This is a genomic window from Bradyrhizobium nanningense (genome assembly GCF_004114535.1).
GTDB classification, from domain to species: Bacteria; Pseudomonadota; Alphaproteobacteria; order Rhizobiales; family Xanthobacteraceae; genus Bradyrhizobium; species Bradyrhizobium nanningense.
In genome coordinates this window covers 1-115,343 of sequence record NZ_LBJC01000007.1, presented here as the reverse complement: position 1 = coordinate 115,343, position 115,343 = coordinate 1, and the positions used below count along the sequence as shown (strand labels likewise).

The window sequence follows — 115,343 nt, the reverse complement described above, 5'->3', positions numbered from 1 at the left end:
CAGCAGCGCATCGTTTCACGCTGCGCTGCGTCCGGGGCACGATACTTTGAAGACCCAAGGAGACCTGCCATGACCATCAGCCCCGTCATCCGCCTGCATCCCGATGATGGCGTGCTGATCGCGCGCGCCAGCCTGCCGCCGGGGACAATGGTGGCCGATGGCGTGACGACGGTCGAGCGCATTCCCTCCGGCCACAAGGTCGCGATCAAGCCGATCGCATTGGGCGAGCCGGTCAAGCGTTACGGCCAGATCATCGGCTTTGCCACGCAAGCCATCGCGCCGGGCCAGCACGTGCACGTGCAGAATTGCGGCATGGGCGATTTCGCCAAGGACTACGCCTATTGCGCCGACGTCAAGCCGACGCCGAATTTCGACCTGCCGGCAACGTTCGAAGGCATCCGCCGCCCGGACGGCCGCGTCGCCACGCGCAACTATATCGGCATCCTCACCTCGGTGAACTGCAGCGCACATGTCGCGAGTCTCGTCGCCGACGTCTTCAAGAAGAATCCCTTCACCGGCGACAATCCGCTCGCCGACTTCCCCAATGTCGACGGCGTGGTCGCGCTGACCCACAAGACCGGCTGCGGCATGACGCAGAACGAGCCGCTCGCGCTGCTCCGCCGCACCCTCGGCGGCTATGCGCGGCACGTCAATTTCTCTCACGTCATCGTGCTTGGTCTTGGCTGCGAGGTGAACCAGATCGGCGGTCTGATGGAAGAGCAGAAGCTCGCCGGCCGCCTGCGCGCGATGGATATCCAGGAGGTCGGCGGCACCCGCAAGACGGTCGAAGCCGGCATCGCCTTCGTGCGCGAGGCGCTGGCCGACGCCAACAAGGTCAAGCGCGAAACCGTGCCGGCGAGCGAGCTTACCGTGGCCCTGCAATGCGGCGGCTCGGACGGCTATTCCGGCGTGTCGGCGAATCCCGCGTTAGGAGCCGCCAGCGATCTCATCGTCCGCCACGGCGGCACCGTGATCCTGTCGGAGACGCCGGAGACCTACGGCGCCGAGCATCTGCTCACCCGCCGCGCCGTGAGCCGCGAGGTCGGCGAGAAGCTGGTCGACCTCATGCGCTGGTGGGATGAATACACGACGCGCGAAGGCGCCGAGATGAACGCCAATCCGAGCCCCGGCAACAAGGCCGGCGGCCTCACCACCATTCTGGAGAAGTCGCTCGGCGCGATGGCCAAGGCCGGCACCACCAACCTCGTCGAGGTGCTGCGCTACGCCGAGCCCATCACCAAGAAGGGTTTCGTTTTCATGGACACGCCCGGCTACGATCCGGTCGCCGCGACCGGCCAGGTCGCCGGCGGCGCCAATCTCGTCTGCTTCACCACAGGCCGCGGCAGCGTGTTCGGCTGCAAGCCGGCGCCTTCGATCAAGCTCGCGACCAACACGCCGATGTACAAGCGCATGGAAGAGGACATGGACGTCAATTGCGGCACCATCCTCGAAGGTGAGGAGAGTGTCGAGCAATGCGGCCAGCGCATTTTCGATCTTGTCCTCAAGACGGCTTCGGGGCAGCCGACCAAGAGCGAGAGTTTTGATTTCGGCGGCGCCGAATTCGCGCCCTGGGTGCTGGGTGCGACGATGTAGTCGGGCCTGGGTCCGGCGCAATCGCAACGCAGTCGCAATTGAATCAAGCGATAGGCAACGCGTGTGGTTGCGCGAGATGCAACGATTGCTCGCTAAGTAATGATACGGAGGCACGCGTCTCCGTCCCGAGGTTCCCAAACTTACATCTGATTAACATTGTTGCCGTAGACAGGGGGTGATGCGGCTCCACAGCGTGGTGGGGCCGGCCTTTGTTCAGGGATCAAACGATGCAAGCGATACGTCCTACTGGGGTGGAAAATCTCCTCGGTGAGGAGGAGCTGATCGTATCGAAGACAGATCTCAAAGGCCGCATCACCTACGCCAATGACGTCTTCCTCCGCATGGCGAAATATCCCTGGAAGGAGCTGATGGGCGCGCCCCACAGCCTGATCCGCCATCCGGGCATGCCGCGCTGCGTCTTCAAGCTGCTGTGGGATACGCTCGAGGCCAAGCAGGAAATCTTCGCCTACGTCGTCAACCTCGCCGGGGATGGCAGCCATTATTGGGTGTTCGCCCATGTCACCCCGACGCTCGACGATCGCGGCAACATCATCGGCTATCATTCCAATCGACGCAGGCCCGATCCGGCGCCGGTCGAGAAAATCAAACCGATCTACAAGGCGCTCTGCGCGGAAGAGGCGCGCCACGCCAATGCCAAGGAGGGCATGCGTGCGAGCTTCGACATGATGGTCGGTCTGCTCAAGCAAAACGGTGTCGGTTACGATGAATTTGTGCTCTCTCTCTAAGGCGCAGGGGGCGACCGCAGTCGCGTGCCTTCTCGCCAGCGTCGCGTTCGTCGTCTCGTTGCTCGGCTGGAGCGGAATCATCAGTGCAGCGCCGCTCGGTGCGGCGACCCTGCTGCTCGGCTACGGCCTCTGGTGTCAGCATCGCGCGGCGGTGGCCGTCGATGAGGTTGCCGATGTCTGCCGCAAGGCGGCGCGCGGCGATCTTGAAGCGCGGATCCTGAGCGAGCGCCAGGCCGGACGGATCGGCGCCATCCAGAAGTCGGTCAACGACATGCTCGACATCACTGACGCCTTCGTCCGCGAGGCTTCGGCATCGATGGACTATGCCAGCCGCGGCAAGTATTTCCGCAAGATCCTCGCGCGCGGATTGCCCGGCTCGTTCCGCCGCTCGGCCACCGTGATCAATGCCGGCACCGACGGCCTCGGCCGCCGCGTGGTCGAGATCGCGGGCCTTGCAAAGCAGTTCGGCACGCATCTCGACGAGGTTGCCGGCAGCCTCATGAGCGCGGCGACCGATCTGGAATCCGACGCCGGCCAGATGGCCGCGGCAGCGGAGATGACCAATCGCCAGACCTCCGGCATGCGCAGCGCGTCCGATCAGGCCTCGAGCAACGTTGCGACGGTGGCGAGCGCGGCGGAACAGCTCGCATCCTCGATCGCGGAGATCGGCCGCCAGGTGGCCGGCTCGACCACGAGCACCGGACGCGCCGTCGACGAAGCCAATCGTGCCGGCAACGAAATTCGCTCCCTCGCCGATGCCGCGCTGCGGATCGGCGACGTCGTCAAGCTGATCAGCGAGATCGCCTCGCAGACCAATCTCCTCGCGCTCAACGCCACGATCGAGGCGGCGCGGGCCGGCGAGGCCGGGCGCGGTTTCGCGGTGGTGGCCTCCGAGGTCAAGAGCCTCGCCAACCAGACCGCGAAGGCGACCGAGGAGATCAGCGCCAAGGTCGGCGAGATGCAGCAATCGACGACTAATTCGGTCGCGGCGGTCGAGGCGATCGCGCAGACCATCGCCGAGATCGACGGCATCACCGCGAGCATTGCAGCCTCGATCGAGCAGCAGGGCTCCGCGACGCGCGAGATCGCCCGCAACGTCCACGAGGCCTCCGCCGGCACCTCGCAGGTGTCCTCCAACGTGTCGGGCATCAGCGAAGCCGCCGCCGACACCGGGCGCGTCGCCAGCCGCGTCAACAGCGCCTCCGAGCGCGTCCACGGCGAAGTCGAGACGCTCCGCCGCGAGGTGACGCAGTTTTTGCAGCGGCTGACCTCGGCGGCGTAACGGCCGCGTCCCCCACCGCTGTCGTCCCGACAAGCGCGCCCTAAAGCGCGCGCCGATCCGGGACCTACCACCCCAGGCAGAATCGTGGGGTGGGCAAAGGCGCACTTGCGCGGTGCCCACCATCGATCCACACCGCAACAGAAGCGGTGGGCACGCTTCGCTTTGCCCACTCTACGATACTGTCCGTGTAGCCCGGATACTTCCTAGGCACGCGCTGCCCGTTGTTAGTGCTTGATCGCACCCACATCAGGTGTTCTGCTCAAAAAAGCTGCTGGAGCACCGCACCCCGTGTCGATCTACGTCGCATTGCATCATGTCACGCACTACAAATACGACCGCCCGATCGACCTCGGTCCGCAGACCATCCGCCTGCGCCCGGCGCCGCATACGCGCACGCCGATCCTGAGCTATTCGCTCAAGGTCTCGCCATCCAACCATTTCGTGAACTGGCAGCAGGATCCGCAGGGCAACTGGCTCGCCCGCTACGTCTTCCCGGAGAAGGCGACCGAGTTGAAGATCGAGGTCGACTTCACCGCGCAGATGACGGTGGTCAATCCGTTCGACTTCTTCGTCGAGCCCTACGCCGACAGTTTTCCGTTCGAGTATCCGAAAGATCTCAAGACCGAGCTCGCACCGTATCTCGAGACGATCAGGCCGGACCGCTTGTTCGCGCAATATCTCGATACGATCCCGCAGGACGCTCCGAACACCGTCAACTTCCTGGTCGAGCTCAATCGCGAGCTGCAGAAGAAGATCCGCTACATCATCCGGATGGAGCCGGGCGTGCAGACCCCGGAGGAGACGCTCGCCTCGGGAGCCGGATCATGCCGCGACTCCGCCTGGCTCCTGATCCAGACCTTCCGTCATCTCGGGCTCGCCGCGCGCTTCGTTTCCGGCTATCTCGTCCAGATTCGTCCCGACATCGATCCGATCGAGGGACCGCCGGAAGTGGAGAACGACTTCACCGACCTGCACGCCTGGGCCGAGGTCTATCTGCCCGGCGCCGGCTGGATCGGCTTCGATGCGACCTCGGGCATGCTCGCGGGCGAAGGCCACATCCCGGTTGCCGCCACGCCGCATTATCGCTCGGCCGCGCCAATTTCGGGCGGCGCCGGCTTTGCCGAGGTCGAGTTCGCCTTCGACATGAGCGTGAAGCGCATCCGCGAGGCGCCGCGCATCACAAAGCCGTTCTCCGACGAATCCTGGGGGCGGCTCAACGATCTCGGCGAGCAGGTCGATGGCGATCTCGCGAGCGCGGACGTGCGGCTCACCATGGGCGGCGAGCCCACTTTCGTCTCGGTCGACGATCTCGAAGCGGCGGAGTGGAATACGGAAGCCGTCGGCCCGACCAAGCGCGCGCTTGGCGACGATCTGATCCGCCGCCTGCGCGATCGTTTCGCGCCGGGCGGTCTGCTGCATTACGGCCAGGGCAAATGGTATCCCGGCGAGAGCCTGCCGCGCTGGGCCTTTGGCCTGTACTGGCGCAAGGACGGCGTGCCGATCTGGAAGAATGCCGACCTGATCGCCAGCATCGAAAATCCGCGTCGCGCCGAGGCGAAGGATGCCGAGACCTTTATGGAGGCCACCGCGGCACGGCTCGGGCTCGATCCCGGTTACATCATGCCAGCCTATGAGGACACGGCCCACTGGCTTCAGAAGGAGGCTGAGCTTCCCGTCAACGTCGATCCCTCCGATTCCAAACTGTCCGATCCCGAGGCGCGCGCGCGCATGGCGCGCGTGTTCGACGAGGGGCTGAATACGCCGCGCGGCTTCGTGCTGCCGGTGCAGCGCTGGAACGCGCCGCCGCGCTGGCGCAGCGAGCGCTGGCAACTCCGGCGCAATCATCTGTTCCTGATGCCGGGCGATTCACCATTGGGCTTGCGCTTGCCGATCGGCTCGCTCGGCCACGTCCCGCCCAATCAATATCCCTACATCGTCGAGCAGGACCCGATGGAGCCGCGCGGCAAGCTGCCGGTGTTTACGCCCCCGGCGCATCCGGAATCGCCGCGGCGGGTCGCGCCCGAGCAGCTCAATACGGCCGTGCCGGTGCGCACCGCGATGTCGGTGGAGGTTCGTGACGGCGTGCTCTGCGCCTTCATGCCGCCGGTCGAGCGCATCGAGGACTATCTCGAGCTGGTCGCGGCCCTCGAAGCAACGGCCGGGGAGATGCAGCTCCAGGTTCATGTCGAAGGCTATCCGCCGCCGTTCGATCCGCGCATCGAGGTGATCAAGGTGACGCCCGACCCTGGTGTCATCGAGATCAACATCCAGCCGGCGAAGAACTGGCGCGAGGCGGTCGACATCACCTGTGGCCTCTATGAGGACGCCGCGAAAGTTCGCCTCGGCGCCAACCGCTTCCTGGTCGACGGCCGCCACACCGGCACCGGGGGCGGCAATCACGTCGTGGTCGGCGGCTCGAGCCCGCAGGACTCGCCGTTCCTGCGCCGGCCCGATCTCTTGAAGAGTCTCGTGCTGTATTGGCAGCGGCATCCGTCGTTGTCCTATTTCTTCTCCGGCCTGTTCATCGGCCCGACCAGCCAGGCGCCGCGCATCGACGAAGCCCGGCACGACAGCATCTACGAACTCGAGGTCGCGCTCTCGCACGTGCCGCCTCCGGGCACCCAGACGCCGCCATGGCTGGTCGATCGCCTGTTCCGGCATCTGCTCGTCGACATCACCGGCAACACCCACCGCGCCGAGATCTGCATCGACAAGCTCTATTCACCGGAGGGACCGACCGGTCGGCTCGGCCTTGTCGAATTCCGCGCGCTCGAAATGCCGCCCGACCCGCGCATGTCACTGGCGCAGCAGCTCTTGATCCGGGCGCTGATCGCAAAATTCTGGCGCGAGCCGCAACACGGCAAGTTCGTGCGCTGGGGCACCGCGCTGCATGATCGCTTCATGCTGCCGCATTTCATCTGGGGCGATTTTTTAGACGTGCTCGGCGAGCTCAAGCAGTTCGGTTACCCGTTCGAGCCGGAATGGTATCTGGCCCAGCTCGAATTCCGCTTCCCCGCCTTCGGCCGCGTCCATCATGGCGGGGTCACGCTGGAACTGCGCCAGGCGCTGGAGCCCTGGCATGTGCTGGGTGAGGAGGGCTCGGCCGGCGGCACCGTGCGCTATGTCGATTCATCGGTCGAGCGGCTCCAGGTCAAGGCGGAGGGGTTCGTCGAGGGCCGCCACATCGTCACCTGCAACGGCCGCCGCCTGCCCATGACCTCGACCGGCCGCTCGGCCGAGGCTGTCGCAGGCGTCCGCTTCAAGGCCTGGCAACCGGCCTCCGGCCTGCACCCGACCATCCCCGTCCACGCGCCCCTGACCTTCGACCTGATCGACAGCTGGAACGGCCGCTCGCTCGGCGGCTGCGTCTACCACGTCGCCCATCCGGGCGGGCGCAGCTACGACACCAAGCCGGTCAACACCTATGAGGCCGAGGCGCGGCGGCTGGCGCGCTTCCAGGACCACGGCCATACGCCGGGGCCGGTCCAGCCGCCCCCCGAGGAACGCACAAATGAGTTCCCGCTGACCCTCGACTTGCGTACCCCGCTCCTGCAATGAGTATGATGGTGGGGCAGGGAGAGGCGCATGGCCGAGGGCGCAGCCGAAGAGGACGACAAGGCGGGTAGGGCGCCAAATCAACGTGGTGGTCAACGTGAGAGCCAGCGTGAAGGCCAGCGCCGCTTCGCGCAATGGGTCCGCGACTACCGCCGCCTGCCTGGCATCCCCGACGAATTCCTGGGCCCCGACGGCGCCCCGCGCGCGGTCTGGAGCCGCTTTTTCGACGCCTTCGGCGCGCTCGCGCCCGACGAGATCGAGCGGCGATTTGGCATGGCCGACCGCCATCTCCGCGAGGCCGGCGTCACCTACCGGGCGCCCGGCGACAGCGCCGACCGGCCGTGGTCGATCAGCCACCTGCCGCTTTTGATCGACGAGGCCGACTGGCAGCAGCTCTGCGCCGGCATCACCCAGCGCGCCGAGCTGCTCGAGCGCGTGCTGGCCGACATCTATGGCGAGGGACGGCTGGTCGCCGAGGGCGCGTTGCCTGCGGCCGCGATCGCCGGCAGTCCCGAATATCTCCGTCCCGTCTGCGGCGTGCCGCCCCCGGGCGGGCGCTATCTGTCGCTCTACGCCGTCGACGTCGGCCGCGGGCCTGACGGCCGCTGGTGGGTGCTCGGCGACCGCACCCAGGCGCCGTCGGGCGCGGGCTATGCGCTGGAGAACCGCCTGGTGCTCTCGCGCGCCTTCTCCGATCTCTACAAGTCGATGAACGTGCCGCGCGTCGCGCCGTTCTTCGAAGCCTTTCGCGACAGTCTTCGCGCACGGGCCGATCGCGACGAGCCGCGCATTGGCGTGCTCACCCCCGGCAGCTTCAGCGAGACCTATTTCGAGCACGCCACGCTGGCGCGCTATCTCGGCTTCCTCTTGGTCGAGGGCGACGATCTCGCCGTCAGCGACAACCGCATCCACATCCGCACCGTTGCCGGCCTCAAGCGGTTAGATGTGCTGCTGCGCCGGGTCGATTCCAATTCGCTCGATCCGCTTGAGCTCGATGCGTCCTCCCATCTCGGCGTGCCCGGCCTGATCGACGTGCTGCGCAAGGACGGCGTCGTCGTCGCCAACATGCCGGGCTCCGGCGTGCTGGAGGCGCGGGCGCTGCTCGGCTTCCTGCCGGCGCTCAGCCGCCGCCTGCTCGGCGAGGAGCTGAAGATGCCGCATATCGCGACCTGGTGGTGCGGCCAGCGCAGCGCGCGCGAGGAGGTGCTGGCGCGGCTCGACGAGGTCGCGATCGAAGGCGCCTACCAGCGCGGCGTGCCCGGTTTCGACCGCGCCGCGCCCGTGCTCGCGAGCGAGCTGGATGCGAGCGACCGCCGGCGCCTGATCGATGCCATCGCCGCGCGCGGCATGGATTATGTCGGCCAGGAGGTGGTGCGGCTCTCGACCATGCCGGTGTGGGAGCAGGGCCAGATCACGCCGCGTCCGTTCGTGCTGCGCGTGTTCGCCGCCGCAACGCCTGATGGCTGGGCCATCATGCCGGGCGGCTTCTGCCGCATCGCCGAACAGGCCGATGCGCGCGCGGTGTCGATGGGCGACGGTGCGCGTGCCGCCGACGTCTGGGTCGTTTCCGACAAGCAGGTCTCGGCCGCGACCTTGCTGCCGGCGATCGACAAGGTCCGCATCCGCCGCATCGCCGGCGTGCTGCCGAGCCGGGCCGCCGACAATCTGTTCTGGCTCGGCCGCTATCTCGAACGCGCCGAGGCGACGCTGCGCCTCGTACGCGCGCTGGGCTCGCCAAGCGGACCCAACAAGGGCACGGCAGCCTCGCTGCAATCGGCCGAACGCATCCAGCGCCTTTTAGTGGCCTGGGGCGCGGTCACGCAAACCTCGCGCGCGGCCCCCGGGCGCATCGTGGCCGAAGCGCTGCAGAGCCCTGATCGTTTCGGCTCGGCCCTGTCGCTGGTGCGCGCGGCGCAGCGCACGGCGACGTCCCTGCGTGAGCGGCTGTCGCCCGATGCCTGGCAGGTCATCACCGAGATGGCCGAACGCCTTGCCTATGAGGTCGAGGACGACGACAGCGTGCTGAGCGCGGCCGAGCTGACCTTGCAGGAGCTGGCGAGCTTCGCAGGGTTGGCGCAAGAGAACATGAACCGCGCCGCCGGCTGGCGCTTCCTCGACATCGGCCGCCGCGTCGAGCGCGCCGTCAACACCACGCGCTTCACGCGCCAATTCGGCTATGACGAGGCCGGCGACGAGGATCTCGACATCCTGCTGACCCTGGTGGATTGCCAGATCACCTACCGCTCGCGTTATCTGCTGGCGCCGATCCTGGCGCCGGTGCGCGACCTCGCGGTGCTCGACGGCTACAATCCGCGTTCGGTGGCGTTCCAGGTGACGACGCTGAACGAGCACATCGCTGCGCTGCCGAGCCTGAGGGAGCACGGCCTGATCGAGAAGCCGCAGCGGCTCGCGGTGGCGATGCAGGCGATGCTTGCGACCGCGGAAGCCGAGAAGCTCGAGGTCAAGACGCTGTTTGCGCTGGAGCAGGACCTGCTCAGCCTCGCGGATGCGATCGGGCAACACTATTTCCCGCATGGCCCAAATGCCGCCCGGCCGGAAAAGCTGACGGGGCTGGCGTGATCTACGACATCCGTCACGTCACCACCTACGAATACGAGAATCCGGTCAGCTTCGCCCGCTGCACGCTGCGGCTGGAGCCCCGGAGCGGCGCCGGCCAGGAATTGATCTCGCACAGTGTCGAGATCCGCCCGCGGCCTGCCGAGCGCAATGCGCGGCGCGACTTCTTCGGCACGCTGACCGAGAGCGTGGTGATCGAGGCCGCGCATCGCAATCTGCGGATCGATTCACGTTCGCGTGTATCCGTCTCGCGGCATCCGCCGGCGCGCGATGCCGCGAGTCCCGCCTGGGAGAGCATTCGCGACATTGCCTTCGAGGCGACGAGCCTCGGGCCGTCCTCGCCGGTCGGCTATGTCTTCGCGAGCCCGCTGGTGCCGGTGCTGCGTCCGGTCAGCGCTTATGCGGCGGAAAGCTTTGCACCCGGCGCGGGCATCCTCAACGGTGCGGTCGATCTGATGCATCGCATCCGCGCCGAGTTTCGCTACGATCCCAAGGCGACCGTGATCTCGACGCCGCTCGGCGAGGTCTTCGATAAACGCCACGGCGTCTGCCAGGATTTTGCCCATGTGATGATCGCGGGGCTGCGCGGGCTTGGTCTGCCGGCGGCCTATGTTAGCGGCTACCTTCGCACCATTCCACCGCCCGGTCAGCCACGCCTACAGGGCGCCGACGCCACCCACGCCTGGGTATCGCTGTGGTGCGGGGCGGAGCTGGGCTGGGTCGATTTCGATCCGACCAACGATCTTGTGGTTGCTAACAACCATATCGTGCTCGCGGTCGGGCGCGACTTTTCCGACGTCTCGCCGATCGACGGCATCATCGTCGGCTCACCCAAGCAGAAGCTCGGCGTCGCCGTCGACGTGCTGCTGGTGGAATGATTGCGCACTGCCGGCGCCGACAGCCGCAGGCTGCATCGAGGAATCACCGCAACCACGATATCGCAGAGCACAACCGCAACATATTTCCGTATTTCTGTTCCAGGGTTTGGTCAGGCGGCCCAAGATGGGCTATGCTGGTCCTTGCATCGAGAACAACAGAGACGTCGGGAGATGGCATGGGACACCAGCGGCGGACGGGGCTGCATCCATGATGACCTTACCGAGACTGGCGGCTGAATCCCTCGAGGACTTCCTCGGTAAGTTCATGCGCCGCCGGTACGATGAGACTTCTGCCAGTATCGTCGAGAGCGCGACCCGCACCGCCATGGAATGCATCGGCAACAGCGATGCGCTCTACCACAATATCGAGCATACGATGCTGGTGACGCTGGCAGCCCAGGCCATCCTCCGTGGCCGAAGCCTTCATACCCATCTGTCGGCTGAGGATTACGTCCATGTCCTGATCGCCTGCCTCGCCCACGACATCGGTTATGTCCGCGGGCTGTTCGAGGAGGACGATTCCGACGGCTTCGTAATCGACGCGGCCGACACCAAGATCTCATTGCCGCGCGGTGCATCGGATGCGAGCCTGATGATGTATCACGTCGATCGCTCGAAGCTTTATGTGACGCGGCGGTTGCGGCATATTCCCGGACTCGATCCGGAGCGCGTTGCCCGCGCCATCGAGGGCACGCGCTTTCCGGCCCGCCAGGGCCAGGAATACGACGATGAGGCCTCGATCCTGCGTGCGGCTGACTTCATCGGCCAGCTCGGCGACCCCAACTATCTGCGTAAGGCCAACGCGCTTTATTACGAATTCGAGGAAGTCGGCATGAATCGCCAGCTCGGCTATGATTCACCGGCCGATATCGTGAACCGCTATCCACAGTTCTATTGGAATAGTGTCGCACCGCACATCCAGACCGAGATCGGCTATCTCAACAAGACTGAGATCGGCCGGCAATGGATTGCCAATCTCTACAGCAACGTGTTCCGCGCCGAGCGCGACATCTCGCTGTCGGGACCGCAGAAATAGCTGCGCCCCCGGTGCCGTAGCCCGGATGAGCGTCGCCACATCCCGGATGTCGCTTCGCTCATCCGGGCTACGATCCCACCTCCGTGAGCAAACCATGCAACAAAAAACCGTCACCACGGATATCCTCGACATCGCCTATCGCGAATACGGCGCGCCCGACGGCTGGCCCTGCATCATGGGCCACGGCTTTCCCTACGACGTGAACGCCTATGCCGAGACCGCGCCGATCCTTGCACAAGCCGGTGCGCGGGTGTTGGTGCCCTGGCTGCGCGGCTACGGGCCGACGCGTTTCCGCAGCGCGTCGACGTTGCGCTCCGGCGAGCAGGCCGCGCTCGGGGCCGATCTCTTGGCCTTCATGGATGCGCTTGGTATCGAGCGCGCGATCGTCGGCGGCTACGATTGGGGCGGGCGTGCGGCCTGCGTGGTCGCAGCGCTCCATCCCGAGCGCGTGATCGGCCTCGTCTCCGGCAATTCCTACAACATCCAGAATATCGCCCGCGCCATGGAGCCGGCCTCGCCGCCGGAGGAGGCGGCGCTCTGGTATCAATACCTCTTCCACAACGAGCGCGGCCGCCGCGCGCTGGAGCGCAACCGGCGCGGCTTCGCCCGCCAGCTCTGGGCGATGTGGTCGCCGAAATGGGCGTTCGACGACGCAACGTTCGGGAAAAGCGCCGTGTCCTTCGACAATCCTGATTTCGTCGATGTCGTGATCCATTCCTATCGCCACCGCTACGCGCTGGTCGCGGGCGATCCTGCCTATGCGGGAATCGAGGCGAAGCTCGCCAGTCAGCCACAGATCCGCGTCCCGACGATCGCGATCGACGGCGACAGCGACGGCGTCAATCCCGGCACCGCCCATCACGCCCGCAAGTTCGAGGGCTTGTTCGAGCGGCGCGTCCTCACCGATGCCGGACATAATTTGCCGCAGGAGCGGCCGGCCGAATGGGCCCAGGCCGTGCTCGACGTCCGGAAAGCGGCTGCGTCATAGCCAGCCTGACCTCCGCCCTTCCAAATTTCCCTGATCTGCAGGAACCTTTTCCGATTGCAGCCGTCCAAGCTGTGGGGCCGCTTCCGTGTGCGGGCTCGTTGCAGGGGAGAATCTCGATGAAGTCACAAGTGCGTAAGCTGGAACGTGTCGCGGTGGCGCAGGCGCCGGTCGAACGACCTGACAGGGCGGAGGTCGAGCAGGCGATCCGGACCATGATCCGGTGGGCCGGCGATGATCCCGCGCGCGACGGTCTGCGCGAGACACCTGATCGCATTGCGCGGGCCTTCGAGGAGTATTTTTCCGGATACGCGCAGGATCCGACCGAAATCCTGCAAAAGACCTTCGAGGAGATCGAAGGCTATGACGAGATGATCGTGCTGCGTGGCGTTCGCTTCGAGAGCCATTGCGAGCACCACATGGCGCCGATCGTCGGCCGCGCCTGGGTCGCCTATATTCCGCAGGGGCGCGTCGTCGGCATCAGCAAGCTTGCGCGCGTGGTGGACATTTACGCGAAACGGCTCCAGATCCAGGAGAAGATGACCGCCCAGATCGCCAATACCATCAACGACGTGCTCAAGCCCGAAGGCGTCGGCGTCATCATCAAGGCGACGCATCATTGCATGACCACGCGCGGCGCGCACAAGCCCGGGACCGATCTCGTCACCAGCCGCATGCTGGGCGTGTTTCGCGACAATGCGCTGACGCGCCAGGAACTGTTGGGGCTCGCCAATTCGGACGATTGACTCGCGCTAGCTCGAGGAGACGGCGCCATGACCGAGAACAACAAGCCGAGCGGACCTGACCTGACCAAAGGCGTTTCGCTGACCGCGTTCAAGGACGGCAAATTGCTCGGTCACGTCGGAGAGGAGGACGTCCTGCTGGTGCAAGCCGGCAGCGAGATCTTTGCAATCGAACCGGCCTGCAGCCATTATCACGGTCCGCTCGCCGAGGGCCTGGTGGTGGGCGATACCATCCGCTGTCCCTGGCATCATGCCTGTTTCTCCTTGCGCACGGGCGAAGCCACCCGCCCGCCGGCGTTGAACGCGCTGGCGGTCTGGGAGGTTGCGCGCGATCGGGACAACATCATCGTTCGGCGCAAGCGTGAGGCACTGACGCCGCCGGCTGCCCATCGCGGCGCGCCGACGCCGGAAAAATTCGTCATCGTCGGCGGCGGCGCCGCCGGCTTCTCCGCCGCCGAGACGCTCCGGCGCGAGGGCTTTGCCGGCGCCATCACCATGCTCAGCAACGACGGCGCGATGCCGGTCGACCGGCCGAACCTCTCCAAGGATTACCTCGCGGGCAACGCCCCGGAGGACTGGTTGCCGCTGCGCGGTGAGGACTATTATCAGAACGCAGGCATCGATCTCAGGCTCAACACCGACGTCGCCGCCATCGATGCGAAGACGCGCAGCGTCACGCTCGGCAATGGCGACAGGCTCCCGTTCGACCGGCTGCTGCTCGCGACCGGCGCCGAGCCGGTCAAGTTGCAGATTCCGGGCGCGGACCAGCCGCATGTTCACACCTTGCGCTCCGTCGCCGACGCCCGCGCCATTATCAAGGCGGCGGGGAGTGCGAGGCGCGCGCTGGTGATCGGCGCCAGCTTCATCGGCCTCGAGGTCGCGGCTTCCTTGCGGGCGCGCAAGATCGAGGTGCACGTGGTCGCGCCGGAAGAGCGGCCGATGCAGAAGGTGCTCGGCGCCGAGATGGGCGACTTCGTCCGGTCACTGCATGAGGAGAACGGCGTCGTCTTCCACTTGAAGGATACGGTGGACAATCTCGATGGCATGCGCGCCACGTTGAAGAGCGGCGCCGTCATCGAGGCGGACCTCGTCGTCGTCGGCATCGGCGTCAAGCCGCGCCTCGCGCTCGCCGAGCATGCGGGACTGGCGGCCGATCGTGGCGTCAGCGTGAGCGAATATCTGGAGACCAGCGTCGCAGGCATCTTCGCGGCCGGCGACATCGCGCGCTGGCCGGATCCGCACTCCCGGCAGACCATCCGCGTCGAGCACTGGGTGGTGGCGGAGCGGCAGGGGCAGACGGCGGCGCGCAACATGCTCGGCAGGCGCGAGCGCTTCGACGCGGTGCCGTTCTTCTGGAGCCAGCACTACGACGTGCCCATCAACTATGTCGGCCACGCCGAGCACTTCGACGACATCACGATCGACGGCAGTATCTCCGGAAGAGACTGTCTGCTGAAGTACCGCAAGGGCGGCCGCGTGCTGGCGGTGGCTTCAATTTATCGCGATCTCGACAATCTCAAGGCCGAATTGGAGATGGAGCGGTCGCATGCCTGACGCTGCGAGCCGGTCGGAGCAGCGGTGTGAGGCACGCCGGGCTATCAGCAACTCGACGCAAGACCAGCTATCGGAACTCCGCTGATCTGGCGCGCTGACAAGAAGCAGCGCGCCGCGCGTTCACTCCACGACGTCGCGCGGCGACAATCATCGGGGAGAAACCATGAAAGCCGCTCTGGTCCTGGCCGCAGCTTTGGCTGCCGCCTGCTTGTCGACGCCTGTCTCCGCGCAAAAATCCTATGGTCCGGGTGTCAGCGACACCGAGATCAAGATCGGCAACACCATGCCCTATAGCGGGCCGGCTTCGCCGCTCAGCATCACCGGGCGGGTGATCTCGGCCTATTTCGACGAGATCAACGAGAAGGGCGGCGTCAATGGCCGCAAGCTCAATCTGATCTCGCTGGACGACGCGTTCTCGCCGCCCAAGACCATGGAAGCCGCCCGGCGCCTCGTCGAAGGCGATGGCGTCGCCTTCATCTTCGCCACCATGGGCACGGCGCCGAGCTCGGCAATCGCGAAATATCTCAACAGCAACAAGGTGCCGCAGCTCTTCTTGATCAGCTCGGCCTCGAAGTGGAACGATCCCGCCAACATGCCCTGGTCGATGGCGCTGCCCTGGGCGCCGAACTACACCAGTGAGGCCGCGATCGACGTCGCCTATGCCCGCGCCAAGAACCCGAATGCGCGCTTTGCGGTACTCTATCAGAACGACGATGCCGGCAAGGAATATCTTCGCGGTGTGAAGGAGGCGCTCGGGGCCGATGCCGACAAGGCGATCGCGATGGCCTCGAGCTTCGAGGTCGCCGATCCCACCGTCGATTCCCAGGTGCTGACGCTGGCGAACACCAAGGCCGACGTCTTCATGATCTATTCGGTGACGCCGCGCGCCTGCGCGCAGGCGATCCGGAAAGCGCATGAGGTCGGCTGGCAGCCGACGCGCTTCCTCGCCTCCGGCTGCGCCAACAAGGCCACCGTGATGGTGCCGGCGGGCCTCGAGGCCGGCAAGGGCGTGCTGTCGCTCGGCGCGCTGAAGCCGTTCGTCGAGACGCCAAAGGACGATCCGGCGATGACGGCCTATATCGACTTCATGAAGAAGCGCCTCCCCAATGCCGACGTCAACAACGTCGCCGGCCTCTACGGCTACACCGTCGCCGAGGCGCTGGTGGTGCTGCTGAAGCAATGTAAGGACAATCTGACGCGCGAGAACATCATGGCGCAGGCGGCGAACCTGAAGAACGTGCCGCTGTCGCTCTTGATGCCCGGCATCACCCTCAACACCACGCCGCAGGATTTCCGCCCGATCAAGGACGGCTACATGCTGCAGTTCGACGGCAACGATTGGGTGGTTGCGAGCGAGCTTTTGAAGGGGACGTGAGGGGCTGTAATCGCGGTCGAGAGGCGCCATTTGCGGCGCATTCTTCGAGGCGCCCGCTTCGCGGGCTCCTCAGGATGAGGGCGGAGTGCGCGGCGGCAATTTCAACATGCGCCGATGTCGCTTAGCCTCACCTGAGGAGACCGCGAAGCGGTCGTCTCGAAGGGCGAGGCGTGCGCTCCACGCTAGTAATCGTAGGGTGGGCAAAAGCGTCCTCGCGCCGTGCCCACCACCTCTCTCGGTCGGAAAAATGGGTGGGCACGCTTCGCGTTGCCCACCCTACGACAGCGGCGCACGATGAAGCGAACAGGAGATCACCATGGACTTTCAACACTCCGCCCGTTCGCTGGAATTGCAGGAGCGCGTCCGCCAGTTCATGCGGACGCATGTCGAGCCGGTCGAGGAGCTCTATTACGAGCAGGTGAAGCCGGAAGCTTCGCGCTACAAGACGCCGCCCGTGCTGCAGGACCTGAAAAAGATGGCGCGCGAGCAGGGGCTCTGGAATCTGTTTCTCTCCGGCGAGCACGGACCGGGTCTGACCAATCTCGAATACGCGCCCGTGAAGGAGATCATGGGCCGCATCCTCTGGGCGCCCGAAGTCTTCAACTGCTCGGCGCCCGATGTCGGCAACATGGAGGTGCTGGCGAATTACGGCACCAAGGCGCAGCAGGAGCGCTGGCTGAAGCCGCTGCTGGAGGGGCGTATCCGCTCCGGCTTCTCGATGACCGAGCCGCAGGTCGCCTCCAGCGACGCCACCAACATTCAGTGCGCCATCAAGCGCGATGGCAACGATTACGTCATCAACGGCCGCAAATGGTTCACGTCAGGCGCGATGAACGAGGATTGCGAGATCCTGATCGTGATGGGCAAGACCGCGCCCGACGATCCCGACCGTCATCGCCAGCAATCCATGATCCTGGTGCCGAAAAATACGCCCGGCGTCCGCATCGTCCGCGACATGCTGACCTACGGCTACGATGATGCCCCGGTCGGCCACCCTGAAATCGTCTACGACAACGTCCGCGTGCCCGCCGAAAACATCCTGCTCGGCGAGGGCCGCGGCTTCGAGATCGCGCAAGGCCGGCTCGGTCCCGGCCGCATCCACCATTGCATGCGGCTGATCGGCTGCGCCCAGCGCGCGCTCGAGTTGATGTGCCAGCGCGCGGTGTCGCGTGTCGCCTTCGGCAAGCCGCTCGCTGGGCAAGGCTCGGTGCGCGAGGACATCGCACACTCGTTCTGCGAGGTCGCGCAGGCGCGCCTGTTGACGCTGCAGGCCGCCGACAAGATGGACCGCGAGGGCAACAAGGCCGCGCGCGACCTGATCGCCGCCGCCAAGATCGTGGTACCCAGCATGGCCGCCCGCGTCATCGACCGCGCCATCCAGATCCACGGCGCCGCCGGCGTCTCGCAGGATACCTTCCTTGCCCGCGCCTACGTCTACGCCCGCTTCATCCGCATCGGCGACGGCCCGGACCAGGTGCATCTGGCCGCTCTGGGCAAGGAGCTGATCAGGCGCGGCGGGGTGCTGGGGTAAGGCACTGCCGACGCCTCACGCCTGGCCGTGTCTTCTTTGCGCCTCGTGATGACGTAGGGCCTCGACGATCACCTTGAACGCCGCCGAGTTCTGCCGGGACGTCGGGTAATAGAGGTAGTAGCCGTCGAACTTCGGCGACCATTCGTCGAGCACGATGACGAGCTCGCCGGACCGGACCTGGCGCGTCACGATGTCTTCAGGGAGATAGGCGATGCCGAAGCCTTTCACGGCAGCGTCGATCATCGCGCGCGAGTCGTTGAAGGTCAGCTGCCCCTCGACGCGCACCCTGAGGTCAGGACCGCCCTTGGCGAATTCCCAGACGTAATGGCCTCCAGCCGCCGCGCGGCGCTTGATGCAGACGTGCTTCAGCAGGTCTTGCGGGTGCTTCGGTTTCGGATGCTCTTTGAGATAGGTGGGCGAGGCGACCGCCACGAGCCGCCAGTCCGGGCCGATGCGCACTGCGATCATGTCCTTCTCGACGCTCTCGCCGAGGCGGACGCCTGCATCGAAGCCGTCCTCGACGATGTTGCGGAAGGCCGTGTCGAGGCTGAATTCGACCTTGATGTCGGGATAGGCCTTCAGGACCGGCGCGAGCTTCGGCCAGACGGCTTTTTCCAGGGCATGGTCCGAGAGTGTGATCCGGATGGTGCCGGACGGCTTGTCGCGCAGGGACATCAATGCGGCGATGTCGCGCTCGATCTCCTCGATACGGGGGGCAACCGATTGTAGCAGCCGCTCGCCAGCCTCGGTCAGCCCGACGCTTCGCGTGGTGCGGGTCAAGAGCCGCAGGCCCATATGCGATTCGAGGCGCTTGATCGTATGGCTGAGCGTCGACTGCACGATGCCGAGTTTCGCGGCGGCCCTCGTGAAGCTGCGCTCGCGGGCGACGGCCGCGAACGCCAGCAGATCGTTGAAATCCTGGTTTGCCACGGCTTCGATTATTCATGGCCGTTATCGATTAATGCAAGCGAATTGTAGTGGCTAATCGAATTCCGCCCGCGGGCCTATGTGAGGTCGCGGATGCCGCCGGCACGCGTTGGACAGACAACATCAAGGAGGCACAGATGCAAATTCGGCAAGCGGGCTCCCAACCCTCCGCGAGAGCCCCAGGCGAGTATTTCACTGGGACTGTGCGGATCGATCCCCTGTTTCCGGCCGTCGAGCCGTCACGCGTCGCCGGCAATCACGTCACTTTCGAGCCTGGCGCGCGCACGGCCTGGCACACGCATCCGTTCGGCCAGACGCTCATCGTCACCTCCGGCTTCGGCCGTGTGCAACGTTGGGGCGGTCCGATCGAGGAGATCCGTCCGGGCGATGTGGTGTCGTTCGAACCCGGTGAGAAGCACTGGCACGGTGCGTCCCCAAAGGCGGCCATGAGCCATATCGCGATCCAGGAGGCGCTCAACGGCAATCCGGTCGAATGGCTGGAAAGGGTGACGGACGAGCAGTACGGCGATCACGCCGGCAAAGGAGAATGACGATGAAGGCAACCGTGCTCCATGGACCCGGAGATGTCCGCTATGAATCGGTCGACGATCCCAAGCTGATCAAGCCGACCGACGCCATCATCAAGCTGTCGGCGACCTGCATCTGCGGCTCCGACCTCTGGCCCTATCGCGGCCTCCAGCCGAACGAAGGCCCCGCGCACATGGGCCACGAATATTGCGGCGTCGTCGTCGAGGTTGGCAGCGCGGTGCGGAGCATCAAGCCCGGCCAGTTCGTGGTCGGCTCGTTCTGCCTGTCGGACAACACCTGTCCGCATTGCAAGTTCGGTTTCCAGTCCTCGTGTGAGCAGCGCGAGTTCATGTCGGGCGCGCAGGCGCCCTACGCGCGTGTCCCCCTTGCCGACGGCACGCTGGTCGCGACCCGCGAAATGCCGGGAAGCGATCTGATCCCGCATCTGCTCGCAACCTCCGACGTGCTCGGCACCGGGTGGTACGCGGCCGACGCTGCCAACGTGAAGCAAGGCGCGACGGTCGCGGTGGTCGGTGACGGTGCGGTCGGCCTGATGGGCGTGCTCGCGGCGAGAGAGATGGGCGCGGAGCGCATCATTGCCATGAGCCGCCACGCGACGCGGCAGGCGCTCGCCAAGCAGTTTGGTGCGACCGATATCGTGGTCGAGCGCGGCGCGGAGGGCATCGCGCGCGTCAAGGAGCTGACTCGCGGCGTCGGCGCGGACTCGGTGCTCGAATGCGTCGGCACGCAGGAAGCGATGTCGCAGGCTCTGGAATGCGCGCGCCCGGGCGGCACCATCGGCTATGTCGGCGTTCCCCATGGCGTGACCTTCGACGGCCAGGCCTTGTTCTTCGGCCAGCGGCGCATGCTGGGCGGTCCCGCCCCAGTGCGCCGCTTCCTGCCCGACTTGATGGATCGGGTGCTTCAGGGCCGGATCCAACCGGGCAAGGTGTTCGATCTCACGCTGCCGATCGACCAGGTCGCCGAAGGCTACAAGGCGATGGACCAGCGCCGCGCGATCAAGACGCTGCTGACGGTGTGATGACAGAGGAGGGCGTCGATCTCGTTTGAAGCGACACCTTGTCGATTCTACCCAGTCATCATCCGTTCAAAATCCGCTGCTAAGGTGCCACTCGACGATTGGCTTGCCGGATGTACGCGGGCCGTATCGCAAGCCTCGGCCTTCGTGCCGAGGTTTTTTGCGTGGCATCGTGCGGAAGCTGGCGGAGCCGAGCGGGGAGGTTCAACCCGGCGGCACGTCGTCGAGCGGCCAGATGGGACGGCGGACGTTCCGATACGACAGCTTGGTGTGATCGTTGGTGGCAAGGCCGCCGCTGTCGGCCAGGATCACCTCCTTGGCCATGGGCCCGAAGGCAGCCCGGAAGTGGTGCGCTGACTTGACCGCGACGATGCGGAATTGAGCCGGTTCTGCTCCGAGAATTCGGAACATTTCCTGATCGTAGGTTTGCAGCGTGTTGGTCGAAATCGCGATCGAGATGCCGTCGACCTCGAGCAAGGCGCTGGGCCCGAGCGTCATGGGCTGACCGGCATTCATCGGCCCTTCGCATACGAAGGCGCCGTCCGACAGGCCGGTCACCCGCCCGGTCAGCGTGAGCGGAGGTCCGTAGCTTTCGGGATGGCGTTTCGCCCCCAGAACGACATCCAGGCTGGCCCCAAGGCCCGCGGCATGGCAGCGGGCCGCGGCTTCGGGGTCGCCGAGGACGCCGAAGAGCACGCTGCGGATTTCGGCCTGCAGCAGCGCCTCCAGCAGGCGGATGCCATCGCCGTAGGCGCCCGATCCGGGGTTGTCACTGAAGTCGGCGATCACGAGGGGACGGGTGTCGGCGACATCCGCTGCGGCCGCGGCGGCAAGCCTCGTTGCGGTCGGCAGGTCCAGCGCCGTGACGGTGACTTCGGCGCGCCGGCGGATCATCTCCTCCTGGAGCGCGGCCGCGGCCTGCCGCGCGGCCGCTTCGGCGGCGTTGTGAGAGGCATCGTAGGTGACCTGAACGCTGGGGCCGACCTCGGCAATGTCCGAGCGGCTGAAGCCCGCGCAGACATCGACGGACAACAGGCCGGGCGTTTGCGCCTGCATGTCCGCGGCGCGCGCCAGCAGGTCGCTCATCACGCCGCCCTGGGTGCGTCCGTGGTTGCATCCGTCGAGCAGAGCTGCCTGCGAGCGGAAGACCTTCGGCCGGATCGTGCCATCCATCGCCGATTGCAGCAGTTCGGCGGCGCGGTACGCCGTCTCGTATTGGTCGATGTGCGGATAGGTGCGGTAGGGAAGCATGATGTTGGCCAGCCGGCCCATGCGTTCGGTGACGTTGGCATGCAGATCGAGCGTCACCGCAATTGGAATCGTTTCGCCGAGACGCTGGCGCAGTCCTTCGAGCAGGGCACCTTCGGCGTCGTCGTCGGTCTCGGTCACCATCGCGCCGTGCAATGCCAGGATGACGCCATCGAACGGTCCGGCTTCGCAGGCTTCAAAGACCAGGCGCTGCAATTCGGCCCAGCACGCGGCCGTCACCTTGCCGGATGGGGTGGCCGCGGCGGCGACCGGCTGTACCAGTGTCCAGCCGTAACATTTGGCTGCGGCCAAATGCGCGGCGATCTCCATTCTGGTGTCGGCCAGGGCCACGGCGATTTCGCCATCGCGCAGAAATAGCCGCTTGCGATAGTCCTCGAGTGTCGTCGGGACGATCGAGAAAGTGTTGGTCTCGTGGGCGACTTGCGCCGAGAGAACACGCCGCGTCTGGCTCATGGGATTCCTTGGTTTTTTTCTTATGCAATCTCACAAGTCAGCCGCGCCGACACGCGCCGTCTCCTGCTCAGCACTGCATGACCGCATCGTGCCCCTGTTTTGCCCGACGAGTCAAAATCAATACCGTAAGGCCAGCAGTTTGCGCTGGCCACCCAAGTCACTGAAAAATCTGACCCCTTCTACTGTGCATGGGGTTGTTTTCCAGTTTTTGTCTGGAAGCCACCGCCGCCTGGCGGCGGAATTCGCGCCGTCATCCCGCCTTGGCGATGCGGCCGTCTGCCGACCCCGACCGCAGGTTCTGGAAGAACTTCTCAACCTCCCGCGACAGCGTATTCGCCGTCTCGGTCACACTGCTTGCGGCCGTCAGCACCGAGGCGGCCGCGGTGTCGGTCTCGCCGATGGCGTCGCGGAGCGAGGTGATGTTCGCCACGAGCGTCTCGTTGCCTTGCGCGGCGCTTTGCGCGTTGGACGAGATCTCGCGCGTGGCGGCGTCCTGCTGACTGACGGCGCCGGCGATCGCCGAGGTGACCTCGTTGATCTCGCGCACCGCGCCGCCGATCTCGCGCACGGCGTCGACCGCGTTGCGGGTCGAGGCCTGGATCATCGCGACGTTCTCGCCGATCTCGGCGGTGGCCTTGGCGGTCTGGCCCGCGAGAGCCTTCACTTCATGAGCGACCACGGCAAAGCCGCGGCCGGCATCGCCGGCGCGTGCGGCCTCGATGGTGGCGTTCAGTGCCAGCAGGTTGGTCTGCTCGGCGATGGCCTGGATCAGATTGAGCACGCCGTCGATGCGCTGCGTGGCCGCGGCAAGGCTCTCGATCTCCGAGATCGACTTCTCGGTGCGCTGGCCGGTCTGCTCGACCGCGCCGGCGCTCTGCCGCACCTGGCGGCCGATCTCCACCACCGAGGCCGACAGCTCTTCGGCCGCGCCCGCCACCGCCGTGACGTTGTGCGAGGCCTGCTCGGTGGCGCTCGCCGCCGTGCCGGCGCGGCTGTTCGCGTCCGCGGTGACGCGGGTGATGGTCTGCGCGGTCTCGCGCATGACGGAGGCGTTGTCGCTGAGGCCGCGCATGATCGCGCCGATCGCCTCGCGAAATTGCTCGACGGATTGCTCGATGTGGCGGGCGCGCTCCTCGCGCGCGGCGGAATCCTGCGAGACCTGCGAGGCGAGATTGCGGTTGCGGCTCATGGCCTCCCGGAAGACCTGGATCGCGCGGGCGAGCGCGCCGATCTCGTCGGCGCGGTCAGAGTGCGGCACCACGATGTCCTCGGCGCCATCAGCGACCTGCTTGATGGTAGCGGTGATCGCGGCGAGCGGCCGGGCGATCGAGCGGGCGATGATGACGATGCCGATCACGACCAGGGCCAGCGCCACGCCGCCGAGGCAGGTCAGTACGAAGGAGAGGGTGCGGTTGGTCTCGGTCTCGCGCGCGATCTGCTTGGCGCGCTCGGCATAGACCTTGGATAGCGCCTCGAGATCCTTGTTCAGCGCCGAGCGCACGGCGCGGTTGGCGTCGTTGTCGCCCCATTCCCGCCCTGCGGCCGCATTGATCTCGACGCCGCGGCGCACCAGCTCCTTGCGGAACTCGACGAACTGCTCGATGCGCTTCTTGAAGGTCGCGAACTGCTCGGCATCGTCGGCTTTGACGATGGTCTCCCAGCGCTTCACGACGCCCAGGATCTGCTCGTTGAATTTGAGCAGGCCGTCGCCGAATTTCTTCACGACCTTCGGCTCGGTCGACATGTAGACGCCGCGCGATTCCATCACGACCGCATAGACCAGCGAGTTGACGCGCTCGACGTTCAGCGCGGCGGCGTTCGCCGTCTCGATCGCGCTGGTCAGGTCGGCGCTGCGGCGGCTGTTGTAGTCGGACAGCATGGCGATCGCCGCCGTGAGCAGCGCGAACAGTGCGAAGATCGCATAGAGCTTGGTGGCAAGCGTGAAGCGGCCGGCCAGCTTGGCGGCATTCCCAGATCGGTCTGCTGTCATGGTACTCAGGGCCCGGAATGGCCTGAAGCGGCCGGTGAACGGGATCGTGTAAAATTGATGCAAAACTATGCAGAACGAAGATGGATGCGGCGTTAACGCGCCCGTTAGCTGCCTCGGTCCTTGGGCGAAGGAAACGCAAGTTATTTCAGCGTCTTGATCAGAAGGTAGAGTTTCAGGATAGTCCTGGACTCGGCCACCGGCCGACGACCCCCTGGAGAGACCCTTGGTCTACCGCCACACCATCGACGCCACGACCCACACGTTCCCGGACCTGCGCGATCTCCTGGCCAAGGCGACCCCGCCGCGCTCCGGCGACCGGCTGGCCGGGATCGCCGCCGACACGGCCGAGCAGATGATCGCGGCGCGGATGGCGCTCGCCGACGTGCCGCTCGCCCAATTCCTGCAGGAGGCCGTCATCCCCTATGAGGCCGACGAGGTCACCCGCCTCGTCATGGAGGGCCACGACGCGACGGCCTTCGCGCCGGTGGCATCCCTGACGGTCGGGGCCTTCCGCGACTGGCTGCTGTCGGATGCCGCAACGCCGGCGGTCCTGAAGACGCTCGCGCCCGGCATCACGCCTGAGATGGCGGCCGCGGTCTCGAAGCTGATGCGCAACCAGGATCTGATCCTGGCGGCGCGGAAATGCGAGGTCACCACCGCCTTCCGCAACACCATCGGCCTGAAGGGCCGAATGAGCACCCGGCTGCAGCCCAACCATCCGTTCGACGATGCCAAGGGCATCACCGCCTCGATCCTCGACGGCATCCTGCTCGGGGCCGGCGATGCCTGCATCGGCATCAATCCCGCGAGCGACGATCCGGCCGTCATCGCGCAATTGCTGCGGCTGCTCGACGAGATCATCGCGCGGCTGAAGATCCCGACGCAGGGCTGCGTGCTGACCCATGTCACGACGACGCTGTCGCTGATCGGGCAGGGCGTGCCGGTCGATCTCGTCTTCCAGTCGGTCGCCGGCACCGAGGCCGCCAACCGCAGTTTCGGCATCGACCTTGCGCTTCTGAAGGAGGCGCAGGAGGCCGGGCTGTCGCTGCGGCGCGGCACCGTCGGGCAGAACGTGATGTATTTCGAGACCGGCCAGGGCTCGGCCCTGTCGGCGGGTGCCCATCACGGCGTCGACCAGCAGACCTGCGAGGCGCGCGCCTATGCGGTCGCCCGCGCCTTTGCCCCGCTCTTGGTCAACAGCGTGGTCGGCTTCATCGGCCCGGAATATCTCTATGACGGCAAGGAAATCATCCGCGCCGGGCTGGAGGATCATTTCTGCGGCAAGCTGCTCGGCCTGCCGCTCGGGATCGACATCTGCTATACCAACCATGCCGAGGCGGACCAGGACGACATGGACAATCTGCTGACGCTGCTCGCCGCCGCCGGCGTCACCTTCATCATGGGCGTCCCCGGCGCCGACGACGTGATGCTGAACTACCAGTCGACGTCCTTTCACGATGCGCTCTATGTCCGTGACGTCTTCTCCCTGCGCCGGGCGCCGGAATTCGATGACTGGCTGGTGCAGGCCGGGATTGCGGGCGCCGATTTCCGCATTGCCGGCGATGCGGGCCTGCTGCCTGATTTTGCCTCGCGGCTCATCGCCTGAGGGCGGCGCAAAGCGTCAAACTCGCCCCGTCAGGAAACTATCGGCGCCTCCCGGAATTATGCTTGTGCCACAATATTGAGAAATTCCGGCGGCAGCATTACGCTATGTGTCTGGCTGGCAATTTCCGCACCATCGATCGAGCGTGGCGGGGGAGCTTAGATGCGAGCTGAAAGTAACGGAACGTCCCGGCGGATCCTCTGTGTGTTTCCGCGCTACACCTCCTCGTTCGGTACGTTCGAGTATTCCTATCCCCTGACCGACGGTGTGCGCGCCTTCATGCCGCCGCAGGGGCTGCTGCTGATCTCCGCCTATCTGCCGCAGGATTGGCAGGTCAAATTCGTCGACGAGAACCTCCGCCGCACGACCCGGGAAGAGTTCGAATGGGCCGAAGCGGTCTTCGTCAGCGGCATGCACATCCAGCGCCAGCAGATGAACGACATCTGCCGCCGCGCGCATGAATTCGACTTGGCCGTCGCGCTTGGCGGTCCCTCCGTCAGCGCCTGTCCCGACTATTATCCGTCGTTCGACTATCTCCATGTCGGCGAGCTCGGCGATGCCACCAACCAGCTGATCGAGATCCTGTCGCGCGACACCTCTCGCCCCGAGAGCCAAGTGGTGCTGACCACCAGGGATCGCGTGCCGATGACGGAGTTTCCGATCCCGGCCTACGAGCTTGCCGACGTGAAGAAATATTTCCTCGGCAGCATCCAGTATTCCAGCGGCTGTCCCTATCAGTGCGAGTTCTGCGACATCCCCGGCCTCTACGGCCGCAACCCGCGCATCAAGTCGCCGGAGCAGATCATCGCCGAGCTCGATCGCCTGCGCGAATGCGGCATGACCGACACGGTCTATTTCGTCGACGACAATTTCATCGGCAACCGCAAGGCGGCGATGGACCTGCTGCCGCATCTGATCGAATGGCAGAAGCAGACCGGCTACGTGATGCGGCTCGCCTGCGAGGCGACGCTCAACATCGCCAAGCGCCCCGAGATCCTCGAGAAGATGCGCGAGGCCTTTTTCATCACCATCTTCTGCGGCATCGAGACGCCGGACCCGGGTGCATTGCATGCGATGCACAAGGACCACAACATGATGGTCCCGATCCTGGAGGGCGTGCGCACCATCAACTCCTATGGCATGGAGGTGGTGTCCGGCATCATCATGGGGCTCGACACCGACAAGCCGAACACCACGGACGCGCTGCTCGCCTTCGTCGAGGAATCGCAGATTCCGCTGCTCACCATCAACCTGCTGCAGGCGCTGCCGAAGACGCCGCTGTGGGACCGGCTGGAGCGCGAGGGCCGCCTGGTCCATGACGAGGGCCGTGATTCCAACGTCGATTTCCTGCTGCCCTATGATGACGTCGTCTCCTCCTGGAAGTACTGTATGGAGGTCGCCTACGCGCCCGAGAAAGTCTATGCGCGCTATCAGCATCAGTGCGACTACACCTATGCCAACCGCCTCAACGTCCCGGTGGCTCCGGAGATGAAGACCTGGCCCAATATCAAGCGCGGCCTGATCATGCTGCGCAACATCTTCTGGCAGATCGGGGTGCGCGGCGACTACAGGCGCGTGTTCTGGAAGTTCGCCTTCGGGCGAATTCGCCGCGGCGATCTCGAAGGCCTGATCGGCTCCGCCACGATCGCGCATCACCTCATCACGTTCGCGCGGGCGGCCTCGAGCGGCAAGCAGAACGCCTCGAACTACTCGATCCGGCTGCGCGAGGCTGCCGTTCCGGCCGAATGAGCGACAAATCCGCTCCGGCTCGTCCGACCCCCGACCTTAGGTCGTTCACGCCCGCGCGCGTTGCGCTTGGGCGCAGCGGCGCAAGCCTGCCGACCACAGCGCTGCTCGATTTCACGCTCGACCATGCCCGCGCTCGCGATGCCGTGCATGCCGCCTTCGATGCGCGGCGTCTGCTCGCCGATCTCAGCGCGCTAGGCCTTGCCGTCACCGAGGTGAGGAGCCAGGCCGTCGACCGCAGGGACTATCTGCGGCGGCCGGATCTGGGACGACGGCTTGAACCCGGCTCAGCGGAGCTTCTAGAACGAGCGGCTTCCGCGCCGTGCCAGATCGCTATCGTGATCGGCGATGGCCTGTCGGCGGCAGCGGTTCACGCCCATGCGGTGGCGCTGGTGAGGCGCCTGCTGCCGCTGCTCGCAGCCGATGATGGTGTCGCGATCGGCCAAATCGTCGTCGCCTCAGGCGCGCGCGTTGCGCTCGGCGACGAGATCGGCGCCATTCTCGGCGCGCGCATGGTTGTCATGCTGATTGGCGAGCGGCCGGGCCTATCGGCGCCCGACAGTCTCGGCGCCTATCTGACTTTCGCGCCGAAGCCCGGCCGTTCCGATGCCGAGCGCAATTGCGTGTCCAACATCCACCGCGCCGGGCTCAGCTACGACGAGGCCGCCGTCAAGATCGCCTGGCTGGTCCGTGAGGGGCTGGCCCGGCAGGTCAGCGGCGTGGCGCTGAAGGACGAGAGCGCAGACCGCGCGCCGCGTCGGATTGGCACATTCCCGCCCGGATGACCTGCAGGCCCCGAAATCGCCGCATCTTGATCGATTTGCCCACACTTCGCCTGCTTGCGAGAGGGGTGATTGACCTGCTAAACCCCTCGCGGCGATTTTCCGCGCATTTTCAAAGGGCAAGCCTCCCATTGGTATGGCGTTTTCAAGCCGTTCGCGGGGCGCAATAAGCTCTCAAGACCGAGCCGATTTAGGAACTGGATAAGGCATGCTCGAAAAGCACCGCGAGAATGAGGTTCATGTCGACAAGGTCGAGCAGGGACCTGCGTCCTCGATCGCCTTCGGGCTGGAGCGTCTCGGGCTGATCGCCGTCCGGGCGCCGATCCTCTCCTGCATCGTCCTGCTCGCACTGATCGTCGGCGCCGTGTTCGGCATCCACCGAATCAAGATCGACGATTCGCTGTCGCAGCTGTTCCGCTCCGACACCCGCGAGTTCAAGCAGTACGAAGATGTGACCAAGAAGTTCCCGGCCGAGGAATTCGACGTCCTCGTCGTGGTCGAGGGCAAGACCCTGCTGGCGCGGAACAATTTGGAGAAGCTGCGCGACTTCGTCACCGACCTGCAGCTGGTCGAAGGCACGCGCGGGCTGGTCTCGCTGTTCTCGGCGCGCCAGGCGCCGGCGCCGGGCAAGCTGCCGGCGGCACTATTCCCGGCCGAGCTACCCCAAGGCGCCGACTACGACAAGTTCATCGAGACGGTCAAAAACAACGAGATCATCCGCGGCAAGTTGTTGTCGGAAGACGGCACGCTGGCACTCATCGTGCTGTCGCTCGATCCGGAGGTCGTCGCCTCCAGCAAGCTGACCAAGACCGTCGGCGACATCCGCGCGTTGATGAAGGAGGATCTCAGCGAAACCGGGCTCAACGTGCAGCTCTCCGGCGTGCCGGTGATGCAGCTCGAGATCCGCAATGCGGTCGAGCGCGACGGGCTGACCTACAACATCCTCGGCATTCTTGCCGGCTGCATCATCGCCATCGTCTTCTTCCGCAAGGTCTCGTTCATGATCGCGGCGGCGTTCCCGCCGATGATCGCGATCCTGCTGGCGCTCGGCGCACTCGGCTGGGCCAATTTCAATCTCAACATGTTCCTGAACGTGATGACGCCGCTCATCATGGTGATCAGCTTCTCGGACTCGATGCAGCTCACCTTTGCCGCGCGTGACCGGCTGATCGCAGGCCAGGACAAGTTCACCGCGTTCAAGAACGCGGTGCTGGTGGTGGGGCCGGCCTGCGTGCTGACGCACGGCACCGCCGGCATTTCCTTCATCGCGCTGCAGTTCTCCAGCTCCGACCTGATCCGCAAATTCGGCGAGGCGGGCCTCGCCGCCACCGTCATCGCGCTGGTCGCGGTGCTGTCGCTGGTGCCGGTGTTCGGCGTGCTGTTCGTGCGCAATGAGAAGGTGTTCGCGGTCAAGTTCCAGGGCGCGGATGCCGGCGTCCAGGCACTGCGCAATTTCTGCTACTGGATCGCGGTGCGCATGGTGGGCCGGCCCGGCCTGTTCAGCCTGATCGCCGTGCTGTTCGTCGGCGGCCTCGGCGTCATCTACGCCAATCTGGAGCCGCGCTACCGGCTCGCCGACCAGGTGCCGGACAAGCGCCAGGCCGTTGCCGCCAGCGACCGGCTGGATGCCAAGCTCACAGGCGCCAATCCGGTCAACGTGCTGGTCGTGTTTCCGAAGGGGCAGTCGCTGTATTCGCCGGAAACGCTCCAGACCATCGCCGAGGTGCACGCGACGGTCGAGAAGGCCGCCGGCGTCGGCAACGTCTGGTCGCTGGAGACGCTGCGTCGCTGGCTGGCGGAGAAGGCCGGCAGCGCCGACGTCGCAACGCTGAAGGAATATGTCAGCGTCATCCCCGAGCATCTGGTGCGGCGCTTCATCGATGCCGAGCAGGACGCCGTCGTGGTCGCCGGCCGCGTGCCGGACAAGGATTCCAGCCAGCTGCTGCCGATCGTCGACAAGCTCGACACCGAACTCGACGCCGTCCGAAAGAAGCATCCGGGCTATGAGGTCGCGGTGACAGGTCTTGCTGCGATTGCGGCGCGCAATTCGGCCAGCATGATCGAGAAGCTGAACCGCGGCCTCACCATCGAATTCGCGCTGGTCGCGATCTTCATCGGCCTTGCCTTCCGCTCCTGGGTCGTGATGTTCGCCTGCATCCTGCCGGGCATTTTCCCGGTGGTGATGTCGGGAACGGTGCTGTGGGCGATGGGCGAGGGCCTGCAATTCGCCAGCGTCGTCGCGCTCACCGTCTCGTTCGGGCTGGGCCTCAGCGCCACCATCCACTTCCTCAACCGCCTCAGGCTGGAGAGCAAGCCGGGCGTCGGCTCGGCGCTTGCGGTGGAGCGGGCGACCGTGCTGGTGGGACCCGCGCTGATCCTGACCACGGTGGTGCTGGCCTGCGGCCTCGTCGTCACCGTGTTCTCCGACCTGCCGTCGCTCAGGCTGTTCGGCTGGCTCAGTGCCTTCTCGATGGTCATGGCCCTCGTCGCCGATCTCTTCATCCTCAGGCCGACGGCGATGTGGCTGATCAACCTGCACGCCAGGCTGCAGGGGACCGACAAGCCGGCGATTTAGAGAGGGGCAGCGAAGGCCGTCCCGCGCTCACGCGTCGATCCGGACGACACCGTGCGGATTGAACTTGAAATGTCCTCGGCCAAATCCTGCTCGCGCTAAAGCGCGAGTTTGCGGTCGCGCAGCGTCGCATTTATACCGCGCTCGGCCATGGCATTGGCGATCTTTCCATCGGCTTCACCGCGGACCATTCGTTGCCGCGGATCGTGTCCGTCTTGGTAAGTGCCCCTCGTGTCAGCAAAAAGCCCCCGGCTCGGGAGAACCGGGGGCCTATTCCTTCGCAGTGGGAAGGGCGTCAGCTCTTCGTCATGGTGATGTTCACGCCGCGGATCTCGCCCTTCGAGCTGATCTGCACCGTCTGCTTGCTGCCGTTGGTGCGCAGCGAGAGGTTGGCCGCAAAGCCGTTGGCCTCGACGAACACGTCGATCTGGCCGCCGCCGGCGGTGCCCTGGAGATTGCCGAAGATGTTGCGGCTGGACTCGCTCCAATTGCCGGAGATGCGCTCGCCCTGGCTCGTCACATCGCTGGTGAGGTCGAACTTGTAGCTGTCGGACGCGCAGTGCAGAGCCTGCTTCAGGCTGAGGCCGCTGCCGGCGACCTTGTAGTCGGCCTTGCAGCGAATGCGCTCGGTGGAGCCGTCGGACAGCGACACCGTGCCGGTGCCGGCCCAGGCGCCGTCGAAACCGGCAAACGGGCCGGACGACTGAGCGTGGCTTGCCGAAACCGAGAAGAGCAGCGCAGCACCGATGCCGGCCGCCTTGATTGCCAGTCCAGATCGCCCAAACAATGTCATCTCAAATATCCCGTTTTAGAACGACGCCCGCTCACGCTTGAGAACGTCTCGCCACATCGAAAGTTTAGTGTTCCGAGCCCGTGGCAGGTTCAAAGCCAGGCCGCCAGAGATGGCCATTCACGAAGCCTCACGCCAGGCCTGGAGCCGCCGATTTGTGCTGTTTCGGGATGTTTCCGGTGGGAAAAGCGGGGCGGACAGATGCAGCTCTGCAACAGGTCTGCGGTAAAGCGCGGCGTCCCTGAATTATGACGTAGTATCAACCTCTTACATCTGTCAATGAAGGTTGAGGGAAGCCCTGATTTGGTGAGGGCGGCGCCAATTTGGCCGCATTTGCCAGTGCTTGTGCCTTCTCTGAGGCCGCTACCGCGCGGCGACTTGCCATCAGAACAATCCGTTCCGGTCGTCCGCCCTGTGCAGTCCGGCTCCGGTGCGATTCTGTCGCCAGAATGAAGGAATACAATGCGTAAGCTTCTCGTCGCTCTCACCCTGCTGTCGGCATCTGTTTCGACGGCGGCGTTCGCCCAGCAGGGGCGTGGCACGGACGCCGAGCAGAAGGCCTGCACCCGCGACGTGCAGAAATACTGCCGTCCGGTCATCGACCAGGGCGATTTCACCATCCTGGCCTGCCTCAAGGAGAACCGGGCCAAGATCTCGCAGGCCTGCGACCTGGTCCTGAAGACCCACAACCAGTAAGCTCGGCCACTGGCCCACAAAAGGCGGCCCTGGGGCCGCCTTTTCGGGCCCGATTCGCGGAAGGGCAGCCATCGCCAGACAGGATTGGTTTTGCGGCCGTATTCCCCTATATGGGGGCCGCGGCGGATCGCCGGCATGAGCCCGCGAGCGAAGAAGCCCTTTCTGTCCAAACGATTGTAAACCAGCCCTCGATGACCTCTGCGAGCGAATTGCGATCCGGCAAGGGTGACCGCGACGAGAATTTTCCCGTCGCGTCCTGGATCATTCATCCGCGTCATCGCGCCCTGATCCTGGCGTATTATAATTTTGTCCGCACCGCCGACGACATCGCCGACCACGCGACGCTCCCGTCCGACCAGAAGCTTAGCTATCTCGACCTGCTCGAGGCGGAGCTGCTCGGCAAGGGCGACACCCAGGCTGAGGCCGTCAGCTTGCGGCGCGCGCTCGCCGAGCGCGGCATGGCGCCGCGCCATGCGCTCGACGTGCTCACTGCGTTCCGCATGGACGTGACCAAGCTGCGTTACGAGAACTGGGACGAAGTCATCCACTATTGCCGCTATTCGGCGATGCCGGTCGGCCGCTTCATGCTCGACGTCCACGGCGAGAGCACCTCGACCTGGGCCGCATCGGATGCGCTCTGCGCGGGCCTGCAGATCAACAACCATTTGCAGGATTGCGGCAAGGATTTCCGCGAGCTCAACCGCGTCTATCTGCCGCGCGATGCGCTGGCAGCACATGGCGCCTCGGTCGAGCAACTCGGGCTTGCGCAATCGCCGCCGGCGATGCTGGCCTGTCTGCAGGAGCTCGCCGCGCGCAACGAAGCGCTGCTCGACGAGAGCAGGTCGTTGAGCGCCGAGATCCGGGATTTCCGTCTGGGCATCGACGTCGCGGTCATCCAGGCCTATGCCGACCGCATCGTGCGCCTCTTGAAGGTGCGCGATCCCCTGCGCGAGCGGGTACATCTGAACAAGTTCGAACTGCTCGTCTTCAGCCTTGCCGGAATGCTTGGTGAGGCCGGCCGCCGCGCAATTGGACGCAAGGCCATTTCCAGACCGGGGACTGCACATGACGCTTGAGGCGACCTCGCCCGGCGCCAATTATGGCTCGACCGCATCCGGTAGCTCCTTCTACGCCGCGATGCGCATCCTGCCGCATGACCAGCGCGAAGCGATGTTCCAGATCTACAGCTTCTGCCGCCAGGTCGACGACATCGCCGATTCCGACGGCCCGCGCGAGGAGCGGCTCGCCGCGCTTCAAGAGTGGCGCAACGACATCGACGCGCTCTACCAGGGCAATCCGCCGCCGCGGCTGAAGGATTACGTCGCCTCGGTGAAGACCTTCGGCCTCAAGCGCGAGGATTTCCTGGCGATCGTCGACGGCATGGAGATGGACGTGCCGCAGGACATCCGCGCGCCCGACATGGCGACGCTGGATCTGTATTGCGATCGCGTCGCCAGCGCCGTGGGACGGCTGTCGGTGCGGGTCTTCGGCCTGCCCGAAGAGGACGGCATCCAGCTCGCCTATCATTTGGGCCGCGCGCTTCAGCTCACCAATATCCTGCGCGACATCGACGAGGACGCAGGTCTCGGCCGGCTCTATCTGCCGCGCGAGGCGCTGCTGCATGCCGGCATCACCTCTGATGATCCGAACCGCGTGATTGCCGAGCGCGCGCTGCCGAAGGTCTGCCTGCCGCTGACGCAGCGTGCGAAGGCGCATTTCGAGAAGTCGGACGAGATCATGAACCGCAACAAGCGCCGCGTGGTGCGCGCGCCGCGGATCATGTCGAAATACTATCATTCCATTCTGGATCTCCTGATTGCGCGCGGTTTCAACGCGCCGCGCCAGCCGGTGCGTGTGTCGAAGGTCACACGCATCGCCATCCTGCTCCGCTACGCTTTCATCTGATGCAAAAGACAGCTCACATCATCGGTGCTGGAATTTCCGGCCTCTCCGCCGCCGTGCGGCTCGCCAATGCCGGCTTCAAGGTCGCCGTGCACGAGGCCACGCAGCAGGCCGGCGGCCGTTGCCGTTCTTATTTCGACGGCGCCACCAATCTCACCATCGACAACGGCAATCATCTGCTGCTGTCGGGCAACAGCCATGCGCGCGCCTATGCGCGCGCGATCGGCACCGAGGCGGGACTCGTCGGGCCGGAAAGCGCGCAGTTTCCCTTCGTCGACATCAAGACCGGGCAGCGCTGGCAGATCGATCTCGGCGCGGGCCGGTTGCCGACCTGGGTGCTCGACGAGAGCCGTCGCGTTCCTGATACGAGTCTCACCGATTACCTGAAGCTGGCGCCGCTGATCTGGGCCTCGGAAGAGACATTGGTCGGCAAGTCCATTCCTTGTGAAGGCGTGCTCTACCAGCGACTGGTGCAGCCGCTGCTGCTCGCAGCCCTCAACGTCGATCCGCCCGAGGGCTCGGCGGGGCTTGCCGGCGCGATCGTGCGCGAGACGCTGCTTGCGGGTGGGCAAGCCTGCCGTCCGCTGATCGCGCGCGACGGCCTCAGTGCCGTGCTGATCGAGCCCGCGGTGAAGTTTTTGCAGGAACGTGGCCATTCCGTTCAGCTCGGCCATGAACTGCGTTCGTTTGCGACCAGTGACGGCAAGGCCATTGCGCTGCATTTCGGCGGCGAGGACGTGATCCAGATCGGTGAGGGCGATGTGGTCGTGATGGCGGTGCCGCCACGCGCGGCCGCGAGCCTGCTGCCGGGGCTGAAGACGCCGACGGAATTCCGCGCCATCGTCAATGCGCATTTCCGCATCACACCGCCGCCGGGTTCGGCGCCGATCCTCGGCGTGATCGGCGGCGTCGTGGAATGGCTGTTCGCGTTCCCGAACCGGCTTTCCGTCACCATCAGCAATGGCGACCGTCTGGTCGACATGCCGCGCGAGGAACTCGCGCAGACGATCTGGAACGAGGTCTGCGAGGCGGGCGGCGTGTCCGGTGAGCTGCCCCCTTGGCAGATCGTGCGCGAGCGCCGTGCCACATTCGCGGCGACGCCGGCGCAGAATGCCCTGCGCCCGGGGCCGGTCACCGCGCTGAAAAACCTGTTCCTCGCGGGGGATTGGACTGCTACGGGATTGCCTGCAACCATCGAGGGATCGGTGCGATCAGGTGATCGCGCCGCCGATCTGGTTCTGGCCGCCAAAGGATCCTGACAGGCGGCCCTGACGGGCAAACGTCCCGGCCAATTTCAATCGACTATCGGAGCAATCGAGCGAGATGGATTCCGTGAACGCGACCAGCCGCGAAGCCCTTCAACAGGAGGCCTTGCAACCGGGGACCTTGCAACCGGGCATCCTGGAAACGAGCATTGCATCGGCGACGCAGGGCGTCCTCGACTTCCAGCAGGCGGACGGCCATTGGGTGTTCGAGCTCGAGGCCGACTGCACAATTCCGGCCGAGTACATCCTGCTGCGCCACTATCTCGCCGAGCCGGTCGACGCCGTGCTCGAAGCCAAGATCGCCAATTATCTTCGCCGCGTTCAGGGCGCCCATGGCGGCTGGCCGCTGGTGCATGAGGGCGAGTTCGACATGAGTGCCAGCGTGAAGGCCTACTTCGCGCTGAAGATGATCGGCGACAGCGTCGACGCCCCGCACATGGTGCGTGCGCGCGAGGCGATCCATGCGCGCGGCGGCGCTGTTCACAGCAACGTCTTCACGCGCTTCCTGCTTGCGATGTACGGCGTGGTGACCTGGCGCGCGGTGCCGGTGTTGCCGATCGAGATCGTGCTGCTGCCGTTCTGGTCGCCGTTCCACCTCAACAAGATCTCCTACTGGGCGCGTACCACCATGGTGCCGTTGATGGTGCTCGCAGCGCTCAAGCCGCGCGCGAAGAATCCGAAAGGGGTCGGCATCGACGAATTGTTCCTGCAGGATCCGCGCTCGATCGGCATGACCGCCAAGGCGCCGCATCAGAGCATGGCCTGGTTCCTGCTGTTTCGTTCGCTCGACGGCATTTTGCGCGTGATCGAGCCGCTGTTTCCCAAGAGCCTGCGCAAGCGCGCCATCGATGCGGCGCTCGCCTTCACCGAGGAGCGGCTCAACGGCGAGGACGGCATGGGTGCGATCTATCCGCCCATGGCCAACATCGTCATGATGTATGACGCGCTCGGCAAGGACGAGAACTATCCGCCGCGCGCGGTCACGCGCCGGGGCATCGACAAGCTCCTCGTCATCGGCGAGGAGGAGGCCTACTGCCAGCCCTGCGTCTCGCCGGTCTGGGATACGACGCTGACGGCGCATGCGCTGCTGGAAGCCGGCGGTGACAAGGCGGTGCCGGCCGCCAAGCAGGGCCTTGACTGGTTGATCCCGAGGCAGGAGCTCGAGGTGAAGGGCGACTGGGCCGTGAAGCGGCCCGACGTGCGTCCGGGCGGCTGGGCCTTCCAGTACAACAATGCGCATTACCCCGACCTCGACGACACCGCCGTGGTGGTGATGTCGATGGACCGCATGCGCCGGGAACACGGCGCGAGCGGCTATGACGCCGCGATCATCCGCGGCCGGGAGTGGATCGAGGGCATGCAGAGCGACGACGGCGGCTGGGCCGCCTTCGACGTCAATAATCTCGAATATTATCTCAACAACATCCCGTTCTCCGACCACGGCGCGTTGCTCGATCCGCCGACCGAGGACGTCACGGCACGCTGCATCTCGATGCTGGCCCAGCTCGGCGAGACCGCGAAGACCAGCAAGCACGTGGCTGACGGGGTCGCCTATTTGCGGAAGACCCAGCACCCCGAGGGGTCCTGGTACGGCCGCTGGGGCATGAATTTCATCTATGGAACCTGGTCGGTGCTCTGTGCCCTCAACATGGCCGGGGTCGACCACAAGGACCCCATGATTCGCAAAGCCGCCGGCTGGCTGGCCTCGATCCAGAACAAGGACGGCGGCTGGGGCGAGGACGCCGTCAGCTACCGACTGGACTACAAGGGCTGGGAAGCCGCCCCCTCGACGGCCTCGCAAACGGCATGGGCCTTGCTTGCCCTGATGGCGGCAGGCGAGGTTGATCACCCGGCCGTCGCCCGCGGGGTGGAGTACCTGATTGCAACACAGAACGAAAAAGGACTGTGGGACGAGCAGCGGTACACCGCCACAGGCTTCCCCCGCGTGTTCTATCTACGTTATCATGGTTACCCAAAGTTCTTTCCGCTGTGGGCACTGGCGCGGTATCGGAACTTGCGGAACACCAACAGCAGGGTGGTAGGGGTCGGAATGTGACTTTGGGGACGGGGGACTATTTTACCGCGGGTCAGGCCATCGACCCGCGGCCGATACTGATCGTGACCGGACTGGTGCAGGAGGCCCGCATCGCGGCCGGGCCGGGAATGGCCGTGATCTGTTCATCGAGCAGCCCGACGCAGTTGCGGGCGCTTCTGACCGTGGTGGATCCCGAGACGATTCGCGGCGTGATCTCGTTCGGCGTGGCCGGCGGGCTCGACCCGACGCTGCGTTCCGGCGATGTCGTGCTGGCGACCGAAGTGCTCGACGGCGACACCCGCTGGGCCGCAGGCCTCTCGCTCGGCGACGATTTGATCGACCGCCTGACCTCGGGGCGCCGCCGCGTGGTGCGCGGCAGCCTTGCCGGTGCCGAGGAAGTGGTCACGGGGCGCTCCTGCAAGGCGGCGCTACACTCGGAGACGGGCGCTGCCGCCGTCGACATGGAAAGCCACATCGCGGCCGCCTATGCCGCCGAGGCCGGGCTGCCCTTTGCCGCGGTCCGCGTCATCAGCGATCCCGCCCACCGCGCGCTGCCGGCGCTCGCCCGCGCCGCGATCAAGCCGAACGGCCAGATCGACCTCGCGGCCGTGCTGCGCGGCATCGTGCGCAATCCGGCGACGCTGCATGCGCTGGTCTCGACCGGCATCGACTTCAACCGCGCTTTGCGGAGCTTGCGCGGCTGCCGCGATTATCTGATCGGCACCGAGCTGATCGACAGCGAGGCGCTGGTGTCGAAGGCGGCCTGACCTCTTGATGCGATAAAGCAAAAGGCCCGGTCGCCATCGGCGACCGGGCCTTTTGCGTATGGATGTCCGTAGCCGGGATGGGGTGACAGCGTCATCCGGGAGCCGACCAGATCGCCAAGGCCGCGGCTTCTCACGCTCACTCGGTCGCCTCCATGCGGTTTCGGTCCACGACCCACAGTGTCCGTCGCATCATGCCCTCGACGATTGCCGCCGATTCGCTTGGACGCAGATAGATCGCCGTGGACTTGAGCAGCCATGGCAACACCGCTTGTTCGAGCCGCTCCTCATAGGCGCGGCGCATCATGTCGAATGCCTGCAGTCCGGGTCCGGCCAGGATCACATGGTGTGGGCGCAGCACGGATATCGTTGCCGCGACCGCCTCGGCAAGCGCGCGACCTGCCTGCTGGAATACATGCTCGAGACGGGGATCGCCGCCCCGCGCTCGCTCGCGCAGCAGGGCCATCTGCGCCTCGGACGGTTGTTGCGACACCGCCGGCGGCAAGTCGAGAAAGGTACGGGCGTCGCGGTAGAGCGCGTAGTCGGCGAGATGGGCCTCGATGCAGCCGCGCTGGCCGCAGCGGCATTGCGGCCCGTTCGATCCCAGTTTGATATGGCCGATCTCACTGCCGGCGCCGGCGCCCCAGCGCGCCTCACCATCGACAACGACGCCCATGCCGACGCCGTGGCCGACCATGATCGTGGCCGAGAGGCCCTGCGCCAGCGCCGGCTCCGCGGCGCAAAGCGCGAGCGCAACCGCAACAGCGTCATTCGCCATCACGACTTCGGCGTCGAAGGCCTGGCGCACCGGCTTCACCAGATCGATATCGGTGACGGAAAGCGCCGGACTCCACAGATGCCGGCCGGTGTCCGCGTTCACGATGCCCTGCAGGGCAATGCCTATTCCCAACAGGCGATGGCGCGGTGTGGCCGTCGCCTCAAGCATCGAATCGATCTGCGCGATCACGAGATCGCATAACGCGCCCGCATCGAGCGCCCGCGTCGCGATTTCGAGCCGCGATTGCGCCAGGCCGGAGCCGCTGAAATCCGCGATCAGTGTTTCGATCAGGTTCATGCGCAGCGAGACCGCAATGATGCGGCCGAACTCCGGGTTCAGGGTCAGCAGCACAGCGGGCCGGCCGCGACGGCGGCCGTTCAGCCCGTCCGCATCGTCTTCGTCCGTGTCGTCGGCCCATGACGTTGCCGCTGTCTCGGTCTCGCACAGCAATTCTTCCGCGATCAGCTTCGACGTCAGGCCGGAAACGGCGGGGAAGCTCAATCCCGTACTCCGGGCGAGCTCCACGCGCGGCAATGGCCCCTGACGTCGCAGGACTTCGACGAGGCGGCCGCGGTTCGAACCGCGGGCGGTGCCTGAAATGCGTCTGGGCGGTTCAATTTGGTCAGCCATGCTGTCTCTTTAGTTCACGACGTGAAATTAATATGCACGGAAAAGCACAGCCGGAAAACGTCGTCTGGGAGCTATATTTACTATTATCGTACCTTATGTACTATTTCCGCTTGAAGAATGAGCCAGTACATCCTGTTTTCGGTGTTTTGCTCTGCGACATTTCTTCGCTGTGTAAATAAAATAGGGCGCAAAAAGCGTCATGAAGCCCTTATCCGGGGTGTCCAAAGGGAGGTGCAGATGAACGGATCGATGAAGAAATTGCTAGTGCCGTTGCTCGCGACCGCCGCGCTCGCGATGGCGACGGGAATGGCACAGGCCCAGCAGAAGAAGACCATCGCGCTGGTCACCAATGTTGCGGCCGACTTCTGGACCATCGCCGGCCGCGGGCTGGAAAAGGCGCAGAAGGAACACCCGGAATACAATATCGAACTGATCGTCACCAACGAAGGCACGGCGGCGGGCCAGCGGCGCGAGTTGGACGACCTGCTGGTGCGCGGCGTCGCCGGTATCTCCATCTCGGTCGACGATGCGCCGCACGCGACCGAACAGCTCAACAAGGTTGCGGCCAAGACCGTGTTGATCACGACGGACAGCGACGCGCCGCAGAGCAATCGTCTCGCCTATATCGGCACCGACAACGTCGCGGCCGGGCGGCAAGCAGGCGAAGAGATCAAGAAGGCGCTGCCGAGCGGCGGCAAGATCGCGCTGTTCGTCGGCACGATGGACGCGGACAATGCCCGCGAGCGGGTGCAGGGGATCAAGGACGCGATCGCCGGCACCAAGGTCGAGCTGGTCGACGTGTTCACCGACCAGGTCGACTTCGCCAAGGCCAAGGCGAATATGGAGAACGTGCTGGTCAAATATCCCGACATCGCGCTCTTGTCCGGCCTTTGGAGCTACGAGACGCCACTGATCTATGACGCGGTCAAGGCGGCGGGCAAGGCCGGCAAGGTGAAGATCGTCGGCTTCGACGAGGACCAGCGCACGCTGCGGGGAATATCCGACGGCACAATCGAATCCACGGTCGTGCAGCAGCCATACGAATTCGGGTATCTCTCCGCCACCAACATCATCAAGACACTGAACGGCGACAAGTCCTGGATTCCGGCTAACAGCAAGCTGATCGTGCCAACCCAAGTGGTCAGCAAGTCCAACGTCGCGGAATTCACCGCAAATCTGAAGGCACTGTTGAAGAAGTGACTTCAGCGCCTTTCGACGCCCGGCTGGCACAGTCGGGCGTCGTGCGGGAGGAAATGAATGGCGGACATCCTGTTCGAACTCGCCGGTATCAGCAAGTCCTATCCCGGGGTCATGGCCCTCGACGACGTCAGTCTGCGTGTGTACCGGGGCGAGGTGTTGGGCCTGATCGGCGAGAACGGCGCCGGCAAATCGACGCTGATGCGCGTGCTGGGCGGCGTGATCGCGCCGAGCGAGGGCGTGATACGCATCGGCGGCACCGACCACGCCCGTATGACGGTGAACGAGGCGACGCAGGCCGGCATCGCCTTCGTGCATCAGGAACTGAACCTTTTCGAAAATCTCGACGTCGCCGCGAACGTCTTCATTGGACGCGAGTTGCTTGTCGGCGGCCCGCTCAAGCTGGTCGACGATGCAAAGATGCATGCCCGCGTGATGCCGCTGCTGGAGCGGCTGGGCGCCGATTTCACCCCGGACACGCTGGTCGACAACCTGTCGATCGCCGAGCGCCAGTTGGTGGAGATCGCCAAGGCGCTCTCGATCGACGCCCGCGTCATCATCATGGACGAGCCGACCTCCAGCCTGACGATTTCGGAGACCGAACGGCTGCTGGAGGTGATTGCGGATCTGAAGGCGCACGGCATCTCGGTGATCTATATCTCTCACCGGCTCAGCGAGATCATGACCTGCGCCGACCGCGTCGTGGTGCTCCGCGACGGCCGCACGGTGGGAGAGTTGGCGCGAGACCAGCTCAGCCATGCCGCAATGATCCGGCTGATGATCGGCCGCGACCTGAAAGCGCTGCATACGCCGCCGAAGCGGTCGCCGCAGCCGGGCGGCTGCGACATCGTCGGTCTCGTGACGTCGGCCTTTCCCGACCGGCAGGTCGATCTTTCCGTGCGGCATGGCGAGATACTCGGACTGGCGGGGCTCGTGGGCGCCGGTCGCACCTCCCTTGCCCGCGCGGCTTTCGGCATTGATCCGCCGCTGGGCGGCGAGATCAGGATCGACGACGCGCCGATCGATGTCGCATCGCCGCGGGAGGCGATCAGGCAAGGCATCTATCTGATGCCGGAGGATCGCAAGAAATCCGGGCTCGTGCTGGAGCTGCCGATCCGGGAGAACGTGACGCTGGCCAGCCTGCTGAATTATGCGCAGATGTGGCTGGTCAGCGCCCCGGCCGAGCGCAAGGCTGCCAAGGAGCAGGTGAGGCGCCTCTCCATCAAGGTGCCGAGCATCGATATGGAAGCCGTGACGCTCTCGGGCGGCAACCAGCAAAAGGTCGTGCTGGGCAAGTGGCTCTCCATGCAGCCGCGCGTGATGTTCTTCGACGAGCCGACCCGTGGCGTCGACGTCGGTGCCAAGAGCGAGATCTACGCGCTGATGCGCGAACTCGCCGACCAGGGCGTCGCGATCGTGATGATCTCTTCGGACATGGAGGAGGTCATTGGCGTCTCCGACCGGATCGCGGTGATGCATGAAGGCAGCGTCAGCGGCGTGCTGGAGCGGCCGCAGTTCAGCGAATACAACGTGTTGCAGCTTGCAATCGGCCAGGCGCTGGAAACCGTGGAAGCGGCTGCGCCATGAACAAGAAAGAACTCGGCCTCGGCCTGCTGCTCGTGGTGATTTCCGCCGTCACGGGCGCGATCAATCCAGCCTTCCTGTCGCTGGTGAACCTGCTCAACATGGCCAATCTGATCGGCCTGTTCGGCGTGTTCGCGCTCGGCGAGGGGCTCGTGATCATCACCGGCGGCATCGACCTCTCGCTTGGCTCGATGTTCGCGCTGCTCGGCGTCGTATTCATCGACCTTCTGACGACTTACGAGGTCCCGTGGCCCCTGGCGCTGCTGGCCGTGTTGCTGGGCGGGCTGGCGCTGGGAGGCATTCAGGGCTTCCTCGTCACCCGGCTGAAGATGCAGCCCTTCATCGTGACGCTGTGCGGCTTACTGATCTATCGCGGCGCCGCCCGCTATTATACGAGCGACTCGACACGCGGCTTCGGCTATGGCGACGAGGCCGCGACGCTGAGCAGCATCGCCTCCGGCAATGTGGCGGGCATCCCGAACACCTTCATCTTTCTGATCATCCTTGCGCTCGTCCTCGGCGTGCTGCTGCACCGCTCGGTCTACGGACGCTGGCTTTATGCCGTCGGCAAGAACGAGGAAGCGGCGCGCTTCTCGGGCATCAACACCAACATGGTGATCGCAACCGCCTATATCATCAGCGGTGGGCTCGCCGGAGTTTCGACGGTCTTGTTCGTGTTCTACACCAACTCGGTGTCTCCGAGCTCCTTCGGCAATTTCTATGAGCTCTACGCGATCGCGGCTGCCGTCCTGGGCGGGTGCAGCCTGCGCGGCGGCGAAGGCTCCATTCTCGGTATCGTGCTGGGGACCGCGCTGCTGCAGGTGCTGCAGAACCTCGTGAATATCCTGGGCATCCCCAATTCCCTGAACTTCGCGGTGATGGGGACGGTGATCTTGATCGGCGTGTTGGCGGATCATCAGTTGCAGGCCCGGCGTCGGCGCAAGATGGCGCTGGCCGGTCTCGCCCGCACGGCGCCGAAATCGACACGTGAAGGACAGCAGGGTGCAGCACCGCGCGGCGTGGACGCGCTGCCGGTGAGAACGGGCGACCAGGCATGACGGATCCAGGCTCCAGTTGACACAAGGCTGCTTCGTGGGCGTGCGGCTGTGATGGTGTGCTGGGGACGGAGCGCGTTTCAGGCTCGAGGGCTTGGGCAGGAACGCGAGGCAACAACGACAAAGCCTGAGACGGCGGGAGGACGAAGAAAATGTTGCGCAGGTTAGTGAGCACCGCATGTGCGTGCGGTGTGGGGATTGCTCTCTCATCGCTGCTTGGCGGTGCGGTACATGCGGCCGATTTTTCGACCAAGGCCGCTCCTGTTCCTTATGCGGCTGACGATTTCTGGACGAGACCGTATCTGTTCGGCGACCTCGGCCGAACCAAGCTGAAGGAGCAGGGCATCGAGCTGGGCCTGACGCTCGGTAACGAATCCGTCGGCAACGTCTCGGGCGGGAGCAGGAACACCGCAGCCAACGCGGGTCAGCTGTGGTTTGGTGCAAAGCTGGATATGGGAAAGCTTGCCGGCATCCCCGGCGGCACGGTCGGCCTCACGCTGGTCGACCGCTTCGGCAAGAACCTGAACACCGAGGCGGACATTCCCGCCTTGCAACTGACCAACGAAGTGTTCGGCCGCGGCAATATCCTGCGCCTGACACAGCTCTATTACTCGCAGAAGCTGTTCGATGACCGTCTCGAACTCAAAGGCGGCCGTCTTCCGGTCGGCTCCGACTTCTTCTTCGGTCTGTGCGAGTTCATCAACCTGACTTTCTGCGGCGGCCAGCCCGGCAACATCCAGGGCGGGTACATCTACAACTGGCCGGTGAGCCAGTGGGCCGGGGTCGTCCACTACAAGATCGCGCCGGAGTTCACGATCTCGGTCGGCGTCTACGACGCCAATCCGGGTTACCTGACGACGTCAGACCCCGGCATCTACTTCTTGCCAGGCATCCCCGCCTCAAACCCCGCCAGTGGCGTGATGGTGCCGGTGGAGTTGGTCTGGACGCCGAAAGGGCCCTTGACCGGGACCTGGAGAGTTGGCGGCTGGTACGACAGCGCCTCGTCGATCGATGGCGGCCTTCCCGGTGTCGTCAGCACCATCCCGGGCGTCGGCGGCGTGCCGGATCAAAACCTCAGCGATCAAAGAGGCCGCTACGGCGTCTACGAGTCGATCCTGCAACGGTTGACCGTCGACGGTCCTGGCGCGGTGGGTTGGTACACCTTCCTCAATACGACCGTTGCCGATCACCGGACGTCGTACCAGGACTACCAGATCGCCCTGGGCTTCCGGCATACCGGAACGTTCAGCTGGCGTCCCCAGGACGAAGTCGGCTTCGCGGTCGGCACGACCCATGTGAACTCGGCGGCCCTCAGCCCCAACGCCGGCGGCAACGAGGTTCCGCTCGAAGTCTGGTACGGCTGGCAGGCGACGGGATGGATGAACCTCAAGTTCGACGCGCAGTATGTGATCAATCCCGGCGGACGCGGCTATAACGCCGTGGGCGTGAAGACCGACAATGCCGTCGTTCTCGGCATGCGCACCGAGGTCCACTTCTGATGTGACGCGAAAGCCGTTCGACGCGAAAGCCCGGACATGCATCCGGTTGTCTTGAACCTTTTGCATGAGAGTGGGCCACCCCATAGGGAATAGGGAGCGTCGCTCCGGTCTTCCCCTTGGCGTTGGAGCTGAACAAAAGAAAAAGCCCGGTCGTGCGACCGGGCTTTTTCCGTCTGGCGCGTAGCCAGCCTCGTAAGGATGGGTGCGCGCGCCGGAATGACGGCGAGGGGGCGGCGCCGCTTGTCCCAACGCACCCGTCGGGCAAACACCGCAAAGTCCGTCAACCCCTCGTCATAAAAATATTCCACTTTCCAGAATTTCGGATTTGTGGCATGGGGCGTCTATTCCGGCCCTGCCAGAGGGGCTTCGCGATCGTCACGAGATGCGGGGTTGGGGTGCGATGGACGCGGCAGCGCCGGCACGGAAAGGCGATGACAGGGCGGGCAACCGTGAGTCAGGCGCGACGCGGTACGATACGGCGCGGTTACAGCGGTTTCGGTCGTCGTCGGAGGCGAGCACACGCGAGCCCCCGGCGATCAGGTCAAACCGTTCGCGGACGGAGAAGTCATGTGGCCCTTGCTGCAAGCCTTATTTCTGTTCTTCATAGAACAGATAACACATAAAGCGACCAAAGACTTAGGCTTATATTCGCCGGCAAGAAGTGGGCCTGCTCGGATCAGCCGGGACCTAATAGGCCCCGTTTCAAGCTTCTCTGCTTGGTCTGATCAAGATCAAAACCGCCTGCCTGCGCGCATGCGATAAAATAACTATGAGTCGCTTTGTCGAAACCGACGAACACTATGATCCGACGACCGTCTGGCTGCATTGGATCACCGTCGCCCTCGTCATTGTCTTATGGGGAATAGGTCAGACCGGAGACCTCTTTCCGCGCGGACCACTCCGCACCGGAGTGTGGTCCACGCACGTCGTGTTGGGCTTCCTCACCGCATTTGTTATCGTGACGCGAGTTGCTTGGCGGGCGCATTTTGGGCGCGTGCTGCCGCCTGCCGATAGCGGGACCCTCTATACGATCGCGAGACTAACGCATTTAGCGTTGTACATCCTGCTTGGCCTCGTGGTCGTGGCTGGCATCATTGATGCCTCGTATCGCGGCTTCAATATCTTTGGACTGTGGTCGGTGCCGCAATTCGGCAGTGGTGACACGGCGACCCGGCATAGTATCAACGAGTGGCACGAGTTCGCAGCCAATGCGCTAGTCGTGGTCGCCGGAGTTCACGCCTTGGCGGCGTTGGGGCACCAATACGTATGGCGTGATCATTTGCTCGACCGTATGCGGCCGTAGCCGCCTCTATTCGGGGCCCGTGGCTTCCTGTGCCTTGTTCATTGTGACCGACGACCGCTTTGCCCCTGCGACGGTTGGGATCGAATTCGTCAAGTGCTCTCTATTAATTACGGCATGGGGTTGTTTTTGATTTTTGCAAAGACGCCGGACGATCGAGGGGAGGCCGGCAGACGTCTCCATCAAGTGTCGGGCAAAACACCGCAAAGTTCGTCAATCCCTCCTCGTAAAAATATTCCTATTTCCAGAATTTCGGATTTATGGCATAGGACACTCATCCCGGCCCTGCCAGAGGGGCGCTTCGCGATCGTCACGAGATGCGGGTTGGGGTGCGGTGGACGCGGCAGCGCCGGCGCGAAAGGCGATGACAGGGCGGGCAACCGTGAGTCATGCGCGGCGCGCTACGACACGGCGTAGTCACAGCGGCCAAGCTGGTACTCGGGGGTGAGCACACGCGAGCCTCGGATGCTTCCGGCGAGGCCGTCCGCGGACGGAGAAGTCGTGTGGTCCCGGCGCCCGGGGTTCTGGCGTCAAACCTCGCGGTGATGTGGCAGCCAACCGGCACGCGCATCGATCAGCGGCGAGGCGACGGGGGCAATAGTGCAACGCTCCCCGAGGAGAGCACGAAGGACACCGTTAAAACCAACCGCGCAGGGAAGGCCGGGCGACCGGCAACACCTGTGATCCACCCCGTGTGCATCTTCATAGCGCACGGATCTGGGGTGCCGCCGGCGCCCGGCCTTTCCTGCGCCCTCTGGCTTTCATGGGGCGTGAACGAGACGCATAGCCCGGGCGAATGCACCGCGGGAATGCGAAGGTGTGTCTGCGATGAAGAGCGCTGATAGAAAGCAAGCCCGTGCCACATACGCCGTCATTGCGAGCGCAGCGAAGCAATCCAGAATCTTTCCATGGAGGCAGTCTGGATTGCTTCGCTGCGCTCGCATGACGGCGAGAGAGAATGACTCGATCTCCTCTCGTGCCCCGGACGCAGCGCAGCGTCCCTTCGACGATGCGCTGCAGAGCCGGGGCCCATGCATCGACACGGCACGCGGCTGCTGGGTCCCGGCTCTGCGCAGCAGCGCAAAGCGCGCTGCAGCGCGTCCGGGACCCGGACAACTCATCTTGCGGCAATGGCCCAAAAGAAAAGGCCCGATCGCGTTCGCGGCCGGGCCTTTGACGTGAGATTTGATCGCGCGCTTACGCCGCGGTCGAAGCCTTCCGCGCCGCCTTCGCCTGCGCCGCCTCGGCTTCGTCCTTGCGGATTTCCGACAGCTTCTTCTGGACCTGCTCCGAGAAGATGTACTGCGCCGGGCGCTGCTTGGACATGTCGATCTCCGGCGCCATCGGGCCCGTGGTCTTGATGCCGCGCAGCGACACCCACATCGCCTTCAGCGGGTTGTTGAGGGCGGCGGTCGCCGCCGTCGGCTCGTAGCCGCAATGGGCCATACAGTCGGCGCACTTCTCGTAACGACCGGTGCCGTAGCTGTCCCAGTCGGTGGTCTCCATCAGCTCCTTGAAGGTTTTTGCGTAGCCTTCACCGAGCAGATAGCAGGGCTTCTGCCAGCCGAAGATGTTGCGCGCGGGCATGCCCCAGGGCGTGCATTCGTATTCCTGGTTGCCGGCGAGGAAGTCGAGGAACAGGCCGGAATGCATGAAGTTCCACTTCTTGCCCTTGCCCATCGCGAAGATGTCGCGGAACAGCTTCTTGGTCTTGGTGCGGTTGAGGAAGTGCTCCTGGTCCGGCGCGCGCTCATAGGCATAGCCGGGGGACATCGAGACGCCGACGCCAAGCTCGACGGTGAGGTCCAGGAATTTCGCGATCTCCTCGGCCGGATGGCCGTCGAAGATGGTGGCATTGACGTTGACGGTGAAGCCGCGCGCCTTGGCTGCCTTGATCGCGGAGACGGCGCGGTCGAACACGCCCTTCTGCGACACCGCCTTGTCGTGGTGATCGCGCAGGCCGTCCAGATGCACCGAGAAGAACAGGTACGGGGAGGGCTCGAACAGATCGAGCTTCTTCTCGAGCAGCAGCGCGTTGGTGCAGAGCGAGACGAACTTCTTGCGCGCGACGAGGCCGCGCACGATCTCGCCGATCTCCTTGTGGATGAGCGGCTCGCCGCCGGGAATCGCGACCATCGGCGCGCCGCACTCGTCGGCCGCGTCCCAGCACTCCTGCGCGGTCATGCGGCGGTTGAGGATCGCATCCGGATAGTCGATTTTGCCGCAGCCGACGCAGGCGAGGTTGCAGCGAAACAGCGGCTCCAGCATCAGCACGAGCGGGTAGCGCTTGCGGCCAAGCAGTTTCTGCTTGAGCAAATAGCCGCCGATACGCATTTCCTTGAAGAAGGGGATTGCCATTACAAGTTTCTTTCTGAGCTTTTCAATTCGGGTGAGTCAGCTCGCAGCCAGTTGGGCCGGAAGCCGGAATTCGATGTTTTCTTCGCGGCCCGGCAGCACCTGGACCTTCACCGGTCCGATCCGCCGCATCGCTTCGATCACGTCATCCACGAGTACCTCGGGCGCCGAAGCGCCGGCCGTGATGCCGACGGTCCTGGCATTCTTCAACCAATCCGGATTGAGCTCGCTGCCGTCGGCAATCAAATAACTCGCGACGCCGGCCTCGGTGCCGATTTCGCGAAGCCGGTTCGAATTCGAGCTGTTGGCAGCGCCCACTACCAAGATCACGTCGACCAGCTTACTCAAGTCCCTTACCGCAGATTGGCGGTTCTGTGTCGCATAGCAGATATCCCGGATATCCGGACCTTGAATATCTGTAAAGCGGGCCTGAAGGGCCGCGATGATGTCCTTGGTGTCGTCAACCGAGAGGGTGGTCTGGGTGATGTAGGCCATTGGCGTATCCGCCGGCAGGGTCAGCGCCTTAACCTCTTGAACGCTTTGGACAAGCAGCACCGGGGCGGGAACCTGGCCCATCGTGCCCTCGACCTCGGGGTGTCCGGCATGGCCGATCAGGATCAGCGTCCGGCCCTTGGTGATGTAGCGCTTCCCCTGATTGTGAACTTTCGTGACCAGGGGGCAGGTGGCATTGAGCACCGGAAGGTCGCGCGCGGCGGCCTCTTCCTCGACGCTGCGGGCGACGCCATGGGCGCTGAACACCGTCACCGCTTTGGGCGGGACCTCGGACAGCTCCTCGACGAAGATTGCGCCTTTGTTTTTCAGGCTCTCGACGACGTATTTGTTGTGCACGATCTCGTGGCGCACATAGACGGGCGGGCCGTACTTCTCCAGTGCCCGTTCCACGATTTCGATCGCACGCACCACGCCCGCGCAAAAGCCGCGCGGTTGCGCCAAATAAACTTCCATGGGACGCCCATCACGCAAGTTGCACCAATCCGCTTCTAAGTCCCCGGCGTCATGCCGATACTGACCAATGAGTTGCAATATCCGCACCATTGGTTCGCGCACGCGGTAGCCACCCACCCCCGTTGGGGCTCCGGCGCATGGAGGCGCAAGACTTTGTGTCAAAAAATCGGCAGCAAGGAAAGGTCGAATGAAACCTCCAGCGCCCGACAGTGTGATTTTGTCGGTAACATAGTAAGGTAACGGCCTTGAGCGTGATGGGTAGCCGAGCTTCCCAGTCTTTCGTCACTTTCCCGCCTCAACTCCCCGCCTATACCGACCGCCCCGCATGGTTTTGCCCGGGTCTCCCGCCGTTTACCTCGAACCTTCTCGCGGCGAGAACCACCCAAAACAGCAATAGGTTTCGCCTGGGAACTCCGATAAACAGCGGGCGTTTCCGGCAAGCTGTTAACCGCAGAAAGAAAAGAAGTGCTGCAAAGCGTCGTCGTTGCCATCGTCAGGGCCTGCACCCGGCTTGCCTCCCTCGTCGTCGTTCTCGGACTCCTGCTGGCGGTGGGCGCGGGCTATTACGCGTCCAAGCACTTCGCCATCAACACTGACATCAATTCGCTGATTGCCCAGAATCTGGACTGGCGCCAGCGCGACCAGCAGTTCGATCGCGCCTTCGACCGCGATGCGACGATCACGGCGGTCGTCGAGGCCAAGACCCCCGAAATGGCGAGCGCGGCGTCGGACGCGCTCTACGCCAAGCTGAAGGACGACAAGACCAACTTCCAGTCGGTGCAGCAGCTCGGCAGCGGCGAGTTCTTCGAGAAGAACGGCCTGTTGTTCCTGCCGACCGAGGAGGTCGGCAAGATCACCGGCCAGTTCGAATCCGCTGCGCCCCTCATCGAAATCATGGCCGGCGATCCCTCGATCCGCGGCCTGACCGGCGCGCTGGAGACGGGGCTTGCCGGCGTCAAGCGCGGTCAGGTCAAGCTCGACAACACCGCGCGGCCCTTCAACCTGATCGCGCAGACCGTCGAGACCGTGCTCAACAAGGGCAATGCGAGCTTCTCGTGGCGCGAGCTCGTCAGCGACGAGCCGCTGTCGGATAGCGACAAGCGCGCCTTCATCGAATTCAAGCCGATCCTCGACTACAATGCGCTGGAGCCCGGCAAAGGCGCTACCGACGCCATCCGCAAGGCCGCAGCGGATCTGGATTTTCCAACCAAGTATCAGGCGCGGGTGCGGCTGACCGGCCCGGTCCCGATCGCCAACGAGGAATACGCCACCGTCCAGGAAGGCGCCGTCATCAACGGCATCGGCACGGTTCTCGTCGTGCTGGTCATCCTGTGGCTCGCGCTGCATTCGGCGAAGATCATCTTCGCCGTGTTCGTCAATCTCTTCGTCGGCCTTGCGATCACGACCGCGGCCGGCCTGATGATGGTCGGATCGTTCAATCTGCTGTCGATCGCGTTCGCGGTGCTGTTCGTCGGCCTCGGCGTCGATTTCGGCATCCAATACAGCGTCCGCTACCGCTCGGAGCGCTACAAGCACAACGATCTTTCGGGCGCGCTGGTGCTGGCGGCCAAGCGCTCGGCGGTGCCGTTGTCGCTCGCGGCGATGGCGACGGCCGCCGGCTTCCTCTGCTTCATGCCGACCGACTACAAGGGCATCGCGGAGCTCGGCCAGATCGCCGGCGTCGGCATGCTGGTGGCGTTCCTCTCGTCGATCACCGTTCTGCCGGCCATGCTGAAGCTGCTGAACCCGCCCGGTGAGAAGGAGCCGGTCGGCTATGCCTTCCTGGCGCCGCTCGATCACTTCCTGGAGAAGTATCGTGTGCCGATCGTCGGCGGCACGTTGCTGCTGGCGCTCGGCGGCCTGCCGCTGCTCTACTTCATGAAGTTCGACTTCAACCCGATGAACCTGCGCAACCCGAAGGCCGAATCGATCGCGACCTTCCTCGACCTGCGCAAGGACCCCAACACCGGCGCCAATGCCATCAACGTGATGACGACGTCGGAGGAGCAGGCAAAGCAGGTCGAGGCGAAGCTGGAGAAGGTGCCCGAAGTGCTCAGGGTGATGTCGCTCGACAGCTTCGTGCCGCAGGACCAGCCGCCGAAGCTGAAGCTGCTCGCGCAGGGCGCCAAGGTGCTGAACCCCGCGCTCAACCCCGATCAGATCGATGCGGCGCCGTCGGACCAGGAAAACGTCGAGGCGCTGAAATCCTCGGTCGACAATCTGCGCCGGACCGCGGGCGAGGCCAAGGGTCCGGGTGCGGTCGCCTCGCGCCGTCTGGCAGACGCGCTCGAAAAGCTCGCCAATGGCGACGAGGCGACGCGCAACAAGGCGCAGGACGTGTTCGTCACGCCGATGAAGATCGTGTTCGACCAGCTCAGAAATGCGATGCAGGCCGGGCCCGTCACCCTGAACTCATTGCCGCCCGATCTCGTCAGCGCCTGGAAGAGCAAGGATGGCATCATCCGCGTCGAGGCGCTGCCCAAGGGCGATCCCAACGATAACGACACGCTGCGCAAATTTGCGGCGGCGGTGCTCGTTGCCGAACCGACCGCGATCGGCGGGCCGGTCTCGATCCTGAAATCCGGCGATACCGTGGTGCGGGCGTTCATCCACGCCGGCATCTATGCGCTGCTGGTGATCGGCCTCCTGCTGTGGATCACGTTGCGCCGGTTCGTCGACGTGCTGATGACCCTGGTGCCGCTCCTGGTTGCGGGGGCGGTGACGCTCGAGATCTGCGTGTTGATCGGCCTGCCGCTCAACTTCGCCAACATCGTCGCGTTCCCGCTGCTGCTCGGCGTCGGCGTCGCCTTCAAGATCTATTATGTCGTGGCCTGGCGCTCAGGCCGGACAAACCTGCTCCAGACCAGCCTAACGCGCGCGATCTTCTTCAGCGCGCTGACGACGGCGACCGCGTTCGGCAGCCTGTGGCTGTCGAGCCATCCCGGCACATCCAGCATGGGCAAGCTGCTGGCCCTCTCGCTGGTGACGACGCTCGCGGCCGTGCTGCTGTTCCAGCCGGCCCTAATGGGCAAACCCCGCAATCTCAGGGAGTAGGCAGATGTCGCCGACCGGATCGGCGGCGCCCTTCTGAGCGGGTTTGGCTGCGCCGGCGGCCTTCGGGGCTGCCGGAGCAGGCGCGGGTGCGGCGGCAATCGTCGTGCTTGCGGCTTTGGGCGCCGCGCCGGCGGGCTTCGGCGCGCCCTTGGCCATGGCGTTGGCGGTGCTCAAGGGGATCGGCGGGCCAACCCGGGTCCAGGTCTCGCCACCGCAGAGGAAGCCCATCACGCAGCCCTTGATTTCGAGTTGGTCGGTACCCGAGGGCGTGATGGTCGCGCTATAGATCTGGCCGTCCTGGGCGTTGTAGACTTGGCCCTCCCACTGATCGGCGCCTGACGTCTTCTTCATGTCGATCAGCGTCACCATGCCCAGCGTCGGCCTGTTCTTTTTCGAGACATCCGGATTGTTCTCGTCGCGCCCGCCGGGCTTCTTTTCCCAGGCAACGGCACCCCACATGCTGCCATTGCATTGGGCGACGCGGATGTTGGCGACGCCATCGGCGACCCGCCAATCGCCGGTGGGGTCGGCGGCGAGGGCCGGGGTCAGGCAGGTGTAACCGCCAGCCAGTATTAGTCCGGTGTAAAGGGCCAAACGCATGATAGTTCCTCGGCAGTGCAACATGGTCTAAAGCTGTGCTTGCGAAGATGGTCCGAAAAAGGGCAAAAGGCCGCACAGACCGTTTTCAGTAACGGTCCCTTTTCAGTTGACGAGACGACCCTCAACCGAAGTATGTAACGGATGCACAGCCCAAATCCAGACATGTCTCAGCTATTCGCGGACCGTCAGGCCCAGCGCAGCACCCTGCATAATCGGTATCTGAACGAGCAGTTCGTTCGGGTCCTCAAGACCATCGGCTACGATGTCGGCTTCCAGAAGGGGCAGGGGCAGTATCTCTACGATCGCGACGGCGCGCGCTACCTCGACCTGTTGTCCGGCTTTGGCGTGTTTGCGATCGGACGCAATCATCCGGTCATGCGCGATGCGCTCAAGAGCGTGCTCGATGCCGACCTGCCCAATCTCGTCCAGTTCGACGTCTCGGTGCTCGCCGGCGTGCTGGCCGAGCGGCTTCTGAAATACGTCCCCTATCTCGACAAGGCGTTCTTCGCCAATTCCGGCGCCGAATGCGTCGAAGCTGCCATCAAATTCGCGCGCGGCGCGACGGGGCGTCCCGGCATCGTCTATTGCGCCCATGGCTATCACGGCCTGACCTATGGCGCGCTGTCGCTGACCGGTGATTCGAATTTCCGCACCGGCTTCGAGCCGCTGCTGCCCGGCTGCACCCCGATCCCGTTCAACGATCTGGCCGCGCTGGAAAAGGCGCTGGCCTCGCGCGAGGTCGCGGCCTTCGTCGTCGAACCGATCCAGGGCAAGGGCGTCAACATGCCCACCGACGAGTTCCTGCCCGGCGCGGCCGCGCTCTGCAAGAAATACGGTACGCTGTTCGTCGCCGACGAGATCCAGACCGGCATGGGCCGCACCGGCCGCTTCCTCGCGGTCGAGCACTGGAACGTCGAGCCCGACATGGTGCTGCTGTCGAAGTCGTTGTCCGGCGGCCACGTACCAGTCGGCGCTGTGCTGACGCGCAAGAGCATCTTCGACAAGATCTTCAACCAGATGGACCGCGCCGTGGTGCACGGCTCCACCTTCTCCAAGAACGATCTCGCGATGGCCGCCGGCATCGCCACGCTTGATGTCATGGAGTCCGAGAAGCTGATCGAGTCCGCCGCCAAGCGCGGCGCCGAGCTGCGCCTCGCGCTGACGCGGATGGTGCCCGGCTACGAGCTGATGAAGGAAGTCCGCGGCAAGGGCCTGATGATCGGCGTCGAGTTCGGCCCGCCGAAATCGCTGCGCCTGCGCGCCTCCTGGAACGTGCTGGAGGCCGCCAACAAGGGCTTGTTCTGCCAGCTCATCACCGTGCCGTTGTTCAAGGATCACAAGATCCTGACCCAAGTCGCCGGCCACGGCAGCCACACCATCAAGCTGCTGCCGCCGCTCACCATCACCGAGGAAGACTGCAGCTGGATCGAGAAGGCGTTCGACGACGTCATCGCCGGCAGCCACAAGGTCCCCGGCGCGATCTGGTCGCTCGGCAAGACGCTGGTCGACAACGCGGTGCGAAGGTCGGCGTAAGGCCGATCGCTCAGGCCACCCTAGGCTTGTTTACGGTCTCGATGCGGTCGAGCGCCTTGCCGAGATCGCGTCTGGCGATCTGGATGTCGTAATCGTTCTGAAGATTGAGCCAAAGCTCGGCGGTCGTGCCGAGCGCCTTGGCGAGACGAAGTGCAGTGTCGGCAGTGATTCCGGTCTGCTCACTCGCAATCCGCTCGATCCGCGTGCGTGGTAGGCCGCATGTCTTGGCGAGTGCGCCGGCGGACATATCCAGCGGGATGAGAAATTCTTCCCGCAGGACCTCGCCAGGGTGCATGGGCTTGAGCTTCTTGGCCATCGTCGTGCTCTCCTAATGATGGTCCACGATCTCGACCTCAGCTGGACCGTCTGCCGTCCAGACGAAGCACACCCGGAACTGGTCGTTGATTCTGATCGAATGCTGTCCCTGCGATCAGCCATGAGCGCCTCGAGGCGGTTACCTGGCGGCGCCCTTAAGTCACTGAGTTCACCTGCAGCGTGAAGATAGCGCAATTTCCGGCGTGCAACCTTACCAAGTCGGCCGGGAAGCCCTTGGGACTGTCGCCGCTAAAGACCGCTTCAGTACTCTATCCCGAAACGTCCTGATCACTCAAGCAGTGTATCATTGTTTGATACATTTGCAGCGTTCGTATCAGTGTATGATACATTCTCCAGAGGCTACCCCTCCACATTCGCCTTCATCGCCGCCTCGAACTTGTCGACGAACTCGGCGAGCTCGTCGGCGCCGATATCGCTGACGGCCCAGAAGTTCAGGCCTCGATTGCCCCAGCGACGGCAGTTGAAGCCTTGCATGGTCTCGGTCTTGGGCGCGCGGTATTCCGCGTTCGATGTCTGCGACACGAACAGATTGACCACGTGCTGCCGGCGCTTGTAGACGACCGCGCCGATGGCGCGGGCGTCGACATAGTCGAGCCGGCCGCCGACCAGCGTAAAACCCTGCGCGGTCAGGTCGATCACGGGCGGGGCGACGTCAAGCTTGCCGTTGAACCACGGCTTGACCGTGTGCTGGTCGGTGGAGACCACGTCGATGAGATGACCGGCCTGGAGCGAGCGCAGATGCGCGGAGACCACCTCCGACAGGATGCGCTGCTGGTCGTCCTGGCGCAGCACCAATGCGACGACGCCCGTTGCGGCGAGCGCGGAGACCGCCGAGCCCATCGCAAAGCCACGCAGCACCGAGCGGCGGGTCGGCTGGGGCTGCGGCTTCGGCAGCGAGGCCTCGATCCGCGTGCGCAGGCTTGCCGGCGCGGTGTAGCGCAGATCGGTGTCGGCAAGTACGCGCTGCATTTCGCGCTGCGCGGCGAACTCCGCGGCGCAGTCGGGGCAGCCGGCGATATGGGCTTCGACTTCGCGCGCGTGGCCGGCATCGAGCTCGTTGTCGAGCAGCGCGTGAAGCAGGATCCTTGCTTCGTTGCAGGTCATTTCGCTTGCTCCTCTTCCGCCGTCCAGGCTGCGCGCAGCATGGCGCGCGCGCGGGCGAGGCGGGACATCACGGTGCCGACGGGGGCGCCGACGGCGTCGGCGATTTCACGATAGGACAGGTTGTTGATCTCGCGCAGCACGAAGGTTTCCTTGAACGGCTCGGCGAGCGCGTCGATCAGCTTGCGGATGGCGCCGGCATCGCGGCTGCGCAGCACCTCGGTCTCCGGGCTTGCCTCACTCTCCTGCCAGATCGGCGTCCGATCGGCGGCGCCGGGCGTATCCTCGATCGCGCTGGGCCGATGCGCGCGCCGCGCATATTCGGCGTTGCAGACGTTGCGCAGGATCGCGAACAGCCAGGGCTTCATGGCCGGTCCGCGATAGCTGTCAAAGTGCTTCAGCGCGCGCAGATAGCACTCCTGCACCGCATCTTCCGCATCGGAGGCATCGCGCAGCAGATAGCGCGCGAGCGTGTAGACGTCGTCGAGATAGGGCAGCGCCGCCTCACGGAAGCGTTGCGCCTTCTGCAAATCGTCGTTGGCGGGCATCGCTCCTCGCTTTGCCTCTTGTTCTGCTTGTGGCTTCGTTTCGTCCCTGTTCGTCTTGCCGGGGTGCGTGACCGAAGGCAGACGAGCCCGGCCGGCGTGGGACCACCGGCCGGGCAAGACGTTGATGCCTTGGTTGGAGACGTTACTCAACCTTGATCATCCCCGTCATGTGCGGGTGCAACGAACAAAAATACTTGTAGTCGCCCGCATTGGTGAAGGTGAACGAGAACTTGTCGTCGGTATCCAGGGTCTTGGACCGGAACTTGCCGGCCGATACCACGGTGTGCGGGATGTCGTCCCGGTTGGTCCAGGTCACGGTGGTGCCGACCTTGATATTGAGCTCGGCCGGCTGGAAGACGAAATTGTCGATATGGATCTCCAGGTCGTCGGCACGGGCTTTTGTCGCGGGCAGCAGGATGGCCGCAGCCAAGGCGAGGCCGAGATCGACACCGAAGTCGCGGCGGTTGAGAGTCTTCATGGTCAGCTTCCACCTTAGCCCTGGAGCGGCGTGTCGATGATCGCGAGCCGCTGCTCGTTCTGCTTGAAGCTGACGCTGGCAACGCCGAGCATGCCGCGGAGCTTTGCGTCCTCGACCTTCATCGGACCGGGCGAGGGGGCGGCCCCCGGCGCGGGTTGCGGGAAGGCGGTCGAGCGCGCGGTGTGGAAGGTGACGTTGCCCTCGACCTTCTGCATCACCTGGTGGATGTGGCCGTTCAGGACGGTGACCGAGCCGAAGCCTTTCACGTGTTCAAGCGCGCGGCCGCCGTCCTCGGTGCCCCAACCCCATTGCGGATAGACGGTCCAGAGCGGGATGTGCGCGAACAGCACGATCGGCGTCGATTTCGACTTGCCGCGCAGATCGTCCTCGAGCCAGGCGAGCTGCTCGGCGCCGAGATTGCCGAGGCCGCCGGCCTTGAGGTCGACCACATTGACGAGGCCGATGAAGTGCACGCCACCGGCGTCGAACGAATACCAGCCGTGGCCCTTGGTGCCGCGGCCGTATCGCTCGCGATAGAGCTTCACCTCCTCGTCGATGAAGTCGTGCTCGCCGGGCACGTAATGCACATCGAGCTTGGTCTGCGAGATGATGCGATCGGCATTGTCAAACTCGCTGGCCTTGGACAGATGGGTGATGTCACCGGTATGGATCATGAAGGACGGTTTGGCCGGCATGGCGTTGATCTTGTTGACAGCTTCCTCAAGCGTGCCGAGCGCGTTGGGATTGGCCGGCTTGTCGAAGCCGACATGGCTGTCGCTGATCTGGAGGAAGGTCATGCCCGGCGCGGCCGCGGTCGCAGCTTGCGCGGAATCGATGATGCCGAGCGAGCGCGGCACGCCGCCCGTGACAGTCCAGAGCACCCCGGTGCCGGCCCAGGTCATGCATTCCAGCACCTTGCGGCGGCTGACGCCGTCGTCCCCGTGATCGTGTCCGCTCATCGCACGTCTCCACTTCGCCCGGAATTGGGCTTTCGGGGAGGTGATCGGGGGTGCGGGGGACTTATTCCCGGGGGAGATGACGATTTCGTGAGGAGGGAGCGTGTCCCGGACGCGGCGCAGCGCCTCTTGGCGGTGCGACGCAGAGCCGGGACCCAGAAGGCCGCGCAGCATGCGGTGAGTTGGGCCCCGGCTCGGCGCAGCAGCCTTGCACGCTGCAACGCGTCCGGGGCACGAGACCTACTTTGCGAACTCCCGCGCCGCTTCCACCACGGCCGCCGGCACCTCCTGCGCCACGCAATGCCCGGCGCTTTCAAAGACCAGCGTGCTGACTTGCGGAATCAGCGACACCGCGCGTCGCGCCATCTCGCAGTAGATCGGCCCGGACTTCGCGGCGGTCGCGACGCGCACCGGGCAGTCGATCTCGGCGAGCGAGCCGAACGGATTGCCGCGGACATCCCCAACGTAGACCTGCGTCATCGCCTCGTAGATCGGACGCAGCATCGCCGACTCGATCTCGGGCGTGCAGCAGAGCCGGACCCGGCCATTCTCCAGCGGCACAAAGCCGTGGCGAACATAGGCCCGAAGCGAGGTCTCGGTCCAATCCGCAAACGTCGGCGCCGTGCGATAGCGTTCGAAGACGGCATCAGCACTGTCGAACTCGGCGCGCCGGCGCAGCGTGCGCTGTATTTGCGATAGGGAGTCATCGCCCAATCCGCCAGAGCGCGCCGCGCGCGGGTCCATCGCGGTCGGCTCCATCACGAACAGCCGCGTGAAACGCCCGGGCGCAAGTTTTGCCGCGAGCAGAAGGTCGGTCGCGCCGGCACTGTGGCCGATGCCGTAGACGTCGCGCAGATCGAGCGCGTCGATCACCCGGCAGATGTCCTCGGCAAAGTCCAAGAAATGATAGGCGCCGGGTTTGTGGCTCGCGCCATGGCCGCGGCGGTCGAGCGCATAGACGGTATAGGTCGATGCAAGCTCGCGCGCGACCTCGTCCCAGACGTCGGCGACGAAGCCTGTGCCGTGCACGAGCAGGGCGGGCGGCTTGCCGCGCTCGCCCCGTTGCAACATGGCGATCTCTGCGCCGGCGGGGCCGATGGAAAAGCGGTGTGGGCTGGTCATGATGGCGGGACGCTACTTCGCATCCTCCAAAATCATCGTCGCGCCCTTCTCGGCGATCATCGCGGTCGGTGTGTTGGTATTGCCCGAGGTGATGGTCGGCATGATCGAGGCATCGACAATGCGCAGGCCTTCGAGGCCGTAGAAGCGCAGGCGCTCGTCGACCACGGCCATCGGATCGCTCACCGCGCCCATCTTCGCCGTGCCGACGGGATGGAAGATGGTGGTGCCGATATCGCCGGCGGCTTTTGCGAGCGAGGCATCGTCGTCGCCGACGGTGGGACCGGGCAGATATTCGCTCGGGCGATATTTGGCGAGCGCCTTCTGCTGCATCAGGCGGCGGGTGGTGCGGATGGCGTCGGCGGCGACCTGACGGTCGTCGTCGGTCGACAGATAATTCGGCGCGATGATCGGTTTCTCGTCCGGGCTCGCCGAGCGCAGCCGCACGATGCCGCGCGCTGTCGGCTGGAGATTGCAGGCGCTGACGGTGATAGCGGGGAAGCGGTGCAGGGGATCGCCGAACTTGTCGAGCGATAGCGGCTGCACATGGAACTGGATGTTGGCGCGTGCGCGCGTCGCATCGGAGCGCGTGAAGATACCGAGCTGCGACGGCGCCATGGTCAGCGGGCCGCGGCGGCGGAAGGCGTAGTCGAGACCCATCAACCCGCGGCGGAACAGATTGTAATAGGTCTCGTTCAGCGTGCGCACGCCCTCGACCTTGTAAATCGCCCGCTGTTGCAGATGGTCCTGCAGATTGCGCCCTACACCCGGCTTGTCCATGACGATGTCGATGCCGAGTGGCGACAACCAGTCGGCCGGCCCGATGCCGGAGCGATGCAGCACCTGCACCGAGCCGATCGAGCCGGCCGAGAGCACCACCTCGCGTTTCGCGCGTGCCTCGATCATCTCGCCGTTCTGAATGAAGCGCACGCCGACGGCGTGGCCCTGCTCGATGATGAGGCGGTCGACCAGCACATGCTTCTCGAGCCGCAAGTTCGCCCGGTTGAGCGCGGGCTTGAGGAAGCCGCGCGCCGAGGACCAGCGCCGGCCGCGCTTCTGGTTGACATGGAAATAGCTGGTGCCTTCGTTGTCGCCGGTGTTGAAATCCGGGATGCGCTTGATGCCCATCTCCTCGGCGGCATCGCCAACCGCATCGAGAATGTCCCAGGACAGCCGCGGCGCTTCGATACGCCAGCCGCCGCCCGCGCCGTGATGCTCGCTTGCGCCAAGGAAATGGTCCTCTAGCTTCCTGAACAGCGGCAGCACGTCGTCATAGCCCCAGCCGGTCATGCCGAGCTGGCGCCAGTGATCGTAATCGGCAGCCTGCCCGCGCATCGAGATCATGGCGTTGATCGCCGAGCAGCCTCCGATCACCTTGCCGCGGGGATAGGCGAGCGAGCGGCCGTTCAGCCCCGGCTCGGCCTCAGTCTTGAACATCCAATCCGAGCGCGGATTGCCGATCGCGAAGAGATAGCCCACGGGGATGTGGAACCAGATCCAGTTGTCGTCGCCGCCGGCTTCGAGGACGAGGACGCGATTCCTGGAATCGGCCGAGAGCCGGTTGGCGACGATGCAGCCGGCCGTGCCGGCTCCGACGACAATGTAGTCAAACTCACCTTCGAGCCGTCTTGGCATTCTGCTCCCACCCGGATGGTCAATCGACGTTTCGTCCTAATAGGCAGACGTCGCGGGCCGGGACAAGCCCGGCCATGCCGGCAGGTCAGGGCTAGGCCCCGATCCCGGGCAGTTGGGTGGACTGCTGCTTGCATGGTAGAGAGTCCTGTATTCCAACAAAGCTCGAGACCCTCAATGCCCATCGTGAACCGCGTCGCCGACCTTCAACCCGATATTCAGGCCTGGCGCCGGGACATTCATCAGCATCCCGAGCTGCTGTACGACGTTCATCGCACTGCAGCATTCGTGGCGGATCGGCTGCGGGAGTTCGGCTGCGATGAGGTCGTGACCGGCCTTGGCCAGACCGGCGTGGTCGGCGTCATCAAGGGGAATAAGCCGGCCGGCGAGGGGCTCAAGGTGATCGGCATGCGTGCCGACATGGACGCGCTGCCCGTCGACGAGCAGACCAACCTGTCTTACGCCTCCAAGACCCCGGGCAAGATGCACGCCTGCGGCCATGACGGCCACACCGCGATGCTGCTCGGGGCAGCCCGCTACCTCGCCGAGACCCGCAATTTTGCCGGCGATGCGGTCGTTATTTTCCAGCCGGCCGAAGAGGGCGGCGCCGGCGGCGCGGCCATGGTCAAGGACGGCCTGATGGAGCGGTTCGGCATCGAGCAGGTCTACGGCATGCATAATGGTCCGGGCATTCCGGTCGGCTCGTTCGCGATCCGGCCTGGTCCGATCATGGCGGCGACCGACGAGGTCGACATCATGATCGAGGGCCTCGGCGGTCACGCCGCGCGTCCGCACAAATGCATCGATTCCGTGCTGGTCGGCGCGCAGGTGATCTCGGCGCTGCAGTCGATTGTCGCGCGCAGCGTCGATCCCCTGGAATCGGCGGTGATCTCGATCTGCGAATTCCACGCCGGCAACGCCCGCAACGTCATTCCGCAGACGGCGACGCTGAGGGGCACCATCCGCACGCTCTCGCCCGAGGTGCGCAAGCTCGTCGAGAAGCGCGTGCACGAGGTCGTGGCTGGCGTGGCGCAGATCACCGGCGCCAAGATCGACCTGCACTACAAGCGTAACTACCCGGTCGTGAACAACCACGCCGCGGAGACCGAGGTGGCGCAGCGCATCGCCAAGCAGGTCGCAGGCGATGCCAATGTGCACGAGATGCCGCCGCTGATGGGCGGCGAGGATTTCGCCTACATGCTGGAAGCGAGGCCCGGCGCCTTCATCTTCTGCGGCAACGGCGACAGCGCCGGCCTGCATCACCCCGCCTACAATTTCAACGACGAGGCCATCGTCTACGGCACGTCCTACTGGGTGAAGCTAGTCGAGGAACAGCTGGCGGCGTCGTAAGGCTAAGCTCAAAACACAAATGAAAAGGGCCCGTGCATCGCACGGGCCCTTTGTCTTTGAGGAGCGTGATCGCTCAGAAGATGCGCGAGAAGATCACGTAGAGCGTGGCCGACAGCATGATCGCGCAGGGCAGCGTCAGCACCCAGGCCATCAGCAGGTTGCGGATGGTCGACCATTGCAGGCCCGAACCGTTGGCCGCCATGGCGCCGGCGACGCCGGACGACAGCACGTGCGTGGTCGAGACCGGCAGGCCGAACATGTCGGCGGCACCGATCGTGGCGGCGGCCACGAGCTCGGCGGACGCGCCCTGCGCATAGGTGAGGTGGCTCTTGCCGATCTTCTCGCCGACGGTGACGACGATGCGCTTCCAGCCGATCATGGTGCCGAGGCCGAGCGCGATGGCGACCGCGATCTTCACCCAGGTCGGAATGAACTTGGTGGCGGCATCGAGCGAGCCCTTGTAGGCGTTCAGGGTCGCGATCTCCTCCTTGCCGAGATCGTTCTCCTTGTCCTTCATCAGGAAGCGGATCGCTTCCGACGTCATGTACATGTCGTTGCGGGTGTTGCCGACGGCTTCCGCCGGGACCTTGTTCAGCGTGCCGTATTTGGCGACCTGATCGCCGACGTCCTTCACCAGCACGGCGAGCGAGGGATAGGTGCCCTCGTTGATCTGATGCAGCGCGATGTATTGCGTCACGGCCGGGCGGGGATCGCCGATGATGCTGTGACCGGCGCCTTTCGCCGCGATCACCTTGGACGCGGCGTCCGAGGTCTTCTGGAACTGGGCGACCTGGGATTCCGGCAGCGCGCGGTTGAGGGCGTAAGCCGTCGGCACCGTGCCGATCAGGATCAGCATGATCAGGCCCATGCCCTTCTGGCCGTCATTGGAGCCGTGCGCGAAGCTGACGCCGGTGCAGGTTGCGATCAGCAGGCCGCGGATCCAGAGCGGTGGCGCCTTGTTGCCTTCGGGCGCGGCGTAGAGCGCCGGGTTGCGCACGATGAACTTGAGCAGCAGCAGCAGCACGGCGGCGCAGATGAAGCCGACCAGCGGCGACAGCAGCAGCGCGTAGCCGATCTCGGTGGCCTTGCTCCAGTCCACGCCCGAGGTGCCGTCGCGGCCGCGCATGACGGCGTTGGCGACGCCGACGCCGATGATCGAGCCGATCAGCGTGTGCGAGGAGGAGGCGGGCAGGCCGAAGAGCCAGGTGCCGAGATTCCACAGGATCGCGGCGATCAGCAGCGCGAACACCATGGCGAAACCGGCGCTGGAGCCGACCTGGAGGATCAGCTCGACCGGCAGCAGCGAGACGATGCCGAAGGCGACCGCGCCGGAGGACAAGAGCACGCCAAGGAAGTTGAAGAAGCCCGACCACATCACCGCGACTTCGGCCGGCAGCGAATGGGTGTAGATCACGGTCGCGACCGCATTGGCGGTGTCGTGGAAGCCGTTGACGAACTCGAAGCCGAGCGCGATCAGCAGCGCGACGAACAGCAGGATGTAGGGCAGGTAGGTCGTCACGCGTGTGCCGGTCGCGTTGACGTCGACATAAATGCTGTAGGCGACGAACAGAAGGCCAACGGCGAGGATGCCGAAGAACAGGATCATCGTCAGTGGATTGAAGCCCTTGTCGAGATTTGGCCGCGAGGCCGGCTGGACGGGCGCGGGATCTGCTACCGCGCGGTCGAATGCAACATCGGTCATGTCTGGACGCCCCTTGACTTGCAATTGAGGGGCATTGTCTGCGACGGATTTGAAGGCGGGATGACAAGCGGCGGTTGAAAACCGCTTTCTTGCCAGTATTCAGGCGGCGCGCGCCGCTTTCCTCTGCAAGCTCGCGGCAATCTTCAAATCGTCGACAAACCGACGATATTCCAGCGCCTTGGCTTCCGGATCAGGCAGTCGCAGCAGGTAGGACGGGTGCACCGTCACCAGCGCTTTTCGTCCGTCGGGAAGCTCTATGAGGCGGCCGCGGCTCTTGCCGATCGGGGTGATCTTGCCGAATACACTTTGTGCCGCGGTGGCACCCATCGCCACGATCAGATCGGGCTGAATTGCCGCAACCTCCCGCTCAAACCATTGCCGGCATGCCCGGATCTCAGGCGTATTCGGCTTCTGGTGCAGGCGGATCTTTCCGCGCGGCACGAATTTGAAGTGCTTGACCGCGTTGGTGACATAGACCTTCTTGCGGTCGACGCCGGCTTCCTCCAGCGCACGGTCCAGCATCTGCCCGGCCGGGCCGACGAAGGGATGGCCGGCGAGGTCTTCCTTGTCGCCGGGCTGCTCGCCGACCAGCATGATGTTGGCTGACTTCGGGCCTTCGCCGAACACGGTCTGGGTCGCGTCCTTGTAGAGATGGCAGGCGCGGCAATGCGCGGCTTCCTCGCGGAGGGATTCGAGATCGTCGGCGGTGGTCTTGCGTTTCATCGGAGCCTCCGGCCGCTTCTGGGGCTTGTGCGGATCGGTTGCGGCGTTGGCGATCATGGCGCCGGTCATGCGCTCGGCGTCCTCGATCAAGGGCTTAATGATCGAAGCCTCGGGCAGGTTCCTCCAGTATTTCTTCGGCATCTCGGCCTGCATCGCCTTCACCTTGAGCCGGGCCGGATTGAAGATGCTGGCGTAGTAACGCCGCCAGGTTTCCTCGAGTCGGTCTTCGCCCGGCGCCTCGCTCTTGCTGACACCTGAGGTGAACGAGAGCGCGTGGCCATCCCAGTGCGCGCAGAGGTCCGGCGTCAGGATCGACCAGGGCATGTCGGCAAAGCGCCGGGCGAAGAACGGCGCGGCGAGCTCCACGATGTGATGCTCCGGCTCGAACCAGGCAACGTAATGCGCTGCGCGTTCCCTGCCGATCTCGCGGAAGCGCACGAAGGCATGCATCTTGTGCTCGTCGCGATGAACCGCTCTCGCCATGGCGGTGACTTGCGCGACGTCAGGGTCGGTCGCGACCTCGATGAGATCGTGATTGTCCTTCAGCCGAAACAGCAGCCGATAGAGGATGGCAAAGCGCTCGGGATCGCGGTGCAGAATCGCTGCTTTCGCGAGCTCGATGAATTTGCCTGACACGTTGAAGGTGCCGTCGTTCACCTCCAGGATCGGTGACGGCGCGGGCGGTGCGAACAGCTCGGTTTCGCCGCCTTGCACGGCCCAGGTGACGTCGGCGGGCTTCACGTGATGGAGCACGAGGCTGCGTGCGGCTTTGCGCCAGCCGTCGAAATCGGTTTCGGTGTCGAGGATGATGTATTGCATCAGAAGCCAAACCCCAATTGTGTTGCCTTCGGTTTGAACCGTTCGATCAGCCGCGCGTCGTCGAGACGGTGTGGCGAGGGACGGTGATCGCTGAGGACGATGAACGGCAGCGCCTTGTGCTTGGGCACGTGCAGGCGCGCGAGATCGGCGAGGCGGATCGTGGTGGTGCGCCGTGTCGCGATGATGCGTTCGACCGCCCTGGTGCCGAAGCCCGGCACGCGCAGCAATTCCTCACGGCTGGCGCGGTTGACGTCGAGCGGGAAGCGGTCGCGGTGGCGCAGCGCCCAGGCGAGCTTTGGATCGATCTCGAGCGGCAGCATCGCGCTGTCGTCGACGATCTCCGCAACGTCGAAGCCGTAGAACCGCATCAGCCAGTCGGCCTGATAGAGCCGGTGCTCGCGCAGCAGCGGCGGCTGCACCAGAGGCAAGGCGCGGCTCGCGTCGGGAATCGGGCTGAAGGCGGAATAATAGACGCGCCGCAGCCGGTAGGCGCCGTAGAGATTGGCGCTGGTGTGGAGAATGGTGTGGTCGGAGGCGCTGTCTGCGCCAACGATCATCTGCGTGCTTTGCCCGGCGGGCGCAAAGCGCTGCGGCCTGGCCTTCGTCTTTGCGCTGCGGTCTTCCTCGGCCTCGTCGAGCTTCAGCCGCAGCCGGCCCATGGTGTGGCGGATCGCGCGCACGTCCTTCTCCGGCGCGAATTGCTGCAGGCTCGCCTCCTGCGGCATCTCGATGTTGATGGAGAGACGATCGGCATATTTGCCGGCCTCCGCGATCAGCACGTCGTCGGCCTCGGGAATGGTCTTCAGATGGATGTAGCCGCGGAAGTGATGCTCCTCGCGCAGTTTTCGCGCGACGCTGACCACTTGCTCCATGGTGTAATCGGGGCTGCGGATGATGCCGGAGGAGAGGAAGAGACCTTCGATGTAATTGCGCCGGTAGAAGTCGAGCGTCAGCTTGACCACTTCCGCGATGGTGAAGCGGGCGCGCGGCACGTTCGAGGAGGCGCGGTTGACGCAATAGAGGCAATCGTAATTGCAGGCGTTGGTCAGCAGCACCTTGAGCAGGGAGATGCAGCGTCCGTCCGGTGCATAGGAATGGCAGATGCCCATGCCCGGTGCGGTCGAACCCATGCCCTTGCCGTCGCTGGAATCCCGCTTTTCGGTGCCGCTGGAGGCGCAGGACGCGTCGTACTTGGCGGCATCGGCCAGGATCTCCAGCTTGCGTTGCACATCCATGTTTGAATCCCTTTGATTCCGCTGATGAATCCGACAGATCGCCAATTCGATTGACTCTTCGGGCGTCGTTAGCTTTATATTAGAACATATCATGAACAAATGGGCCAGCCGCTGGTTCTTCTTTTGAAGACCACGGCACCAATTCCTGAGGAGCGGCGAGCATGAGCGGCGCACGTATGAGCGCGCTTGCGATCTTGCGCGGCCAGATCGAGCGCATCGAGACGGCGGAGGTCGTGCATCGGCACGATCGGGTGGCGCTCGGCCACGGCGAGGTCGACGACGCGCTGAAGGGCGGGCTCGCCCGCGCGGCGATCCACGAGGTGTTTTGCGCTGGGCCTCAGGGCGCGGCGGCAACGGGGTTTGTCATGGGCCTCGCAGGGCGCGTGACGGCACGCAAACCGCTGCTGTGGGTGCGGCAGGATTTTTCGGAAATCGAAACCGGCGCGCTGTCGATGAGCGGGCTCAAAGAGCTCGGCCTCGATCCGCGCCGCGTGGTGATGGTCCGCGCCGCCGATGTCGAGAGCGCGCTGCGCACCTCGGCCGATGCGCTCGCCTGCGACGCGCTGGGCGCCGTCGTGCTCGAGCTTTGGGGCGAGACCAGGCAGTTCGATCTGGTGGCGAGCCGCAAGCTGACGCTGGCCGCGCAAGGCTCCGGCGTCACCGGCCTGATGCTGCGCATGGCGGCGCAACCTTTGCCGTCGACCGCGGAGACGCGATGGATGCTGCGCGCGGCGCATTCGCCGCCGGGATCGGCTTCAATGCCTGCGGCGCCTTGGGACGCCTGGGGCGCGCCGCGCTTCGATGCCGAGCTGTTGCGCAATCGTCATGGCCCGTGCGGCCGGTGGATCATGGAATGGAATTGTGATGAGTGCCAGTTCAGTGAGCCGTCGACGTATTCTCAGCCTGTGGCTGCCGCGCCTGCCCATCGACCGGATTCAGCGGTTCTTTGGGAACGTCGGGCTAGTTAAGAACAGCAATGAGCCGAGCATCGTCGTCATCAAGGACAACAATGCGTTGGTGATCCATGCACTGGCCGAGGCCGCCGAGCGCCTCGGCCTGTACATCGGCCAACCTCTGGCCAATGCCCGGGCGATGTGCCCAGATCTGAAAGTGTTCGACGCCGATGTCGTGGCCGATGCGAAGACGCTCAGCGACATCGCCGATTGGTGCGACCGCTTCACGCCGCTGGTGGCGCTCGATCCGCCGCACGGGCTGTTCCTCGATATCACCGGCTGCGCACATCTGTTCGGCGGCGAGGCTGCGCTGCTAAAGACGCTGGTTCGTGCGCTCGCTCGCCAGGGCTTTGCCGTCGGTGCGGCGATCGCCGGTACCTCGGTCTGCGCGCGTACGCTGACGCGGCAGGCCTCCGGCAGCATCGTTGCCGATGGCAACGAGACGGCGGCGATCGAGCGGTTTCCGGTGTCCGCGCTCGGCGCAGGCGAGGTCATCACCACCGGCCTGCGCCGCGCCGGCCTCAAGACCATCGGCGACGTCGCCGCGCGCGCGCCGAGCGAGATCACGGCGCGGTTCGGCGCCCGGTTCTCCACGCTGCTCGCCCACGCGCTGGGGCAGGGCGATGCGCCGATCAGCCCGCGCAAGCCGCCGCCCGATTACATCGTGGAGAAGCGCTTTGCCGAGCCGATCGCGACCGACACCATGATCGCGATGACGCTGTCGCGGCTTGCCGACACGTTGATCGCATCCATGGAGAAACAGGGCAAGGGCGCGCGCCGGCTCGAAGCCGCCTTCTTCCGCACCGACGGCGTGGTGCGCGCGATCATGGTCGAGACCGGACGTCCGGTGACGAAAAGCGCGGTGATCGACCGCCTGTTCCGCGAGCGTCTCGATGCGCTCGCCGATCCGCTCGATCCCGGCTTCGGCTTCGATATGGTGCGCCTGTCGGCGAGCCGCACCGAGATCGTGGTGCAGGAGCAGCGCGATCTCGACGCCCATGTCCACGACAATGACGAGCTCGCCGCGCTGATCGACCGCATCGCCGCGCGCATCGGGGGAAAGCGCGTCGTCGTGCATCTGCCTGAGGATACCCATATTCCTGAATGTGCGGTAATGGTCGCGCCGGCGCAGCATTATCTTGCTGCCGCCATGCAGGCCGAATGGCCCGCACGTGTCGAGAGCGAGCCGCCGCTACGTCCCTTAAGGCTGTTCGACAAGCCGGAGCCGATCAAGGTGCCGTTTGCGGCCGTGCCGGATGGTCCGCCGCATCAATTCACCTGGCGGCGCGCGCTGCATGCCGTCGTGCGGGTGGAGGGGCCCGAGCGCATCGCGATGGAATGGTGGCGGCAGGACGGCAAGCAGCTGACGCGGGATTATTTCCGCATCGAGGATGCCGAGGGCCTGCGCTTCTGGATCTTTCGCGACGGTCTTTATGAGGGGGAAGTGTTCGACGATGACGGCAAACCCGCTTCTCCCAATTGGTATGTGCACGGTCTCTTCGCATGAATACGCTTAGCTATGCCGAGATCGGCATCACCACCAACTTCTCCTTCCTGCGCGGCGGCTCGGATCCGCGCGCCTATGTGCATCAGGCAAGCAAGCTCGGCATTCCCGCGATCGGCATTGCCGACCACAACACGATGGCCGGCGTGGTGCGGGCCTACAAGGAGCTCGACAATGACGAGGTTCTGCACAAGCCGAAGCTCCTGATCGGCGCGCGCATCGTCTTCATCGACGGCACGCCCGACATTTTTGTCTATCCGCGCGACCGCGCCGCCTATGGCCGGCTTTGCCAGCTCCTCACCCGGGGCAAGCGCGGCGACGACCTCACGCGGATCGAGAAGGGCGAGTGCCGTCTCACCTTCGCCGATCTCCTGGAATTTTCGGAAGGTCAACTCCTGATCCTGACGCTGCCGCATCGCTTCGATCCGGCACAGGCGCTGGATGTTCTTGCGCAGCTGAAGGCAGGCCGTGCCGAGGGCGTATGGCTGGCGGCGAGCCTGGTCTATCGCGGCGATGACCGGCGCCGCCTGGCGCTGCTCGATGATCTCGCCGCCAAGGCAAAGGTGCCGCTGCTCGCGACCAACGAGGTGCTCTATCACGACCCCGGCCGCCGTCCGCTGCAGGACGTGCTGACCTGCATCCGGGAAAAGACCACGATCGAGGCTGTGGGACGGAGGCTGGAAGCCAATGCCGAGCGCTTTCTGAAGACGCCGCGAGAGATGGCGCGGTTGTTCCGCGATTTTCCTGATGCGATCGCGGAGACCATGCGGTTTGCGGACGCAATCGAATTTTCACTCGACCAGCTCAAATACCAATATCCGGACGAGCCGGTGCCGCCGGGCAAGACCGCGCAGGGACATCTGGAGGATCTGACCTGGGCGGGCGTCGACAAATATTTCGGCGGCAAGATCGAGGACAAGCTGCGCGCGACGCTCAACAAGGAGCTCGCATTGATCGCCGAGCTGAAATACGCGCACTATTTCCTCACCGTGCATGACATCGTGCACTATGCGCGCAGCCAGAACATTTTGTGCCAGGGGCGGGGATCGGCGGCGAATTCGGCCGTGTGCTACGTGCTCGGCATCACCTCGGTCGATCCGACCAAGGTCGATCTGTTGTTTGAGCGCTTCATCTCCAAGGAGCGGCTGGAGCCGCCCGATATCGACGTCGATTTCGAGCATTCGCGCCGCGAGGAGGTGATGCAATATGTCTATCGCCGCTACGGTCGCCATCGGGCCGCGATCATCGCCACCGTCATTCACTACCGCCCGCGCAGTGCCATTCGCGACGTCGGCAAGGCACTGGGCCTGACCGAGGACGTTACCGCCGCGCTCGCTGACACCGTCTGGGGGAGCTGGGGCAAGGGCCTCAACGACATGCAGGTCCGGCAGGCCGGGCTCGATCCTAAAAATCCCATGATCAATCTCGCCGTCGAGCTTGCCACCGAACTGATCGAATTCCCGCGCCATCTCTCCCAGCATGTCGGCGGCTATGTGCTGACGCAGGACCGGCTCGACACCTATGTGCCGATCGGCAATGCCGCGATGGACGACCGCACCTTCATCGAATGGGACAAGGACGACGTCGACGCGCTCAGCATGATGAAGGTCGACGTGCTCGCGCTGGGCATGCTGACCTGCATTCGCAAGTGCTTTGATCTGATCGCGGATCACAAGGGCAAGCGCTGGGTGCTGGCGAGCGTCCCGCAGGACGATCCCAAGGTTTACGACATGCTGTGTGACGGAGAGTCGCTCGGCGTGTTCCAGGTCGAGAGCCGCGCCCAGATGAACATGCTGCCGCGCCTGAAGCCGCGGACCTTCTACGATCTCGTCATCGAAGTTGCGATCGTGCGGCCCGGACCGATCCAGGGCGACATGGTGCATCCGTATTTGCGCCGACGGAACGGGCTTGAGAAGGTGAGCTATCCCTCGCCTTCGCCGGACCATGGCGACAAGGACGAGCTCTACAGGGTGCTGCACAAGACGCTCGGTGTGCCTCTATTCCAGGAGCAGGCGATGCGCATCGCGATCGAGGCGGCCAAATTCACCTCCGAGGAGGCTAACGGCCTGCGCCGTTCGATGGCGACCTTCCGCAATGTCGGCACCATCGGCCAATATGAGGAGAAGCTGATCGGCAACATGGTCGCGCGCGGCTACGATGCCAATTTCGCCAGAAGCTGCTTCGACCAGATCAAGGGTTTCGGCTCCTACGGTTTCCCGGAGAGCCACGCAGCGAGCTTCGCGCAGCTCGTCTACATCTCGTCATGGCTGAAGCATTATCACCCCGACGCCTTCTGCTGCGGCCTGTTGAACTCGCAGCCGATGGGCTTTTATGCGCCGGCGCAAATCGTCGGCGACGCTCGCAAGAACGGCGTCGAGGTTCGTGACATCGACGTGTCCTACAGCTTTGCGCAAAACACGCTGGAGCAGGGAAGCGGCAAATATTGCGCGGTGCGCCTGGGCTTCCGTCAGATCGATGGATTCCACTGGCTGGACGAGGACGAGGAGAGGCTGAAGAGGGATCAGGCGCTACGCAAGCGAAACATAGGTGCGCACGAGTTAGATGCACATCAAGTAGAGGCGCAGGAGTCAGGGACGCACGAACAGTTGGGCTCTCTCCCCCGCAAGGGGGGAGGGAACCCGCCCACCACCCGTGTGGAAGAAATTGAACAAGACTGGGCCGACCGCATCGTCGCCGCCCGCAGCCGCCGCCTCTTCACCTCACTGGAAGACTTTGCCCGCGACACCGGTCTGCCCAAGCGCGCGCTGATCCTGCTGGCGGATGCCGATGCGTTCCGCTCACTCGGGCTCGATCGTCGCGAGGCGCTGTGGCAGGTGCGGCGGCTGCCCGACGACGTGCCGCTGCCGCTGTTCGAGGCGGCGACCGCGCGCGAGCAGCCGGACGAGCATGCCAAGCCGTTGCCCGAGATGCCGCTCCCCGAGCAGGTGGTCGCGGACTACCAGACCATCCGGCTGTCGCTGAAGGGCCATCCGATGGAATTTCTGCGCGAGACGTTTTCGCGCGAGCGGATCGTTGCCTGCAGGGAGATCAGCCACGAGAACGAGCGGCGCCGCGTCCGCTGTGCCGGCGTGGTGCTGGTCCGGCAGCGGCCGGGCAGTGCCAGCGGCGTCGTGTTCATGACGCTGGAGGACGAGACCGGCATCGCCAATGTCGTGGTCTGGCCCAAGATCATGGAGCAGTACCGGAAAGAAGTGATGGGCGCGCGCCTCATCGAGGTTCACGGCTATATCCAGAGCAGCCCCGAAAAGGTGACGCATCTCATTGCCCAGCGCATGATCGACCGCTCGCACGATCTGGTTGGCCTTGCCAACGACGCGCTGAGCCGCAAGCATCCGGTGCCGGCAGGCGCCGACCTGATCGAACCGCTCAACGACGACTCCCGCGCCCATGCGGATATGCCAGCGCAAAAAATCCGCCATCCCCGCAACGTCCGCATCCTGCCGCCGTCGCGGGACTTTCATTGAGGTGTGGTGCGAGATGCCGCCACAGCGTCATTGCGCTCGCAATGACGAGATCGTCGAGCCCATCGCGCACCACACCCTCAGTCGTCAAGCCCGGCCATGACGGCGGAGGAAACCGGAACAGACGTCCTAAAAATTCACCCGGTTCGAAATCGCCCCATCCACGACGAGATTGGAGCCGGTCGTGAACGCCGACACCGGGCTGCCCAGAAACACCGCCGCGCTTGCGATTTCCTGCGGCGTTGCCATGCGGCCCGTCGGATTACGCTTCATCGCGTCGTTGTAGCGCTCGGGCATGTTCTTCTCGATCATGTTCCAGACCCCGCCCTTGAAGTAGACGGTGCCGGGCGACACGACATTCACGCGGATCTTCTTCTTGGCGTATTGTCGCGCCAGTCCCTTGGCCATATGGATCAGCGCCGCCTTGATCGGGCCGTAGGAGCTGGCCAGATCAGCCTGCGCCGCCGAGATCGACGAGATGATGACGAAGGCGGCATCGCCGCTTCGTTCGCCGCTCGTCTCGAGGAACGGCCGCGCGGCGTCGAACGCATGCACGGCGCCGAGCAGGTCGAGCCGGAAATTCTGCTCCCACGATGCGGGATCGTGGCCCTGCGCCATCGCGCCGGCATTGGAGAACAGCAGATCGACGCCGCCAAGCTCCCTAGCGGCGCCTTCGATCCAGGATTTCAACGCCGCGCCGTCGGTGACGTCGACCGGGCCGCCGGTGGCCTTGACGCCGCTCGCCTTTAATTCAGCGACTGTCGCCGCGACCTGATCCGCATTGCGCGCACACACCGCGACATTGGCGCCTTCACCGGCGAGCGTCGCCGCAATCGCCCGCCCGATGCCGCGCGTACCGCCGAGCACGATGGCGTTCTTGCCTTTGAGACCGAGATCCATTGTTGGGTTTCCTTTTTGTTGGTCGTGGAGAGTGTAGCTGTTTCGGAAGACGCCCAGAAGCCTCCACATCGTCATTGCGAGCGCAGCGAAGCAATCCAGAAATGCACCTGCGAAAAATAGTCTGGATTGCTTAGTCGCAAGGGCTCCTCGCAATGACGCGGAGGGAGGCGCAACCTCCTCACTCCGGCGCCGCGCCCACCGGCGGGCCGCCGGGCGGGCGGTGCAGGAAGGTCAGCGACGCATAGGCGCCGACCCAGGAGCCGATCGCGGCGAAGGCGACATAGAAGGCGTTTTCGGTGTAGCTGATCACCGCGTAGGATGAGAGCAGGTACCAGATCGCGCTCCAGCTGGCGGCCGGCACGCGCTTGCGTGCGACCACGGCCGAGGTGAACATCACATAGACCGCGTCGGTGGCCGCCGTTGCGACGAACACGGCACCCGCGGTGAGGGGATCGATGGCGGCCATTGCAATCCTTTCTGCGATCATGACATGGTCGCGAAAAGTACAGCAAACGACGAGGGAGAGAAGCGGCCATGCAAAGCCCCGCCGATATTCTCAAGGATATCTGGACCTCCGCCGGCGGCGATCAGGCCGCGCTCGAACGCGTGGGGTTGACCGGCGAGGAGCCGCAGATTCCGTCTTCATTTCGTGTCGCCGTTGCCGGCCAAACCACGATCGCTGCTGCGGGCCTCGCCGCTGCCGAGATCTGGCGGCTGCGCAGCGGGCAGGTGCAAGACATCTCCGTCGATATGCGCCACGCCGTCGCCGAATGCCGCTCCGAGCGCTATCTCCGCGTCGACGACAAGCCGCCGCCCCCGGCATGGGACGCGATTGCCGGTATCTACAAGACCGGCGATGGCCGCTTCGTCCGCTGCCACACCAACTTTCCGCACCATCGCGACGCCGTCTGCAAGGTGCTTGCTTGCGAGGCGGCGCGCGACAAGGTGCAGGCAGCGCTGATGCAATGGAGGGGCGAGGATTTCGAGACGGCCGCTTACGCCGCGGGCGGCGTGGTTGCGCTGATGCGCAGCTACGACGAATGGTCTGCACTGCCGCAGGCGCGCGCGCTCGCGCAATTGCCGCTGATCTCGATCGAGAAGATCGGTGAAGCCGCGCCAAAGCCGTGGCCCCAAAGATCATCGAGAGGATCATCGAACAACGATCGTCCGCTCTCGGGCCTTCGTGTGCTCGATCTCTCCCGCGTCATCGCAGGTCCCGTCGCCGGCCGCACGCTCGCCGCGCATGGCGCTGATGTGCTGCTGGTGTCGGGGCCGGAGCTGCCCGCCATTGACTGGCTCACCATCGACACCGGCCGCGGCAAGCTCACCACCTTCATCGAACTGAAGACCGAGACGGGCAGGGCGCAATTGCGCGAACTGCTGGAGGACGCCGACATCTTCTCGCAAGGCTATCGCCCGCGCGCGCTTGCCGCCCTCGGCTTCGCGCCGGAGGATGCAGCGAAGATCAATCCCGGCATCGTCTATGTGACGCTGTCGGCCTATGGCCATGCCGGTCCCTGGGCCGAGCGACGCGGCTTCGATTCCCTCGTGCAGACCACGACCGGATTCAACGATGCGGAAGGAAAGGCCGCCGGCCTCGAGGGTCCGAAGGAATTGCCGGCGCAGATGCTCGACCATGCCACCGGCTATCTGATGGCGTTCGGCGCGATGATGGCCAAGGCGCGTCAGGTCCGCGACGGTGGCAGCTGGCACGTGCGCGTGTCGTTGGCGCAGACCGGGCGCTGGCTGTGGAATCTCGGCCGGCTCGACGGCGGACTGAATACCCCGGATCTTACGGGCGAAGCCGTACATACTGCGTTCATCGAGAGCATGCCATCTGGCTTCGGCACGTTGAAGGCGGTGCGCCATTCGGCGCTGCTGTCGACGACACCGGCGCAATGGTCTCGTCCGGCGATGCCACTCGGCAGTCATCCGGCACAGTGGCCGGCGCGAAGCTGACATGAAGCTGACACATCGTAGAATTTTAACGCAAACCGAAAGGCGATCGGCGTTTTTTAGGTTGTTTGAAATCCCAATTCGGCACTATTACCGCGACCGATAAGGCAGGCGTCTGCCAAGATCGTCGCAGACACGACCGGGCTCCATGGTAGTTGAAAATACCAAGCGATTGCAGGTGTTTACAAAACAACGGGTGATCACATCCGTAGTTCTACTAGCTCTTGCCGGCGCCGCTGCCTACGGCTTCCTCTCTTCGGGGGCCAAGGAAAAGAAGCACTCCGAGATCTCCAGCCAGTCGCGCAAGAACGCGCAGAACTTCACGCCGACCCCGTCCGAATGGGCGACGTTGACGATCGAGCCGGTCAAGGCCAAGAGCTTCCGGGCCGAGTATGTCACCGAGGGCAAGGTCGCCGTCGACGAGGACCGCTCGACGCCGGTGTTCTCGCCCTATGCGGGCCGCGTCACCAAGCTGCTGGCCAAGCCGGGTGAGACGCTCAAGCAGGGTCAACCGCTGTTTACAATCGAGGCCGCCGACACGGTGCAGGCCCAGAACGACTTCATCGCGGCGATGACCTCGCAGAACAAGGCGAAGTCGGCGCTCGAACTCTCCGATATCCAGTTCAAGCGCGCCAAGGACCTCTACGAGGGCCATGCCATTCCGCTGAAGGACTATCAGCAGGCGGAAGCGACCCAGGTTCAGGCGCGCAACGACATGCGCTCGTCGCAGACCGCGCTGGAAGCCGCGCGCAACAAGCTGCGCATCCTCGGTTTCACCGACGAGACCATCAAGGCGTTCCAGGACAAGGGCGCCATCAATCCGGAAGTGACGATCTATGCGCCAATCGCCGGCACGGTGGTGCAACGCAAGATCGGCCCCGGCCAGTACGTCAATTCCGGCGCCAGCGATCCGGTCTTCGTGATCGGCGACCTCTCCACCGTCTGGCTCACCGCCTTCGTGCGCGAGAGCGATGCGGCCGCGGTGTGCATCGGTCAGGACATCACCGTCAACGTGATGGCGCTGCCGGGTCGGCCGTTGACCGCCAAGATCAATTACGTCGCCGCCGCGATCGATCCCAACACCCGTCGCCTGCTGGTTCGCGCCACCATCGACAACAAGGACGGTCTGCTCAAGCCGGAGATGTTCGCAAACGTCACGATCTATTCGGCCGGTGACCGCGCCGCGCCGGCCGTGCCGAAACAGGCCTTGATCTACGAAGCCGACAAGGTTCGTATCTGGGTCGCGCGTGAGGACAAATCGGTCGAGCTGCGCCAAATCAAGATCGGCCTCATCAACGGCAACCTCGTCGAGGTCACCAGCAATCTGAAACCCGGCGAGCAGATCGTCACCAAAGGCAGCCTGTTCATCGACCGCGCGGCGTCCGGTAGCTGATCGACGACCCAAGAAAATTGAAGACCTGAATGGATCGTCTCGTCGCCCTTGCCGTCAATCGGCGCTTCCTGATGGTCGGCATGTTCGTTGCCGTCTTGATCGGCGGCCTGATCGCGTTCAACCAGCTCAACATCGAAGCCTATCCCGATCCGACCCCGCCGATGGTCGACATCGTGACGCAGAGCCCGGGCCTGTCGGCCGAGGAGATCGAGCGCTACATCACGATTCCCATCGAGACCCAGGTTGCGGGCCTGAAGAACGTCACGACCATCCGCACCATCTCGCTCTACGGTCTCTCCGACGTCAAAATTCAGTTCTCCTTCGCCTACACCTATGACGAGGCGTTGCAGCAGGTGTTGAACCGCTTGGCGCAGCTCGCGCCGCTGCCCGGCAACGTGCAGCCGCAGATTTCGCCGCTGAGCCCGATCGGCGAGATCTTCCGCTACCGGCTCGTGGGTCCGCCGAACTACAGCGTGCTCGATCTCAAGACCATTCAGGACTGGATCCTGCAGCGCCGCTTCCGCGCAGTGCCCGGCGTCATCGACGTCACGGGGTGGGGCGGCAAGAGCAAGACTTATGAGCTCCAGGTCGACTTCAACAAGCTGGTCGCCAACGGTCTGACGCTGCCGCAATTGCTCCAGGCGGTCGGCAATTCCAACGTCAATGTCGGCGGCAACACCGTCAATATCGGCCAGCAATCGGCCGTGGTGCGCGGCGTCGGCCTGATCCGGTCGATCGACGATCTTGCCAATACGATGGTCTCGCAGACGGGCGGCAATCCGGTGCTGGTCAAGGACGTCGCGACCGTCACCGTCGGCCAGAAGCCGCGCCTCGGCATCGCCGGCCTCGACGAGGCCGACGACATCGTGCAGGGCATCGTCCTGATGCGCCGCGGCGAGCAGAGTTCGCCGACCATCAAGCGCGTCCACCAGCTCGTCCAGACCATCAACAATTCCAGCATCCTGCCGCCCGGCGTGCGCATCGAGCGCATCTACGACCGTGGCGACCTGATCGAGCTCACCACCCACACGGTGCTGCACAACATGGTGGTCGGCATCCTGCTGATCGTACTGTTGCAGTGGATCTTCCTCGGCGATTTGCGCAGCGCGCTGATCGTCGGCGCCACCATTCCGTTCGCACTGTTCTTCGCCGTCATCATCCTGGTGCTGCGCGGGGAATCGGCCAATTTGCTGTCGGTCGGTGCGATCGATTTCGGCCTGATCGTCGATGCCACCGTCATCATGGTGGAGGCGGTCTTCCGCCGCCTGACGCAGACGACGCCGATGTCGGAATCCGAACACATGTCCAATGAGACGCTGTTCGGCATGAAGAGCCACGCCATCCTCAGCGCGGCCGCCGACGTCTCGCGCTCGATCTTCTTCGCCGCGGCGATCATCATCGCGGCCTTCCTGCCGCTGTTCACGCTGTCGGGTGTCGAGGGCAACATCTTCGGGCCGATGGCCCGCACCTATGCCTATGCGCTGGCCGGCGGGCTCCTTGCGACGTTCACCGTGACGCCGGCGTTGTCCGCAATCATCCTGCCCGCGCATGTCGAGGAAACCGAGACCAGGGTCATGCTGATCCTGCACCGGCTGTACTCGCCGTTGCTGCAGTGGGCGGTTGCCAATCGCGCCATCGTGCTGGGCGGAGCGGTCGGCCTCGTGCTGATGACGGTGGCGCTCTGCCGTCTGCTCGGCCTCGAATTCCTGCCGAAGCTGGAAGAGGGCAATCTCTGGATTCGCGCCACGCTGCCGCCGACCATCTCGCTCCAGGAAGGCAATTCCTACGTCAACGAGATGCGCAAGGTGATCCGTGCCCGTCCGGAGGTGGAGTCCGTGGTGTCGCAGCACGGCCGTCCCGACGACGGCACCGACGCCGCCGGCTTCTTCAACGCCGAGTTCTTCGCGCCGCTCAAGCCCGTGAGCCAGTGGCCCGGCACGCGTGACAAGGAAGAGCTGACCGCGCAACTGCTCAAGCAGCTCGACGATCGCTTTCCCGGCGTCGAATTCAACTTCTCGCAATATCTCCAGGACAACGTCTCCGAAGCCGTCTCCGGCGTGAAGGGCGAGAACTCGATCAAGCTGTTCGGCAGCGACCTCCAGGCGCTGACCGACACCGCCAACAAGATCAAATCGGTGCTGGCCACTGTGCAGGGCGTCACCGACCTTGCGGTGTTCACCTCGCTCGGGCAGCCGACCGTCCAGATCGACATCGACCGCGCCAAGGCCGCACGTTATGGCCTTGCGCCGGGCGACATCAATGCCACGATCAAGGTCGCGATCGGCGGCGACACGGCCGGCGACCTCTACGAGCCGGGCAGCGATCGTCACTTCCCGATCATCGTCCGCCTCGCGCCGGAATATCGCAGGAGCGCGGAGGCAATCCAGAATTTGCGGATCGGCGCGCCCGGGCCGAACGGCACCGTCACCCAGATTCCCCTCAGCGAGGTCGCCAACATCAGTCTCGTCTCGGGAGCGGCCTACATCTATCGCGAGCAGCAGGAACGCTATCTGCCGATCAAATTCTCGGTGCGCGAGCGCGACCTCGGCAGCGCGATCCGCGAGGCTCAGGACAAGATCGCCGAGCAGGTGCAGCTGCCGCCCGGCTCGCACATGGAATGGGTCGGCGAGTTCGGCAATCTCCAGGACGCGATCCGGCGGCTGTCGATCGTGGTGCCGATCTCGCTGGCGCTGATTGGCGTGCTGCTCTGGTTCAATTTCGGCTCGATAGCCGACACGCTGCTCGCGATGAGCGTGATCCCGATGGCGATTTTTGGCGGCGTACTTGGCCTCTTGATCTCCGGTACGGCATTCAGCGTCTCCGCGGCGATCGGCTTCATCGCGCTGTTCGGCATCGCCGTGATGGACGGCATCATCATCCTGTCGCAGTTCAACCAGCTCATCGAAGAAGGCATGGACCGCATGACCGCGGTGGTGCGTACCGGGGAGTTGCAGCTCCGGCCGGTGCTGATGACCTGCGTCGTCGCAGGCGTCGGCCTTCTGCCGGCGGCACTGTCGGAGGGGATCGGCTCGCAGGTGCAAAAACCGCTCGCGGTCGTGGTCGTCACCGGCATGATGCTGGCGCCGGTCGTGATCCTCGTGACCTTGCCGGTCCTGATCTCGTTCTTCTCGCGCCGCGCGCGCTGAGCGTCAAAATCCGTAGAGCCGCGCCGGATTGTCGACCAGGATCTTCTTGCGCACGTCGGCATCCGGTGCCCACACCGGAAGCTGGTTGAGCAAACGGCCGTCGTCGATCTGGTAGAGCGGCGCGATGTCGGTGGGCTTGCGTCCCTCGACGTGGCTGGAATCCGGATGTGGCCAGTCGGTGCCCCAGACGATTCGGTCCGCATTTGCCGCGATCAGCGCCTGCGCGTAGGGCACCATGTCCTGATAGTCGGGTGCGAGCTTCGACGAACGATAGGCGCCGGAGATCTTCACATAGGCCTTGCCGGATTTGACGAGCGCGACCAGGTCGGCAAATCCCGGCTGCTCAAGCCCGAGCGAAGCCTCGAGGCCGCCGAAATGGTCGAATACGACGGCCACCGGCGCGGTCTCGACGAGGTCCTTGATCGCCGAGATCATGGCCAGCGTGGTGTAGAGTTGCACGTGCCAGCCGCGCGCCTTCATGCGCTCGACCGCAGCGGTGAAGCGTGGCCGGCCGACATTGGGGTCGTTGACGCCGCCCGTCGCCAGATTGAGGCGGATGCCGCGGAAGCCCTCCTGCTGCATCGTGTCGAGCTGCGCCTCGGTGGTCTTGTCGTCGATCACGGCGACCCCGCGCGCGGTCGCCCCGCGCGCCTTCATGCCGAACAGGGTGGAGGAATTGTCGGTGCCGTAGACACTCGGGGTGACGATCACCACGCGCTCGATATGCAGCGCCTTGTGCAACGCGGCCATTTCTTCAGGGCTTGCCGGCTCCGGCGTATAGACGCGCCCTGCGAAGAACGGAAACTTTTCGACGTCGCCATGGATGTGGGTGTGGCAGTCGCAGGCATGCGCCGGGACCTCGAAATTGATCGGCGTCGCGGGCTGCGCTGCACGCGCGTGGGCTTTGCTGGTCATGGCTGCTCCGGCGGCAAGGGAGGCGAAGAGGACGCCGCGTCGGCTGAGCATGGTTTCTCTCCCTGCTTCGTTATGTGAAGATGATGCCGGGACGGTATCACATCAGCCCGGCAACAGCTGCACTTCGCTGCATAGCTGCTCAACGAGGTCCGCAAGTGGACGTGAGCCGTCAACGCGCACGGCCGGGCAGCGCAAGCCGGCGACCCAGGCCTCGTGCTTTGCGAGGCTGCGGCCGTCGCGGTCACCGGCCTCGTAATGCGCGGCCCATTCGATGAAGGCTTCGGTCTCTTCGTGACGCCAGCCGCCGGGCGCGACAGCATCAGCACCGAAATGCGCGGCCTCGCGGGCCCGCAAACGCTTCAACCGTAATTCGCGCGGCGCGACGACGAAGACGACGAGGTCGAAATGCGCGACGAGCTCGTCGCCCCAACCGGTGGCGGTTCCACTCAATACCCAGTCGTGCCGCGGCAGGAACATCTCGCGCATCAGGCGCAGCCGATCCGCGGCCGGGCGCGTCGTCTGGTAGGGCGGCACGGTTGGAAGCCAGAAATAGTCGTCGCTGTCGTGGTGCGGCAGCGCAAGCCGGCCGGCAAGCGCGCGACCGAGCGTCGTCACGCCGGAGCCCGAAGCTCCCATTAGATGGATGCGGCGGCTTTTCATGGGCACCCCCTGACCTGAATGGCCGGCGGCCGGTGATGGCGATTGCGGCGTTCCAGGGCGCCGTGCTCCCTTACGCAGCGCGGCGGCGCTTTGAGGTCCGTCCGCTTGTCGCGGGTTGGGCCGACAATGTCAGACCCAACGCTGCGACAATGCGCATGATTGTGCCGAATTCGGGATTTCCAGTCTCACCGAGGGCCTTGTACAGGCTCTCGCGGTTCAAACCGGCTTTCTTCGCGATCGCACTCATGCCGCGCGCACGCGCGACGAGGCCGAGCGCGTCGCGCACGAAATCGGCATCGCCGGTCTCCAGTGCGGCCGCGATATAGGCCGCCTGACGCTCCTCGGAGTTGAGATAGTCGGCGGCGTCGAAGCGCGTTGTTCCGGATGCCGTTTTGACTCTTGTTCTTGCTCCCTTCGGCATCACAATGTCTCCGCGAGTTGCTGGGCCAGCTTGATGTCTTGTGGCTGCGTGCGCTTGTCGCCACCACATAGCAGGATCACGATCTGCGTTCCGCGCTGCACATAATAGATCCGGTAGCCCGGGCCGTAGTCGATGCGCATTTCCCGGATGTTGCGACCGACGCTCTTGCTGTCGCCGGGATTGCCCATTTCCATGCGGCGAATGCGGACGGTGATCCGGGCAACCGCGCTGGCGTCCTTGAGCCGGTTCAGCCACTCCGAAAAATACTGGGTTTGCCTCACCTCCATTATAAGACGCAACTGTAGCCCGTGGGCTACAGAATGTCAAAGAGGCTAGCGTGCACGAGACGGCGGGCGGTCCATGGCGCTGGGAAGCGATGCGTCGCGGACGCCTACTGCCCTGACGGCGTGCGTAGGCCGTGCCAGGCGTCGCGGACCTGTTGGTAGTGCACCTCGGGCAGATAGTCCGGCGTGTTCAGACTCAAGGTCTTGACGTCGAGATGGCCGGTGGCGCTGAGCAGCGTGTAGGAGGCGATGACGCGGTCGCGCAGCGCGCCGATCAGGCGGGCCTTGGCCTGGATCAAATCGGCCTGCGAGTTCAGCACGTCTACCGTCGTGCGCTGTCCGCCGGCGGCCTCGCGCTGCACGCCCTGCAGCGCGACGGTTGCGGCTTTCACCTCGGACTCCGAGGCGGATACCGCGACCTTGGCGCCCTCATTGGCAACCCAGGCGCTGACCGCCGCCGTGCGCGCCTGATTGCGCACCTGGTCGAGCACGAGCCGGCTTTGCGCCGTCATCTCCTTGGCCTGCCGGGTCTGTGCAGCGGCCTGGCCGCCGTCATAGATCGGCGCGGTGACGTTGGCGACGATCGAGGCCTGGTCCTCGGCGAAGGTGCCGAGCGTCGGGTCGTTGTTGCGGCTCTTGCTGGCGCTGCCCTGGATGGTGGCGCTCGGCAGCAGCGCGCCTTCGGCGACGCGGATGTTGGTGGAGGCGACATCGACGTCGAAGCTGGCGGCCATCACCGCCGGATGCTGGCGGATCGCCATGGTCATGGCGTCTTCGCGGCTCTTCGGCAGATAGCGGTCGACGACCTCGGCGGGCCGAAGCTGCGACGGTGAGTTGCCGATCACTTGCGCATAGGTTGCCTGGCTGACGGCAAGTGCGACTTCGGCGGCGTTGAGATCGGCAAGGCCGCGATTGAGGCGCGCCTCGGCCTGCGCGCTGTCGGTCGGCGTGACGTCGCCGGCGTTGAGGCGGCGCTGGGTGACCGCGAGCGTCTCGCGCAGGAAAGCGACGTTGGAACGCTGCGCCTCGACCAGTGACTGGTTGGCGAGCACGTTGGTATAAGCGGTGACCGCGTCGAGCAGCACGCCCTGGCCGACATTGCGCAGCGCCTCGCGCCCCGATTGCACCTGGAGTTCGGCGGCCCGGACGTTGTTGGCGGTGCGGAAGCCGTTGAACAGGGTCTGCGTCACGGTGACGCCGATGATCCAGGGCTTCAGGTTGCCGGTCTGGATCGTGTTGTCGGGCAGAAGATTGCGAACCGTTTGCAGGCCGGCGCTGAGGCTCGCCACGATCTGCGGCCGGTAACCGGCGAGGGCCTGCGGCACGTTCTCGTCCGTAGCGCGTTGTCGCGCACGTTCGGCATTGAGCTGCGGATTGGTCTGGTAGGCCTTGGCCAGCGCTTCCGGCAGGGCTTCGGCCCAGGCGGCGGAGGGCAGGGCGCAACAGAGCGCCAGCGTGGTCCATGTCGCAAGCACGGGACCGGCGCCCGATCGATGCCGCATCATCCCGCGACCAGCTCTGGCGGCACGCCCAATCATGTAATCCCGCTTAATCCGGCTGTCCGCCCCCGCCGACGGTGGCCTCTTAACTGTTTAACCAGCCGAGGTCCCGCAGGCAAACTGCCGCGGGGAAAACCCCCATGAAATCCGTGCTTGTTGCAGCTTCGTCACAGGGTTTTGCGGGAACGCAGCCGAGCCTTACACCAGCCTGACCGTTTGCCGAGATTACCGGTTCTTGTTCACCGGTTTGCGCTTCTCGATGAACGCCGCCATGCCCTCGGAGCGGTCCTCCAGCGCGAAGGTCGCGTGGAACAGGTTGCGCTCGACGCTCATGCCCTCGGCGAGCGTGGTCTCAAAGGCGCGGTTCACCGCTTCCTTGGCCATCGCGGCGGCAGGGCGCGACATCGCGGCGATCTTCTCGGCCGCCGCCATCACCTCGTCCATCAGCTTGTCAGCGGGCACGATGCGGCTGACGAGGCCTGAGCGCTCGGCTTCCGCCGCATCCATCATGCGACCGGTGAGGCACAGGTCCATTGCCTTGGACTTGCCGATCGCGCGCGTCAGGCGCTGGGTACCGCCGATGCCGGGAATGGTGCCGAGCGTGATCTCGGGCTGGCCGAACTTTGCGGTGTCGGCGGCGATGATGATGTCGCACATCATGGCGAGCTCGCAGCCGCCGCCGAGCGCATAACCGGCAACCGCCGCAATCGTCGGCTTGCGGCAACGAGCGATGCGGTCGCCGCCGATCGCGGCAAAATCCTCGGAGAACATGTCGATGAAGCCCTTCGGCTGCATCTCCTTGATGTCGGCGCCGGCGGCAAAAGCCTTTTCGCTGCCGGTCACGATGATGCAGCCGATGGCGTCGTCGGCCTCGAGATCGTCGACGGCCGCTGCGATCTCGCGGAAGACACCGAAGGAGAGCGCGTTGAGCATCTTCGGCCGGTTCAGCTTGATGATGCCGACCGCGCCTTTGCTTTCGACGATGATGTGTTCGAACGTGCTCATGCTTCACCCACGCGTTTGATTAGGCGGGCAATGTGCCCGCTGGCGCGGATGCCTTCAAGGGGGCTAAAGGCCGCCGGAACACGCAGCGAGACGCGCGTTCCGGAGAGGTGTCTCAGGCCAAGAATTCAGACCAGGATCGGGCCGGCAATCACGCCATGAACATGCGCGCGGCGGACGCCAGCGTCAGCAGCGTGCCGACGCCGATGAAGATCTTGCCGATCAGGGAGCTCTGGTCCCAGGCGGAGCTCTGCTGGCTGCTTGCCATCACCGGCGCCGGCCGGGGCTGGGCCTCGGTTGCGGCAATCACCGCCTTCTGCGCCGACGGGTTGTCCTGTTGCAGCGCGCGATCGATATCGTTGAGCTGATCGGGTGCGACGACCTGGCTCTCGGCGTTCGCGGCGTTGGTATTATCGGCCGCCGCCTGGACATTGTCGTTGGCGCGGTCCGTCATCGCGGAGGCCGCCGCCGCAGTCGGCGTGCCGGTGGCGGCGAGCTGCGCATTGGCATTGGCAACCGCAGGCGGCATCTGGCTCGATGGCGACGCGTCGTTGTCGGCCGCCTTGCTGTCGGACTTGGCCTCGTCGGCCTTTGCCGGGGCGTCGGCCTTGTCGTCCGATTTCTGTGCCGTCTTGCTGTCGCTGGTGCGGCGTGACTCGTGGCGCCGGTGCTTGCTCGGCTTGGCCGCGTCGGCCTGCTTGCCCGCGCTGTCCGATTTAGTTGTTGCTGAGCTTGGGGCCGCCTGTGCAAGGCCTCCGAACAGCAACAAAAGCCCGGCCAGAGCAATCAGGGCCGCGCGCCCGCTGGCTTTCATCATGGTGATGATCTCCCCAATTCCGCCCGCCCCCGGAACGAACAGAGACCCTGGGGCGTGACGACAGCGGGGCAGAAAATGGGAATCTTCGGGCACCACCGGGCAAAAACGGGGCAAATCGCCTCCCGCACCGTCGGCCGCCGGGTGCGGGATGAGCCGATCGGTGTTATGAGCCGTCGCAGAGTTGACGGCCGTATCGGTGGCGAGGTCCGGGCATGGATCACGAATTCGTGATCTGGTGCTGTCCGCGTAACAAATTGAACGAACGGCCGAATTGCATGGTGAGGGGCGCGCGTGCGCGGACGTGAGGACGAATGGACCGGCCTGATGCGGTCGGCCATGGCAGGCGATGATGCGGCGTATCATCGCTTGTTGAAGGCGGTCACACCGGTGCTGCGCGCCGCGGCGAGGCGTGGCCTGGCGCGGGCCGGGCAACCTCCCGACCAGGCCGAGGATATCGTGCAGGAGATATTGTTGGCGGTGCACCTGAAGCGGCACACCTGGGACAGCGAAGCCCCCTTCGCACCCTGGCTGTTCGCGATCGCCCGCAACAAGCTGATCGATGCGCTCAGGCGACGCGGAAGGCGCGTCTTCGTCAACATTGACGATTTCGCCGAGACGCTGCCGGGCGAAGCTGCGCAGGAGACAGCCTCTGCGGGCGAGGTCGCAGCGCAACTGGGCACGCTGCCGCAGCGCCAGCGCGACGTGCTGCAGTCGATCGCGGTCGAGAGCGCCTCGATCAAGGATACGGCGTCGAAGCTTTCGATGAGCGAAGGCGCGGTGCGGGTCGCACTGCATCGCGGACTTGCGGCACTGACTGCCAAATTGCGGGACCACTAGTCATGGATACCGACCAACTGATCCGCTCGCTCGCAGCCGACAACGCTCACCGCGTGCCGCGCGTCGGGGCCATGCTGACCATGGCGCTGCTGGTGGCCGCGCCCTTGTCGATCCTGATTTTCGCGACCTTCCTCGGCGTGCGGCCGGACGTGATGACCGCCATGCGCAACCCGTTCTTCGACATGAAGTTCGCGGTCACATTGTCGCTCGCGATCCCCGCGATCATCGTCAGCCTGCATCTGTCGCGTCCCGAAGCCTTGATGCGCGGCTGGGGCTGGCTGCTGCTGCTTCCGGTCGGGCTGCTTGCGGTTGCGATCGGCAGCGAGGCGATGATGGCGCCGGCGATGCCGATGACGATGCGGCTGATGGGCAAGAATTCCAGGGTGTGCCTGCTCGCTATCCCTGCGATGTCGCTGCCGCTGCTTGCAGGTGCGCTGTTCGGCCTGCGACATGGTGCACCCTCGCGCCCCGCGTTGGCCGGTGCGCTCGCCGGCCTGGTGTCGGCCGGCTTGGCCGCGACGCTCTACGCCTCGCACTGCACCGACGATTCACCCCTGTTCGTCGCGACCTGGTACACGCTCGCGACCGCGCTGGTGACGGCGATCGGCGCGGCGGTCGGATCCAAAGTCCTGCGCTACTAACGAGCCAGCCTCACGCCGCCGGAATCGTGCTCTGCTGCATGCGGTGGAAGCGCAGCACCTGCTGCGCGGTCGACGAGCGCAGCGCCTCGTAAACATCGCGCAGCGCCAGCACGTCGGTCTGCGAGCCGCCCGAGAGCTTCTCGCGCATGGCGATGATGGCGCGCACGCTCGGCCAGGACATGCCCGCGACCTTGGCGAGGATCATCACGCCCTCGGTGCGGCTTTCGATCATCATGGTCTCGGCGGTCTCGACCGCGACGCCCGCGAGCGCGGCGAGCCCCGCATTGGTCTCGTCGAACTTGCCCTGCTCGGCGAATGTGGTGACCTGGAATTCGTTGAGGCGGCCGTCCTCGTGCAGCGATTTCACCAGCGCGCGCGCCATCTCGGTCTGCTTCGTCATGGCGGTGGCGCGGACCCTCTGGGCCACTTCCTGGACCACGCTCGACACCTCTTCCGCGAGCTCCGGATGCGCCGCCTCGAGCTTCCTGCGCACGCTCAAGGACGCCTTCGCAACCAGCTTCAAATAGTGAGGGCGCGGCAGGTCCGGCCGCAGGCCGATGCAGGTGGCGAGGTCGTCGTCGCGTTCGGCGCGCGTGACGAGGTCGGTGAGGCTTCCCTCGGAGAGCCGCGCGCCCGGATTCTTGACGGTCGACTGCACCACGTCCACGTCGCCGCGCGTCACCAGCACGTCGGTCAGCGCTTCCGACAGTACGCGCCGAAGCGAGATCGCCTTGAGATGCGCCTGGCCCCTGGTGCGCGCGATCTCGATCAAGGTCGTCTCGTCCAGCCGTTCCGATTTCGACAGCACGGGCCCGGAGACCTCGATGACCTCGTCGAGCGCGAGCATGCGGATGATTTTCGGCGGCGCGGCCGCGATCGGAGCAAGGCGGTCGGCGAGCAGCGCCCTGGCCGACGTCTCGATCCGTTCGACCAGGCACTGGAAGACGTCGTCGAACACGCGGATGTGGTCGTCCGAATAGTCCACCGCGTTGCCCACGAAGAGATCGGTGACGCGGCGCAGCGCCTCGACCCGGCGCGCGACGGTGCCGTGCGACAGGGCGGTCTGCAATTCCTCGAGCAGGTTCGATGATTTTGCGGATTTGGATCTCATTGCCCTGTCCTGGAGCGTTCGGTCCGGCGGCGGCTTCTGTCGCACCGGAAAAAAATGGATTGGTCAGCTCGTTGCAATGCGGTTGCGCCCTTGCGCCTTGGCGGCATAGAGCGCACGGTCGGCGCGCGCGAGAAAGGTGTCGGCAGTATCGGCATCGCGCAGCGTCACGACGCCCGCAGAAATGGTCACGTGCATGCCCGGAGAGAATGCGTTCCAGTCGAGATCGGCGACGATGCTGCGCAAGCGCTCGAGCATGCGCTGCGCGGCCTCGTCTGACGTGTCCGGCAGCAGCAGCAGGAATTCCTCGCCGCCGTAGCGGCCGAAGCAGTCCGCCGGGCGGATATTGGCGAAAATGGTGATCGCGAAGGTGCGCAGCACCTCGTCGCCGACGGGATGGCCGTGGGCGTCGTTGATGCGCTTGAACCAGTCGAGATCGATCAGCGCGATCGCGAAAGGAGCCGACGCCTTTCGCGCTTTTTCGATCTGGACGTCGAGAAGGCGCATGATGCAGCGGCGGTTGTAGGAGCCAGTGAGTTCGTCGAGCTCGGCCAGTTCCTCGATGCGCTGATAGGCGGCCTTCAGCTCGATGCTGCGCCGGTACAGGATCTTGCGCAGGGTGGCGCCGAACAGGCCGAGAAAGGCGCACTGGCCGATCACCAACACGAAGCAGAGCATCGAGGCGGTTCGCTCCAGGCGGGTCGCAACCGGCAGTCCGATCGGCAGGTCCGAGCCCAGGAAGACCAAGGCCAGCCCACAGGTGGCCAGGCCCCAGGTGACCATCGCCTGGCGCGAGGTCATGCGCAGCGTGCCAAACGCGAAGATCAGAAACAGCACGGCGAGGAAAGCGACCCCGACAGTCGGCACGGCGAGCAGGAACACCAGTTGCAGCGCCATATGCGTCGAGATCTGGAACACGGTGAGGTAGTGATCCTCGAACCGGTCGCCGAAGCCGGCTTCCGACAGCACGGTGAACGTCCCAATGATCAGCAGGCCGCCGAGCCAGAACAGCGACGGAACGGCCATGTCGACCGTGCCGCCATAGGCGTAGAGCAGCAGGACCGAGGCGCCCAGCGAATAGCTTGCCACCTGGCCGATATACATCTGGCGGCGCTGCCGGGCGCGGCGCGCCAGGACGTCGGGGGCCGCAGCCTCGGGCGCGAGGACGATATCCGCGACCTCAGCGGCATTCCTCTCGGGAAAGGACGTCGCGGCCGTGCTCATGGTCCCGCCAACAGGTGGATGTCAGCGTAAAAATCTACGTGGCAAGCCTTTAGGTTTGGTATCCTTTTGAAACCGAATCCGAACCGTGCAGCACGGAACAAGGTAATGGGCTGGCAGGAGAAATTTTGCCGGCGATCAGGCATCGGTTTGCGATGCGATCGAGCCTAAGTTGGGCTTGGCGAGACATATGTCGTGCAACGCTGCTATGGAACCGGATGAGGCCGGGGCCGCCTGTGCCGGACAGGCATTCCGCAGGGAAGTATCTCAGTATTATGTTACCAATCTGGATTGTGGCGGCCGACAGCCGCGTGCGGGACGAGAAAAAAGCGCGTATGTGGGGTGGATCACACAGGCGCCCGTCCGACTGCGGTAAGTTGAACAATTTTGCACCACCCGTCGAACCGTCCGCTGCGCCGACCCGACCAACTTTGCGAGATGGCCTTTGAGCGTGACACAGTCGGCTTCGGACGAGGTCCTAATCGCCAGGATCGCTCAGGGTGACCGGCTCGCCATGCAGGTGCTGTACGGGCGGCACCACGTCAGGGTTTACAGGTTCGGGCTCAGGCTCGTCCGGGACGAGCAGGCGGCGGAAGACCTCATCAGCGAGGTGTTTCTCGACGTCTGGCGTCAGGCCGGCAAGTTTGAGGGCCGATCCGCAGTTTCCACCTGGCTGCTGGCAATCACCCGATTCAAGGCCCTGTCTGCGCTCCGGCGCAGAAAGGATTTTGAACTGGACGAAGACGCCGCGAACGCGATCGAGGATACGGCCGACGATCCGGAAACGGTGGTGCAGAAGAAGGATACCAGTGCAACGTTGCGGGGGTGTTTGACGGGCCTCTCGCCGGAACACCGGGAAATCGTCGATCTCGTCTACTACCACGAGAAGTCCGTGGAAGAGGTGGCCGAAATCGTCGGGATACCGGAGAACACTGTGAAGACGCGCTTGTTCTATGCGCGCAAGAAATTGGCCGAACTGCTGAAGGCAGCCGGCGTTGAGCGAGGCTGGCCATGATGGCTTTGAGCAAGAAGATGCTGGAGCAAGAGCCCAGTGAAATTGAACTGCTGCTGCCCTGGCACGCTGCCGGCACGCTGAACGCGCGCGATGCGCGCCGTGTCGAGGAAGCGCTGGCGCGCGATCCCGGGCTTGCCAAGCAATATGCCGCGATCCGCGGCGAATATGAAGAGACCATTCATTTGAACGAGAGCTTAGGGGCTCCGTCGGCACGCGCGATGCAGAAGCTGTTCGCCGCGATTGACGCCGAGCCGGCGCGGGGAAGCGGCTCGCTGCCGCTGTCAGCGCGCATCTCGACCTTCTTCGCGAGCCTGTCGCCGCGCACGCTGGCGTGGTCGGCGAGCCTTGGCGCCGTCGCGCTCGTGCTGCAGGCCGGAATCATCGGCGCCGTGCTGATGAAGAACCAGCCCGCGACCTTCCAGACCGCCTCGCTCTCGACCGGCACGCCGATCACGCGCGAGCTTGGCAGCACCGCCGCGCCAGCGCGCGCATTGGTGCGCTTCACGCCAGAGGCGCGCATTTCCGACATCACAGGGCTGCTCGACAGCTACCACGCCTCGATCATCGACGGAGCCAAGGGCGGCATGTTCCGTCTCCAGTTCGACAAAGCCATGAGCCAGGACGAGCTCGCTTCGCTGCTCGGCAAGATGCAGCGCGAGAAGTTCGTCAACCTTGCCGTCGCGGCGCCCTAGGCGCGCCGCTGAGCCGATGATTGGCAAATCCGAGAGCAGGGTGCGCGCCGGGGCCTACGCTTCATCGGTCGGCGCCGCGCTTCTGATCGCCGCCTGTCTCGGCGTCGAGGTTGCGCAGGCGCAGGCGATCATGCGCACGCCCACGATCAGCGTGCCCTCGCGAACGCCGACCATCTCTACGAACATCACCCCACGGGTCAGTCCCAATATCGCCGCGCGCGCCGTCAGCGTCGATCGCGGCCCACGGACGATCGCGACGATTCCCCACACCACGACCTCGCGCATCCGGCCGACCACGACGGTGCTGCCCTATGCGCGCTACTCGCCGAACCTGTATCCGGCCTGCACCGCACCCTATCGCGATGCCGATGGAGAATGCCTGGCGCAGCCGAACACAGGCGGCAATGGCTCAGCCAAATCCGGCAAGAAGAGCGCTGGCAAGGGCCGGGGCGACGCCACGCCGGCCGCCGCCAATCTGCGCAGCTTCGCCAACGAATTCGTGGCGGAGATCGATGGCACGCTGTCGCCCGGCGATGCCGACGCGCTTGCCCGCCGGCACGGCTTGACGCGCGTCTCTTCGGAGAATTTCCCGCTGATCGGGGCCACGTTCGGTCTGTTCCGCATCACCGATGGCCGACCGTACGAGACGGTGCGGCGCGAATTTTCGGCCGACGGCAGTGTGCGCTCGGTCCAGCCGAACTTCCGTTATGTGCTCCAGGACCAGAAATCGACGATCCCGAGCGAGGGCGATCCCGCGCAATATGCCTTGGCCAAGCTCCGCCTGCCGCAGGCGCACACGCTGGCGCGCGGCGCCAACGTCACGGTTGCCGTGATCGACTCCGGCATCGACGCCAGGCATCCCGAGCTTGCCGATTCCGTCGCCGACAATTTCGATGCGCTTGGCAGCGCCGAGGGGCCGCACATCCACGGCACCGGGATCGCCGGCGCGATCGTGGCGCATGCCCGGCTGATGGGTAGCGCGCCCGAGGCGCGCATCATCGCGATCCGTGCCTTCGGTGGTGCCAATGGCGGCGCCGAAAGCTCGTCCTACATCATCCTGCGCTCGCTGAATTACGCCGCCGAGCACGGCGCGCAGATCGTCAATATGAGCTTTGCCGGTCCAAAGGACGCGGTGATCGAGCGCGCCATCGCGGCCACCGCCGCGCGCGGCCTCGTGCTGATTGCGGCCGCCGGCAACGCCGGCGCGAAATCGCCGCCGCTCTATCCGGCCGCCAATCCGAACGTGATCGCGGTCAGCGCGACCGACCAGCAGGACCGGCTGTTCGCCGCGTCCAATCGCGGCAATTACATCGCCGTCGCAGCGCCCGGGGTCGACATCTTCGTGCCGGCGCCGGACGGCAAATACCAGATGACGTCGGGAACATCGTTCTCGGCCGCCTATGTCTCCGGCGTCGCGGCGTTGCTGCTCGAGCGCAATTACACCTTGAAGCCGGAAGCGCTGCGCATGACGCTGGCGAAGACGGCGCGCGATCTCGGCTCTCCTGGGCGTGACGAGTTGTTCGGCGACGGCCAGACCGACGCGTTTGCCGCGGTCACGGCCGTTCCCGCTGACAGCGCGACGCCGGTCGCGGCGGCGTCCGGTACAACAAAACGTGAAGATACCGCCAAGCGTCGCGATGAGCCCGGCAGCCGCGCGATCGAACAACCCTCGCTGTCGAGCGCGGATGATAAATCCACGGTTTCTCAGGCGGATAGGCCGGCGGCGCGATAGCGGCTGCGTCAAAGACGCGCGCGAGATCGAAGGTCAAAAAAGCGAATGCCGCGTTGAACGTTCAGCTCCCTGCCACGACCAAATTATGTGGGAGCGGTTATCCCTCCCCATCAGTCATATCAGGCGCGAGCGCCCATCCACCCCAAGCGCCCATATGGCTTGACCCGTCCGGTTGTCCCCCCGGACGGGTCTTCTCTTTTCAGAGCGTTTTTGAGCGACGTAGATTCCGGTTCGCGTGAAGAAAACGCGTCAAAGCGAGAATCCAGAGCATGGGTTCTGATTCAACCGGAACCGATGCTCTGGGCGTCCGATTCTTTGAATTTCGCGCGCGTTCAGCTTTCGGTTGAAAGGTCGCGCCGGCAACGATGGCCGTCGCTCGTGCAGCAAGCCGCAAGCCCGCTATGCTTGTGCGAAGCTTGACTCGAAATCACAGCAAATCTCCGCACGACTACGGTGTTTGACGACGAACGCGGTGCCGTTGCTGGACAAGTCAAAACTTTTCCACAAAATATTCATGTCGCGTCTAAATTGATTCGTGTGCGTTGCGTCCCCGCGTCCGTGTTTTCTCCTGACGGGCTGGTTCATGACACATCGCCAAGAATCTGACTGCGCGTCTGGTCGTGCCGTGGCTGTTGGCCGCGACGTCGCGGCGCGCTGGTGCGCCCTCGCCGAGCAGCGGCTGCAACATCTCTCCGAAATGTTCGAGACCGGCCGCTGGCGCCGCTATCACACCGAGATCGCATTCCTCGAAAACATCCAGGAAGCCAAGCGCGCCGTCCAGACCTGGCGCGCGCTCGCGACCGGTGGGGACGTCGCCGAGGCGGCGGCGAGCGTGACGCCGGCATTCGGTTGGTCGCCGGCGACCATGCCCCGCGTATTTCCGCGTGAGCAGCAAGCGCAGAGCATGCAGCCGAAGGCCGTCCACATCGCCCCCGAGACGGCCGTGCCGGTCAGGCTCGATTCGAAGCCGGACGTCCTTGCCGAAATCACCGAAGCCCCGCTCGCGCCGCTCGCCGCACCCGCAGCTTTGGCGTCGTTTACCGCGCCTGCCGAGATGCCGCCGCTTAGGGCTCCCGCGGCGAGGGCACCGCTCGCAGCACCTGCCGTGAGGCCGCCGCTCGCCGCGCCCGCCGCAATGGCTCAATTCACCGCGCCGGACGTGAAGCCGCCGCTCGCGGTGCCTGCCGCGAAGCCGCCGAAGACTGCGCCTGCTGCGATGGCGGCGCTCCTGCCGCAATTCGCCCCGCCGGCCGAGGAGATCGTCGCAGCCCCCGAGCGCGTCGTCGAATTCACCTTTAGCCTCGACGGCCTGGAAGCCAAGTACCCGCTGCTCAGGAACGCGTTCTAACGCCGCAGGTGAGGGCAGAGGACCGGAGCCATATCCTTCGCCCCCGTCATCCTGAGGCGCGAGGCATGGGACGCGAGGCGTCCCATGGCGAGCCTCGAAGGATGCGCGGCCCGGCTGGCAGCCGCGCCTACCTTCGCACCGCATTCCCGCCGAGCACCACCTGCGCAAATCGCTGCGCGCCGTCTGCCGACAGATCCGAGGTCACGGCACGGGCGTGATCGAGGCCGACGACGGCGCCGCGCGGGGTGTCCGAGATCATGTTGTTGTTGACCAGCGCGATGCCGGCGCCCGGCACGACGGAGACGCCCACACCCGCGAAGGCCTTGCGGATCACGTTGCCCGTGATCGCGACGTCGCGCAGATATTTGCTCCAGCCGGCGACGATGCCGTAGGACGGCGCGTTCTCAATCACATTGCCGGTCACCGAAGTGTCCGCCTCGATGTAGATGCCGACGCCGGCATCATCATCCGGCGCGGTGCCGATCGGGCGCTTCGGGATCAGATTGCGGATGATGTTGCCCTGGACCACCGCGATGCGGCCGCCTTCGTTGAAATTGCAGACGGAGACGCCGACGGCGGCGCCATCGACAATGTTGTTGGCGATCACGGCGGCTTCGAACGCGAACTCCGAGTAGAGCGCGACCTCGCGCACGTCGCTGACGCTGTTGCCGGTGATGTGGATGTTCGAAGCGGAGTTGCCGCGCACGGCGGAGTAATCACAATTCCTGATGCGATTGCCGTGCACGATCACGTTGCCGGCACGAAAGGCATTGATGGCGTTGCCGTATTGGCCGGAGCCGCCGGGACCGGCCTTGATGTTCTCGATGCGGTTATCAGTGACCAGCGTGCCGTCGTCACCGATCGCGGTGCGCAGGATCTCGATGCCGTTGTCGTTGGTGCCGACAATCGTGTTGCGGCAGACGTTGAGGCCTTTGGCATCGAAAGACACAACCGCCGTCACCGCGATGTCAGTGAAGATATTGCCGGAGATCTCGCCGGACACCTGCTCGAGCCAGATGCCGCTGCCGCCCGAATTCGTGATCTCGCAATCGGCAATGCGGACGTCGCGTCCGCCGAGCAGGTGGACCAAGCCGCGCCGTGCCGGCAGTGGAATGCTGCCGCCGTCGAAGATGATACCGGTGAGGCCGATCGCGTCAGAGCCGTCGCTCTGGATCGCCGAGGTCCCGCCGGTGAAGAGAAGCTTCGTCGCTCCGCGCACGCCGATCAGCTGTGCGCCCTTCGGCAGCCGCAGCAGCCCGCTGCGGTAGACGCCGGGCGGTAACGCCAGCGGCATCTGCGCCCGCGCCGCCTCATCGATCGCACGTTGCAGCGCGCGGCTCTGATCTTCGCTGCTGCCGGGCCGCACGCCGTATTGCGTAGCGTCGCGGCCGAGCAGGGACATCAGCGGCGCCGCGCGCGCGGCGTCGGCCGGCATGGCCAGCGCACCGGCGATGCCGGCGGTGGAGGCTCCGATGAGGTGACGGCGATTGAGGTCCATGACGCGTCCTCCGGCGGACGCGGGAGTCCGCGAGGCCTAGGTAGCGCAGGGCGGCAGGTGCCGTGAGGATTGTTCGCGGTAGGGTTAAGTGTTTACCGCAAGGAGGTGCTGTAGGGTGGATTAGCCTCGCGGCTGCGCAAAGCGCAGTCCGCCAGGCGTAATCCACCATCTCGCCGCGACGACGGTGCTCGTTGAGCCAAGAGGGTGGATTACGCTGCGCTAATCCACCCTACGAAACCTGCGTGTTCCGCGCCTTCCGTGCCAACTGCACCATCTCCATCAGCATCGCCTCCCCGGCGTCCACCAGCTCCTCCAGCGTGATCAGGGCTGCGCCCTTGCGGCGCACGGCGCCGCTGCGCGCAAGCAGGGGGATGTGGATGAACGCGGCAAGCTGCGGACCACCTGCCTTTACGTTCTCGATCGCGCGCCAGCTCAAATAGTTGCAGAGATAGGCGCCGGCATCGCGCGAGGATCGTGCATCGATGCCGGTGAGGCGCGCGGCGCGCAGCAGCCTTGCCGTATGCGGACCGAATGTCATGGCGTCGGCATGGCCGGCGATGCCGCGCTTGCTCGAGCGCGTGTTGGCGGCATCGGGCCAGAGCATGGTGACGGCGTTGCGCGCGCGGGTCTCGATGCGCAGGTAAGGCGTGCGCGCAGCGAGGCCGAACATCAAGAGCGCATCCGGCTTCACCTTCGCGAGCACATCAGGCAATTGGCGGTCGACCGCGGCATAGGTGACCGGGAAGATGTGGCTGGAGACCGCGACATCATCGAGCGCCGGACGACGCAGTTGCGCGAGCCGCGCCACCAGCGGCTGGGTCGGATTATGAGGTGCGCCGGGAAACGGCCCGAAGCCGGTAATGAGAACGCGAAGCTTGTCGGACAATCGATGTGATCCTCTCGATCCTGTCGGGGACGCCGGCATCCAGTAAACACCGGGACCAGCCTTCTTCCAAGCTCGCGGGTCGTCAGATCTCCGATGTGTTATCGCGCCTGTGGCGCTCTCGATAGGTCCGCGTCTTTTCCCGGTTGCCGCACAAGGTGGATTGGCACCAGCGCCGCGTGCCGGGCTTCGAGCGATCGAAGAACACCCGCTGGCACTCGTCGGCGGCGCACATCTTCAGCCGATCGAGCGTGCCGGCCAAGGCCGCGTCGTACAATTCGGCGACGATCGCCGACAGGCCCGCTTGCGCATCGCTCATCACCGGCCGGAGTGCAAAACCATCCTTGCCGATGGCGGCGACATGCAGTGCAAAAGGCTTCATCGCAGCGTTGAGCGGGGCGATGACGGCTGGTTTGCGACGGCGCTCCGCCGGCTCGCATTTGAGGTAGTCGCGAATCGCGGCGCGCAGTCGCAAGGCCGCCTCGAAGGTCTTCTGCGATGGCGCAGCGGCACGTTCGGCCAGCCCACGCTGGCGCATCCATTCGTCGAGCGCGGCAAGATTTTGCAGCTCGTCCGTCTGCTGATGCTGGACGCCGCGATGGGTGAAGTGCCGCAAATCCAGCGTGTTGGCGAAATCGTAGAGATTCGCCAGCGCGTCCGGCACATGGAACTTGCGCGATTCCTTCGACATGGAACACCATTTAATATTTTTTACTGGTTGAAACAAGTGACCGGTATAGATCGTTTACTGGTGTGCAAGACAGGGAACGGAGTTTCATCATGTTGCACGTCAACCATCCCCCGATCTCGACCGAGGACGTCTCCTACCGGAAGTACATCGAAGTGCTGGATACCCAGATGGCCTACGTCGACGTCGGCACGGGCGACCCCATCGTGTTCCTGCACGGCGTTCCGACGCCGTCCTACCTCTGGCGCAATATCATTCCCCATCTCTTGCCCTATGGCCGCTGCCTTGCGCCCGACCTCGTCGGCATGGGCAATTCGGGCGCGGCGCCGAACGGCTCCTATCGCTTCGTCGATCACCAGCGCTACCTCGATGCCTGGTTCGATGCGCTGGGCCTGACCGAGAATGTCATCCTCGTCGTTCACGACTGGGGCGCGGCGCTCGGCTTTCACTGGGCCCGTCGCCACCCGGAGAGGGTGAAGGCAATCGTCTATATGGAAGCGATAGTCCGGCCGTTCCGCTCCTGGGACGAATGGCCCGACGCGACGCGCGCCTTCTTCCAGGGCCAACGGAGTCCGCAAGGCGAAGACCTGATCCTGCAGAAGAACCTGTTCATCGAATATCTCCTGCCGCTGCGCCATATCGCGCCGGACGCGCTCGAGGTTTATCGCCGCTATTTCCGCAATCCTGGTCCGAGCCGTCAGCCGATGCTGACCTGGACGCGCGAATTGCCGATTGAAGGCGAGCCCGCCGATGTGGTCGCGATCGTCGAAGCCTATGCGGATTGGATGTCGAAGAACCGGATTCCGAAACTGTTCATCGATGCCGAGCCGGCGGGCTTCCTGATCGGCGCCCAGCGCGAGTTCTGCAGAGCCTGGCCCAATCAAGAGACCGTCCTTGTGAAAGGGTCGCACTTCCTGCAGGAGGAGGCGCCTCAGGAGGTCGGCGAGGCGACCGCGCGCTTCGTCTCGAAGGTGCTGGCCGGCCAGATCAGTTAGGTAATCGCGAGATTGGGGCGGATCGCGAGCTCGGACTTTGCTTCACCTCTCCCCGCTGGGGAAAGGTGAAGCGGCCTCAATGCAGGAGCTTCACGATCTCCTCGGCAGCGAGTGCCGGTGTGAGGTGGCCGTCGGCCACCTCGGATTCGATCTTCTTCACCCTGGCGCGAACCGATGCCTCGCTGCGCAGCCGCGCCAGCATGCGCTGCTCAAGCATCGACCACATCCATTTCACCTGCTGTTCGCGCCGCCGCGCGGCAAAATCGCCGGCCGCATTCATCGCCTTGCGGTGATCGAGCACCTTCTGCCAGAGGTCGGCGATGCCGGTGCCGGCCAGCGCCGAATAGGTGACGACGGGCGGATGCCAGTGTTCGGATCGGGGACTGAGAATGTGCAGCGCGCCGCGATAGTCGGCGGCGGTGATGTTGGCGCGCTTGAGGTTGTCGCCGTCGGCCTTGTTGATGGCGATCATGTCGGCGAGCTCGACCAGGCCCTTCTTGATGCCCTGCAATTCGTCGCCGCCGCCGGGCAGCATCAGGGCGAGGAAGAAATCGGTCATGTCGCAGACCGCGGTCTCCGACTGGCCGATGCCGACGGTCTCGACCAGCACGACGCCGAAGCCGGCCGCCTCGCAGAGCAGCATCGCCTCGCGCGTTTTCGCCGCGACGCCGCCAAGTGTGCCCGAGGACGGCGACGGGCGGATGAAGGCATCATCCGAGGCCGACAGCCGCGCCATCCGCGTCTTGTCGCCGAGGATCGAGCCGCCGCTGCGCGCCGAGGACGGGTCGACCGCGAGCACCGCGACCTTGTGGCCCTGCGCGATGAGGTAGGTCCCGAGCGCGTCAATGGTGGTGGATTTGCCGACGCCGGGCGAGCCGGTGATGCCGACGCGGAACGCCTTGCCGGTGTCCGGCAGCAGCATCTGCACCAGCTCGCGCGCCAGCGCCTGATGGTCGGCGCGCCGGCTCTCCACCAGCGTGATGGCGCGTGCTAGCGCCGCGCGGCTGCCGGCGCGGAGCTCCTTGGCGAGAGCTTTGATGTCAAGCGGGGCTTTCTTCTCAGTCATGCCCTGCTTTACAACGCCGAGGCGAGGCAGGCGAGGGCTGCTCGCCTGGAATCACCTGCTTGTTGCCGCCGCGGCTTGCGGCTGTTTCACCTTGCGCCAGACCCAGACCATTACCGGCCACAGCAGCGCGCCGATTGCCATCGCCGCGAGGATGGCCGCGACCGGGCGTTCGAAGAACGGCAGGATACTGCCGTCGGACTTGATCAGCGAGGTCACGAAGGCCTGCTCGACCATGGTGCCCATGACGATGCCGAGCACCATGGCGGCGACGGGATAGCCGTTCGCCTCCATGACATAGCCGATCACGCCGAAGGCGGCGACGGTGACGACGCCGAACATGTTGTTGCCGATCGCGAACGAGCCGACCGCGCAGCACAGCATGATGATCGGCATCACGGTGGAGCGGGGCGCCAGCAGGATATAGGCAGCAATCCGGATCATGGCGATGCCGAGCGGGATCATCAGGATGTTCGCGATGATGAACATCAGGTAGATCGCGTACATGCTCGACGCCTTCTCGGTGAACAGCGTCGGGCCCGGGTTGAGGCCCTTCATGTAGAGCACGCCGATCGCGATCGCGGCGATAGTGTCGCCGGGGATGCCGAACAGCAGCGAGGGCACCCAACCCGAGGCGATGCTGGCATTGTTGCTGGCACCGGCCTCGACCAGGCCCTCGACATGGCCGGTGCCGAACTTTTCCGGCTCCTTGGAGAAGCGCTTCGACATCGCGTACGAGACCCAGGCGGCCATGTCGGCGCCGGCGCCCGGCAGCACGCCGATGATGATGCCGACGATGTTCCCGCGCGTCATCTGCCAGTGATACTGCTTCGTCAGCCTCCATTGGCCGGCCATGATGCTTCCGAATTTGCGCCGCGGCAGCGGCGGCGGCTCGGGCGTCAGCATTGCGCGCATCACCTGCGAGACCGCGAACACGCCGACCAGCGCCGGGATCGGCTCGATGCCGCCGAACAGATCGGTGATGCCGAAGGTGAAACGCGGGACGCCGCCGGGATTTTCGATGCCGATGCAGGAGACGAGCAAGCCGAGGAACATGCCGGCGATCGCCTTCACCGGCGAGGAGCGCGCCACCAACGTGGCGCACATCAGGCCGAGCAACGCCAGCCAGAAATATTCGAAGGTCGAGAACGACAGCGCGATCTCGGCGAGCGGCGGCGCCAGGATCATCAGCGACAGCACGCCGGCGATGCCGCCGACGGCGGAGAACCAGACGCCGGCACCGAGCGCGAGCTCGGCCTGGCCCTTGCGGGTCATGGCGTAGGCCTCGTCGGCATAGGCGGCGGAGGCGGGCGTGCCGGGAATGCGTAAGAGCGCGCCGGGGATGTCGCCCGAGAAGATCGCCATCGAGGACGCCGCGACGATGGTCGCGATCGCCGCGATCGGTGACAGATAGAAGGTGACAGGGACGAGCAGGGCGGTCGCCATCGTTGCCGACAGGCCCGGCAGCGAGCCGATCACGAGGCCGTACACGGAGGCCGCAAACATCGCGATGATGACTTCCCAGGTGGAGATCAGCGCGAAGGCTTCGAGGAGGGTTTTCAGCATCGGATTACCAGGGGGTCGGCAGCAGGCCGGCGGGCAGCGGCACGCGGAGCAGCTTGCCGAAGATGAGGTGAATGGCGAAGGGCGAGAGCGCCGCGAGCGGCAGGGCCAGCTTCCACTTGGCCCCTAACGCGGTCGTGGTGACGTAGACCATGATCGCCGCGGTGATGATGAAGCCGAGCCGGTCGGCTGCAAATACGTAGAACAGCAGCAGCGCCGGCGGTAGCAAGGCGCGCAGGCCATATAGCTTGCCTTGCGGCGGCGGGCTGACTGCCTGGCCGTGCTCTAGCGGGATCAGCTCTTCCTCCTCCTCGAAGGAGTGGCCAATCCCGAACACGATTGCGAGCCCGCATAGCGCGAGCCCCGTGCCGATCACGAGCGGAAACACGTTGGGGCCAACCGGCTGCCCCGGTACCGGCGGCAAGATCCAGCCGCCATAGGCAGCTGCCGCGCCGAGTGCGACGAGAAACGATCCCGTGACGGAGTCGGGAAGACGCATGGGAGAAGTCCTACAAAGGGTGTTCCCCCTCTCCCCGCGCGCGGGGAGAGGCAGAGGCGGCCTTCGGCCGCCGTTGTTGAAGAACGCCGATGCGCAGCATCGGCTTTGGTGAGGGGGTTCTCCGCGCGGAGGGTGAAAGTGGGACTCGTGAAGAGTTCCCCTCACCCTGAACCCGTGCTTCGCGCGCATTCCAGCCTCTCTCCGCAGGCGGGGAGAGGCGATCAGAGCGTCGCAGCGACACGTCACGCCTTGCTGAGGCCTGCTGCCTTCATCGCTTCGCCCATCTGGGCGTCGCCCTTGTCCATGAAGCCTGCGAACTGGCCGGCATCGCCCCATACGGTGCCGAAGCCGCGGTTGCTCATGAAGTCCTTGAACTCGGCGGAGTCGTAGACCTTCTTCAGCGCCGCGGTGAGCTTGGTTGCGATCTCAGGCGGCAGATTCTTCGGTGCGCCGATGCCGCGCCAGGCGCCGGTCGCGTAGTCGATGCCGATCGCCTCCTTCAGCGTCGGCACGTCCTTGAAGACCGGATTGCGCGCCGGCGCCATGATGGCGAGGCTCTTGGCCTTGCCCGCCTCGATGATCGCGCGCGCCTCCGGCACCGAGCAGGTGGTGAGGTCGAGGCCGCCGGCGGCGAGATCCTGCATCGCGGGCGCAGCCCCGTTCGACGGCACCCAGGCGACCTGGTTGGCGGGCAGGCCCATCGCCTGCATCCAGCCGACCAGCGCCAGATGCCAGATGCCGCCTTGGCCGGTGCCCGAAGCCTTGAACTTGCCGGGAGGCGCCGCCTTGATCGCCTCCGCGAGCTCCTTGACCGTCTTGTAAGGCGAGGAGGAAGAGACCTGGACGCCCGGGGGGTCCTCGTTCATCAGGGCCAGCGGCGTGTAGCTCTTCGGCGTCAGCTCGGTGAGGCCCTGCCAGTGCATCATCGAGATTTCGACAGTGAGCATGCCGATGGTGTAGCCGTCGGGCTGCGCGGTCGCGATCGCGCTATGCCCGACTACACCGGAGCCGCCGGTACGGTTGACCACGTTGAAGGGCTGGCCGAGGTCCTTTTCCAGCAGCGCGGCGACAATGCGCGCCGTCGCATCGGTTCCGCCACCGGCGCCCCAGGGCACGATCACGGTGACCGGTCGGGCCGGGTAGGCCTGTGCGAGTGCGGGCTTGAACCCGATAGCGGCGGATGCCGCGACTGCGGCGGTCGAAGCCGCAAAGGTGCGGCGCGAAATCTTGGACATCAATGCCTCCCAGCGGCGCCCGTGACGTCGGGCGCTCTTGTCAATGACGACATTCTAGTCAGCTTTGCAGCGCCGCCGCAAGGTAGCGCTACCAAGGAGATCGACAGGGTGTGTGAAAACAGCATGCCCCATCGGATAGGCAGTCGGAAATCGGGTGGGTTTTGCCGGCACGCTGCGCCAACCTGCGCGCGTAACGAAAGCCAAAGGCAAGTAATCGATGACCCAAGCCTATTACAGCGCCGTGCTGGACCGACCACTGGACGAAGTCTGGTCGCTGATCCGCGATTTCAACAACTATCCCGCCTATATCGACGGCGTGAGCGAGAGCGTGATCGAAGACGACAAGCGCGGCGATGAAGTCGGCGCCATCAGGCGCTTCTGCTATCTCGGAAACTGGATCCGCCAGAGCCTGGTCGATCACTCGGACCAGCAGCACAGCCTGACCTATGCCGGTCTCGAAGCGTTGCAATATCCGCAAGATGATGGATGCCGGACGCCGGCGCCGACGCGCTACCAGGGCACCATGCATTTGCGCCCGATCGTCGAAGGCGATCGTACCCTCATCGAATGGTCCGTCGCCCTCGAGACCGAGCCTACGGATGCCGATCGCTGGCAAGCCCTGTTTGCGTCCTGGATTCCGGATTGGACGGATTCGCTGGCGCGGACATTGGCGCGGCCCCATCCGAGATCTTAGCGATCGCTCACGGCTCCTCGGCGTCGCCCTTCGGACGCGCGCCGCCGAAGATGCGGGTGCCTTCCGCGGTCAGGTAAGGCTTCAGCGTCTCCCACGGCACGAACGCGACATACTCGCCCTCGGCGTAGGGACCGACGGCGTAGGGCGGATAATGGAAGGTGAGGCCGGAGCTCTTGCCTGCTTCAGTTGACGGTGCGAGCGTCACCGCGCCGACCTTGAGCAGGCTCGGCGCGACCCCATTGAACCATTCGTCGGTCGCGGTGTCGCCGGCGTCGCGCTTCTTCTTCTCGGTTCGGAGCGAGGCGATCACGGCCTTCACCATCGCCTTCATGGTCGCCCCGTTGTCGGCGGTTTCGGTGAAGAACGGGCGGATCGAGATGCGCTTGTTGTCCGTCTTGTCCCACAGGATCGTGTTTACGTCCGAGTTGGGATGGGCGCCACGGGTGTTCATGTAGTCGTTGCGGAGGATGCTGACATAGCGGTCGGCCACGACGGAGCGGATCTCATATTTGCGCTCGAAATCCCAGCCGCCGTCCCTGAAGAACTGCGGGTCCGCTTTGCGCGCGGCCGCAGCTTCCGCCGCATTCTTGTCGAGCCATTTCTTGCCTTCGGAGAGGCAATCGGCCGCGAGCGCCGCATCCGTCTTGATCCTCTCGTCGAGGAGGACGCGGGCCTCGACGCTTTTGGTCTTGACGAGCGCGTCGGGCTTGGGATCGGCAGCGAGGACGGGGCCGAACAGTGCGCAGCAAAACGTCGCGACGGCGAGCGCGCGCATGAACGTTGGCGCGAGAAACATCACGCAAAATCCTTCTTGTCGGAAGATCGGCGGCGCAGCTACTCCGCCGCCTCGCTATGCCCGAGCCGAGCATTCAGCTTGCGGATCAGTTCCTCGGCGGCCTCCGCGATCACCGTGCCCGGCGGGAAGATCGCTTCCGCCCCGGCGGCATAGAGCGCATCGTAATCCTGTGGCGGCACCACGCCGCCGACGATGATCATGATGTCGTCGCGGCCCTGCTTCTTCAGCGCGGCCTTCAGCTCCGGCACTGCGGTGAGATGGGCGGCGGCGAGCGAGGAGACCCCGAGGATGTGCACGTCGTTCTCGACCGCCTGCCGGGCGGCCTCGTCGGCGGTCGCAAACAGCGGCCCGATGTCGACGTCGAAGCCGATATCGGCGAACGCCGACGCAATCACCTTCTGGCCGCGGTCGTGGCCGTCCTGGCCGATCTTGGCGACCAGGATCCGCGGGCGGCGGCCTTCGGCTTCCTCGAAAGCGTCGATCAGCGCCTGAACCTTCTCGACCTGGTTGCCCATGCTGGACGCCTCCCGCTTGTAGACGCCGGTGATGGATTTGATTTCGGCGCGGTGGCGGCCGAACACCTTCTCCATCGCGTCGGAGATTTCGCCGACGGTCGCCTTGGCCCGCGCCGCGTCGATGGCGAGCGCCAGCAGATTGCCGTTGCCTTCGCCGGCCGAGCGCGTCAGCGCGGCCAGCGCGGCATCGACGTCCTTCTGGTTGCGCTCGGCTTTCAGCCGCGTCAGCTTGTCGATCTGCAAGCGCCGGACATTGGTGTTGTCGACCTTGAGGATGTCGATCGGGACCTCGTCGGTCGGTCTGTACTTGTTGACGCCGATCACGGCCTGCTTGCCGGCATCGATCCGCGCCTGCGTCTTGGCGGAAGCCTCCTCGATGCGCAGCTTCGGCAGGCCGGCCTCGATCGCCTTCGCCATGCCGCCGAGCTCCTCGACCTCCTGGATGTGGGCCCAGGCCTTCGCCGCGAGGTCCCGCGTCAGCCGCTCGACATAATACGAGCCGCCCCAGGGATCGATGATGCGGGTGGTGCCGCTCTCCTGCTGCAGGAACAGCTGGGTGTTGCGGGCGATGCGCGCCGAGAAATCGGTCGGAAGCGCCAGCGCCTCATCGAGCGCATTCGTGTGCAGCGACTGGGTGTGGCCTTGCGTCGCCGCCATCGCCTCGACGGTGGTGCGCATCACGTTGTTGAACACATCCTGCGCGGTCAGCGACCAGCCCGAGGTCTGGCTATGGGTGCGCAGCGACAGCGAGCGCGGGTCTTTCGGGTTGAAGGGCTTGAGCAGTTTCGCCCAGAGCAGACGCGCGGCGCGCAGCTTGGCAACTTCCATGAAGAAGTTCATGCCGATCGCCCAGAAGAACGAAAGGCGCGGCGCGAAGCGGTCGACGTCGAGGCCCGCGGCAAGGCCGGCGCGCAAATATTCGACGCCGTCGGCGAGCGTATAAGCGAGTTCGAGGTCCTGCGTCGCGCCGGCCTCCTGCATGTGATAGCCGGAGATCGAGATCGAATTGTATTTCGGCATCTTTTGCGAGGTGTACGCAAATATGTCCGAGATGATCCGCATCGAGGGCGCGGGCGGATAGATATAGGTGTTGCGCACCATGAACTCTTTTAAGATGTCGTTCTGAATGGTGCCCGACAGCTTCTCCGGCGGCACGCCCTGTTCCTCGGCCGCGGCGACGTAGAGTGCGAGGACCGGCAGCACCGCGCCGTTCATGGTCATGGACACGCTCATCTGGTCGAGCGGAATCCCTGCGAACAGCGTGCGCATGTCGTAGATGGAATCGATGGCAACGCCGGCCATGCCGACATCGCCGCCGACGCGCGGATGATCAGAGTCGTAGCCGCGGTGGGTCGCAAGATCGAAGGCGACCGAGAGGCCTTTCTGGCCCGCCGCGAGATTGCGGCGGTAGAACGCGTTGGAATCCTCCGCCGTGGAGAAGCCGGCATATTGCCTGACCGTCCAGGGCTGATTGACATACATGGTCGGGTAGGGGCCGCGCAGATAGGGCGCGATGCCCGGATAGGTCTCGAGGAAATCGAGCCCGGCAAGATCAGCCTCGCCATAGGCGGGCTTCACCAGGATTCCCTCCGGCGTCAGCCACGGCTCGGCGCTGCCGGCAGGCGCTGTGGTGGCGGCGCGCTCGAAGGCGACATCGGCGAAATCAGGAATGCGGCTCATGGCTTCAACCATATCATCAATCATGGTCCGGATGCTGATGGCTGACGATGGTCGCCATCTTCTCCGGTCCGTAATTCTGCTGCGTGGTCTGGCTCGGCAAATTGGCGATGCCGACAACCCAGCCGAGGCGGGATTCAGTGCCGAACTGCCGCGTCGGGATCACCCGGTCGGGGTGGTCGAAGGCGCCGGTCATGATCTCGATCCGGTCGCCGTCGATGCGGCCGAAGCTCAGCGGCGTGCCGCAGGCGGCGCAAAAGCCGCGCTCGGCGATGCTGGAGGAGCGGAAGAACGACGGCTTCCCCTTGGTCCAGGCAAAGTCGGTCTTGTTGACGTCGGCAAAAGAGGCGAAGGGCGCGCCGGCCGCCTTCTGGCACATGCGGCAGTGGCAGATCGAGACCCGGTTCGGCGCCGTCATGATTGCGAAGCGCACCGCCCCGCATTGGCAGCCGCCGGTCAGAACGGGTTTGCTGGTGTCGGTCATGGCTGCTCCATCCGTCGGTAGGCGTCCTGCAGCGTGGCAAGCGCATCGCCTCCGGCGAAGACAAAACCCGTGACGCCGGCCGCCCGCAGCGTCGCCTCGGCCTCCGTCGGACGGCCCGCCAGATAGATATGTCGCGCGCCCGCGATTTGCAGGGCCTTGGCCGCAGCTTCGGCGTGTTCCGCATAGACCTTGTCGCTGGAACAGAGGCAGGCGAGCTCGGCGCCGGAGGCTTTGAAGGCGTCCGCCAGCTTGGCCGGATCGGCAAAGCTCTCGCTGTCCGTGGCCTCGATGCCGCCGGCCTCGAAGAAGCTCTTGGCAAAGGTCGCGCGCGCCGTGAAATCGGCTGGCGTGCCGAGATTGGCCAAAAACACTTTTGGCCGCGCGCCGCGCGACTTGAGCGCCGCGTCGGATTTGTCGCGCAGTGCCTCGAACGGTTCCGCAAGCCGGATCGGCGGCAGCGGATCGAACTTGTATTTCTGCTCGCCGTAAGGCGCCAGCGCGACCGGCGTCGCCTTCAGGACATTGGCTTCGCTCTCGTGCAGGTTCGGAAACTCGCTGGCGCCGGTCAGCACGTCGCGGCGTTTTGCGATGTTGGCGTCGCGCGCTTTTCGTGCGGCCGCGACCTTGCTCTGGAACAGGCCTTGCTGAAGCGCGGCGAAGGCGCCGCCGGCCCTCTCGCTCTCCTGGAACAGAGCCCAGGCGGCCTCGCAAAGCTGCGCGGTCAGCGTCTCGATGCCGCCGGCGCCCGCTGCGGGATCGCTGACCTTGGCGAAATTGCTTTCTTCCAGCAGCAAGAGCTGCGTGTTGCGCGCCACGCGCCGCGCGAACGGATCGGGCAGGCCGAGCGCCAGCGTATGCGGCAGCACCGTGATCGCGTTGGCGCCGGCGAGCCCGGCGCCGAACGTCGCGATGGTCGCGCGCAGCATGTTCACGTAAGGATCGCGCTGCGTCAGCATGCGCCAGGCCGTATCGGCAGCGATGAACAGCGGTTTCGGCGTCAGCCCGCACGCGCTTTCGATCCGCGCCCACAACAGCCGCAGCGCGCGAAATTTGGCCATGGTCAAGTACTGGTCGGCGTCCGCGGAAAGCCGCGCGTAGACCATGCCCTGCGCCTGCTCGAGGGGAATACCGGCGCCTTCGATGGCGCGCAGATAGGCGACGCCGCAGGCGAGCACGAAGGCGAGCTCCTGCACCTCGGAGCCGCCGGCATCGTGGATCACGCGCCCGTCGGCGGACGCGAACGGTCCCTTGAAGCCGAGCGTGGAGAGCCCCTTGATGGCACCGGTGACGGCGGGCGCGATTTCGTCCCAGGTATAGGGGCTGTAGCCCCACACCGCGCCGGCCGCGAGCGGATCGAGCCCGAAGCGGATGTTGCACGCTGCGGGTTCGAGGCCTTGGGCCTTCACATATTCCGCGACATGGATCGCGGCCATCCGTGATTGCGGTCCGACCTCGAGCTCGATGCCAATGCCGGCATCGAGATGAATGTCCTTCAGGATCTTTGCAACCGCCTCCGCCGAAGGTTCCAGACCGAAGCCGCGCGCGCTATTGGCGCCGGCGAACACCAGCGCAAGCCCCGTCGCGCCGTTCTCCAGATCCTGCAACGCCTGAGCATTCGCGAGCGCTGCATCGGGATGGTCGATCCGCTGGATGATTTGCCAGGGCGCGGCGGCCGGCCGCCCCACCACGGGCGCAACGCCCTTGGCGCGCGGATAGAGCGGTTCGATCTTGATACCGTCATAGGTCTTGCCGACCAGCTTGTCGAACGGCGCGCCCTTCAGCACGCCGTCGACCAGCTTGCGCCAGTCTTCGACGGTCGCCTTGGGAAAATCCGCCGCCAGCGGCAGGTCGTCAGTCATGGAGGTCATGCGGCGAGGGGCTCCCAAACGTCTCGTTATTCGCAGGCGAAATTGCCACGGCGGACCGTCCCTGCAAACGGTTGTTTTTGGTTAACCGGTATCCGGAAGCCGCTCAATGCCTTGCGTCGAGACGCTGGCGAGCCCGTCACGCACACGAATGCCCGAGATCACGCGGTCGGGCGCGATTTCTGCCAGCGGCACCAGCACGAAAGCGCGCTCGAACAGGCGCGGATGCGGCAGGGTCAGGTCGGGCTTCTGCAAGGAGACGTCGTCATAGGCGATCATGTCGAGATCGAGCGTGCGCGGGCCCCAGCGCCGCGCCTTGTCCCTGATACGACCGAATTTCTGCTCGACCTTCTGCAGCACGAACAAGAGCGCATGGGGATCGAGGCCGGTCTCGATCTCGATGCATGCGTTGATGAAGGGAGCCTGATCCTCGTCGCCCCAGGGCGGCGTTGCGTAGTCGGAGGAGCGCGCGATCAGTGCGCCTTGCGCCATGCCGCAGATATGGGCGATCGCCTTGCGGAACGTCGCGCGGACATCGCCGACATTGCCGCCGAGCGCGATCAAGACGCTCGCCATCTTAAGGATGCCGCGAGCGCGTCAGCATGATGCCGACGTCGTCGAAGATCGCGGCGATCGGCGCATGCGGCTTGTGTACGGTGATCTTCACGGCGCGGATGCGCGGGAAGTGCGACAGGATGGCATCGGCCACCGCGCCGGCCGCGCGCTCCAACAGCTTGTAATTGGTGTTCTTGAACGCCGCCGTCGTTGTCGCCACGACGTCGGCATAGGACACCGTATCGGCCAGCCGGTCGCTGCGCGAGGGCTCCGACAGGTCGGTATAGAGTTCGAGATCGATGACGAAGCGCTGGCCGACTTCGGTCTCGTGATCCATCACGCCGTGGCGGGCATGGATCGACAGGCCGGTGACGAAGATCGTATCGGTCATTGCTTGCCCTCGATTGCATGCGCGACCCGCAAGGCCTGCAAGGTCTCGGCGACGTCATGGGTCCGGATGATCTTGGCACCGCGCTGCGCGGCGATCAGATGCGCGGCGATCGAGCCGGCGAGCCGCTCTTTCGGCTCCGACGGCGACACCGAGGCGATGAAGCGTTTGCGCGAGGCACCGACCAGGATTGGCAGGCCGAACATCTCGAATTCGCGTAACCGCGCCAGCGCGGTCATGCTCTGCTCGGCGGTCTTGCCGAAGCCGATGCCGGGATCGAGCACGATTCTGTCGCGCGCGATGCCGGCCTTGGCGGCGATATCGAGCGAGCGCAGGAAGAAGGTCTTCATGTCCGTGATGATGTCGATGGCGGGATCGGCGTCGTCGCGGTTGTGCATGACGATGACGGGGACGCCTCTTGCGGCCACCAGCGGCGCCATGGCGGCGTCGCGCTGCAGGCCCCAGACGTCGTTGGCGATCGCCGCGCCCTGATCGAGCGCGAAGGCCACCACCTCGGCCTTCATGCTGTCGATCGAGACCGGCACGCCGAGAGCCACCACGCCTGCCAGCACCGGCTTCAGCCGGGCGAGCTCGTCCTCCGCCGTGACCGGCCGGGCACCCTTGTAGGGCCGGGTGGACTCGGCCCCGATGTCGATGATGTCGACGCCGGCGTCAATCATCGCCCGCGCCCGTGCGAGCGCCTGCTCAGGCGCGATGAACTCGCCGCCGTCGGAGAAAGAGTCCGGGGTGACGTTGAGCACGCCCATCAAAGCCGGGATCGGCCGTCCCAGCAGGGTCCGCAGCACATCAGGCCCGGCCGAGCCGGCCGGCGGGACGGATGGGGAGGGCGAGGCGTTCATGGCGCCCGCTTTAGCGGGCGGGGAGGGGGAGTTCAAGGCGGGATGGGGGGCGGGACCTGGGACAAACGCCGCGCGTTACGCCCAGTCTCTTGGGTCCCGGACGCGCTGCAACGCCCTTGGCGTTGCTGCGCAGAGCCGGGACCCATACCACGCAACAGCCTCGGCCCCGGCTCTGCAGCGCATCGCTGAAGAAGCGCTGCGCTGCGTCCGGGGCACGAACGCGGCGGGGACAGAACCGTCCTAATACGTGATCTTCGGTTGCAGCTTCTTCGCCTTGGCGATGATGTCGCCGACCGACTTCTCGGAAGGAAGGATGCGGAGCAGCTTCTTCTTCTCGTTGGCGTCGCGCATGCTTTGGGTGAGCCTTGCCGGATTCCGATAGGCGAGCTCGCGCACGGTGGTGACGCCGGCGGCGCGGACCAGGCCGACCTTGGCCCGGCCCATGCCGGGGATGCGCATGTAGTCGGACACGTTGGCCCATTCCAGCAGCAGCTGCTCGCTGATGCCGGTCTTGGCGGAAAGCGCCTTGCGGCCCTTCACCGTGCCGGCCGCCTCGAGCAGCGCGTCGGTGGTGCGGATACCCTGCGCCTTCAACTTGTTGGCGGCAAAGACCGACAGGCCCTCAATCTCGGAGATCGGATATGTCATGATACTCGATATGAAATGCCAAAGCTTCAGGCGAACTGGCTGAGGCCCGGCGTCCCCGCAACGATCTTGCCCATCTGATCCGCTCCGATTTTGTCTCGGCCGTAGCGGAAAAGTTCACGGGCGATGTTTTGAATTTCGGACATGCCGAGCCCCAGGCCCATCAGGCGCGTGCCGACCGCCATCAGGCCGCCGCCCATCAGTCGCGACAGCCCGCCGCCGCTCCTGGATGCCTCGATCGCGGCTTCCGCTCCGGGGATCTGATCAATCAGGGCCTGCACGCTATCGGGAGGACCCTCGCTGCGGAGGAAACCCAGGATGATGCCGACGGTCTTTGCAGCGACAGCACTGTCTATGCTGGCGTTTGTCGCCAGCCGCCCGATCAGTTCGTCCATAAGGCCCGCCCCTCAGCCGGTTGCATGCCGGAGTATTTCTTTCGAAAATGATCTTGAGCCGGTGTGATGTGAAATTCAAGCGATGAACGCAGGCGGCGTCGCGATTCATCTTCGAACGCGCGAAGAGTGTTGCAGCGGTGCAAGAGCGGAGATGGAATCGGCGAAAAATTGCCGCGTTGCGAACAGCTCGTTCCTACTTTCGGCTGATGTTGTCCGTCAGTTTCCGACAATGTCGCATGCTTGGAGCGTGTTGAACGGTTTCAATCGGCGCGCGACATGCGTTAAACTACGGAACTGGAGCGTTCGAGTTTCGACACGCGAAACCGGCAAGAAGAGATCAGAGAAAAGAATGACCGCACAGGACAGCAAGCTCGGCGATACCGACGACAAGATCTTCGTCGGCAAGGGAGACGAGCAGGCCTGGCTGACGCTGGCGCTCGCCAATCGCCACGGCCTCGTCACCGGTGCAACCGGAACCGGCAAGACCGTGACGCTGCAGGTGATGGCGGAAGGATTTGCGCGCGCCGGTGTTCCGGTCTTCGCCGCCGACATCAAGGGCGACCTCTCCGGCATCTCCGAGGTCGGCGTGCCCGCGGATTTCATCCTGAAGCGTGCCTTGGAAATGGGGCTGACGTTCCAGCCTGACCAGTTCTCGACGGTGTTCTGGGACGTATTCGGCGAGCAGGGCCATCCGGTGCGCGCGACCGTCACGGAAATGGGGCCGCTTCTGCTCGCTCGCATGCTCGATCTGAACGACGTGCAGGAGGGCGTGCTCAACGTCGCCTTCCGCGTCGCTGACGACGCCGGGCTGACCCTCATCGATATGAAGGATCTGCGCGCGCTGCTCGACGCCATCGTGCCCGATAGCGGGAAGAAAGCGGCGGACGCGGAGGAGGATCCGCTCGCCGCCATCCGCAAGGCCGCGCAGGGGTTCGGCAACGTCACCAAGGCCACCGTCGGCACCATCCAGCGCCAGCTCCTGGTACTGGAGAACCAGGGCGGCACCAAATTTTTCGGCGAGCCGGCGCTGACGCTGAAGGATTTCATGAAGACCGACCGCGACGGCCGCGGCATGGTCAATATCCTGGTCGCCGACAAGCTGCTCCAGAACCCCAGGCTTTACGCGACCTTCCTGCTCTGGATGTTGTCGGAGCTGTTCGAAGAGCTGCCCGAGGCCGGCGATCTGCCCAAGCCGAAGCTCGTGTTCTTCTTCGACGAGGCGCATCTGTTGTTCAATGACGCGCCCAAGGCGCTGATGGACAAGATCGAGCAGGTGGTCCGCCTGATCCGCTCCAAGGGAGTCGGCGTCTACTTCGTGACACAGAACCCGATCGACGTGCCCGACCGCGTGCTCGGACAATTGGGCAACCGGGTGCAGCACGCGCTGCGCGCCTTCACCCCGCGCGACCAGAAGGCAGTCGCGGCCGCAGCCCAGACCTTCCGGCCAAACCCGAAGCTCGACACCGAAAAGGTGATCATGGAGCTCAGCAAGGGCGAGGCGCTGGTGTCCTTCCTCGAGGGCAACGGCACACCGGCCATGGTGGAGCGGGTGATGATCCGTCCGCCGTCGGCCCGCATCGGGGCGATCACGCCGGACGAGCGCAAGGCGATCATGGCTGCAAGCCCGGTGAAGGGCAAATATGACACCGCGGTCGATGAAGAATCCGCCTACGAGATGATCCAGAAGCGCATCGCCGGCACGGCGGCGACGGCCGACGGCTCCGCGGGCGGAAGCGGCGGCGGCATTCTCGGCCAGATCGGCTCGATCGTCGGCACCGTGTTCGGTACCAACGTCAAGCGCGGCCGTTTGTCGACGGGCCAGGTCATCGCGCGGGACGTGACGCGATCAGTCACCAACCAGGTGATCGGCGGGATGGCGGCCAATATCGGCAAATCGCTCGGCGGCCAGCTCGGTGGCTCGATCGGCCGCACGCTGGTCCGCGGCGCGCTCGGCGGATTGCTGCGGCGCTAGGCAGCTCTTTCGCGGCCATCCTTCGAGACGCTCGCCTCGCGCAGGCTTGCTACGCCGTGTCGTGACTGGCACAGGCGCGGTGGCGGCGTTAAAAGCGCAGACATATCAAGATCCAGCAATCAGGACCAACAACCATGGCCAATCCGCAGCTTCAATCCGTGCTCGATCACATCGACAAGGACTTCGACAACAGCCTGGAGCGTCTGTTTGCACTGCTCCGGATCAAGTCGATTTCCGCGGATCCGGCCTTTGCCGGGGATTGCAAGGCGGCGGCGGAACATCTCGCCAAGGACATCGCGAGCTTCGGCGTCGCCACTGAGGTGAGGCCGACCGCGGGCCATCCCGCCATCGTCGGCAAGACCGGGGCCGGCGGGCGGCCGCATGTGATCTTTTACGGCCATTACGATGTGCAGCCGGTCGATCCGCTCGATCTCTGGCACCGTCCGCCGTTCGAGCCTGCGGTGACCGACCACGCCGACGGCCGCAAGATCATCGTCGCGCGCGGCGCCGAGGACGACAAGGGCCAGGTGATGACCTTCGTCGAAGCCTGTCGCGCCTGGAAGAAGGTGACGGGCTCGCTGCCGATCGACGTCACCTTCCTGATCGAAGGCGAGGAGGAGGTCGGCTCGAAGAATTTCGTGCCCTTCATCGAGGCCAACAAGGATGAGTTCAGGGCCGACTACGTGCTGGTTTGCGACACCGGCATGTGGGACAGCAATACGCCGGCGATCACGACCTCGCTGCGCGGCCTGCTCTATGAAGAGCTGAAGATCACCGCCGCCAATCGCGACCTGCATTCCGGCGTGTTCGGCGGCAGCGCAATGAACCCGATCAGGGTGCTCACGAAAATCCTCGGCGGCCTGTTCGACGACGACAACCGCATCACCATTCCCGGCTTCTACGACGGCGTGAAGGATCTGCCGGCCGACATCCTTGAGCAATGGAAGAAGCTCGATTTCACGCCGGAGACGTTCCTGAAGCCGATCGGGCTGTCGATCCCTGCCGGCGAGAAGGGACGCCTGCTGATCGAGCAGGCCTCGTCGCGCCCGACCTGCGACGTCAACGGCATCTGGGGCGGTTATATCGGCGAGGGCTCCAAGACGGTGATCCCCTCGCATGCCTCGGCCAAAGTCTCGTTCCGCCTGGTCGAAGGGCAGGACCCGCAAAAGATCCGCAAAGCCTTCCGCGATTACGTCACGGCACGGCTTCCGGGCGACTGCAAGGTCGAGTTCGGCGACCATTCCGCCGCGCCCGCTGTCGCGCTCGACTGGAACATGAAGCCGCTCGCCGCCGCCAGCAAGGCGCTTACGGACGAATGGGGCAAGAAGACCGTGCTGATGGGCTCCGGCGCGTCTATCCCGATCGTCGCCGACTTCAAGCGCACGCTCGACCTCGACTCGCTGCTGGTCGGCTTCGGCCTCGATGACGACAACATCCACTCGCCGAACGAGAAATACGACCTCCGCAGCTTCCAGAAAGGCATCCGCTCCTGGGCAAGGATCCTCGCCGCACTGGCGGAGGTGAAATAGGCACGGGTACCGTAGGGTGGGCAAAGGCAATCTTGCGCCGTGCCCACCATCTCTCAGTGATTACGAAGACGTGGGCACGCTTCGCTTTGCCCACCCTACGAGACCTCGATCCGTCATTGCGAGCGTAGCGAAGCAATCCAGGAATCTTTCCGCGGAGACAGTCTGATCTTCCCCCAAAAAAGTGGACAGGGTTCAAGCCGATTTTAGCTCCATCTCGACCGGGCTGATATAGCCGATAGCCGAGTGTCTGCG

93 protein-coding genes and 1 pseudogene are annotated in these 115,343 nt (G+C 64.9%); 48 read left to right on the top strand and 46 right to left on the bottom strand.

All coding sequences use genetic code 11. The features are described 5' to 3' along the window. The first annotated feature begins 69 nt into the window (after nucleotides 1-69). From XH84_RS04460 to XH84_RS04400, 12 genes are all read left to right on the top strand, one after another. Nucleotides 70-1,593 (top strand): UxaA family hydrolase, encoded by a 1,524-nt coding sequence (locus XH84_RS04460; protein ID WP_128917055.1) that lies wholly within the window; start codon nucleotides 70-72, stop codon nucleotides 1,591-1,593. Nucleotides 1,594-1,820: 227 nt separating this feature from the next. After that, nucleotides 1,821-2,339 (top strand): PAS domain-containing protein, encoded by a 519-nt coding sequence (locus XH84_RS04455; RefSeq protein ID WP_128917056.1) that lies wholly within the window; start codon nucleotides 1,821-1,823, stop codon nucleotides 2,337-2,339. Continuing rightward, on the top strand, nucleotides 2,317-3,621 hold the full coding sequence (locus XH84_RS04450; protein ID WP_164935923.1) for a methyl-accepting chemotaxis protein: 1,305 nt from the start codon (nucleotides 2,317-2,319) through the stop codon (nucleotides 3,619-3,621). The genes XH84_RS04455 and XH84_RS04450 overlap by 23 nt, the downstream gene beginning before the upstream one ends. Nucleotides 3,622-3,909: 288 nt before the next feature. After that, nucleotides 3,910-7,179, top strand: coding sequence for a transglutaminase family protein (locus XH84_RS04440; protein ID WP_128917058.1), 3,270 nt, complete (start codon nucleotides 3,910-3,912; stop codon nucleotides 7,177-7,179). A gap of 27 nt (nucleotides 7,180-7,206) precedes the next feature. After that, nucleotides 7,207-9,756: a circularly permuted type 2 ATP-grasp protein gene (locus XH84_RS04435; protein WP_128917059.1), complete on the top strand. Its 2,550-nt coding sequence runs from the start codon at nucleotides 7,207-7,209 to the stop codon at nucleotides 9,754-9,756. Further along, entirely contained in the window at nucleotides 9,753-10,631 is an 879-nt protein-coding gene (locus tag XH84_RS04430) for a transglutaminase family protein (RefSeq protein WP_128917060.1), read from the top strand. The genes XH84_RS04435 and XH84_RS04430 overlap by 4 nt, the downstream gene beginning before the upstream one ends. 208 nt (nucleotides 10,632-10,839) lie before the next feature. After that, nucleotides 10,840-11,667: an HD domain-containing protein gene (locus XH84_RS04425; RefSeq protein WP_128917061.1), complete on the top strand. Its 828-nt coding sequence runs from the start codon at nucleotides 10,840-10,842 to the stop codon at nucleotides 11,665-11,667. A 94-nt stretch (nucleotides 11,668-11,761) separates the two neighbouring features. Beyond that, a complete protein-coding gene (locus tag XH84_RS04420; protein ID WP_128917062.1) occupies nucleotides 11,762-12,655 on the top strand; it encodes an alpha/beta fold hydrolase in 894 nt (297 codons plus the stop codon). Between the two features lie 116 nt (nucleotides 12,656-12,771). Next, a complete protein-coding gene (folE, locus tag XH84_RS04415; protein WP_128917063.1) occupies nucleotides 12,772-13,398 on the top strand; it encodes a GTP cyclohydrolase I FolE in 627 nt (208 codons plus the stop codon). A gap of 27 nt (nucleotides 13,399-13,425) precedes the next feature. After that, nucleotides 13,426-14,949: an FAD-dependent oxidoreductase gene (locus tag XH84_RS04410; RefSeq protein WP_128917064.1), complete on the top strand. Its 1,524-nt coding sequence runs from the start codon at nucleotides 13,426-13,428 to the stop codon at nucleotides 14,947-14,949. Nucleotides 14,950-15,112: 163 nt separating this feature from the next. Beyond that, nucleotides 15,113-16,324, top strand: a complete 1,212-nt coding sequence (locus XH84_RS04405; protein WP_128917065.1) for an ABC transporter substrate-binding protein — start codon at nucleotides 15,113-15,115, stop codon at nucleotides 16,322-16,324. Between the two features lie 316 nt (nucleotides 16,325-16,640). Beyond that, nucleotides 16,641-17,855: an acyl-CoA dehydrogenase family protein gene (locus tag XH84_RS04400; RefSeq protein ID WP_128917066.1), complete on the top strand. Its 1,215-nt coding sequence runs from the start codon at nucleotides 16,641-16,643 to the stop codon at nucleotides 17,853-17,855. Nucleotides 17,856-17,870: 15 nt separating this feature from the next. On the opposite strand, the gene XH84_RS04395 is transcribed toward XH84_RS04400, so the two are convergent. Beyond that, nucleotides 17,871-18,785 (bottom strand): LysR family transcriptional regulator, encoded by a 915-nt coding sequence (locus tag XH84_RS04395; RefSeq protein WP_128917067.1) that lies wholly within the window; start codon nucleotides 18,783-18,785, stop codon nucleotides 17,871-17,873. A 134-nt stretch (nucleotides 18,786-18,919) separates the two neighbouring features. Here XH84_RS04395 and XH84_RS04390 point away from each other — a divergent pair, with 134 nt between their 5' ends. Next, nucleotides 18,920-19,333 carry a (R)-mandelonitrile lyase gene (locus XH84_RS04390; RefSeq protein WP_128917068.1) on the top strand — a complete coding sequence of 138 codons (414 nt, stop codon included), beginning with the start codon at nucleotides 18,920-18,922 and terminating at the stop codon, nucleotides 19,331-19,333. A gap of 2 nt (nucleotides 19,334-19,335) precedes the next feature. Next, complete coding sequence (locus XH84_RS04385) at nucleotides 19,336-20,352, top strand: zinc-dependent alcohol dehydrogenase family protein (protein ID WP_128917069.1); 1,017 nt, start codon at nucleotides 19,336-19,338, stop codon at nucleotides 20,350-20,352. A 201-nt stretch (nucleotides 20,353-20,553) separates the two neighbouring features. Here the strand turns inward: XH84_RS04385 and XH84_RS04380 are convergent, their stop codons facing one another. Next, nucleotides 20,554-22,071, bottom strand: a complete 1,518-nt coding sequence (locus tag XH84_RS04380) for a M81 family metallopeptidase (protein ID WP_128917070.1) — start codon at nucleotides 22,069-22,071, stop codon at nucleotides 20,554-20,556. Nucleotides 22,072-22,321: 250 nt separating this feature from the next. Beyond that, complete coding sequence (locus XH84_RS04375; RefSeq protein WP_128917071.1) at nucleotides 22,322-24,061, bottom strand: methyl-accepting chemotaxis protein; 1,740 nt, start codon at nucleotides 24,059-24,061, stop codon at nucleotides 22,322-22,324. 223 nt (nucleotides 24,062-24,284) lie between these two features. On the opposite strand from XH84_RS04375, the gene XH84_RS04370 reads away from it, so the two are divergent. From XH84_RS04370 to XH84_RS04355, 4 genes are all read left to right on the top strand, one after another. Beyond that, nucleotides 24,285-25,667, top strand: a complete 1,383-nt coding sequence (locus XH84_RS04370; RefSeq protein ID WP_128917072.1) for an ethanolamine ammonia-lyase subunit EutB — start codon at nucleotides 24,285-24,287, stop codon at nucleotides 25,665-25,667. Between the two features lie 159 nt (nucleotides 25,668-25,826). Continuing rightward, on the top strand, nucleotides 25,827-27,413 hold the full coding sequence (locus XH84_RS04365; protein WP_128917073.1) for a B12-binding domain-containing radical SAM protein: 1,587 nt from the start codon (nucleotides 25,827-25,829) through the stop codon (nucleotides 27,411-27,413). Further along, nucleotides 27,410-28,195 carry an ethanolamine ammonia-lyase subunit EutC gene (gene eutC, locus XH84_RS04360; RefSeq protein ID WP_128917074.1) on the top strand — a complete coding sequence of 262 codons (786 nt, stop codon included), beginning with the start codon at nucleotides 27,410-27,412 and terminating at the stop codon, nucleotides 28,193-28,195. The genes XH84_RS04365 and eutC overlap by 4 nt, the downstream gene beginning before the upstream one ends. 205 nt (nucleotides 28,196-28,400) lie before the next feature. Further along, entirely contained in the window at nucleotides 28,401-30,767 is a 2,367-nt protein-coding gene (locus XH84_RS04355; RefSeq protein ID WP_128917075.1) for an efflux RND transporter permease subunit, read from the top strand. Between the two features lie 292 nt (nucleotides 30,768-31,059). On the opposite strand, the gene XH84_RS04350 is transcribed toward XH84_RS04355, so the two are convergent. Further along, the gene (locus XH84_RS04350; RefSeq protein ID WP_128917076.1) at nucleotides 31,060-31,557 is read right to left on the bottom strand and encodes a hypothetical protein; all 498 of its coding nucleotides are present in this window, start codon (nucleotides 31,555-31,557) and stop codon (nucleotides 31,060-31,062) included. A 459-nt stretch (nucleotides 31,558-32,016) separates the two neighbouring features. On the opposite strand from XH84_RS04350, the gene XH84_RS04340 reads away from it, so the two are divergent. The 6 genes from XH84_RS04340 to XH84_RS04315 all read left to right on the top strand — a co-directional run bounded on the left by XH84_RS04340 (nucleotide 32,017) and on the right by XH84_RS04315 (nucleotide 38,219). Continuing rightward, nucleotides 32,017-32,250, top strand: a complete 234-nt coding sequence (locus XH84_RS04340) for a hypothetical protein (RefSeq protein ID WP_128917077.1) — start codon at nucleotides 32,017-32,019, stop codon at nucleotides 32,248-32,250. Nucleotides 32,251-32,441: 191 nt separating this feature from the next. Next, the gene (gene hpnC / locus XH84_RS04335; RefSeq protein WP_128917078.1) at nucleotides 32,442-33,326 is read left to right on the top strand and encodes a squalene synthase HpnC; all 885 of its coding nucleotides are present in this window, start codon (nucleotides 32,442-32,444) and stop codon (nucleotides 33,324-33,326) included. Then, nucleotides 33,316-34,155, top strand: a complete 840-nt coding sequence (hpnD, locus tag XH84_RS04330) for a presqualene diphosphate synthase HpnD (protein ID WP_128917079.1) — start codon at nucleotides 33,316-33,318, stop codon at nucleotides 34,153-34,155. The genes hpnC and hpnD overlap by 11 nt, the downstream gene beginning before the upstream one ends. Continuing rightward, complete coding sequence (hpnE, locus tag XH84_RS04325; protein ID WP_128917080.1) at nucleotides 34,155-35,411, top strand: hydroxysqualene dehydroxylase HpnE; 1,257 nt, start codon at nucleotides 34,155-34,157, stop codon at nucleotides 35,409-35,411. The genes hpnD and hpnE overlap by 1 nt, the downstream gene beginning before the upstream one ends. Before the next feature lie 64 nt (nucleotides 35,412-35,475). Further along, nucleotides 35,476-37,473, top strand: a complete 1,998-nt coding sequence (shc, locus tag XH84_RS04320) for a squalene--hopene cyclase (protein WP_128917081.1) — start codon at nucleotides 35,476-35,478, stop codon at nucleotides 37,471-37,473. After that, complete coding sequence (locus tag XH84_RS04315; protein WP_128917082.1) at nucleotides 37,407-38,219, top strand: phosphorylase; 813 nt, start codon at nucleotides 37,407-37,409, stop codon at nucleotides 38,217-38,219. The genes shc and XH84_RS04315 overlap by 67 nt, the downstream gene beginning before the upstream one ends. Nucleotides 38,220-38,355: 136 nt before the next feature. On the opposite strand, the gene XH84_RS04310 is transcribed toward XH84_RS04315, so the two are convergent. Then, nucleotides 38,356-39,624 carry an ROK family protein gene (locus XH84_RS04310; RefSeq protein WP_128917083.1) on the bottom strand — a complete coding sequence of 423 codons (1,269 nt, stop codon included), beginning with the start codon at nucleotides 39,622-39,624 and terminating at the stop codon, nucleotides 38,356-38,358. 237 nt (nucleotides 39,625-39,861) lie between these two features. Here XH84_RS04310 and XH84_RS04305 point away from each other — a divergent pair, with 237 nt between their 5' ends. The 5 genes from XH84_RS04305 to XH84_RS04285 all read left to right on the top strand — a co-directional run bounded on the left by XH84_RS04305 (nucleotide 39,862) and on the right by XH84_RS04285 (nucleotide 46,262). Further along, nucleotides 39,862-40,824 (top strand): sugar-binding protein, encoded by a 963-nt coding sequence (locus XH84_RS04305; protein ID WP_164935925.1) that lies wholly within the window; start codon nucleotides 39,862-39,864, stop codon nucleotides 40,822-40,824. Nucleotides 40,825-40,881: 57 nt separating this feature from the next. After that, nucleotides 40,882-42,408 (top strand): sugar ABC transporter ATP-binding protein, encoded by a 1,527-nt coding sequence (locus XH84_RS04300; RefSeq protein ID WP_128917084.1) that lies wholly within the window; start codon nucleotides 40,882-40,884, stop codon nucleotides 42,406-42,408. Continuing rightward, complete coding sequence (locus XH84_RS04295) at nucleotides 42,405-43,463, top strand: ABC transporter permease (protein WP_128917085.1); 1,059 nt, start codon at nucleotides 42,405-42,407, stop codon at nucleotides 43,461-43,463. The genes XH84_RS04300 and XH84_RS04295 overlap by 4 nt, the downstream gene beginning before the upstream one ends. A gap of 149 nt (nucleotides 43,464-43,612) precedes the next feature. After that, on the top strand, nucleotides 43,613-44,959 hold the full coding sequence (locus XH84_RS04290) for a carbohydrate porin (RefSeq protein ID WP_128917086.1): 1,347 nt from the start codon (nucleotides 43,613-43,615) through the stop codon (nucleotides 44,957-44,959). A 769-nt stretch (nucleotides 44,960-45,728) separates the two neighbouring features. Continuing rightward, nucleotides 45,729-46,262: a cytochrome b gene (locus tag XH84_RS04285; RefSeq protein ID WP_128917087.1), complete on the top strand. Its 534-nt coding sequence runs from the start codon at nucleotides 45,729-45,731 to the stop codon at nucleotides 46,260-46,262. 1,194 nt (nucleotides 46,263-47,456) lie between these two features. On the opposite strand, the gene hpnH is transcribed toward XH84_RS04285, so the two are convergent. Both hpnH and ispH read right to left on the bottom strand, forming a co-directional pair. After that, complete coding sequence (gene hpnH / locus XH84_RS04275) at nucleotides 47,457-48,617, bottom strand: adenosyl-hopene transferase HpnH (protein ID WP_128917089.1); 1,161 nt, start codon at nucleotides 48,615-48,617, stop codon at nucleotides 47,457-47,459. A gap of 36 nt (nucleotides 48,618-48,653) precedes the next feature. Then, nucleotides 48,654-49,580, bottom strand: a complete 927-nt coding sequence (gene ispH, locus XH84_RS04270) for a 4-hydroxy-3-methylbut-2-enyl diphosphate reductase (RefSeq protein WP_128917090.1) — start codon at nucleotides 49,578-49,580, stop codon at nucleotides 48,654-48,656. Nucleotides 49,581-50,045: 465 nt separating this feature from the next. Here ispH and hpnN point away from each other — a divergent pair, with 465 nt between their 5' ends. Beyond that, on the top strand, nucleotides 50,046-52,634 hold the full coding sequence (hpnN, locus tag XH84_RS04265) for a hopanoid transporter HpnN (protein ID WP_128917091.1): 2,589 nt from the start codon (nucleotides 50,046-50,048) through the stop codon (nucleotides 52,632-52,634). Here hpnN and XH84_RS04260 read toward each other — a convergent pair. Further along, on the bottom strand, nucleotides 52,602-53,234 hold the full coding sequence (locus tag XH84_RS04260; RefSeq protein WP_164935926.1) for a DUF2147 domain-containing protein: 633 nt from the start codon (nucleotides 53,232-53,234) through the stop codon (nucleotides 52,602-52,604). The genes hpnN and XH84_RS04260 overlap by 33 nt on opposite strands. A gap of 141 nt (nucleotides 53,235-53,375) precedes the next feature. On the opposite strand from XH84_RS04260, the gene hpnO reads away from it, so the two are divergent. Continuing rightward, entirely contained in the window at nucleotides 53,376-54,767 is a 1,392-nt protein-coding gene (gene hpnO / locus XH84_RS04255; RefSeq protein ID WP_128917093.1) for an aminobacteriohopanetriol synthase HpnO, read from the top strand. A 10-nt stretch (nucleotides 54,768-54,777) separates the two neighbouring features. Here the strand turns inward: hpnO and XH84_RS04250 are convergent, their stop codons facing one another. From XH84_RS04250 to XH84_RS04215, 8 genes and pseudogenes are all read right to left on the bottom strand, one after another. Continuing rightward, entirely contained in the window at nucleotides 54,778-55,083 is a 306-nt protein-coding gene (locus tag XH84_RS04250) for a HigA family addiction module antitoxin (RefSeq protein ID WP_128917094.1), read from the bottom strand. Nucleotides 55,084-55,095: 12 nt separating this feature from the next. Next, nucleotides 55,096-55,374, bottom strand: a pseudogene (locus XH84_RS04245) (type II toxin-antitoxin system RelE/ParE family toxin). A 68-nt stretch (nucleotides 55,375-55,442) separates the two neighbouring features. After that, entirely contained in the window at nucleotides 55,443-56,207 is a 765-nt protein-coding gene (locus tag XH84_RS04240; protein ID WP_128917095.1) for an anti-sigma factor family protein, read from the bottom strand. Continuing rightward, the gene (locus XH84_RS04235) at nucleotides 56,204-56,752 is read right to left on the bottom strand and encodes a sigma-70 family RNA polymerase sigma factor (protein ID WP_164935927.1); all 549 of its coding nucleotides are present in this window, start codon (nucleotides 56,750-56,752) and stop codon (nucleotides 56,204-56,206) included. The genes XH84_RS04240 and XH84_RS04235 overlap by 4 nt, the downstream gene beginning before the upstream one ends. Nucleotides 56,753-56,894: 142 nt before the next feature. Then, the gene (locus XH84_RS04230) at nucleotides 56,895-57,230 is read right to left on the bottom strand and encodes a cupredoxin domain-containing protein (RefSeq protein WP_128917096.1); all 336 of its coding nucleotides are present in this window, start codon (nucleotides 57,228-57,230) and stop codon (nucleotides 56,895-56,897) included. 14 nt (nucleotides 57,231-57,244) lie between these two features. Beyond that, on the bottom strand, nucleotides 57,245-58,189 hold the full coding sequence (locus XH84_RS04225) for a metallophosphoesterase family protein (protein ID WP_128917097.1): 945 nt from the start codon (nucleotides 58,187-58,189) through the stop codon (nucleotides 57,245-57,247). Nucleotides 58,190-58,426: 237 nt separating this feature from the next. Then, a complete protein-coding gene (locus XH84_RS04220) occupies nucleotides 58,427-59,308 on the bottom strand; it encodes an alpha/beta fold hydrolase (protein ID WP_128917098.1) in 882 nt (293 codons plus the stop codon). 12 nt (nucleotides 59,309-59,320) lie between these two features. Continuing rightward, complete coding sequence (locus XH84_RS04215; RefSeq protein ID WP_128917099.1) at nucleotides 59,321-60,940, bottom strand: GMC family oxidoreductase; 1,620 nt, start codon at nucleotides 60,938-60,940, stop codon at nucleotides 59,321-59,323. Nucleotides 60,941-61,114: 174 nt separating this feature from the next. Between XH84_RS04215 and XH84_RS04210 the strand changes: the two genes are divergently transcribed. After that, entirely contained in the window at nucleotides 61,115-62,287 is a 1,173-nt protein-coding gene (locus XH84_RS04210; protein WP_128917100.1) for a M20 aminoacylase family protein, read from the top strand. Nucleotides 62,288-62,360: 73 nt separating this feature from the next. Here XH84_RS04210 and XH84_RS04205 read toward each other — a convergent pair whose 3' ends face one another. From XH84_RS04205 to XH84_RS04195, 3 genes are all read right to left on the bottom strand, one after another. Continuing rightward, the gene (locus XH84_RS04205; RefSeq protein ID WP_128917101.1) at nucleotides 62,361-63,989 is read right to left on the bottom strand and encodes an inorganic phosphate transporter; all 1,629 of its coding nucleotides are present in this window, start codon (nucleotides 63,987-63,989) and stop codon (nucleotides 62,361-62,363) included. Between the two features lie 99 nt (nucleotides 63,990-64,088). Further along, complete coding sequence (locus XH84_RS04200) at nucleotides 64,089-65,531, bottom strand: UdgX family uracil-DNA binding protein (protein ID WP_128917102.1); 1,443 nt, start codon at nucleotides 65,529-65,531, stop codon at nucleotides 64,089-64,091. Further along, the gene (locus XH84_RS04195; RefSeq protein WP_128917103.1) at nucleotides 65,531-66,766 is read right to left on the bottom strand and encodes a putative DNA modification/repair radical SAM protein; all 1,236 of its coding nucleotides are present in this window, start codon (nucleotides 66,764-66,766) and stop codon (nucleotides 65,531-65,533) included. Before XH84_RS04195 ends, XH84_RS04200 begins: the two co-directional genes overlap by 1 nt. A 161-nt stretch (nucleotides 66,767-66,927) precedes the next feature. On the opposite strand from XH84_RS04195, the gene XH84_RS04190 reads away from it, so the two are divergent. Genes XH84_RS04190 through XH84_RS04180 form a run of 3 tightly spaced genes read left to right on the top strand, consistent with a single transcriptional unit; the run spans nucleotide 66,928 to nucleotide 72,708 of the window. Further along, nucleotides 66,928-67,734: an ImuA family protein gene (locus tag XH84_RS04190; RefSeq protein ID WP_128917104.1), complete on the top strand. Its 807-nt coding sequence runs from the start codon at nucleotides 66,928-66,930 to the stop codon at nucleotides 67,732-67,734. After that, on the top strand, nucleotides 67,631-69,226 hold the full coding sequence (locus tag XH84_RS04185) for a Y-family DNA polymerase (protein ID WP_164935928.1): 1,596 nt from the start codon (nucleotides 67,631-67,633) through the stop codon (nucleotides 69,224-69,226). Before XH84_RS04190 ends, XH84_RS04185 begins: the two co-directional genes overlap by 104 nt. After that, entirely contained in the window at nucleotides 69,223-72,708 is a 3,486-nt protein-coding gene (locus tag XH84_RS04180; RefSeq protein WP_128917105.1) for an error-prone DNA polymerase, read from the top strand. The genes XH84_RS04185 and XH84_RS04180 overlap by 4 nt, the downstream gene beginning before the upstream one ends. A gap of 126 nt (nucleotides 72,709-72,834) precedes the next feature. Here the strand turns inward: XH84_RS04180 and XH84_RS04175 are convergent, their stop codons facing one another. Then, nucleotides 72,835-73,605, bottom strand: coding sequence for an SDR family NAD(P)-dependent oxidoreductase (locus XH84_RS04175; protein WP_128917106.1), 771 nt, complete (start codon nucleotides 73,603-73,605; stop codon nucleotides 72,835-72,837). 178 nt (nucleotides 73,606-73,783) lie between these two features. Next, the gene (locus XH84_RS04170) at nucleotides 73,784-74,071 is read right to left on the bottom strand and encodes a hypothetical protein (protein WP_128917193.1); all 288 of its coding nucleotides are present in this window, start codon (nucleotides 74,069-74,071) and stop codon (nucleotides 73,784-73,786) included. 68 nt (nucleotides 74,072-74,139) lie between these two features. On the opposite strand from XH84_RS04170, the gene XH84_RS04165 reads away from it, so the two are divergent. The 3 genes from XH84_RS04165 (at nucleotide 74,140) to XH84_RS04155 (ending at nucleotide 80,100) form a co-directional block, all read left to right on the top strand. Next, nucleotides 74,140-75,564: a CoA transferase gene (locus XH84_RS04165; RefSeq protein WP_128917107.1), complete on the top strand. Its 1,425-nt coding sequence runs from the start codon at nucleotides 74,140-74,142 to the stop codon at nucleotides 75,562-75,564. A 145-nt stretch (nucleotides 75,565-75,709) separates the two neighbouring features. Further along, nucleotides 75,710-76,954, top strand: a complete 1,245-nt coding sequence (locus XH84_RS04160) for an efflux RND transporter periplasmic adaptor subunit (protein WP_128917108.1) — start codon at nucleotides 75,710-75,712, stop codon at nucleotides 76,952-76,954. Between the two features lie 29 nt (nucleotides 76,955-76,983). Further along, nucleotides 76,984-80,100 carry an efflux RND transporter permease subunit gene (locus tag XH84_RS04155; protein WP_128917109.1) on the top strand — a complete coding sequence of 1,039 codons (3,117 nt, stop codon included), beginning with the start codon at nucleotides 76,984-76,986 and terminating at the stop codon, nucleotides 80,098-80,100. 3 nt (nucleotides 80,101-80,103) lie between these two features. Here the strand turns inward: XH84_RS04155 and XH84_RS04150 are convergent, their stop codons facing one another. The 7 genes from XH84_RS04150 to XH84_RS04120 all read right to left on the bottom strand — a co-directional run bounded on the left by XH84_RS04150 (nucleotide 80,104) and on the right by XH84_RS04120 (nucleotide 85,698). Further along, the gene (locus XH84_RS04150) at nucleotides 80,104-81,066 is read right to left on the bottom strand and encodes an amidohydrolase family protein (protein ID WP_128917110.1); all 963 of its coding nucleotides are present in this window, start codon (nucleotides 81,064-81,066) and stop codon (nucleotides 80,104-80,106) included. Nucleotides 81,067-81,117: 51 nt separating this feature from the next. After that, nucleotides 81,118-81,675 carry a P-loop NTPase family protein gene (locus tag XH84_RS04145; RefSeq protein ID WP_128917111.1) on the bottom strand — a complete coding sequence of 186 codons (558 nt, stop codon included), beginning with the start codon at nucleotides 81,673-81,675 and terminating at the stop codon, nucleotides 81,118-81,120. Nucleotides 81,676-81,745: 70 nt separating this feature from the next. Then, nucleotides 81,746-82,096: an addiction module antidote protein gene (locus XH84_RS04140; protein WP_128917112.1), complete on the bottom strand. Its 351-nt coding sequence runs from the start codon at nucleotides 82,094-82,096 to the stop codon at nucleotides 81,746-81,748. After that, complete coding sequence (locus tag XH84_RS04135) at nucleotides 82,096-82,386, bottom strand: type II toxin-antitoxin system RelE/ParE family toxin (RefSeq protein ID WP_128917194.1); 291 nt, start codon at nucleotides 82,384-82,386, stop codon at nucleotides 82,096-82,098. Before XH84_RS04135 ends, XH84_RS04140 begins: the two co-directional genes overlap by 1 nt. A gap of 101 nt (nucleotides 82,387-82,487) precedes the next feature. Then, nucleotides 82,488-83,918, bottom strand: a complete 1,431-nt coding sequence (locus XH84_RS04130; protein ID WP_128917113.1) for a TolC family outer membrane protein — start codon at nucleotides 83,916-83,918, stop codon at nucleotides 82,488-82,490. A gap of 186 nt (nucleotides 83,919-84,104) precedes the next feature. Next, nucleotides 84,105-84,884 (bottom strand): enoyl-CoA hydratase, encoded by a 780-nt coding sequence (locus XH84_RS04125; protein WP_128917114.1) that lies wholly within the window; start codon nucleotides 84,882-84,884, stop codon nucleotides 84,105-84,107. Nucleotides 84,885-85,032: 148 nt separating this feature from the next. After that, on the bottom strand, nucleotides 85,033-85,698 hold the full coding sequence (locus tag XH84_RS04120) for a hypothetical protein (RefSeq protein ID WP_128917115.1): 666 nt from the start codon (nucleotides 85,696-85,698) through the stop codon (nucleotides 85,033-85,035). A gap of 291 nt (nucleotides 85,699-85,989) precedes the next feature. Here XH84_RS04120 and XH84_RS04115 point away from each other — a divergent pair, with 291 nt between their 5' ends. Together XH84_RS04115 and XH84_RS04110 are read left to right on the top strand one after the other, a co-directional pair. Further along, nucleotides 85,990-86,535 (top strand): sigma-70 family RNA polymerase sigma factor, encoded by a 546-nt coding sequence (locus XH84_RS04115; protein ID WP_128917116.1) that lies wholly within the window; start codon nucleotides 85,990-85,992, stop codon nucleotides 86,533-86,535. Between the two features lie 2 nt (nucleotides 86,536-86,537). Beyond that, on the top strand, nucleotides 86,538-87,176 hold the full coding sequence (locus XH84_RS04110) for an NrsF family protein (protein ID WP_128917117.1): 639 nt from the start codon (nucleotides 86,538-86,540) through the stop codon (nucleotides 87,174-87,176). Between the two features lie 10 nt (nucleotides 87,177-87,186). Here XH84_RS04110 and XH84_RS04105 read toward each other — a convergent pair whose 3' ends face one another. Beyond that, a complete protein-coding gene (locus XH84_RS04105) occupies nucleotides 87,187-88,287 on the bottom strand; it encodes a DUF2336 domain-containing protein (protein WP_128917118.1) in 1,101 nt (366 codons plus the stop codon). Between the two features lie 63 nt (nucleotides 88,288-88,350). Further along, complete coding sequence (locus tag XH84_RS04100; protein WP_128917119.1) at nucleotides 88,351-89,508, bottom strand: GGDEF domain-containing protein; 1,158 nt, start codon at nucleotides 89,506-89,508, stop codon at nucleotides 88,351-88,353. Nucleotides 89,509-89,950: 442 nt separating this feature from the next. Between XH84_RS04100 and XH84_RS04095 the strand changes: the two genes are divergently transcribed. The 4 genes from XH84_RS04095 to XH84_RS04080 all read left to right on the top strand — a co-directional run bounded on the left by XH84_RS04095 (nucleotide 89,951) and on the right by XH84_RS04080 (nucleotide 94,292). Further along, entirely contained in the window at nucleotides 89,951-90,520 is a 570-nt protein-coding gene (locus XH84_RS04095; RefSeq protein ID WP_164935930.1) for a sigma-70 family RNA polymerase sigma factor, read from the top strand. Further along, nucleotides 90,517-91,212 carry a hypothetical protein gene (locus tag XH84_RS04090; RefSeq protein ID WP_128917120.1) on the top strand — a complete coding sequence of 232 codons (696 nt, stop codon included), beginning with the start codon at nucleotides 90,517-90,519 and terminating at the stop codon, nucleotides 91,210-91,212. The genes XH84_RS04095 and XH84_RS04090 overlap by 4 nt, the downstream gene beginning before the upstream one ends. A gap of 16 nt (nucleotides 91,213-91,228) precedes the next feature. Next, nucleotides 91,229-92,944, top strand: a complete 1,716-nt coding sequence (locus XH84_RS04085) for a S8 family serine peptidase (RefSeq protein WP_128917121.1) — start codon at nucleotides 91,229-91,231, stop codon at nucleotides 92,942-92,944. A gap of 625 nt (nucleotides 92,945-93,569) precedes the next feature. Then, nucleotides 93,570-94,292, top strand: coding sequence for a TIGR03809 family protein (locus XH84_RS04080; RefSeq protein WP_164935931.1), 723 nt, complete (start codon nucleotides 93,570-93,572; stop codon nucleotides 94,290-94,292). A 127-nt stretch (nucleotides 94,293-94,419) separates the two neighbouring features. On the opposite strand, the gene XH84_RS04075 is transcribed toward XH84_RS04080, so the two are convergent. The 3 genes from XH84_RS04075 to XH84_RS04065 all read right to left on the bottom strand — a co-directional run bounded on the left by XH84_RS04075 (nucleotide 94,420) and on the right by XH84_RS04065 (nucleotide 97,364). Continuing rightward, complete coding sequence (locus XH84_RS04075) at nucleotides 94,420-95,790, bottom strand: TIGR03808 family TAT-translocated repetitive protein (RefSeq protein ID WP_128917123.1); 1,371 nt, start codon at nucleotides 95,788-95,790, stop codon at nucleotides 94,420-94,422. Nucleotides 95,791-96,019: 229 nt separating this feature from the next. After that, nucleotides 96,020-96,676, bottom strand: coding sequence for a pyroglutamyl-peptidase I (locus tag XH84_RS04070; RefSeq protein WP_128917124.1), 657 nt, complete (start codon nucleotides 96,674-96,676; stop codon nucleotides 96,020-96,022). Between the two features lie 82 nt (nucleotides 96,677-96,758). Next, nucleotides 96,759-97,364 carry a CGNR zinc finger domain-containing protein gene (locus XH84_RS04065; RefSeq protein WP_128917125.1) on the bottom strand — a complete coding sequence of 202 codons (606 nt, stop codon included), beginning with the start codon at nucleotides 97,362-97,364 and terminating at the stop codon, nucleotides 96,759-96,761. Nucleotides 97,365-97,453: 89 nt separating this feature from the next. Between XH84_RS04065 and XH84_RS04060 the strand changes: the two genes are divergently transcribed. Continuing rightward, on the top strand, nucleotides 97,454-98,356 hold the full coding sequence (locus tag XH84_RS04060) for a haloalkane dehalogenase (RefSeq protein ID WP_128917126.1): 903 nt from the start codon (nucleotides 97,454-97,456) through the stop codon (nucleotides 98,354-98,356). Nucleotides 98,357-98,432: 76 nt separating this feature from the next. On the opposite strand, the gene meaB is transcribed toward XH84_RS04060, so the two are convergent. From meaB to XH84_RS04040, 4 genes are all read right to left on the bottom strand, one after another. Continuing rightward, a complete protein-coding gene (meaB, locus tag XH84_RS04055) occupies nucleotides 98,433-99,422 on the bottom strand; it encodes a methylmalonyl Co-A mutase-associated GTPase MeaB (protein ID WP_128917127.1) in 990 nt (329 codons plus the stop codon). 51 nt (nucleotides 99,423-99,473) lie between these two features. After that, nucleotides 99,474-100,985, bottom strand: coding sequence for a tripartite tricarboxylate transporter permease (locus XH84_RS04050; RefSeq protein WP_128917128.1), 1,512 nt, complete (start codon nucleotides 100,983-100,985; stop codon nucleotides 99,474-99,476). Nucleotides 100,986-100,989: 4 nt separating this feature from the next. Continuing rightward, nucleotides 100,990-101,481, bottom strand: coding sequence for a tripartite tricarboxylate transporter TctB family protein (locus XH84_RS04045; RefSeq protein ID WP_128917129.1), 492 nt, complete (start codon nucleotides 101,479-101,481; stop codon nucleotides 100,990-100,992). A 242-nt stretch (nucleotides 101,482-101,723) separates the two neighbouring features. Then, the gene (locus XH84_RS04040) at nucleotides 101,724-102,716 is read right to left on the bottom strand and encodes a tripartite tricarboxylate transporter substrate binding protein (RefSeq protein WP_128917130.1); all 993 of its coding nucleotides are present in this window, start codon (nucleotides 102,714-102,716) and stop codon (nucleotides 101,724-101,726) included. A 217-nt stretch (nucleotides 102,717-102,933) separates the two neighbouring features. Here XH84_RS04040 and XH84_RS04035 point away from each other — a divergent pair, with 217 nt between their 5' ends. Continuing rightward, entirely contained in the window at nucleotides 102,934-103,410 is a 477-nt protein-coding gene (locus XH84_RS04035; protein ID WP_128917131.1) for an SRPBCC family protein, read from the top strand. Between the two features lie 7 nt (nucleotides 103,411-103,417). Here XH84_RS04035 and XH84_RS04030 read toward each other — a convergent pair whose 3' ends face one another. From XH84_RS04030 to XH84_RS03990, 9 genes are all read right to left on the bottom strand, one after another. Beyond that, nucleotides 103,418-104,185, bottom strand: a complete 768-nt coding sequence (locus tag XH84_RS04030; protein WP_128917196.1) for an RsiV family protein — start codon at nucleotides 104,183-104,185, stop codon at nucleotides 103,418-103,420. Nucleotides 104,186-104,244: 59 nt separating this feature from the next. Beyond that, the gene (gene scpA / locus XH84_RS04025) at nucleotides 104,245-106,401 is read right to left on the bottom strand and encodes a methylmalonyl-CoA mutase (RefSeq protein WP_128948012.1); all 2,157 of its coding nucleotides are present in this window, start codon (nucleotides 106,399-106,401) and stop codon (nucleotides 104,245-104,247) included. A gap of 16 nt (nucleotides 106,402-106,417) precedes the next feature. Then, nucleotides 106,418-106,882 carry a GFA family protein gene (locus XH84_RS04020; RefSeq protein ID WP_128917133.1) on the bottom strand — a complete coding sequence of 155 codons (465 nt, stop codon included), beginning with the start codon at nucleotides 106,880-106,882 and terminating at the stop codon, nucleotides 106,418-106,420. After that, complete coding sequence (locus XH84_RS04015) at nucleotides 106,879-108,750, bottom strand: methylmalonyl-CoA mutase family protein (protein ID WP_128917134.1); 1,872 nt, start codon at nucleotides 108,748-108,750, stop codon at nucleotides 106,879-106,881. Before XH84_RS04015 ends, XH84_RS04020 begins: the two co-directional genes overlap by 4 nt. A gap of 81 nt (nucleotides 108,751-108,831) precedes the next feature. Then, complete coding sequence (gene folK / locus XH84_RS04010) at nucleotides 108,832-109,323, bottom strand: 2-amino-4-hydroxy-6-hydroxymethyldihydropteridine diphosphokinase (protein ID WP_128948011.1); 492 nt, start codon at nucleotides 109,321-109,323, stop codon at nucleotides 108,832-108,834. Between the two features lies 1 nt (nucleotide 109,324). Beyond that, a complete protein-coding gene (gene folB / locus XH84_RS04005) occupies nucleotides 109,325-109,693 on the bottom strand; it encodes a dihydroneopterin aldolase (RefSeq protein ID WP_027533885.1) in 369 nt (122 codons plus the stop codon). Then, nucleotides 109,690-110,550, bottom strand: a complete 861-nt coding sequence (folP, locus tag XH84_RS04000) for a dihydropteroate synthase (protein WP_128917136.1) — start codon at nucleotides 110,548-110,550, stop codon at nucleotides 109,690-109,692. The genes folB and folP overlap by 4 nt, the downstream gene beginning before the upstream one ends. A 240-nt stretch (nucleotides 110,551-110,790) precedes the next feature. Next, entirely contained in the window at nucleotides 110,791-111,198 is a 408-nt protein-coding gene (locus XH84_RS03995; protein ID WP_128917137.1) for a DUF4332 domain-containing protein, read from the bottom strand. 26 nt (nucleotides 111,199-111,224) lie between these two features. Then, nucleotides 111,225-111,590, bottom strand: a complete 366-nt coding sequence (locus XH84_RS03990; RefSeq protein WP_128917138.1) for a DUF2267 domain-containing protein — start codon at nucleotides 111,588-111,590, stop codon at nucleotides 111,225-111,227. 349 nt (nucleotides 111,591-111,939) lie between these two features. On the opposite strand from XH84_RS03990, the gene XH84_RS03985 reads away from it, so the two are divergent. Next, nucleotides 111,940-113,562, top strand: a complete 1,623-nt coding sequence (locus XH84_RS03985; protein ID WP_128917139.1) for a helicase HerA-like domain-containing protein — start codon at nucleotides 111,940-111,942, stop codon at nucleotides 113,560-113,562. Between the two features lie 134 nt (nucleotides 113,563-113,696). Further along, a complete protein-coding gene (locus XH84_RS03980; protein ID WP_128917140.1) occupies nucleotides 113,697-115,091 on the top strand; it encodes a M20/M25/M40 family metallo-hydrolase in 1,395 nt (464 codons plus the stop codon). Nucleotides 115,092-115,343 lie beyond the last annotated feature (252 nt).

Excerpts from the sequence above, each read along its gene's own strand:
- XH84_RS04460 (WP_128917055.1), top strand. The coding sequence starts at position 70 with ATGACCATCAGCCCCGTCATCCGCCTGCATCCCGATGATGGCGTGCTG.
- XH84_RS04455 (WP_128917056.1), top strand. The coding sequence starts at position 1,821 with ATGCAAGCGATACGTCCTACTGGGGTGGAAAATCTCCTCGGTGAGGAG.
- XH84_RS04450 (WP_164935923.1), top strand. The coding sequence starts at position 2,317 with ATGAATTTGTGCTCTCTCTCTAAGGCGCAGGGGGCGACCGCAGTCGCG.
- XH84_RS04435 (WP_128917059.1), top strand. The coding sequence starts at position 7,207 with ATGGCCGAGGGCGCAGCCGAAGAGGACGACAAGGCGGGTAGGGCGCCA.
- XH84_RS04425 (WP_128917061.1), top strand. The coding sequence starts at position 10,840 with ATGATGACCTTACCGAGACTGGCGGCTGAATCCCTCGAGGACTTCCTC.
- XH84_RS04420 (WP_128917062.1), top strand. The coding sequence starts at position 11,762 with ATGCAACAAAAAACCGTCACCACGGATATCCTCGACATCGCCTATCGC.
- folE (WP_128917063.1), top strand. The coding sequence starts at position 12,772 with ATGAAGTCACAAGTGCGTAAGCTGGAACGTGTCGCGGTGGCGCAGGCG.
- XH84_RS04410 (WP_128917064.1), top strand. The coding sequence starts at position 13,426 with ATGACCGAGAACAACAAGCCGAGCGGACCTGACCTGACCAAAGGCGTT.
- XH84_RS04405 (WP_128917065.1), top strand. The coding sequence starts at position 15,113 with ATGAAAGCCGCTCTGGTCCTGGCCGCAGCTTTGGCTGCCGCCTGCTTG.
- XH84_RS04400 (WP_128917066.1), top strand. The coding sequence starts at position 16,641 with ATGGACTTTCAACACTCCGCCCGTTCGCTGGAATTGCAGGAGCGCGTC.
- XH84_RS04390 (WP_128917068.1), top strand. The coding sequence starts at position 18,920 with ATGCAAATTCGGCAAGCGGGCTCCCAACCCTCCGCGAGAGCCCCAGGC.
- XH84_RS04385 (WP_128917069.1), top strand. The coding sequence starts at position 19,336 with ATGAAGGCAACCGTGCTCCATGGACCCGGAGATGTCCGCTATGAATCG.
- XH84_RS04380 (WP_128917070.1), bottom strand. The coding sequence starts at position 22,071 with ATGAGCCAGACGCGGCGTGTTCTCTCGGCGCAAGTCGCCCACGAGACC.
- XH84_RS04375 (WP_128917071.1), bottom strand. The coding sequence starts at position 24,061 with ATGACAGCAGACCGATCTGGGAATGCCGCCAAGCTGGCCGGCCGCTTC.
- XH84_RS04365 (WP_128917073.1), top strand. The coding sequence starts at position 25,827 with ATGCGAGCTGAAAGTAACGGAACGTCCCGGCGGATCCTCTGTGTGTTT.
- eutC (WP_128917074.1), top strand. The coding sequence starts at position 27,410 with ATGAGCGACAAATCCGCTCCGGCTCGTCCGACCCCCGACCTTAGGTCG.
- XH84_RS04355 (WP_128917075.1), top strand. The coding sequence starts at position 28,401 with ATGCTCGAAAAGCACCGCGAGAATGAGGTTCATGTCGACAAGGTCGAG.
- XH84_RS04350 (WP_128917076.1), bottom strand. The coding sequence starts at position 31,557 with ATGACATTGTTTGGGCGATCTGGACTGGCAATCAAGGCGGCCGGCATC.
- XH84_RS04340 (WP_128917077.1), top strand. The coding sequence starts at position 32,017 with ATGCGTAAGCTTCTCGTCGCTCTCACCCTGCTGTCGGCATCTGTTTCG.
- hpnC (WP_128917078.1), top strand. The coding sequence starts at position 32,442 with ATGACCTCTGCGAGCGAATTGCGATCCGGCAAGGGTGACCGCGACGAG.
- hpnD (WP_128917079.1), top strand. The coding sequence starts at position 33,316 with ATGACGCTTGAGGCGACCTCGCCCGGCGCCAATTATGGCTCGACCGCA.
- hpnE (WP_128917080.1), top strand. The coding sequence starts at position 34,155 with ATGCAAAAGACAGCTCACATCATCGGTGCTGGAATTTCCGGCCTCTCC.
- shc (WP_128917081.1), top strand. The coding sequence starts at position 35,476 with ATGGATTCCGTGAACGCGACCAGCCGCGAAGCCCTTCAACAGGAGGCC.
- XH84_RS04310 (WP_128917083.1), bottom strand. The coding sequence starts at position 39,624 with ATGGCTGACCAAATTGAACCGCCCAGACGCATTTCAGGCACCGCCCGC.
- XH84_RS04305 (WP_164935925.1), top strand. The coding sequence starts at position 39,862 with ATGAACGGATCGATGAAGAAATTGCTAGTGCCGTTGCTCGCGACCGCC.
- XH84_RS04300 (WP_128917084.1), top strand. The coding sequence starts at position 40,882 with ATGGCGGACATCCTGTTCGAACTCGCCGGTATCAGCAAGTCCTATCCC.
- XH84_RS04295 (WP_128917085.1), top strand. The coding sequence starts at position 42,405 with ATGAACAAGAAAGAACTCGGCCTCGGCCTGCTGCTCGTGGTGATTTCC.
- XH84_RS04290 (WP_128917086.1), top strand. The coding sequence starts at position 43,613 with ATGTTGCGCAGGTTAGTGAGCACCGCATGTGCGTGCGGTGTGGGGATT.
- XH84_RS04285 (WP_128917087.1), top strand. The coding sequence starts at position 45,729 with ATGAGTCGCTTTGTCGAAACCGACGAACACTATGATCCGACGACCGTC.
- hpnH (WP_128917089.1), bottom strand. The coding sequence starts at position 48,617 with ATGGCAATCCCCTTCTTCAAGGAAATGCGTATCGGCGGCTATTTGCTC.
- ispH (WP_128917090.1), bottom strand. The coding sequence starts at position 49,580 with ATGGAAGTTTATTTGGCGCAACCGCGCGGCTTTTGCGCGGGCGTGGTG.
- XH84_RS04260 (WP_164935926.1), bottom strand. The coding sequence starts at position 53,234 with ATGCGTTTGGCCCTTTACACCGGACTAATACTGGCTGGCGGTTACACC.
- hpnO (WP_128917093.1), top strand. The coding sequence starts at position 53,376 with ATGCACAGCCCAAATCCAGACATGTCTCAGCTATTCGCGGACCGTCAG.
- XH84_RS04250 (WP_128917094.1), bottom strand. The coding sequence starts at position 55,083 with ATGGCCAAGAAGCTCAAGCCCATGCACCCTGGCGAGGTCCTGCGGGAA.
- XH84_RS04240 (WP_128917095.1), bottom strand. The coding sequence starts at position 56,207 with ATGACCTGCAACGAAGCAAGGATCCTGCTTCACGCGCTGCTCGACAAC.
- XH84_RS04235 (WP_164935927.1), bottom strand. The coding sequence starts at position 56,752 with ATGCCCGCCAACGACGATTTGCAGAAGGCGCAACGCTTCCGTGAGGCG.
- XH84_RS04230 (WP_128917096.1), bottom strand. The coding sequence starts at position 57,230 with ATGAAGACTCTCAACCGCCGCGACTTCGGTGTCGATCTCGGCCTCGCC.
- XH84_RS04225 (WP_128917097.1), bottom strand. The coding sequence starts at position 58,189 with ATGAGCGGACACGATCACGGGGACGACGGCGTCAGCCGCCGCAAGGTG.
- XH84_RS04220 (WP_128917098.1), bottom strand. The coding sequence starts at position 59,308 with ATGACCAGCCCACACCGCTTTTCCATCGGCCCCGCCGGCGCAGAGATC.
- XH84_RS04215 (WP_128917099.1), bottom strand. The coding sequence starts at position 60,940 with ATGCCAAGACGGCTCGAAGGTGAGTTTGACTACATTGTCGTCGGAGCC.
- XH84_RS04210 (WP_128917100.1), top strand. The coding sequence starts at position 61,115 with ATGCCCATCGTGAACCGCGTCGCCGACCTTCAACCCGATATTCAGGCC.
- XH84_RS04205 (WP_128917101.1), bottom strand. The coding sequence starts at position 63,989 with ATGACCGATGTTGCATTCGACCGCGCGGTAGCAGATCCCGCGCCCGTC.
- XH84_RS04200 (WP_128917102.1), bottom strand. The coding sequence starts at position 65,531 with ATGCAATACATCATCCTCGACACCGAAACCGATTTCGACGGCTGGCGC.
- XH84_RS04195 (WP_128917103.1), bottom strand. The coding sequence starts at position 66,766 with ATGGATGTGCAACGCAAGCTGGAGATCCTGGCCGATGCCGCCAAGTAC.
- XH84_RS04190 (WP_128917104.1), top strand. The coding sequence starts at position 66,928 with ATGAGCGGCGCACGTATGAGCGCGCTTGCGATCTTGCGCGGCCAGATC.
- XH84_RS04185 (WP_164935928.1), top strand. The coding sequence starts at position 67,631 with ATGAGTGCCAGTTCAGTGAGCCGTCGACGTATTCTCAGCCTGTGGCTG.
- XH84_RS04180 (WP_128917105.1), top strand. The coding sequence starts at position 69,223 with ATGAATACGCTTAGCTATGCCGAGATCGGCATCACCACCAACTTCTCC.
- XH84_RS04175 (WP_128917106.1), bottom strand. The coding sequence starts at position 73,605 with ATGGATCTCGGTCTCAAAGGCAAGAACGCCATCGTGCTCGGCGGTACG.
- XH84_RS04170 (WP_128917193.1), bottom strand. The coding sequence starts at position 74,071 with ATGGCCGCCATCGATCCCCTCACCGCGGGTGCCGTGTTCGTCGCAACG.
- XH84_RS04165 (WP_128917107.1), top strand. The coding sequence starts at position 74,140 with ATGCAAAGCCCCGCCGATATTCTCAAGGATATCTGGACCTCCGCCGGC.
- XH84_RS04160 (WP_128917108.1), top strand. The coding sequence starts at position 75,710 with ATGGTAGTTGAAAATACCAAGCGATTGCAGGTGTTTACAAAACAACGG.
- XH84_RS04155 (WP_128917109.1), top strand. The coding sequence starts at position 76,984 with ATGGATCGTCTCGTCGCCCTTGCCGTCAATCGGCGCTTCCTGATGGTC.
- XH84_RS04150 (WP_128917110.1), bottom strand. The coding sequence starts at position 81,066 with ATGCTCAGCCGACGCGGCGTCCTCTTCGCCTCCCTTGCCGCCGGAGCA.
- XH84_RS04145 (WP_128917111.1), bottom strand. The coding sequence starts at position 81,675 with ATGAAAAGCCGCCGCATCCATCTAATGGGAGCTTCGGGCTCCGGCGTG.
- XH84_RS04140 (WP_128917112.1), bottom strand. The coding sequence starts at position 82,096 with ATGCCGAAGGGAGCAAGAACAAGAGTCAAAACGGCATCCGGAACAACG.
- XH84_RS04130 (WP_128917113.1), bottom strand. The coding sequence starts at position 83,918 with ATGATTGGGCGTGCCGCCAGAGCTGGTCGCGGGATGATGCGGCATCGA.
- XH84_RS04125 (WP_128917114.1), bottom strand. The coding sequence starts at position 84,884 with ATGAGCACGTTCGAACACATCATCGTCGAAAGCAAAGGCGCGGTCGGC.
- XH84_RS04120 (WP_128917115.1), bottom strand. The coding sequence starts at position 85,698 with ATGATGAAAGCCAGCGGGCGCGCGGCCCTGATTGCTCTGGCCGGGCTT.
- XH84_RS04110 (WP_128917117.1), top strand. The coding sequence starts at position 86,538 with ATGGATACCGACCAACTGATCCGCTCGCTCGCAGCCGACAACGCTCAC.
- XH84_RS04105 (WP_128917118.1), bottom strand. The coding sequence starts at position 88,287 with ATGAGATCCAAATCCGCAAAATCATCGAACCTGCTCGAGGAATTGCAG.
- XH84_RS04100 (WP_128917119.1), bottom strand. The coding sequence starts at position 89,508 with ATGAGCACGGCCGCGACGTCCTTTCCCGAGAGGAATGCCGCTGAGGTC.
- XH84_RS04090 (WP_128917120.1), top strand. The coding sequence starts at position 90,517 with ATGATGGCTTTGAGCAAGAAGATGCTGGAGCAAGAGCCCAGTGAAATT.
- XH84_RS04085 (WP_128917121.1), top strand. The coding sequence starts at position 91,229 with ATGATTGGCAAATCCGAGAGCAGGGTGCGCGCCGGGGCCTACGCTTCA.
- XH84_RS04075 (WP_128917123.1), bottom strand. The coding sequence starts at position 95,790 with ATGGACCTCAATCGCCGTCACCTCATCGGAGCCTCCACCGCCGGCATC.
- XH84_RS04065 (WP_128917125.1), bottom strand. The coding sequence starts at position 97,364 with ATGTCGAAGGAATCGCGCAAGTTCCATGTGCCGGACGCGCTGGCGAAT.
- XH84_RS04060 (WP_128917126.1), top strand. The coding sequence starts at position 97,454 with ATGTTGCACGTCAACCATCCCCCGATCTCGACCGAGGACGTCTCCTAC.
- meaB (WP_128917127.1), bottom strand. The coding sequence starts at position 99,422 with ATGACTGAGAAGAAAGCCCCGCTTGACATCAAAGCTCTCGCCAAGGAG.
- XH84_RS04050 (WP_128917128.1), bottom strand. The coding sequence starts at position 100,985 with ATGCTGAAAACCCTCCTCGAAGCCTTCGCGCTGATCTCCACCTGGGAA.
- XH84_RS04045 (WP_128917129.1), bottom strand. The coding sequence starts at position 101,481 with ATGCGTCTTCCCGACTCCGTCACGGGATCGTTTCTCGTCGCACTCGGC.
- XH84_RS04040 (WP_128917130.1), bottom strand. The coding sequence starts at position 102,716 with ATGTCCAAGATTTCGCGCCGCACCTTTGCGGCTTCGACCGCCGCAGTC.
- XH84_RS04035 (WP_128917131.1), top strand. The coding sequence starts at position 102,934 with ATGACCCAAGCCTATTACAGCGCCGTGCTGGACCGACCACTGGACGAA.
- XH84_RS04030 (WP_128917196.1), bottom strand. The coding sequence starts at position 104,185 with ATGCGCGCGCTCGCCGTCGCGACGTTTTGCTGCGCACTGTTCGGCCCC.
- scpA (WP_128948012.1), bottom strand. The coding sequence starts at position 106,401 with ATGAGCCGCATTCCTGATTTCGCCGATGTCGCCTTCGAGCGCGCCGCC.
- XH84_RS04020 (WP_128917133.1), bottom strand. The coding sequence starts at position 106,882 with ATGACCGACACCAGCAAACCCGTTCTGACCGGCGGCTGCCAATGCGGG.
- XH84_RS04015 (WP_128917134.1), bottom strand. The coding sequence starts at position 108,750 with ATGACCTCCATGACTGACGACCTGCCGCTGGCGGCGGATTTTCCCAAG.
- folK (WP_128948011.1), bottom strand. The coding sequence starts at position 109,323 with ATGGCGAGCGTCTTGATCGCGCTCGGCGGCAATGTCGGCGATGTCCGC.
- folB (WP_027533885.1), bottom strand. The coding sequence starts at position 109,693 with ATGACCGATACGATCTTCGTCACCGGCCTGTCGATCCATGCCCGCCAC.
- folP (WP_128917136.1), bottom strand. The coding sequence starts at position 110,550 with ATGAACGCCTCGCCCTCCCCATCCGTCCCGCCGGCCGGCTCGGCCGGG.
- XH84_RS03995 (WP_128917137.1), bottom strand. The coding sequence starts at position 111,198 with ATGACATATCCGATCTCCGAGATTGAGGGCCTGTCGGTCTTTGCCGCC.
- XH84_RS03990 (WP_128917138.1), bottom strand. The coding sequence starts at position 111,590 with ATGGACGAACTGATCGGGCGGCTGGCGACAAACGCCAGCATAGACAGT.
- XH84_RS03985 (WP_128917139.1), top strand. The coding sequence starts at position 111,940 with ATGACCGCACAGGACAGCAAGCTCGGCGATACCGACGACAAGATCTTC.
- XH84_RS03980 (WP_128917140.1), top strand. The coding sequence starts at position 113,697 with ATGGCCAATCCGCAGCTTCAATCCGTGCTCGATCACATCGACAAGGAC.